Annotated in this window: 93 protein-coding genes (2 of these 93 cut by a window edge); 44 read left to right on the top strand and 49 right to left on the bottom strand. The window is 63.9% G+C overall.

All coding sequences use genetic code 11. The annotated features are described in order from the left end of the window. Positions 1–148, top strand: partial view of a Crp/Fnr family transcriptional regulator gene (locus GTP69_RS01035; protein WP_161053131.1) — the 3' end only. The gene continues 557 nt to the left of window position 1, outside the view; the window shows 148 of its 705 coding nt (coding positions 558–705); its start codon lies beyond the left edge, outside the window; it ends in the stop codon at positions 146–148. Then, positions 145–885: a Crp/Fnr family transcriptional regulator gene (locus GTP69_RS01030; RefSeq protein WP_161053130.1), complete on the top strand. Its 741-nt coding sequence runs from the start codon at positions 145–147 to the stop codon at positions 883–885. Before GTP69_RS01035 ends, GTP69_RS01030 begins: the two co-directional genes overlap by 4 nt. Before the next feature lie 46 nt (positions 886–931). On the opposite strand, the gene GTP69_RS01025 is transcribed toward GTP69_RS01030, so the two are convergent. Next, entirely contained in the window at positions 932–1,354 is a 423-nt protein-coding gene (locus GTP69_RS01025) for a bacteriohemerythrin (protein WP_161053129.1), read from the bottom strand. A 119-nt stretch (positions 1,355–1,473) separates the two neighbouring features. Here GTP69_RS01025 and GTP69_RS01020 point away from each other — a divergent pair, with 119 nt between their 5' ends. Continuing rightward, positions 1,474–4,152 carry a bifunctional acetate--CoA ligase family protein/GNAT family N-acetyltransferase gene (locus GTP69_RS01020; protein WP_161053128.1) on the top strand — a complete coding sequence of 893 codons (2,679 nt, stop codon included), beginning with the start codon at positions 1,474–1,476 and terminating at the stop codon, positions 4,150–4,152. Between the two features lie 6 nt (positions 4,153–4,158). Here GTP69_RS01020 and GTP69_RS01015 read toward each other — a convergent pair whose 3' ends face one another. From GTP69_RS01015 to GTP69_RS01000, 4 genes are read right to left on the bottom strand one after another with little or no spacing between them, the layout of a single operon-like run. Then, the gene (locus GTP69_RS01015; protein ID WP_229260747.1) at positions 4,159–6,156 is read right to left on the bottom strand and encodes an LTA synthase family protein; all 1,998 of its coding nucleotides are present in this window, start codon (positions 6,154–6,156) and stop codon (positions 4,159–4,161) included. Continuing rightward, positions 6,153–6,986: a hypothetical protein gene (locus tag GTP69_RS01010; protein ID WP_161053127.1), complete on the bottom strand. Its 834-nt coding sequence runs from the start codon at positions 6,984–6,986 to the stop codon at positions 6,153–6,155. Before GTP69_RS01010 ends, GTP69_RS01015 begins: the two co-directional genes overlap by 4 nt. A gap of 29 nt (positions 6,987–7,015) precedes the next feature. Beyond that, entirely contained in the window at positions 7,016–7,705 is a 690-nt protein-coding gene (locus tag GTP69_RS01005; protein ID WP_161053126.1) for a hypothetical protein, read from the bottom strand. Then, complete coding sequence (locus tag GTP69_RS01000) at positions 7,702–8,739, bottom strand: exo-alpha-sialidase (RefSeq protein WP_229260746.1); 1,038 nt, start codon at positions 8,737–8,739, stop codon at positions 7,702–7,704. Before GTP69_RS01000 ends, GTP69_RS01005 begins: the two co-directional genes overlap by 4 nt. Before the next feature lie 417 nt (positions 8,740–9,156). On the opposite strand from GTP69_RS01000, the gene GTP69_RS00995 reads away from it, so the two are divergent. Together GTP69_RS00995 and GTP69_RS00990 are read left to right on the top strand one after the other, a co-directional pair. Next, positions 9,157–11,379 (top strand): putative bifunctional diguanylate cyclase/phosphodiesterase, encoded by a 2,223-nt coding sequence (locus GTP69_RS00995; RefSeq protein WP_161053124.1) that lies wholly within the window; start codon positions 9,157–9,159, stop codon positions 11,377–11,379. Continuing rightward, positions 11,376–12,056, top strand: coding sequence for a Fe2+-dependent dioxygenase (locus tag GTP69_RS00990; RefSeq protein WP_161053123.1), 681 nt, complete (start codon positions 11,376–11,378; stop codon positions 12,054–12,056). Before GTP69_RS00995 ends, GTP69_RS00990 begins: the two co-directional genes overlap by 4 nt. Positions 12,057–12,066: 10 nt before the next feature. On the opposite strand, the gene GTP69_RS00985 is transcribed toward GTP69_RS00990, so the two are convergent. From GTP69_RS00985 to GTP69_RS00975, 3 genes are all read right to left on the bottom strand, one after another. Then, positions 12,067–12,945, bottom strand: coding sequence for a substrate-binding domain-containing protein (locus GTP69_RS00985; RefSeq protein ID WP_161053122.1), 879 nt, complete (start codon positions 12,943–12,945; stop codon positions 12,067–12,069). A 73-nt stretch (positions 12,946–13,018) separates the two neighbouring features. Further along, on the bottom strand, positions 13,019–17,179 hold the full coding sequence (locus GTP69_RS00980; protein WP_202424252.1) for an ATP-binding protein: 4,161 nt from the start codon (positions 17,177–17,179) through the stop codon (positions 13,019–13,021). Positions 17,180–17,248: 69 nt separating this feature from the next. Next, entirely contained in the window at positions 17,249–17,443 is a 195-nt protein-coding gene (locus GTP69_RS00975; protein ID WP_161053121.1) for a DUF1653 domain-containing protein, read from the bottom strand. A 73-nt stretch (positions 17,444–17,516) separates the two neighbouring features. Between GTP69_RS00975 and GTP69_RS00970 the strand changes: the two genes are divergently transcribed. Next, complete coding sequence (locus GTP69_RS00970) at positions 17,517–17,885, top strand: cupin domain-containing protein (RefSeq protein ID WP_161053120.1); 369 nt, start codon at positions 17,517–17,519, stop codon at positions 17,883–17,885. On the opposite strand, the gene GTP69_RS00965 is transcribed toward GTP69_RS00970, so the two are convergent. Both GTP69_RS00965 and GTP69_RS00960 read right to left on the bottom strand, forming a co-directional pair. Next, entirely contained in the window at positions 17,886–18,983 is a 1,098-nt protein-coding gene (locus tag GTP69_RS00965; RefSeq protein WP_161053119.1) for a calcium:cation antiporter, read from the bottom strand. Positions 18,984–19,042: 59 nt separating this feature from the next. Then, positions 19,043–19,828: an IclR family transcriptional regulator gene (locus GTP69_RS00960; protein ID WP_229260745.1), complete on the bottom strand. Its 786-nt coding sequence runs from the start codon at positions 19,826–19,828 to the stop codon at positions 19,043–19,045. A 94-nt stretch (positions 19,829–19,922) separates the two neighbouring features. On the opposite strand from GTP69_RS00960, the gene GTP69_RS00955 reads away from it, so the two are divergent. Genes GTP69_RS00955 through GTP69_RS00935 form a run of 5 tightly spaced genes read left to right on the top strand, consistent with a single transcriptional unit; the run spans position 19,923 to position 24,428 of the window. Next, positions 19,923–20,786, top strand: a complete 864-nt coding sequence (locus tag GTP69_RS00955) for a branched-chain amino acid ABC transporter permease (protein ID WP_161053118.1) — start codon at positions 19,923–19,925, stop codon at positions 20,784–20,786. Beyond that, positions 20,786–21,778: a branched-chain amino acid ABC transporter permease gene (locus GTP69_RS00950; protein ID WP_161053117.1), complete on the top strand. Its 993-nt coding sequence runs from the start codon at positions 20,786–20,788 to the stop codon at positions 21,776–21,778. Before GTP69_RS00955 ends, GTP69_RS00950 begins: the two co-directional genes overlap by 1 nt. Further along, the gene (locus GTP69_RS00945; RefSeq protein WP_161053116.1) at positions 21,771–22,535 is read left to right on the top strand and encodes an ABC transporter ATP-binding protein; all 765 of its coding nucleotides are present in this window, start codon (positions 21,771–21,773) and stop codon (positions 22,533–22,535) included. Before GTP69_RS00950 ends, GTP69_RS00945 begins: the two co-directional genes overlap by 8 nt. Next, the gene (locus GTP69_RS00940) at positions 22,522–23,229 is read left to right on the top strand and encodes an ABC transporter ATP-binding protein (RefSeq protein ID WP_161053115.1); all 708 of its coding nucleotides are present in this window, start codon (positions 22,522–22,524) and stop codon (positions 23,227–23,229) included. The genes GTP69_RS00945 and GTP69_RS00940 overlap by 14 nt, the downstream gene beginning before the upstream one ends. Positions 23,230–23,264: 35 nt before the next feature. Next, positions 23,265–24,428 (top strand): ABC transporter substrate-binding protein, encoded by a 1,164-nt coding sequence (locus GTP69_RS00935; RefSeq protein WP_161053114.1) that lies wholly within the window; start codon positions 23,265–23,267, stop codon positions 24,426–24,428. 2 nt (positions 24,429–24,430) lie between these two features. On the opposite strand, the gene GTP69_RS00930 is transcribed toward GTP69_RS00935, so the two are convergent. Beyond that, on the bottom strand, positions 24,431–25,033 hold the full coding sequence (locus GTP69_RS00930; protein ID WP_161053113.1) for a TetR/AcrR family transcriptional regulator: 603 nt from the start codon (positions 25,031–25,033) through the stop codon (positions 24,431–24,433). Between the two features lie 97 nt (positions 25,034–25,130). Here GTP69_RS00930 and GTP69_RS00925 point away from each other — a divergent pair, with 97 nt between their 5' ends. Genes GTP69_RS00925 through GTP69_RS00890 form a run of 8 tightly spaced genes read left to right on the top strand, consistent with a single transcriptional unit; the run spans position 25,131 to position 31,869 of the window. Beyond that, positions 25,131–26,414, top strand: a complete 1,284-nt coding sequence (locus GTP69_RS00925) for an NAD(P)/FAD-dependent oxidoreductase (RefSeq protein ID WP_161053112.1) — start codon at positions 25,131–25,133, stop codon at positions 26,412–26,414. Then, positions 26,411–27,175 (top strand): DUF1365 domain-containing protein, encoded by a 765-nt coding sequence (locus tag GTP69_RS00920; RefSeq protein WP_161053111.1) that lies wholly within the window; start codon positions 26,411–26,413, stop codon positions 27,173–27,175. Before GTP69_RS00925 ends, GTP69_RS00920 begins: the two co-directional genes overlap by 4 nt. Further along, entirely contained in the window at positions 27,172–28,377 is a 1,206-nt protein-coding gene (locus GTP69_RS00915; RefSeq protein WP_161053110.1) for an SAM-dependent methyltransferase, read from the top strand. Before GTP69_RS00920 ends, GTP69_RS00915 begins: the two co-directional genes overlap by 4 nt. Next, positions 28,346–28,924, top strand: a complete 579-nt coding sequence (locus GTP69_RS00910) for a chalcone isomerase family protein (RefSeq protein WP_161053109.1) — start codon at positions 28,346–28,348, stop codon at positions 28,922–28,924. Before GTP69_RS00915 ends, GTP69_RS00910 begins: the two co-directional genes overlap by 32 nt. Beyond that, on the top strand, positions 28,921–30,141 hold the full coding sequence (locus GTP69_RS00905) for an MFS transporter (protein ID WP_161053108.1): 1,221 nt from the start codon (positions 28,921–28,923) through the stop codon (positions 30,139–30,141). The genes GTP69_RS00910 and GTP69_RS00905 overlap by 4 nt, the downstream gene beginning before the upstream one ends. Next, positions 30,138–30,683 carry a DUF3833 domain-containing protein gene (locus GTP69_RS00900; protein ID WP_161053107.1) on the top strand — a complete coding sequence of 182 codons (546 nt, stop codon included), beginning with the start codon at positions 30,138–30,140 and terminating at the stop codon, positions 30,681–30,683. The genes GTP69_RS00905 and GTP69_RS00900 overlap by 4 nt, the downstream gene beginning before the upstream one ends. Continuing rightward, the gene (locus tag GTP69_RS00895; protein ID WP_161053106.1) at positions 30,671–31,447 is read left to right on the top strand and encodes an SDR family NAD(P)-dependent oxidoreductase; all 777 of its coding nucleotides are present in this window, start codon (positions 30,671–30,673) and stop codon (positions 31,445–31,447) included. The genes GTP69_RS00900 and GTP69_RS00895 overlap by 13 nt, the downstream gene beginning before the upstream one ends. Continuing rightward, entirely contained in the window at positions 31,444–31,869 is a 426-nt protein-coding gene (locus GTP69_RS00890) for a nuclear transport factor 2 family protein (protein ID WP_202424251.1), read from the top strand. Before GTP69_RS00895 ends, GTP69_RS00890 begins: the two co-directional genes overlap by 4 nt. On the opposite strand, the gene GTP69_RS00885 is transcribed toward GTP69_RS00890, so the two are convergent. Then, the gene (locus tag GTP69_RS00885; protein WP_202424250.1) at positions 31,866–32,300 is read right to left on the bottom strand and encodes a DUF2177 family protein; all 435 of its coding nucleotides are present in this window, start codon (positions 32,298–32,300) and stop codon (positions 31,866–31,868) included. The two genes, GTP69_RS00890 and GTP69_RS00885, sit on opposite strands and share 4 nt — an antisense overlap. Before the next feature lie 154 nt (positions 32,301–32,454). Here GTP69_RS00885 and GTP69_RS00880 point away from each other — a divergent pair, with 154 nt between their 5' ends. Then, the gene (locus tag GTP69_RS00880; RefSeq protein WP_161053105.1) at positions 32,455–33,753 is read left to right on the top strand and encodes an MFS family transporter; all 1,299 of its coding nucleotides are present in this window, start codon (positions 32,455–32,457) and stop codon (positions 33,751–33,753) included. A 3-nt stretch (positions 33,754–33,756) separates the two neighbouring features. On the opposite strand, the gene GTP69_RS00875 is transcribed toward GTP69_RS00880, so the two are convergent. Together GTP69_RS00875 and GTP69_RS00870 are read right to left on the bottom strand one after the other, a co-directional pair. Next, positions 33,757–34,386: a M17 family peptidase N-terminal domain-containing protein gene (locus GTP69_RS00875; RefSeq protein WP_161053104.1), complete on the bottom strand. Its 630-nt coding sequence runs from the start codon at positions 34,384–34,386 to the stop codon at positions 33,757–33,759. Positions 34,387–34,465: 79 nt separating this feature from the next. Then, a complete protein-coding gene (locus GTP69_RS00870; protein ID WP_161053103.1) occupies positions 34,466–35,875 on the bottom strand; it encodes an amidase in 1,410 nt (469 codons plus the stop codon). Positions 35,876–35,987: 112 nt separating this feature from the next. Between GTP69_RS00870 and GTP69_RS00865 the strand changes: the two genes are divergently transcribed. Continuing rightward, positions 35,988–36,974, top strand: a complete 987-nt coding sequence (locus GTP69_RS00865) for an AraC family transcriptional regulator (protein WP_308494402.1) — start codon at positions 35,988–35,990, stop codon at positions 36,972–36,974. Here GTP69_RS00865 and GTP69_RS00860 read toward each other — a convergent pair. After that, complete coding sequence (locus tag GTP69_RS00860; protein WP_161053101.1) at positions 36,943–39,888, bottom strand: sensor histidine kinase; 2,946 nt, start codon at positions 39,886–39,888, stop codon at positions 36,943–36,945. The genes GTP69_RS00865 and GTP69_RS00860 overlap by 32 nt on opposite strands. A 152-nt stretch (positions 39,889–40,040) precedes the next feature. Here GTP69_RS00860 and GTP69_RS00855 point away from each other — a divergent pair, with 152 nt between their 5' ends. Further along, the gene (locus GTP69_RS00855) at positions 40,041–41,717 is read left to right on the top strand and encodes a hypothetical protein (RefSeq protein WP_161053100.1); all 1,677 of its coding nucleotides are present in this window, start codon (positions 40,041–40,043) and stop codon (positions 41,715–41,717) included. A 144-nt stretch (positions 41,718–41,861) separates the two neighbouring features. Continuing rightward, positions 41,862–43,811 carry a TonB-dependent receptor plug domain-containing protein gene (locus GTP69_RS00850; protein WP_161053099.1) on the top strand — a complete coding sequence of 650 codons (1,950 nt, stop codon included), beginning with the start codon at positions 41,862–41,864 and terminating at the stop codon, positions 43,809–43,811. A gap of 216 nt (positions 43,812–44,027) precedes the next feature. On the opposite strand, the gene GTP69_RS00845 is transcribed toward GTP69_RS00850, so the two are convergent. Further along, positions 44,028–46,619, bottom strand: a complete 2,592-nt coding sequence (locus GTP69_RS00845) for a bifunctional aconitate hydratase 2/2-methylisocitrate dehydratase (RefSeq protein WP_161053098.1) — start codon at positions 46,617–46,619, stop codon at positions 44,028–44,030. A gap of 290 nt (positions 46,620–46,909) precedes the next feature. Here GTP69_RS00845 and GTP69_RS00840 point away from each other — a divergent pair, with 290 nt between their 5' ends. Further along, a complete protein-coding gene (locus GTP69_RS00840) occupies positions 46,910–47,482 on the top strand; it encodes an FxDxF family PEP-CTERM protein (RefSeq protein ID WP_161053097.1) in 573 nt (190 codons plus the stop codon). A 61-nt stretch (positions 47,483–47,543) separates the two neighbouring features. Here the strand turns inward: GTP69_RS00840 and GTP69_RS00835 are convergent, their stop codons facing one another. Both GTP69_RS00835 and GTP69_RS00830 read right to left on the bottom strand, forming a co-directional pair. Continuing rightward, the gene (locus GTP69_RS00835) at positions 47,544–50,399 is read right to left on the bottom strand and encodes a sensor histidine kinase (RefSeq protein ID WP_161053096.1); all 2,856 of its coding nucleotides are present in this window, start codon (positions 50,397–50,399) and stop codon (positions 47,544–47,546) included. A gap of 169 nt (positions 50,400–50,568) precedes the next feature. After that, positions 50,569–51,609 (bottom strand): bifunctional UDP-4-keto-pentose/UDP-xylose synthase, encoded by a 1,041-nt coding sequence (locus GTP69_RS00830; protein ID WP_161053095.1) that lies wholly within the window; start codon positions 51,607–51,609, stop codon positions 50,569–50,571. Positions 51,610–51,718: 109 nt separating this feature from the next. Here GTP69_RS00830 and GTP69_RS00825 point away from each other — a divergent pair, with 109 nt between their 5' ends. Next, positions 51,719–52,399 (top strand): Fe2+-dependent dioxygenase, encoded by a 681-nt coding sequence (locus GTP69_RS00825; protein WP_161053094.1) that lies wholly within the window; start codon positions 51,719–51,721, stop codon positions 52,397–52,399. 4 nt (positions 52,400–52,403) lie between these two features. Here GTP69_RS00825 and GTP69_RS00820 read toward each other — a convergent pair whose 3' ends face one another. The 10 genes from GTP69_RS00820 to GTP69_RS00775 form a co-directional block, all read right to left on the bottom strand. After that, the gene (locus GTP69_RS00820) at positions 52,404–52,883 is read right to left on the bottom strand and encodes a Fur family transcriptional regulator (protein ID WP_161053093.1); all 480 of its coding nucleotides are present in this window, start codon (positions 52,881–52,883) and stop codon (positions 52,404–52,406) included. A gap of 48 nt (positions 52,884–52,931) precedes the next feature. Next, a complete protein-coding gene (locus GTP69_RS00815; RefSeq protein ID WP_229260744.1) occupies positions 52,932–54,518 on the bottom strand; it encodes a glycosyltransferase family 39 protein in 1,587 nt (528 codons plus the stop codon). A 165-nt stretch (positions 54,519–54,683) separates the two neighbouring features. Next, positions 54,684–57,002, bottom strand: coding sequence for a TonB-dependent receptor (locus GTP69_RS00810; RefSeq protein WP_161053091.1), 2,319 nt, complete (start codon positions 57,000–57,002; stop codon positions 54,684–54,686). Between the two features lie 73 nt (positions 57,003–57,075). Continuing rightward, positions 57,076–57,549 carry a Fur family transcriptional regulator gene (locus tag GTP69_RS00805; protein WP_202424249.1) on the bottom strand — a complete coding sequence of 158 codons (474 nt, stop codon included), beginning with the start codon at positions 57,547–57,549 and terminating at the stop codon, positions 57,076–57,078. Between the two features lie 98 nt (positions 57,550–57,647). Next, positions 57,648–59,984 (bottom strand): TonB-dependent receptor, encoded by a 2,337-nt coding sequence (locus GTP69_RS00800; protein WP_161053090.1) that lies wholly within the window; start codon positions 59,982–59,984, stop codon positions 57,648–57,650. 2 nt (positions 59,985–59,986) lie between these two features. Next, a complete protein-coding gene (locus GTP69_RS00795) occupies positions 59,987–60,940 on the bottom strand; it encodes a FecR domain-containing protein (RefSeq protein WP_161053089.1) in 954 nt (317 codons plus the stop codon). Beyond that, on the bottom strand, positions 60,933–61,445 hold the full coding sequence (locus tag GTP69_RS00790) for a sigma-70 family RNA polymerase sigma factor (RefSeq protein ID WP_161053088.1): 513 nt from the start codon (positions 61,443–61,445) through the stop codon (positions 60,933–60,935). Before GTP69_RS00790 ends, GTP69_RS00795 begins: the two co-directional genes overlap by 8 nt. Positions 61,446–61,505: 60 nt before the next feature. Further along, the gene (locus tag GTP69_RS00785; RefSeq protein ID WP_161053087.1) at positions 61,506–62,789 is read right to left on the bottom strand and encodes an ATP-binding protein; all 1,284 of its coding nucleotides are present in this window, start codon (positions 62,787–62,789) and stop codon (positions 61,506–61,508) included. Continuing rightward, positions 62,786–63,448, bottom strand: a complete 663-nt coding sequence (locus GTP69_RS00780; protein ID WP_161053086.1) for a response regulator — start codon at positions 63,446–63,448, stop codon at positions 62,786–62,788. Before GTP69_RS00780 ends, GTP69_RS00785 begins: the two co-directional genes overlap by 4 nt. A gap of 18 nt (positions 63,449–63,466) precedes the next feature. Beyond that, positions 63,467–64,153: a response regulator transcription factor gene (locus GTP69_RS00775; protein ID WP_161053085.1), complete on the bottom strand. Its 687-nt coding sequence runs from the start codon at positions 64,151–64,153 to the stop codon at positions 63,467–63,469. A gap of 120 nt (positions 64,154–64,273) precedes the next feature. Between GTP69_RS00775 and GTP69_RS00770 the strand changes: the two genes are divergently transcribed. From GTP69_RS00770 to GTP69_RS00750, 5 genes are all read left to right on the top strand, one after another. Next, complete coding sequence (locus GTP69_RS00770; RefSeq protein WP_161053084.1) at positions 64,274–64,960, top strand: response regulator transcription factor; 687 nt, start codon at positions 64,274–64,276, stop codon at positions 64,958–64,960. After that, a complete protein-coding gene (locus GTP69_RS00765) occupies positions 64,938–66,326 on the top strand; it encodes a sensor histidine kinase (protein ID WP_161053083.1) in 1,389 nt (462 codons plus the stop codon). The genes GTP69_RS00770 and GTP69_RS00765 overlap by 23 nt, the downstream gene beginning before the upstream one ends. Before the next feature lie 107 nt (positions 66,327–66,433). Next, positions 66,434–67,615: an efflux RND transporter periplasmic adaptor subunit gene (locus GTP69_RS00760; RefSeq protein WP_161053082.1), complete on the top strand. Its 1,182-nt coding sequence runs from the start codon at positions 66,434–66,436 to the stop codon at positions 67,613–67,615. Positions 67,616–67,626: 11 nt separating this feature from the next. Beyond that, positions 67,627–70,755, top strand: coding sequence for an efflux RND transporter permease subunit (locus GTP69_RS00755; protein WP_161053081.1), 3,129 nt, complete (start codon positions 67,627–67,629; stop codon positions 70,753–70,755). Positions 70,756–70,764: 9 nt separating this feature from the next. Next, a complete protein-coding gene (locus GTP69_RS00750) occupies positions 70,765–72,168 on the top strand; it encodes an efflux transporter outer membrane subunit (protein WP_161053080.1) in 1,404 nt (467 codons plus the stop codon). Positions 72,169–72,174: 6 nt separating this feature from the next. Here the strand turns inward: GTP69_RS00750 and GTP69_RS00745 are convergent, their stop codons facing one another. Genes GTP69_RS00745 through GTP69_RS00710 form a run of 8 tightly spaced genes read right to left on the bottom strand, consistent with a single transcriptional unit; the run spans position 72,175 to position 78,713 of the window. After that, positions 72,175–73,494 carry a sensor histidine kinase gene (locus GTP69_RS00745; RefSeq protein ID WP_161053079.1) on the bottom strand — a complete coding sequence of 440 codons (1,320 nt, stop codon included), beginning with the start codon at positions 73,492–73,494 and terminating at the stop codon, positions 72,175–72,177. Further along, the gene (locus GTP69_RS00740; protein ID WP_161053078.1) at positions 73,470–74,135 is read right to left on the bottom strand and encodes a response regulator transcription factor; all 666 of its coding nucleotides are present in this window, start codon (positions 74,133–74,135) and stop codon (positions 73,470–73,472) included. Before GTP69_RS00740 ends, GTP69_RS00745 begins: the two co-directional genes overlap by 25 nt. 5 nt (positions 74,136–74,140) lie before the next feature. Then, positions 74,141–74,485 carry a PepSY domain-containing protein gene (locus GTP69_RS00735; RefSeq protein ID WP_229260743.1) on the bottom strand — a complete coding sequence of 115 codons (345 nt, stop codon included), beginning with the start codon at positions 74,483–74,485 and terminating at the stop codon, positions 74,141–74,143. 60 nt (positions 74,486–74,545) lie between these two features. Further along, a complete protein-coding gene (locus GTP69_RS00730; protein ID WP_161053077.1) occupies positions 74,546–75,214 on the bottom strand; it encodes a phosphatase PAP2 family protein in 669 nt (222 codons plus the stop codon). After that, entirely contained in the window at positions 75,204–75,587 is a 384-nt protein-coding gene (locus GTP69_RS00725; RefSeq protein ID WP_161053076.1) for a histidine kinase, read from the bottom strand. Before GTP69_RS00725 ends, GTP69_RS00730 begins: the two co-directional genes overlap by 11 nt. After that, positions 75,584–76,333, bottom strand: a complete 750-nt coding sequence (locus GTP69_RS00720) for a COG4705 family protein (RefSeq protein ID WP_161053075.1) — start codon at positions 76,331–76,333, stop codon at positions 75,584–75,586. Before GTP69_RS00720 ends, GTP69_RS00725 begins: the two co-directional genes overlap by 4 nt. A gap of 51 nt (positions 76,334–76,384) precedes the next feature. Further along, on the bottom strand, positions 76,385–77,566 hold the full coding sequence (locus GTP69_RS00715) for an ATP-grasp domain-containing protein (RefSeq protein ID WP_229260742.1): 1,182 nt from the start codon (positions 77,564–77,566) through the stop codon (positions 76,385–76,387). Continuing rightward, positions 77,559–78,713 carry an ATP-grasp domain-containing protein gene (locus tag GTP69_RS00710; protein WP_161053074.1) on the bottom strand — a complete coding sequence of 385 codons (1,155 nt, stop codon included), beginning with the start codon at positions 78,711–78,713 and terminating at the stop codon, positions 77,559–77,561. Before GTP69_RS00710 ends, GTP69_RS00715 begins: the two co-directional genes overlap by 8 nt. Before the next feature lie 170 nt (positions 78,714–78,883). Between GTP69_RS00710 and GTP69_RS00705 the strand changes: the two genes are divergently transcribed. Continuing rightward, complete coding sequence (locus GTP69_RS00705) at positions 78,884–79,924, top strand: YncE family protein (protein ID WP_161053073.1); 1,041 nt, start codon at positions 78,884–78,886, stop codon at positions 79,922–79,924. Here the strand turns inward: GTP69_RS00705 and GTP69_RS00700 are convergent. From GTP69_RS00700 to GTP69_RS00690, 3 genes are read right to left on the bottom strand one after another with little or no spacing between them, the layout of a single operon-like run. Next, positions 79,898–80,575, bottom strand: coding sequence for a Fe2+-dependent dioxygenase (locus GTP69_RS00700; RefSeq protein WP_161053072.1), 678 nt, complete (start codon positions 80,573–80,575; stop codon positions 79,898–79,900). The genes GTP69_RS00705 and GTP69_RS00700 overlap by 27 nt on opposite strands. Next, on the bottom strand, positions 80,572–81,321 hold the full coding sequence (locus GTP69_RS00695; RefSeq protein ID WP_161053071.1) for a tetratricopeptide repeat protein: 750 nt from the start codon (positions 81,319–81,321) through the stop codon (positions 80,572–80,574). The genes GTP69_RS00700 and GTP69_RS00695 overlap by 4 nt, the downstream gene beginning before the upstream one ends. Positions 81,322–81,331: 10 nt before the next feature. Continuing rightward, positions 81,332–83,704, bottom strand: a complete 2,373-nt coding sequence (locus GTP69_RS00690; RefSeq protein ID WP_161053070.1) for a TonB-dependent receptor — start codon at positions 83,702–83,704, stop codon at positions 81,332–81,334. A gap of 143 nt (positions 83,705–83,847) precedes the next feature. Here GTP69_RS00690 and GTP69_RS00685 point away from each other — a divergent pair, with 143 nt between their 5' ends. Further along, a complete protein-coding gene (locus GTP69_RS00685) occupies positions 83,848–84,570 on the top strand; it encodes a response regulator (protein WP_161053069.1) in 723 nt (240 codons plus the stop codon). Continuing rightward, positions 84,567–85,958, top strand: coding sequence for an ATP-binding protein (locus GTP69_RS00680; RefSeq protein WP_161053068.1), 1,392 nt, complete (start codon positions 84,567–84,569; stop codon positions 85,956–85,958). The genes GTP69_RS00685 and GTP69_RS00680 overlap by 4 nt, the downstream gene beginning before the upstream one ends. A gap of 3 nt (positions 85,959–85,961) precedes the next feature. Here GTP69_RS00680 and GTP69_RS00675 read toward each other — a convergent pair whose 3' ends face one another. Genes GTP69_RS00675 through GTP69_RS00665 form a run of 3 tightly spaced genes read right to left on the bottom strand, consistent with a single transcriptional unit; the run spans position 85,962 to position 88,381 of the window. Beyond that, positions 85,962–86,357, bottom strand: a complete 396-nt coding sequence (locus GTP69_RS00675; protein ID WP_161053067.1) for a CC0125/CC1285 family lipoprotein — start codon at positions 86,355–86,357, stop codon at positions 85,962–85,964. Positions 86,358–86,408: 51 nt separating this feature from the next. Then, positions 86,409–87,725 (bottom strand): ATP-binding protein, encoded by a 1,317-nt coding sequence (locus GTP69_RS00670; protein WP_161053066.1) that lies wholly within the window; start codon positions 87,723–87,725, stop codon positions 86,409–86,411. Then, a complete protein-coding gene (locus tag GTP69_RS00665; protein WP_161053065.1) occupies positions 87,722–88,381 on the bottom strand; it encodes a response regulator transcription factor in 660 nt (219 codons plus the stop codon). Before GTP69_RS00665 ends, GTP69_RS00670 begins: the two co-directional genes overlap by 4 nt. Before the next feature lie 110 nt (positions 88,382–88,491). Here GTP69_RS00665 and GTP69_RS00660 point away from each other — a divergent pair, with 110 nt between their 5' ends. Next, positions 88,492–89,628 (top strand): efflux RND transporter periplasmic adaptor subunit, encoded by a 1,137-nt coding sequence (locus GTP69_RS00660; protein WP_161053064.1) that lies wholly within the window; start codon positions 88,492–88,494, stop codon positions 89,626–89,628. Then, positions 89,625–92,684, top strand: a complete 3,060-nt coding sequence (locus GTP69_RS00655; RefSeq protein ID WP_161053063.1) for an efflux RND transporter permease subunit — start codon at positions 89,625–89,627, stop codon at positions 92,682–92,684. Before GTP69_RS00660 ends, GTP69_RS00655 begins: the two co-directional genes overlap by 4 nt. Here GTP69_RS00655 and GTP69_RS00650 read toward each other — a convergent pair. Next, on the bottom strand, positions 92,608–93,114 hold the full coding sequence (locus tag GTP69_RS00650; protein ID WP_161053062.1) for a Fur family transcriptional regulator: 507 nt from the start codon (positions 93,112–93,114) through the stop codon (positions 92,608–92,610). The two genes, GTP69_RS00655 and GTP69_RS00650, sit on opposite strands and share 77 nt — an antisense overlap. Before the next feature lie 189 nt (positions 93,115–93,303). On the opposite strand from GTP69_RS00650, the gene GTP69_RS00645 reads away from it, so the two are divergent. From GTP69_RS00645 to GTP69_RS00625, 5 genes are all read left to right on the top strand, one after another. After that, positions 93,304–95,454, top strand: coding sequence for a TonB-dependent receptor (locus GTP69_RS00645; protein ID WP_161053061.1), 2,151 nt, complete (start codon positions 93,304–93,306; stop codon positions 95,452–95,454). 155 nt (positions 95,455–95,609) lie between these two features. Further along, positions 95,610–97,724, top strand: a complete 2,115-nt coding sequence (locus tag GTP69_RS00640; RefSeq protein ID WP_161053060.1) for a TonB-dependent siderophore receptor — start codon at positions 95,610–95,612, stop codon at positions 97,722–97,724. 23 nt (positions 97,725–97,747) lie between these two features. Continuing rightward, on the top strand, positions 97,748–98,479 hold the full coding sequence (locus tag GTP69_RS00635) for a hypothetical protein (RefSeq protein ID WP_229260780.1): 732 nt from the start codon (positions 97,748–97,750) through the stop codon (positions 98,477–98,479). Next, positions 98,479–99,528, top strand: coding sequence for a PstS family phosphate ABC transporter substrate-binding protein (locus tag GTP69_RS00630; protein ID WP_161053059.1), 1,050 nt, complete (start codon positions 98,479–98,481; stop codon positions 99,526–99,528). Before GTP69_RS00635 ends, GTP69_RS00630 begins: the two co-directional genes overlap by 1 nt. Positions 99,529–99,533: 5 nt before the next feature. Then, complete coding sequence (locus tag GTP69_RS00625; protein WP_161053058.1) at positions 99,534–100,592, top strand: PstS family phosphate ABC transporter substrate-binding protein; 1,059 nt, start codon at positions 99,534–99,536, stop codon at positions 100,590–100,592. Here the strand turns inward: GTP69_RS00625 and GTP69_RS00620 are convergent. The 4 genes from GTP69_RS00620 to GTP69_RS00605 form a co-directional block, all read right to left on the bottom strand. Then, on the bottom strand, positions 100,573–101,541 hold the full coding sequence (locus GTP69_RS00620; protein WP_161053057.1) for a FecR domain-containing protein: 969 nt from the start codon (positions 101,539–101,541) through the stop codon (positions 100,573–100,575). The two genes, GTP69_RS00625 and GTP69_RS00620, sit on opposite strands and share 20 nt — an antisense overlap. Next, a complete protein-coding gene (locus GTP69_RS00615) occupies positions 101,538–102,059 on the bottom strand; it encodes a sigma-70 family RNA polymerase sigma factor (RefSeq protein ID WP_161053056.1) in 522 nt (173 codons plus the stop codon). The genes GTP69_RS00620 and GTP69_RS00615 overlap by 4 nt, the downstream gene beginning before the upstream one ends. Positions 102,060–102,131: 72 nt before the next feature. Further along, on the bottom strand, positions 102,132–103,199 hold the full coding sequence (locus GTP69_RS00610) for a YncE family protein (RefSeq protein WP_161053055.1): 1,068 nt from the start codon (positions 103,197–103,199) through the stop codon (positions 102,132–102,134). Between the two features lie 9 nt (positions 103,200–103,208). Continuing rightward, positions 103,209–105,668: a TonB-dependent siderophore receptor gene (locus GTP69_RS00605; protein ID WP_161053054.1), complete on the bottom strand. Its 2,460-nt coding sequence runs from the start codon at positions 105,666–105,668 to the stop codon at positions 103,209–103,211. 262 nt (positions 105,669–105,930) lie between these two features. Here GTP69_RS00605 and GTP69_RS00600 point away from each other — a divergent pair, with 262 nt between their 5' ends. Next, a complete protein-coding gene (locus GTP69_RS00600) occupies positions 105,931–107,754 on the top strand; it encodes a beta-L-arabinofuranosidase domain-containing protein (protein WP_161053053.1) in 1,824 nt (607 codons plus the stop codon). 59 nt (positions 107,755–107,813) lie between these two features. On the opposite strand, the gene GTP69_RS00595 is transcribed toward GTP69_RS00600, so the two are convergent. Next, on the bottom strand, positions 107,814–109,937 hold the full coding sequence (locus GTP69_RS00595; RefSeq protein ID WP_229260741.1) for a TonB-dependent receptor: 2,124 nt from the start codon (positions 109,935–109,937) through the stop codon (positions 107,814–107,816). Between the two features lie 269 nt (positions 109,938–110,206). Between GTP69_RS00595 and GTP69_RS00590 the strand changes: the two genes are divergently transcribed. Next, the gene (locus GTP69_RS00590) at positions 110,207–112,420 is read left to right on the top strand and encodes a TonB-dependent receptor (RefSeq protein WP_161053051.1); all 2,214 of its coding nucleotides are present in this window, start codon (positions 110,207–110,209) and stop codon (positions 112,418–112,420) included. A 17-nt stretch (positions 112,421–112,437) separates the two neighbouring features. After that, positions 112,438–113,142: an acid phosphatase gene (locus tag GTP69_RS00585; protein ID WP_161053050.1), complete on the top strand. Its 705-nt coding sequence runs from the start codon at positions 112,438–112,440 to the stop codon at positions 113,140–113,142. On the opposite strand, the gene GTP69_RS00580 is transcribed toward GTP69_RS00585, so the two are convergent. After that, positions 113,139–114,134, bottom strand: coding sequence for a 2-hydroxyacid dehydrogenase (locus GTP69_RS00580; RefSeq protein WP_161053049.1), 996 nt, complete (start codon positions 114,132–114,134; stop codon positions 113,139–113,141). The two genes, GTP69_RS00585 and GTP69_RS00580, sit on opposite strands and share 4 nt — an antisense overlap. Positions 114,135–114,201: 67 nt before the next feature. On the opposite strand from GTP69_RS00580, the gene GTP69_RS00575 reads away from it, so the two are divergent. Beyond that, on the top strand, positions 114,202–115,343 hold the 5' portion of the coding sequence (locus GTP69_RS00575; RefSeq protein WP_161053048.1) for an aspartate-alanine antiporter-like transporter. Its footprint extends 448 nt past the window's final position; the window shows 1,142 of its 1,590 coding nt (coding positions 1–1,142); the start codon lies at positions 114,202–114,204; its stop codon lies off the right edge, out of view.

Raw genomic sequence — 115,343 nt, 5'->3', positions numbered from 1 at the left:
TTACATCGGCGTCAGCGCCGAGTGCGTGAGCCGGTTGCTGGATCAGTTTCGACGTCAGGGGCTGGTGCAGTTGCAGCGTCGCGACCTGACTTTGCTCGATCCGGACGCGCTGCAACGCGCGGCGGCCGGCGTGGAAGGCGGCGCATGAGCCATCGACTTCGCCTGGTGACGCCGGCGCTGGCCGACAGCATCCGCCGCTGCAATGGCTGTCCGCTCAATGTGTTGTGTCTGGACGAGTTGCCGGACGATGCCGAACGCACCGAGCCGTGCATGGAGCAGCGCTGTATCCGGCTCAATGGCGGCGAGCACCTGTTCCGTGTGTCGGATGAGGTGGACCAGCATCTGCATATCATCCGCAGGGGCGATATCAAGCTGTATCAGCATGGGCGGGATGGCGGGCAGCACATCATTGAGTTTCTGGGGCCGGGCGCGTGGGTGGGACTGGAGTCGCTGAATGAGCACCAGCGCCATGCGGGCGCAGTGGCATTGACCGATTGCGAGATCGCCACTGTGCCGTACGCGATGCTGACAGCGTTGCTGGATCGGCAGCCGCGCAGCGCCGAGGCGTTTGGGCAGCTGCTAAGCGGGACGATTGCGCGTCACCAGCAGCACGCGGCCATGTTGCGCAGCACGTCGGCGGTACAGCGGGTGGCGCAGTTCCTGCTGCACCGGCTGGAGCAGGCGCAGGGTGTCGCGCGCGCGACGTTGCCGATGTCGCGCCAGGATATTGCAGATTACCTGGGCTTGACATCGTCCACCGTGAGCCGCTGTTTGAGCGCGTTGCGGCGGCGTGGCTGGCTGGCGATGGGCCAGCGCGCCTACACGCTGCCGGGATTGCGGGATGTGGAAATGGTGGCGGCCGGGACACCGTTGGCGCTGGATTGAGCGGCGCAGCCAACCCCGGAAGTACGGGGTCTGACCCCATGCGGGGTCAGACCCCTGTTTGCCGCCGTGCGGGGTTGGCGGAAGCCGCCTGCACCCGCCCGGCAATCTGCAACGCCACCGCCAAGGCCGTATCCGCCGTCGCCAGATGCACCTGAAACCACGGCAAAATCAAGGCCGCCACCTTGCGGCCATTCTCAATATCCCCCGGCGCCAATCCGTGCAAGGTAGCCAGCACCCGTGCATGCTGCTCGCGATGGCTGCGCGTGGCAGGATAGTCAATCGCCTCCATCAACTGCTCCTCCAGCCGGAAATCCACCTCCAGGCACTCCACCAGACCGGCCAGATGCGTCTCGAACTCCTGATCCGGCCCGTTCAGCAGCAGCTGGATCTGCTCGGCCAACGCCGCGTGCGCCTCGTCAAACAAGGGAATCCCCAGCACCATCTCATTGGTTAACGCGCTCGTGTCCATGATGTCTCCTCTCCACCATCACACTATGCCCACTTGCTTGTCAGAAATCCATGATGCAGGTCAAGCGGCAATGATTTGCCGTATAGTGTGGTTTGCCTGTCATTGTCGAGAATAAGCTCATGGATCTGCACTACCTCAGCCCGCTATTTGCGCCTAAATCCATCGTGGTTTTTGCCGGTCCGCCCGACCAGCCGGAACGCCAGACCGCCTACGGCCGCAGCCTGTGCGCGCAACTGCGCGATGGAGGCTACGACGGCGCCCTGACCTTCCTCGACGTCAGCATGACCGGCACGCTGGCCGACCTGGTGCAATCGCGCGCCGACCTGGCCATGATCGCGCTGCCGCACGACGAACTGGCGTTCGCGCTGGAGGTGGCCGGCCGCATCCAGTGCAAATCGGCGCTGATCGTCTCGTCCAGCGTGCCGCCGGAACTGGCGGCCGAACTGCAAGATATCGCCCGCAAACACGGCCTGTATCTGCTGGGACCGAACAGCCTGGGATTCCAACGTCCGCGCCTGAAACTGAACGCCGGTGTGGCCGGCAAGCTGGCCCAAAGCGGCAGCCTGGCGCTGATCTCGCAATCGGGCGCGCTGACTTCGGCCATCCTGGACTGGGCCGGCACCAACTCGGTCGGCCTTTCGGCGGTGGTCTCGCTCGGCCCCAACACGGCGGTGGACCTGGCACAGACGCTGGATTTCCTCGCCACCGATCCGGCTACCGAAAGTATCGTCATCTACATGGAAGGCATCACCGACGCCCGCCGCTTCCTGTCGGCGCTGCGCGGCACGGCCAATACCAAGCCAGTGGTCATCATCAAATCCGGCAACGCGGCGGCAGCCTCGCGCGCGGCGGCGACCCACTCCGGCATGCTGATCGGCAGTGACGAGATCTTCGACGCGGCCTTGCGCCGCACCGGCGCGGTACGCGTCAACACCTTCGTGCAGCTGTTCTCGGCCGCCAAATGCCTGGCCTCACGTTACCGTCCGGTCGGGCCACGGCTGGCGGTGATCAGCAACGGTGGCGGTCCCGGCGTGCTGGCGGCCGACTGGCTGGGTCAACTGGGCCTGCAACTGGGCCGTCCAGGCGCTGAATCGGCCAAGGCGCTGGCGCCGTTGCTGCCGGTGCACGCCACGCTGACCGACCTGCTCGACCTGTCCGAAGAAGCCGGCCCGGAACACTACGCCGCCGCCATCCGAGCCTGCGCGCAGGATTCCAACGTCGACGGCCTGCTGGTCATCTACTCGCCAAAGCTGGATGGCGACCCGACCGCCATCGCGCACAGCGTGGCCGCTGCCGCCAAAGGCCTGGGCAAACCGCTGCTGGCCTGCTGGATGGGCGACGAGCGCGTGGCGCCGGGCCGCAAGGTAATCGGCCAGGCCGGCCTGGCCACCTTCCGCACGCCGGAAGCGGCGGTCGATGGCTTCGGCAATATCGCCGCGTTTTATCAGAATCAGCAGCTGTTGCAGCAAACCCCGCCGCCGCTGTCGCAACTGGCCAAGCCGGACCTGGAAGGCGCGCGCCGCCTGGTGGAAAGCGTGCTGGCCGAGCGCCGCAGCGTGCTGACCGAGATGGAATCCAAGGCGCTGCTGGCCGCCTTCCACATCCCGATCACGCCGACCATGCCAGCCCGCAGCGCAGCCGAGGCACAACTGATCGCCGCGCAGCTAGGCTATCCAGTGGCGCTGAAAATCGACTCGCCCGACATCCTGCATAAATCCGATGTACAAGGCGTGGTGCTAAACCTGGCCGACGCCGGCGCGCTGGGCGCAGCCTACGGCGACATGCTCGCCAACGTGCGCCGTTTGCAGCCGGAAGCGCGCATCAACGGCGTGACCGTGCAGCGCATGGCTGGCAAGCGCGATGGCCGCGAACTGTATATCGGCGTCGCCAGCGATCCGCTGTTTGGGCCGGTGATCGGCTTTGGCGCCGGCGGCACCATGGTCGAACTGCTCAACGACCGCGCCGTCGAACTGCCGCCGCTGAATCCCTTTCTGGCGCAGCGCCTGATCGACCGCGCGCGCGTCGCCGCCACGCTGGGCGAATGGCGCGGCGCGCCGGGCGTGGACCGTCAGGCCATCGAGCACATTCTGCTGCGGGTGTCGGAAATGGTGTGCGAACTGCCGCAGTTGCGCGAGCTGGATATCAACCCGCTGATCGTCGACCAGTTCGGCGTGCTGGCGGTGGATGCGCGCGTCGCGGTGGGCGTGGCGCCGCCGTCGGCGCAGCGTTACGACCAGTTGGCCATCATGCCCTACCCGTCGAGCTACGCGCGCGACTGGCCGATGCGCGGCGGTCGCCAATACACGCTGCGCCCCGTGCAGCCGACCGACGCGGAAATGCTGCAATCGCTGGTGCGCGGCCTGTCCGACCAGTCGCGCTACAACCGCTTTGCGTCGTCGCTGCGCGAGTTGTCGGCGCAGATGCTGGCGCGTTATACCTTGATTGATTACGACCGTGAGATGGCGCTGGTGGCGGTGCTGACCACGCGCACCGCCGATGATGACGGCAGCTTTACCGAGACCGAGCAAATCATCGGCGTCTCGCGCTACATCGCCAATCCGGATCGCAGCAGTTGCGAGTTTTCGCTGCTGGTGGACGACAAGTTCAGCGGCCAGGGATTGGGCACGCGCTTGATGCTGGAGATTATGGATGTGGCGCGCGATAAGGGCCTGAGCGAAATTGTCGGCCTGGTGCTGCGCAAGAACCGTGGCATGCTACGCTTGATGGGCAGCCTGGAATTCCATATTCGTCCGTATGAGGACGATCCGGAATTCCAGCTCTGCACAAAACAGCTTTAACCAGTTTTAACGCGACGCGGGCGGCAGTTTGTAGCGCTGCTCGCGATACAGGATAGATGGCAACACCACGTGCGACATCGCTTTATCGACCAGCGCGGCATCCGGCACGCCGCCCGTGGACAGCACGCCGGTGGCGGCATCATAATGTCCCAGCAACGGCGCCTGGTTCGGACGCAGAATCGTCGCCGACGAACCTTCCAGCCACGCGAAATAATTATCGAACTGGATCAGCGCCCGGCCCGGCGTGTCGCTGTCGCGCGCCAGATCGCGGCCGATCATCGGATGTTCGCTCGATATGCCCATCAGCGACAACAAGGTCGGCGCCAGATCAATTTGGCTGGCGATGGTGGTGATCGTCTTCGGCTTCACATCCGCGCCCAGAATCAGGCCAGGGATATGGAACTTATTGATCGGCACCAGGCTGTCGCCATACACGCGGTTGTCGTGGTCGGCCACGATCAGGAACACCGTATCTTTCCAGTAGTCCTGCTTCTTCGCCTCGGCGATGAAACGGCCCAGCGCATAATCGGCGTACTTGACCGCGTTATTCACCGTCTGCTTCTCTTTGTCGTGCAAGGTGATGCGGCCATCCGGAAACTGGAACGGTTCATGGTTGGACGACGAGAAAATCAGGCTGAAGAACGGCTTGCCGCTATCGTGCAGGGTTTTCAAACGCTCCAGTGACTTGTTAAACAAGTCTTCATCCGACGCACCCCAGCTGCCCTCAAACACCGGGTTCATGTCGCGCCGGTCCACCACTTTCTGGAAGCCGTTACCGGTAAAGAAGCCGCGCATATTATCGAAGTGCGCTTCGCCACCATAGACGAATTCCGTGTGATAGCCCTGCTTGCCCAGGCCCGCCGCCAGCGTGTAGAAATTCTGCTGCGACAGCGACAGCTTGACCACGCTGCGCGCCGGCGTCGGCGGATAGCCGGCCACCACTGCCTCGATACCGCGCACCGAACGGGTGCCGGTGGCGTACAACTGCTCGAACCACCAGCCGTCCTGCTTCAGTTTTTCCAGCTCCGGCGTCACCGGCAGACCGCCCAGCGATTGCACGAAGGTCGCGCCCAGGCTTTCCTCCAGCACGATCACCAGATTCAGCGGACGCTCGCGCTGCATCACCGCTTCCTGCTTGTGCAAGGTTGGCAGCTCCGCCGAGGTGAATTGCAGGTCGCGCAGCCATGGCGCGCTCTTCACCGTCGGGAAGACTTTCTCGCGCGGGTATTTGCCGTAGATTTCGGAGGAATTCGCCTCGTGGCTCATGGCGCTATACGCATCCAGCACCGACCAAGGCGAATTGATGATCAGCGAATTGACCATGGAATCGCCGGTCAGCGCAAACATCGACGGGTTGGCCGGACGGTGCGCCAGGGTCGAACGGATCTGGAACGCAACCAGCAGCACGAGCAACGGCCACACCAGCAACAGCGGCAGCGGACGCCACGTCGTGATATCCACCGAAGCCGCCTTCAGCAGCTTGTAGATGCCGGTGCCCAGCAGCACCGTGAACACGATGCCCAGCACCAGCGCGATGCGGAAGCCATGCCATAGTGTGGCGATCACTTCGGTTGGATACGACAGGTATTCGATGAACAGGCGGTTCGGACGGATGTCGAACTGCATGATGAACTGCGGCGTCGACAGCTCCATGAAGATGATGAAGATCAGTGCCAGCGTGCCCCACATGACATTCAGGGTTTTCCACACGCGCAGCGTCTTCTGATACGCCAGCAACGGCGCCAGCAGCAACGGCAAGGCGATCAGGTAGCCGAGCAGGATCAGGTCGGCGCGCACGCCCTGCACCAGCATCTCGCCGGGAATGCCGGTGGCGGAAACCCGGGTCCACTGCCAGGCCATCAGCCCGGCGCGCGACAGCGAGAAGATCACCAGGCCCAGCAGCAGCAATTGCAGCACGCCGGCGAATGGACCGGCCCACAGCGTCAGCCGCGCCAGCCAGGCCGCGCAACGCGTCAGCCGGCTCTCAGGACGATAAAACATCATTCAGCGCCAAAGCCTGGGTGGGAGGCGATGTAGGCGCCGGCACCGGCGCCGGCACTCAGCATCCAGCCGATCAACAGCATGAAGACCAGCACCATGCAGAACAGCGTAGCGATATTGCGGCTGTCGCGGGATGGCGCGAACACCGGCTTCTTGTCGTAGCAGACGCCAAAGAAGTACGCGGCCACCACGGTCGTCAGGTAATGCACGGCGCCGAAGACTTCACCCAGTTCGCCTTTGCGCGGATGGTCGACCACCACGTTCGACAGGATCACCAGGCCAACGTAGATTACCGACGGCCACACCGGCGGCAGATACAGGCCGAATTTTTCGACGAAGGTACGGATGGCGGGACGCTTGCGCGCCAGCAGCGGCAGGAAGATGGTGTGGGTCAGGCCGACGATGACGATAATCTTCAGCAGCACGGCCTTGTGCAGGCTGCTCTTGCCCAGCGCCAGATTGTGCAGGTTGGTTTCGCCCTGGCGGTTATTCTGCAAGAAGAAATCCGGCGGGATGATGTGCAGCACGCGCTGGAACCAGCTGACTTCTTCGAGCGCTGCCAGGCCGACCAGCGCCGACAGGAACACGAAAGCCGCCAGTTGCAGGTTGATCTTCGGCTCGCGCTGCCATTGTTCCACGGCCAGGAAACCCAGCAGCGCAGACAACAGGGTGAAGCACAGGAACTGCATCCATTCGACGATGCCGTCTTCCACCAGCAGACGCCACATGGCGTCATGGTCGTGCGAGAAGGCCAGCGCCAGTCCCATCACGAAGATATTCATGAGAACCCCGACCGCGATCACCGGATGGATATACCACTTCTGCTCTGCCATGTACCACTCCCTGTTTTAGTATGTGTATATTAAATTTGTTCAATACCGCCGGCGGGCACCAAGTCCGCCGGCGGCGTGGCGATACGCCCACTGCGGCCATGGTAATAACGGCGGGCAGCCACCACCACCGAACCCAGCGCCCAGGCCCACAACAAGGGGTCGAGCAGCGCATCCCACAGATTGCCAGTCGGCAGACGCAGCAACGAGAACAGCAAGACGGCGGCCAACAGCGCGGCGCCGCCACTGACGGCCCACCGCATCAGCACCGCCGCCGCGCCGGCCACTGCGGCGGCAATCGCCAGCAGCGCAGCGGCGTCGGAATCGAAGCCGCGGTAATACAGGCCCAGTGCCAGCACGCCGAAGGCGTCCAGGTACAGCACTATGCCAACCAGCGTCAGCACCAGCGCAAACGCCGGATGCAGCAAAAAGTCGACCGGACGCTCGGTCCAGCGCGCGCACAGCGCCACCAGGCTGTAGCCGGCCAGCAGCCCACTCGGATATTGGAACACCAGCGTCAGCCAGTAAGCCGGCGACGCCGCCCCCGGCAGCGCCATCATGATGGCGATGGTGATAGCGACGATGGCCTTGGAGCGCTGCGCCAGTTGCGGAAAAATCCGTGGCAACACGGTCGGCAGCACCGACAGCAGCATGGCGGCGGCGATCAGCCCCCAGGCAATGCGGGCGTAAATAATTTGCAGTGCCAGATCGGGCAAGCTCATAGCAGCTCCTTTCCCTCGGTGATTTTCAGGCGATGGTGGGCAATGGCGCGCCGCTGATAGGTGTAGGTAATGTGCAGTTCGTCGCCGACCTGGAACATGGCCGGGTAGGAATACTCGTCGCGCGGCTGGCCGCTGACGATGTTGGTCACATGCTGCCAGTGGTGGCCGTCGGGCGACATCGACAACGCCAGCGTGCTGCGTTCAGTGGCGGTCGAGGTGCCCTGGTTACCCAACATCAGCATGGTGCCGTTGTGCAGCCGCAGCACCGCCAGCGCAGTGCCGCGATTGCGGATGTCGGTCGGGCCGAGGTCGTCCCAATTTTCGCCGCCGTCATGGCTGACCGCCTGCTGCACCACCGAACGTTCTTTATTGGCATCGCGCATCCAGGCCCGCACTTCGGTGGGCGAGACCTGGACCAGCGTCGGTTGCAGCGAACGGGTGCGCACGCCGATGCGGGTCAGACGCTCCGGGTCGCCGTTGGCGTCGAACGATACCAGCATCGGATACTTGTGGCCGATTTCGAAATACACCGGCAGCCACCAGCCGCCGTCCGCCTGGCCAACCGGGGTCGCGCGCACCAGCACGCTGGTATTGAATACCGGCGACATCGGCAGCACGCGGCGGACTGTGAATGTAGCGCCCTCGTCCTTCGATTGCAGCTGCACCACGCGCGAAGCGGCCCAGCCGCCCATGCCGGTGGCCACCACGTACAAATGCACGGTGCCGTCGGCAGCGGTCCACGCCACCGGGTTGCCGATGCGGCGCACGCCATGGCCCAGCGCGTCGCCGAGCGAATCGCGGCTGGCCACGATCCAGTTATTGCTCCAGTGGCCGTTGCGCCAGCGCGAGGCATAGACCTTGACGTCCGGCCCGCTCTCGCGGCTGCCGGCCCACCAGAAGGCAATCAGATCGCCATGCGGCAGCTGCGCCAGGGCGCTGGCGTGCGCCGACGGCACGCCGGGCGGCATCGGAATAATCGCGCGGGAAACTTCGGTCAGGGTGATGGCGGGCGGGGTCACCACGGCGGCGGCCATGTCCGCTCGAACATGTGGTTGTGCCGAGCGCGAGCCACGCCAGCCTTCGGCGACTGCCACTACTGCGACAACCATTAAACATATCAGCACTGCCAGTTTGCCTGGCCGTTGCCCTAGTGGGCGTGAAACTCCCATTCCGTCTCCAGAGATCGGGACATGAAGGAAGCCGTCAGTATGATTCCCTTGCCCAAATAATAACAACCTCCGCAACAGCAAGGCTTGTGGCCATCCTGCTTATGGAAGAAGACGGTATCCTACAGGAAAATGTAGCGTTTATGTAAACGGACAACATTTTTGAAATCCTGCGGGAGTCGGCCAAACTTGATCTGCGACATTTCTTTTTAGCAAGATGCGGCTTACATTGCTTACCGTGCGCGGCACGCCCCCGCGCGCCGGCCCGACCACAGGAAGCACCGCATGCTTGCAGACCCCAGCGAATTGGACCGTACCGCCAGTCACATGATGCCCGCCGATGCCGAAATCCAGCAGCGCCTGCTGTTTCTGGAGGTAACGGCGGAAGACGTCCGTCTGCTGCGCGAGATTCATCCGCTGCTGCAACCCCGGCTACCCGAGGTCATTGCCGGTTTCTACCGCCATCTGCAAACCATGCCGGTGCTGCGCATCCTGCTCAAAGACCCGGTGGTGCTGGACCGCCTGTACCACCTGCAAGCCGCCTACTTCCGGTCGCTGACCGCCGGCGACTACGGCATCGACTATGTGCGCCATCGCCTGCGCGTGGGGCTGGCGCACCAGCGCATCGGCCTGGCGCCGGAGTGGTATATCGGCGCCTACCGCAAATACCTGGGCGATCTCGGCCCGGTGCTGGAAGCGCTGCTGCACGACCGTCCCGGCCAGTTCCTGCCTACATATAACGCGCTGATGAAGGTGGCCAGCTTCGACATGGGCCTGGCGCTCGACACTTATATTAAAGCCAGCCGCCAGCAGCTGCGCGACAGCGAGGCGCGCTTCCGTGGCGCCTTCGGCCAGGCCGCAGTCGGGCTGGCGCAGTTATCGGCCGACGGCCGCTGGCTGCGCGTCAACCGCAAGCTGCTGGACATCGTCGGTTATACCGAAGAGGAACTGCGCGGCATGCACGTGGCCGACCTGGTGACGGCGGAAGACTGGCAAATCGACGCCCCGCTGCTACGCGCACTGGCGCATGGCGAGCTGGAGACTTCGTCGCGCGAGAAGCGCTACCTGTGCAAGGACGGCCGCCGCGTGTGGGTCAAGGCCACCGTCACCGCCATGCAGCCGGATGCCGGCGATGCGTCGCTGGTGGCGGTGATCGAAGACATCTCGCAGCGCAAGCAGTTCGAGGAAGAGCTGATGCACCTCGCGCGGCACGACGCGCTGACCGGCCTCGCCAACCGCACGCTGCTGCTGGACCGGGTGTCGCAGGCCATCGCCCAGGCGCGCCGCAGCGGCAATCAGGTCGCCATGCTGTTCCTGGACCTGGACCGCTTCAAGACCATCAACGACAGCCTGGGCCACGATGCCGGCGACCGCGTGGTGATCGAAGTCGGCCGCCGCCTCAAGCAGGCGGTGCGCGACGCCGATACCGTGGCGCGTTTCGGCGGCGACGAATTCGTGGTGCTGCTGCCCGAGCTGCCGACCGAAGACATCGCCGCCGCGTTGGCGCAGAAAATCCTCAACGCCCTGTTCGAGCCGATGCTAATCCACGGCCACGAACTGGCGCCGGCATGCAGCATCGGCATCAGCCTGTATCCGCGCGATGGCGACAACGGCAAGACCCTGCTGAGAAACGCCGACGCCGCGCTGTACCAGGCCAAGGCCATGGGCCGCGGCAATTACCAGTTCTATTCGGAAGAAATGAATGCCCGCACGCTGGATCGTCTGACGCTGGAAAGCGGCTTGCGCCACGCCGTCGAACGCGGCGAATTGCAGCTGAAATACCAGCCGCAGATCGACCTGGCCGATGGCGCCATGCTCGGCGCCGAAGCGCTGCTGCGCTGGCATCCGGCGGGCCAGCAGCTGGTGATGCCGGACGCCTTCATCACCATCGCCGAGGAAACCGGGCTGATCGTGCCGATCGGCGAATGGGTGTTGCGCACTGCCTGCGCGCAACAGGTGGCATGGCGCCAGGCCGGCCTGCCTGACCTGCGGATCGCGGTCAACCTGTCGGCGCGCCAGTTCCGCCAGCCGGGGCTGGACGCGATGGTAGCCCGCGTGCTGGCCGAAACCGGCTGTGCGGCCGACCGGCTGGAGCTGGAAATCACCGAATCGGTGCTGATGGAACGGCCCGACAGCGCCGCCCAGACCTTGCAGCGGTTGAGCGACATGGGCGTGCAACTGGCCATCGACGACTTCGGCACCGGTTATTCCAGCCTGTCCTACCTGAAGCGCTTCCCGATCAACGCGCTGAAGATCGACCGCTCCTTCGTGCGCGACATCGCAGCCAAGAGCGCGGCCAGCAACGACGACGGCGCCATCGCCGCCGCCGTCATCGCGCTGGCCCACAGCATGGGCCTGACGGTGGTGGCCGAAGGCGTGGAAACCGAACAGCAGCGCGACTTCCTGCGCCAACTGCACTGCGACCAGGCGCAAGGCTTCTATTTCAGCGAACCGATGTCGGCGGCGGCGCTGGCGCACCTGTTTATTCAAGGAGAAGCAAGCAAATGATGTTACACATTCCCGGCGTGTTGACGCCCGACCAGGTGGCCTACATGCGGCAGCGGCTACACGACGCCCACTGGATCGACGGTCGCGCCACCGTCGGCGCGCAGGGTGCGCAGGTCAAGCAGAACATGCAGCTGGAAGAATACGGTCCGCTGGCGTATGAACTGGGCCAGATCATCCTCAACGCACTGGCCGCCAACCCGCTGTTCTTCGCCGCCGCGCTGCCGCTGCGTACCTGCCCGCCGATGTTCAACAAATACAGCGGCGGCGGCACCTACGGCAACCACGTCGACAACGCCATGCGCCGCGTGAAATCGAGCGGCCAGTGGCTGCGCACCGACGTCTCGTCAACGCTGTTCCTGACCGATCCCGACGAATACGAAGGCGGCGAACTGGTGGTCGAGGACAGCTACGGCACGCATGAAGTCAAACTGCCGGCGGGCGACCTGATCGTCTATCCATCGACCAGCATCCACCGGGTGGAACCCGTGACGCGTGGCGCCCGCATCAGTTCCTTCTTCTGGACCCAAAGCATGATCCGCGACGACGCCCAACGCTGCCTGCTGCTCGACCTCGACCGCAACATCCAATCGCTGCGCACCCGCCTCGGCGACTCCGACGAAACCGTCAACCTCACCGGCATTTATCACAACCTGCTGCGGCAGTGGAGCGAAGCCTGAGCGCGACGGTCTACGGAATGTAGGAATCGATATTCTCTTCGGTGAGGTAGATCGCATCCACCGTCACGCGGCGGTTGGCTGGCAGCTTCTTGTCGACGGCGCGTACCGCCATCTGTACCGCCTGATAACCGATGGCGTGGGCGGCTTGCACCACCAGGCCAGTCACCGCGCCGCTTTGCAGGCCTTCAATCAGCTGGTCGGTGACGTCGACCCCGATGTAGGTCACTTGCCCGGCCAGACGCTGTTCGCGCAACGCCGCCAGCACACCCATGCTGGTGGCTTCGTTGGGTGCGAACACGCCCTGGAATTTTCCCTTCTGGGCAACGAAGGCGGATGAGGCATTGACGAAGGCTTCGCCATACACGGCGCCGAGATAGCCGCCATCGATCACCTGCAAGCCCTTGCGGGTAGCGGCTTCGGCGAATCCGTTCTCGCGCTGATCGGTGGTCTGCCAGCCCTGCTTCATGCGAAACAGCAGCACCGTGCCCTTGCCTTTCAGGCTCCTGGCCATCGCCTCGCCGGCCAGTTGTCCTGCCTTGTAGTTGTCGCTGCCGACCATGCCGGTGGGCGATGGTGCGCCAAGATTGCGGTCCACGTAGATGACCGGGACACCGCTGCGTTGCAGCTTGCCCACCGCCAGCGCCATGTCGGCTGAACCGGGCGCGATCACCAGGGCTTTGCAGCCGCGCTGCTTGACCATCTCCAGCACCGTGGTCTGGATGCCGGCCTGGTTTTCTTCCTGCGGGCCGCGAAAATAAATCTCGTAACCCAGCGCCTTGCCGGCTTCGACGGCGCCGCTATGGACGCCCTTCCAGAAGATGCCACCGCCGCCACTGGGAATGAAACCGATGCAGCCTTTAGCCTGCACGCCGGCAGAAGCCGCTAGCAACAAGCAAGCTACCGTGAGTTGGAGAGACCATGTTTTTATCATCTCCCCATCCTGATACTTACCGGGCTGAACGTCAAGTGAGTGCAGCGAGCAGCAGATTAAAATCGACCGGTTTAGTCAGGTGCTGGTCGAAGCCGGCGGCGCTGGAGCGCTCCTTGTCGGACGGCGTGCCCCAGCCGGTCAGCGCGATGATGCGGGCGCCGGCCATGCCTTCCATGCCGCGCAAGGCCAGCGCTGCGTCGTAACCGCTGATGTCGGGCAAGCCGATGTCTAGAAACACCACCTGCGGCAAGTGCACCGCCGCGCTGCTCAGCGCCGACGCACCGCTGTGCGCCACCTGCACTTGATGGCCGCTGAATTCCAGTAGCGCGCCCAAGGTTTCGGCGGCGTCGATATTATCGTCCACCACCAGCACCCGCAGGCCGCTTGCCTTCGGCGCAGATGCCGGCGCCACCACCGGCTGCTCGATAGCGACGTCCTGCTCGGGTAGTGGCAGCCACACCGTGAAGCGGCTGCCTTGGCCAACGCCGTCGCTGTCCGCACGCACGCGGCCATGGTGCAGCTGCACCACCTGCCGCACCAGATTCAGTCCCACGCCCAAGCCGCCTTGCGCCATCTCCTGGCCGGCTGGCGCCTGCGCGTACATATCGAACACCGAAGACAGCAACTGCGGCTCGATACCAATACCGTTATCCGATACAGTAAGCACCACTTCACGATCCGCCACGCGGCCGGAGAGTTCGATGTGGCCGCCGTTTGGCGTGTACTTGGCCGCGTTGTTCAGCAGATTACTCAGCACCTGCGCGATGCGATGACGGTCCACCTCCAGCATCAGCGGCGCCGATGGCAGATGCAGCGACAATTGGTGCGCGCCTTTGTTCATCAGCGGCGTGCTGATTTCGACCGCATCGCTGACCACATCGGCCAGCGGCACGCGCTCCTGCCGCAGCGTGACCTTGCCTTCCGCCAGCCGCGCGATATCGAGCAGGTCGTCGACCAGATGCACCATGTGATCGACCTGCCGCAGCATCATTCCTTGCAGGTCGCCGGCTGTGGCGCCTGCCGGCCGCGCCGCCATCAATTCCAATCCGGCACGGATCGGCGCCAGCGGATTGCGCAACTCGTGCGCCAGCGTGTACAGGAATTCGCTCTGGCGCTGGTTCTTCTCGGTCAGTTCGCCAGCCAGGCGTTGCAGCTTCATCTCGGCGTGCTTGTGGTTGGTGATATCGAGACTGATACCATCGAAGCGCGTCGGTTGGCATTGGTCGTCGACGTCGCACCAGCCGACGATACGCAACCAGCGCGGCGCCGTTTCGGTGCCGGCAGCGGCGGTGATGCGGAACTCCACATCCAGCGGCACGCCGTCGCGCAATGCGCGCGTGATGCCATCCGCGAGACGGTTGCGATCCTCGTTGTCCACCACCGCCAATAGCTGTTCTATCGACAGCGTGTCCTGCCCCGCCAGACCAAGGTGCACCGCCATCTGTGGATTGATGCGCAGCGCGTCGAACGGCGCGTCCGCATGCCACACGCCGATATCGCCGGCGCCGGCCACGCGGGCAAAGCGTTCCTGCAGCATCTTGCGGGTGTTGATGTCGATGACGGTGCCGACAAAGCCGGCCGGCTTGCCATCGTCGCCCATGCGCGGCATGCCGGCATCGATGCACCAGCGATAAACGCCGTCGTGACGGCGCAGCCGCAGATCCGCCGAATACGGCGTGCCGGCTGCGCGCGCGGCGTCAAAGGTCTGACGAACGCGCTCCATATCGTCGGGATGCACGTTATCCAGCCAGCCGACGCCAAGATCCTGTTCCGGTGTGCGGCCCGTGTAGTCGTACCAGCGCTGGCTCAGATAAGTGGTCTGGCCATCGGCGTCGGTGGTCCACAAGATGACCGGCGAAGCGTCGATCAGCGCGTGGAAATAAGCCTCGCGCAGCAAGCCATCCTGCCGCTGCTGTTCGCGTTCACGCGCCAGCGTGACCTGGCGCAGCACCCGCGCCAGCAGCTCATTCGTGGAAAATGGCTTGACCAGGTAATCGTCGGCGCCCGCCTGCAAGCCTTCGATCTTGGCTTCTTCGCCGGCGCGCGCGGACAGCAGGATCACCGGCAGATGGCGCACCGCTTCGGTGGCGCGAATGCGGGCGATCAGGCCGAAGCCGTCCAGCCTTGGCATCATCACGTCGCTCAGCAGCAGGTCGCATGGATATAGCAGCAGATGCTCGAAGGCCGCTTCGCCGTCGGCGCTCACCGTTACATCCGCATGCGGATCGAGCAGCGACTTCAGATAGGCGCGCATGTCGTTGTTATCGTCGGCGATCAGGATGCGTGGGCGGTGCTGGAGCGGCCCGCTCACCTCGCCGTCGCCATCGTCGCGGAGCGCCACTGGCTTGTTTTCGTCTTCATCCGGCAGCCAGCGCAGCGCTTCTTCTACAAACGCGGCGCCGGTACGCGGCGTGCCGCTGCTGGCCAGCGCCGGATCGGCATCCAGCGCCACCACGCGCTCCGCCGGCAAATGCGCATGGCCGAACGGGATATCGACATCAAACTGCGTACCCTCGCCCACCACGCTCTGTACCGCGATCTGGCCACCGTGCAGGCGCACCAGTTCCTGAATCAGCGCCAGGCCGATGCCGCTGCCTTCATAGGTGCGTCCCGGTGCGCCTTCGATGCGGTGGAAGCGCTCGAAAGTGCGCGGCAGTTCGTGCGCCGGAATGCCGCCGCCGGTGTCGCGCACCGACAGTCGCACCATGCCGGCGTGCTCGCGCAGCGTCAGCGTCACTTCGCCGGCCAGCGTGAATTTAAAGGCGTTCGACAGCAGGTTGAAGACGATCTTCTCCCACATATCGCGATCCACATAGACTGGCTCCGCCAGCGGCGGCAAGTCCAGCGTGTAGCGCAAGCCGCCCTTGATCATGGCCGATTCAAACACGCCGGCCAGTTCCACCGTCAGCCGCGCCAGATCCACCGGCTGGTAGCTGGCCTGCACACGGCCGGCCTCGATGCGCGAGAAGTCCAGCAGCGAATTCACTAGTTTAAGCAGGCGCAATGCGTTGCGGTGCGTGGTTTCGATGCGTCGGCGCTGTTCCGGCGACAGGCCATCGTTGGCCAGCGCGTCATCCAGCGGGCCGAGAATCAGCGTCAGCGGAGTGCGGAATTCGTGCGAGACGTTGGAGAAGAACGCAGTCTTGGCGCGATCGATGCGCGCCAGTTCCTCGGCGCGGCGCTGCTCCTGCTCATATGCGGTGACGTTGCCGACGGCCGTATTGAAGGCCGCATTCAGCAAGGCGTAGAAGTTGCGGTACTCCTCATCCACCGCGCGTCGCGCGCTGACGCCGGCCACCAGAAAGCCGAACACCTCCTGCTGGCCCGGCAGGCTGACCGGCAGCACCAACGCGGAATTGGGCGCTTCTTCATATGGGCCGCACGGCGTGGCGCCGAAATGCGCCGCCAGACCATCGACCTGCAACGCCTTGCCGCCGGCAGCGACCTGGGCGAACGGCCAGCATTCATCATCCATCGGCGTCTGTTGCGGCGCCAGCGCGCTGCCGGCGGTGATGCCGGCGCTGCCGCGCAAATGCAACTGGCCGCTGCCCTCGTCGCGCTGGTAGAACAGCAGGAATGGCACATCCAGCGATAGCTGCTCGTATTGGCCGGCCAGGTCGCGGCCGATGTCGGCCACCGTGCGTGCGTCAACGATAGCGGCGCTGAGGTCGCGCAGGCTTTGCGAACGGCGCACGTTCAACACCTGCGCGGTGGTTTCGGTGATCGGATGGAAGATGCCGCCCACTTCGCCAGATTCGTCGCGGATCGGCGAGAACGAGAAGGTCATGAACGCTTCTTCCAGATAGCCGTCGCGGTCCAGGAACATGCGCTGGTCCTTGATGTAGGTGCCCTCGCCCTGTTGCGCGCGGTCGAACTTGTCGCCGACCACCGGCAAGGCCGTGGCCCAGCACACCTTGAACGGCTCGCCCATCGACGCCGGATGCTTGCCGCCGCAGATCGGGCGGTAAGCGTCGTTATAGATCTGGATGAATTCCGGTCCCCACGCCACCAGAATCGGGAAGGTCGAGGACAGGCACAGGCTGACCGTGGTGCGCAAACTCTGCGGCCAGGCGTCAATCGGTCCCAACGGCGTGCGCGACCAGTCAATGGTAGCAATCAGGGCTGCCATCTCGCCACCGCCCGCAAGCCAGTTGATATCGGACGAAGTGTTGAGCGGCAGTGAGGATGGCATAGAAGAATAATCGGTGAATTGAACCAATTATTTTACGCGACAACATCCGCCCTGCATCGCACTATTTGCTCAGGCCTCAACAATCGGCGCAAAGCGTGGCACGCGCTTGCCGTCCACTTCGATTTCCTCGAAGAACACGGCGCGCGGACGGCACCAGATGCTGCCGTTTGCCGCGCGGTAGACGATCAGCGGCGTCAAATCGGACTCCATCGTGGCCTCGCAGACCAATTCGTATTCGCCGCCTTTGTAGTGTTTGAATCGCATGGTGTGCCTCCCTGGAATAAAAGACGGCATTCTACCTGCCGCCGCCCTGTCTTTGAACTGTTAAAATTCTGCCATGAACACGACGACCATTACCCAATTCCGCCTTCAGTCCCCGACACCCGAATACGACCATCCGCGTGAAGAGCGCCGGCTGGAGGGCAATCCGCAGCGTACGACGTGGAATCATTTCACCAGCGCCAGCAACGAGGTTAACGCGGGCATCTGGGCCTGCGAACGGGGTAGCTGGCGCATCGCTTTTGCCGACAACAAGGACGAGTATTTCTACGTGCTGGAAGGCCGTTGCCGCGTCATCGACGAACAGGGCAACGCCGCCGAAGCCGGGCCCGGCGACGCCATGGTCATCCCCGCCGGGTTCAAGGGTGTGTTTGAAGTGGTCGAACCGGTCCGCAAGCACTACGTGATTATCGACCGCGCGGCCTGATCACGGAACGATGGTCACGAACAGGTAGACCGCAAAAATCGTCAGCAAGATCGTGCCCTGCATAATCGTGGTCCGGCCGCCGGTCAGCGACAGCGAGGTGACGATCAGCGACAGCAGCAACAGCACCGTCGACTTGATGTCGATGCCCAGCGTCAGCGTCCAGCCATTCATCAACGCCACAATCGCCACGCAAGGAATCGTCAGGCCGATGCTGGCCAGGGCCGAGCCCAGCGCCAGATTAAGGCTGGTTTGCAGCCGATTGGCACGCGCGGCCTGGAAGGCGGCAATGCCTTCCGGCAGCAGCACCACGGCCGCGATGATGATCCCCACCAGCGCTTTCGGCGCGCCCATCTTCAGCACGGCCGCTTCCAGCGACGGTGACAAGGATTTGGCCAGCAGCACCACGGAACCCAGGCAAGCCAGCAGCAAAGCGCCGCTGATCCAGGCCATGCGCGACGAGGCCACCGGCGCATGCTCATCCTCGGCGGCCGTGCCTTCCTGCGGCAGGAAGTATTCGCGATGGCGCACCGTCTGCACCAGCACAAACGTGCCGTACAGGACCAGCGAAATCACCGCGATGAAAATCAGCTGGCTGCTGTTGTAAGACGGACCGGGCGTGGTGATGGTGTAATTCGGCAGCACCATGGTCAGCACCGAAATCGCCGCCAGCGTCGCCAGCGCGGCCGACACGCCGGTGGCCGTAAAACTTTGCTCGCCATGGCGTTCGCCTCCGGCCAGCAGACAAAGTCCGACCATCCCGTTCAAGATCAGCATGACCGCCGCATACACGGTATCGCGCGCCAGCCCGGTGGTTTCGGCGCCGCCCGCCACCATCAGCGAGACGATCAGCGCCACCTCGATCGAAGTCACCGCCACCGCCAGCACCAGCGTGCCGAACGGTTCACCGATCTTGTGCGCCACCACTTCGGCATGGAACACCGCCGCCAGCACGCCGCCGAACAGACAGGCGGCCAGCACCACCAGCATCAGCGCCGAAGGCGCGCCCTCCCCGCCGAAAAGCGACTTTCCGCCGATGGCCAGCCACCCCAGCACGGGCGCAGCGATGGTCCAGATAGGAAGAGTGGATTGTATTTTCATGTGCGAGGCTCACTGTGATGACAGCGGCAACCTTAGCACAGATAGCAAACTTTTCCGCTTCAGGATTCCAGCCGCCGGGCGATGGCGACCAGCCGCGGGCGTACTTCGTCCAGCAAATATTCCTGCGAAATGCTGGACGACGGCCCGCCGCAGTTGATCGACATGCGCTGCCCACCCGATATCGGCATGAAGCTGACGGCGATGCCGTTGATGTCCTGCTGCCATTCGCCGAACGAGGTGGCGCAGCCGAACTCCGCTTCATCGTGCAGCGCGCGCGCCACGCCTTGCTGCATGCTGTCGTAGACCGTGTCGTCCAGCTCCCGGCTGCGGCTGAGTATTTCCTGCCGCTCCGCTTCCGACGCCTTGGCCAGATAAGCCCGCCCGATCGCCGAGGCCGCCAGTTGCAGCCGCGCGCCGACCTGTAGCGACAGTGACAGCGCCGCCGTGCTACGGCACACATCCACATAAATCATCGACAGCCGGTCGCGCACGGCGATGGCGACCGTGGTGCCGGTCGAGTCGGCCAGCGCCTGCATCATCGGCCGCGCCAGTTCGCGGATGTCCAGTCCTTGCAGCATGGTGCTACCCAACCGCAGCGTGGCCGTGCCCAGCACGTATTTGTGATTGGCGTCCTGCGCCAGATAGCCGAGCCGGGTCAGCGTGTAGGTGATGCGCGTGATGGTCGACTTCGGCAAGCCGCAGCGTTCGGCAATCTGCTGGTTGCTCAGCCCCTTATCGGCCACGCGGAAGCATCCCAGCACGTCCAGTCCGCGCGCCAGTGCCGTGATGAAATACCGTTCTTCCAGACCTGCCTGCATCGCCATTCCCTGTTGTAAAAAAACCATTTGCCCGGCTTTTAAAAATGCCGTACGCTCGTGCTATTCCATTTTACACAATACAGTTTCACACAGCAAAACTAACTATAATGATGGAGACACGATGGAGTTATTCCTGCAACAGGTCCTCAATGGACTGACGTTGGGCGGCGTCTATTGCCTGGTGGCGCTGGGCCTGACGCTGGTCTATGGCATCCTGCATGTGCCCAACTTTGCCCATGGCGCGTTCTACATGGCGGGCGCCTATGCCGCCTTCTTCCTGATTGAGCGGCTGGGCTTCAACTACTGGCTGGCGATGGCCGGCGCGGCGGTGGCCGTGGCGCTGCTGTCCGTGCTGGCGGAGCGGCTGGTGTTCCATCCGCTGCGCAACGCTCCCTACCTGCACCACATGATTGCGTCGATCGGCATCCTGCTGTTTCTGGAGTCCGGGGCGCAGGCGCTGTGGGGTGCGGACTTCCATCGCATGGCCACGCCCTACTCCCAGATCCTGTCCTTTGGCGATGTCACCCTGCCGGCGCAGCGGCTGCTGATTATCGTGGCGGCGTTCGTGCTGGTGCTGCTGTTGCAGCTATTCCTGAAGAAGACCATCACCGGCGCTACCATCGTCGCCATGGCACAGAACCGTGACGGCGCGGCGCTGGTCGGCATCGACGCCAACCGGGTGGCAATGCTGACCTTTGCCATCGCCGGCGTACTGGCTGCGATGGCGGCCGTACTGTATGCGCCGATCAACCTGGTTTACAGCTCGATGGGGCATCTGGTGATTACCAAGGCCTTCGTGATCATCGTGCTGGGCGGCATGGGCAGCGTGCCGGGTGCGATTGCTAGCGGGCTGATCATCGGCTTTGCCGAGTCCTTCGGCGCGTTCTATATCTCCACCGACTACAAGGACATCATTGCTTTTGTACTGCTGGTGGCGATTCTGTCGCTGCGTCCGGAAGGCCTGTTCCGCAAAGGAGCGTACTGATGAACGCCAAAATCGGCTGGAGCGCGCTGCTGGCGCTGGGTCTGGCCTTCCCTTTCATAGCCGGCAATGACTATCACCTGACCGTGATGTCGACCGCCTATATCTATGCGATTGCCACCGTCGGCCTGAACCTGATCACCGGCTATACCGGCCAGTTCAACCTGGCGCACAGCGGTTTTATGGCAGTCGGCGCGTACACGGTTGGCATCCTGACCGTGGATTACCAGGTGCCGTTCTGGATCGCATTCGCGCTGTCCGGCGTGGTGGCGGCCGGCATCGGCTTCTTCGTCGGCCTGGTCTCGCTGCGCCTGAAGACCCATTTCTTCTCGATCTTTACCATGTGCGTCGGCTACATCATGTTCCTGCTGATCGAGAAATGGGACAGCCTGACCCACGGCACCGGCGGCATCGTCGGTATTCCGGCGCCGGAGTCCGTGTTCGGCCTCGACTTCTCCGAGCCGCGCACGCAATACTATCTGGTGCTGCTATTTCTGGCGCTGAGCATGTGGATCATGCACCGCATCGTCAACTCGCTGCTGGGCCGCACCTTTGTGGCGATCCGCAACGGCGACGACCTGGCGCAGGCGCTCGGCATCAACCTGATGCGCAACAAGCTGCTGGCCTTCATGCTGTCCGTGTTCTTTGCGGGTCTTGCGGGCGGGCTGTATGCCGGCTACGTGCGCTTCCTCGGGCCGGAGCTGGCCAGCGTCGAGCATACCTTCGACATGACGATGTATATGCTGATCGGCGGCATCGGCACCATGGCCGGCCCGCTGCTCGGTGCGATCAGCATGCCGTGGCTGACGCAGCAGTTGCAGTTCCTGCAAGACTACCGCTTCGTGGTGTTCGGTCCGCTGTTGGTGGCGCTGGTGATTTTCCTGCCGCATGGCATCGTCGGCACGTGGATGGCGCGCCGCAAGCGCAAGGCGGCGCAACAGGTGACCGCGCCGCCGGTGCGCCTGGCCGCCAACAAAGGAGTGCGCCGTGCTTGAGCTGACTTCCGTGACCAAGCGCTTCGGCGGGCTAACCGCCGTCAACGGTATCAGCGTCGGCTTCGAGCGCGGCACGATCAACGCCATCATCGGCCCGAATGGCGCCGGCAAGACCACCTTCTTCAACCTGATCAGCGGCGCGATGCCGCTCAGCGAAGGCCGCATCGTCATCGATGGCCGCGATGTCACCGGCCTGCGGGCCGACCAGATGGCGCGCATCGGCGTCGGCCGCACCTTCCAGTCCACCACGCTGTTCGACAACGCCAGCGTACTGGACAACCTGATCGTCGGCCACCGCCTGCGCACCCGCTCCAACCTGCTGGACGTGGTATTCGGCACGCGCCGCCTGCGCGACGAGGAAGCCGCCTGCCGCCGCAAGGCCCGCGAGGCGCTGGACTTCGTCGGCCTGGCGCACATCGAGGCGCGGCTGGCGGGCGACATTTCACAGGAAGAACGCAAACGCGTCGCCTTCGCGCTGGCCCTGGCCACCGATCCCACGCTGCTGTTGCTGGATGAGCCGGCCGGCGGCGTCAATCCCGAGGAAACCGTGGGCCTGGCCGACCTGATCCGCAAAATGAAGCGCAGCGGCCTGACCATCTGCCTGATCGAACACAAGATGGACATGATCATGAACCTGGCCGACAAGATCCTGGTACTGAACTACGGCGAAAAGATCGCCGAAGGCACGCCGGCCGAAGTCCGCGCCAATCCGGTGGTCATCGAAGCCTACCTGGGGAGCGACCATGCTCACTCTTGACAAGGTATCGCTGTCCTACGGCAGCTTCCAGGCGCTGCACGGCGTCGACATTCACGCCGACGAAGGCGAACTGGTGGTGCTGCTGGGCGCCAACGGCGCCGGCAAGAGCTCCATCTTCCACGCCATGAGCGGCTTGCGGCGCGCCAGCGGCGGCAGCATCCGCTTCGGTGGACGCGAACTGGTCGGCCGCAAGCCATCGCAGATTGTCGAGGATGGCCTGGTGCACTGCCCGGAAGGACGCAAACTGTTCCCCGGCATGTCGGTGCTGAAGAACCTGACGCTCGGCGGCTACGTCCACCGGCGCGACAGCAAGGGCAGCCAGCGCCTGCTCGACGAAGTGTTCGCGCTATTCCCCATCCTGCATGAGAAGAAGGATTGTCCGGCCGGGTCGCTATCCGGCGGCCAGCAACAGATGGTGGCCATCGGCCGCGCGCTGATGGGGCGGCCCAAGGCGCTGCTGCTGGACGAGCCATCGCTGGGGCTGGCGCCGCTGGTAGTCAAGCAGATGTTCGAGATCATCGCCCGCATCAATAAAGCTGGCACTACCGTGCTGCTGGCGGAACAGAACGCCTATGCGGCGCTGAATATCGCCAGCCGCGCGTACGTCATCGAGCAAGGCCGGATCGTACTGGAAGGAAGTCGTGAAGAATTGCTCGGCAACGAGCAAGTGCGCAAGGCCTATATCGGCGCCTAGCATTGTGGTCATACTTATAATTAAGGAGACGTACCATGTACCAATTCACCCGCTTCAAAGCAGTAGCGCTCGTGCTGAGCCTGGCCGTCAGCGGCGCACATGCGCAGGACACCATCAAGATCGGCTATTCCGGACCGCTGAGCGGCGGCGCCGCGCTGTATGGCAAAAGCGTGCTGAACGGCATGCAGATGGCTGCCGCCGAAATCAACGCTGCGCCGGTCGAGATCGGCGGCAAGCGCTACAAGGTCGAGATCGTCGCGCTGGATGACAAATACAACCCTAGCGAGACCGGCATCAACCTGCAACGCCTGGTGCAGCAGCATCAGACCGCCGCCGTGCTGGTGCCGCACTCGGGCGGCGTGTTTGCAGCGCAGGCCACCAATGAAAAGCTGAAGGTACTGCTGCTGGCGTACACCAGCCTGCCCGCCGCGACCGAGCGCGGCAACAAGCTCACGGTGCGCATTCCGCCCGACTTCACCACTTATATTGCGCCGTTCATCAAAGCGTCGATGAGCAAGTACGGCAAGAACGTGGCGCTGGCGCAGGCCGATCATGACTATGCAAAGGCCTGGTCGGCTGCCTTCAAGCCGGCGTGGGAAGCGGCCGGCGGCAAGGTGGTGGCGGATAACCCGATGTCATATAACAAGGCGGCCGACTTCTACAGCGGCGTCAGCCGCGTGATCCAGGCCAAGCCGGATGTGCTGTTCATCGGCGGTGCGTCGGAACCGACCGCACTGGTGGCCAAGCAGGCGCGTGAATTGGGCTTCAAGGGCGCATTCATCGTGCTGGACCAGGCCAAGCTGGATGAAATGGCCAAGATCACCGGCGGCTACAACACACTGGAAGGCGCGGTCGGCGTAATGCCGATGAGCGGCGACGACCGGCCGGATGCGGTTGCCTTCACCACGCGCTATCGCAAGCTGAACGAAGGGAAAGACCCCAGCAGCGAAGTGGCGCTGAACTACACGGCGGTGCACGCCACCATTGCGGCGATGAAGTTGGCCGGCACCGTCAGCGACGCCATCGCCATTCGCGCGCAGATGGACCAGGCCTTCCGCAAGCTGCCGGGGCAATACAATCCGGCCAGCGTGGAAGGACTGGACGCCAAGGGTGGCAGCATCGTCAACGCCATTGTGGCATCGGTGGAAAACGGCAAGCTGAAAGGCCAGCTGCTGCGCTCTAACGCCGCCGGCCAATAGCGTTACAGTCCCTTGAACGCCACCGTCAGCATGTGCTGCACGATGGCGTCGTCGCTCATCTTGCTGAATTTGCTCAGGAATTCCACGGCGGGATCGCAGGTGCGGGCGTAGTAGCTGAACAGGATGACGTCGCTCGGCAAGGCGGCGTTCAGGTCGCCGTCCTTTTGCGCCTGCTTGACCAGCGCTTCCAGCTGGCGGTTCAGCTTGACCACGCGCAGCATGTACTTCACGTTGCGCATCAACATATCGCGCACATGCGCACTGGTCGACGGCAGGAATGGCAAGCCGCCGCCCAGCCGCACCCGCAACGCCCACTCCAGCAGGGCCGACAGTTTCTGCACCGGCGTTAGCGCCGCATCCATCGCCGCCATCTGATCGATGGCGCCATCCAGCAGGCGGATCATCGCCTCGCCCACCAATTCTTCCTTGGATTTGAAGTGCTTATACAGGCTGGGTTTGGAGATGCCAACCGCGCCGGCCACATCGTCCATGGTCATCAGGTCATAGCCCTTGCTGCCCAGTACCGAGGTGGTCGCGTCCAGGATGGCGCTCTCGCGCAGTTTGAAGGCCTGGTCTTTGAAGCTGAATTTGGAAAGAATACTCATTGGTACGTTTCGCTACTAATCAGTAGCGTTTCTGATTTGTTAGTAGTAATATTAGCACACCGGTAGCTAAATAGACGGTCGCCCGTCTAAAACAACCATGCAAACGCAACGCAAGCAACGTATCGCCATCGTCGGTGCCGGCATTTCCGGCTTGGCCGCCGCCTACTTCCTGCAACGCCGCCACGACGTGGTGCTGTTTGAAGCGGGCAGCTATCTGGGCGGCCATGCCAATACGCTCGACATCAAGGTCGAAGGCCAGCATTGCGCGGTGGACACCGGTTTCCTGGTCTATAACGAGAAAACCTATCCGAACCTGATCGCCCTGCTGGATGAGCTGGGCGTGGAGAGCATCGCCAGCGATATGTCGTTTGGCGTTTCCATGGACGGCGGCGCACTGGAATGGGCCGGCACCAATCTCGATACGGTGTTCGCCCAGCGCCGCAACGCGGTCTCGCCGGCATTCCTCGGCATGCTGCGCGATATCCTGCATTTCAATGGTCATGCCGAGGAATTCCTGCTGCGCAGTTCGGCTGATGGCGCCACGCTGGGCGAGCTGCTGACGCGCCAAGGGTACGGCCGCCTGTTCCGCGACGGCTACCTGCTGCCGATGGCGGCTGCCATCTGGTCCAGTTCGCCAAGCGATATCCTGGCGTTTCCGGCGGCGACCTTCCTGCGTTTTTGCCTGAATCATGCGCTGTTGCAGGTCAACGACCGGCCGCAATGGCGCACCGTGCGCGGCGGCTCGCGCAATTACGTACGGGCGATTGCCGGCACGCTGGCCGATTACCGGTTGAATACGCCGGTGCAGTCGCTGCGCCGCGTTGGCAGCCAGGTGCTGGTCGATAGCGGCACACAAACGGAAATCTTTGACGCGGTAGTGCTGGCCACCCATGCGCCGGCCACGCTGGCCATGCTGTCCGACGCCAGCGCCGATGAGCGCGCTATCCTCGGTGCGGTGCGCTATCAGCCCAACACCGCCTGGCTGCACACTGATGCGCGCCTGATGCCGCAGCGGCGCAAAGTCTGGTCGGCATGGAATTATCTGTCGACGCAGCAGGCCGATGGCAGCCGCCCGGTATGTGTCAGCTACTGGCTGAACCAGCTGCAAAGCCTGCCATTCAGTACGCCGGTCGTGGTCACGCTCAATCCGCCGACGCCGCCTGCGGCCGATACCGTGCTGGCGCGCTTTGAATACGATCATCCGATCATGGACCAGCCAGCCATCGACGCCCAGCAGGCGCTGGCGCGCATCCAGGGCGTCAACGGTCTGTGGTATGCCGGCGCCTGGACCGGATACGGTTTCCATGAAGATGGCCTGAAGTCCGCGCTGCGCATCGCCGCCGCCTTCGACGCCGCACCGGCCTGGATGTCCCTGCCATGAAGTCGCCAGCAGCCCAACTGGTCCACGCCCGCGTGATGCATGCGCGCTTGCGGCCGGTCTTTCACCGCTTCGTCTACCCGGTGTTTTATGTACGGGTGAACCTGGCGCGGCTGGATGATTGCCAGTCGGCCTGGTTCGGCGTCAACCGCCGCCGCCCGCTGTCGATCCGCACCCGCGACTACGGTCCGCGCGACGGCAGCGATCTGCAACAGTGGATGCGCGCGCTGCTGGCTACGCACGGCATCAAGGCCGATGGCGAAATCTGGCTGCAAACTTTTCCGCGCGTCTTTAGCTATGTGTTCAATCCGGTCAGTTTCTGGCACTGCTATGACGCCAGTGGCCGCCTGTGTGCGGTGCTGGCCGAGGTCAACAACACTTTCGGCGAAACCCATCGCTACCTGCTGCAACTGGACCGCAACGCCCACGGCGCCTGCCAGAAGCAGATGCACGTCTCGCCATTCTGCGAAACGCGTGGCAGCTACCGCTTCCGCTTCCGCCTGAATGCCGAGCGTGCCCATTCCGCCATCGACTACTACGACGAGCAAGGTCTGCTGATCCGCACCACGCTGTCCGGCCAGGCGCAGCCTATGACGAGCGCCGCCGCAGCGGCCGCCCTGTTGCGCTATCCGCTGCTGGGACTGGGCATCGTCTTCCGCATTCACTGGCAGGCGCTGCGGCTGTGGCTGAAGGGCGTGCCCTTCTTCGGCAAGCCGCCGCGTTCCATTCCCCATATCACCGTCCACGAGGAGCCGCTCCCATGAGTCAAACGCTGTCGACCACCACGCAGGCCGCTCCCGCCGCCGCGCGGGTGTTCCTGAATCTGCTGGGCCGCATCCGTCTCGGCCATCTGGAACTGATCACGCCTGACCATACGCGCATGGTATTTGGCAACGCCCACGCCGGGCCCGGCGCCACGCTGGAAGTGCACGACTGGCGCGCTTGCGGCCGCATCCTGCGCGCCGGTGATATCGGTCTGGCCGAAGCATGGGCCGCCGGCTGGGTCAGCAGCCCGGATCTGGTCGCGCTGCTGCGGCTGGCATTGTTAAATGAGGCGGCGCTGGAGCCGGCGCTGTTTGGCGGCTTGCTGGCGCGGTGCTGGTATCGCCTGCGCCATTGGCTGCGGCCGAACACCCGCAACGGCAGTCGTCGCAACATTCACAGCCACTACGACATCGGCAACGACTTTTACCGGCTGTGGCTGGACCCGAGCTGGACGTATTCCGCCGCCATCTTTGACGGCGATTACAGCCAGCCGCTGGAACAGGCGCAGCACCGCAAATACCAGCGCATCATCGACACGCTGGGGTTGCACGCGGGCGATCGTGTGCTGGAAGTTGGTTGCGGCTGGGGTGGATTTGCCGAACAGGCGGCGCGCCAGGGCATCCATGTGCATGGCGTGACGATCTCGCCGTCACAACTGGAAATCGCGCGCGGTCGTATCGATGCCGCCGGCCTGGGCAAGCTGGCGCAACTGGAACTGCGCGACTACCGCGACATCGACGGCACTTATGACGCGGTGGTGTCTATTGAGATGTTTGAAGCGGTGGGCGAGCGCTACTGGTCGGAATATTTCGACACACTGGCAGCGCGCCTGAAACCCGGCGGCCAGGCACTGGTGCAGTCAATCACGATTGACGAGAGCCATTTCGAACGCTATCGCAGCACGGCTGACTTCATCCAGGAGTACATCTTCCCTGGCGGCATGCTGCCGAGCGTGGAACGTTTTGAGCAGCACGCCGCCGACGCCGGCCTGTGCTGCACGGAACACTTCGCTTTCGGCCGCGATTATGCCGAAACACTGCGCCGCTGGCGCACGGCCTATCACGCCACCGCTGCGCAATCGAGCGCGCTCGGCCTCGACACCCATTTCATGCGCATCTGGGACCTGTATTTCGCATACTGCGAAGCTGCATTCGACGAGGGCCGGACCGATGTTGTTCAATTCCACCTGCACAAAGCCTGACCGCCGGCGCCTGCTGTGCGCGTCGCTGCTAGCCGGCATGATGATCAGCTTGATCGCCGTCGCACCGCCCGCAGCAGCGGACTCAGCGCAATGGCGTACAACGCTGCCGCAAGCGCAAGCGCTCGGCAGCGGCGACATGACGTGGTTCGGCCTGCGCATCTACCGCGCCACCTTGTGGTCGGCCAGCAAGCCATTCGACGCTGCCCAGCCCTTCGCGCTCCAGCTCAGCTACTACCGGCACATCAGCCGCCAGCGGCTGGTCTCTACCAGCATGGATGAAATCCGCCGCCTCAGCCGCGCTCCGCTGCCGACCGCCACGCTGGCACGCTGGGAAGCGCTGCTGACATCAGCCTTTGTCGACGTCAGCGAAGGCGACGAACTGATCGGCGTGTACCTACCAGGCCACGGCATGCAACTGTACGACCGACAACGCCTGCTAGCCGACCTGGACGACGAAGCCCTCGCCCGCGCCTTCTTCGACATCTGGCTCAATCCAGACAGCCGCGACAACAAGCTGCGCCAGCGCCTGACCGGAGCCACGCCATGAGCAACGCAGCCTACGGCCTGTTAGGCGCACCGCTGGCCATGGCCGCGCTGCCGTTGTTCGTGCAACTGCCAGCCTACTACGCCACCCATCTCGGTATGGCGCTGGCACCGCTGGGCGTCGTACTATTCGCCGCGCGCCTGATCGACATGCTGCAAGACCCACTGCTCGGCCACCTGCTCGACCGCGCACCAGCCCAACGCCGACGCTGGATGACGCTCGGCGCCGGCATACTGGTGCTGGCATTCGCCGCGCTGTGGCTGCCACCTGCCAGCGTGCCGACCGGCGCATGGCTGGCGCTCATGCTGGTGATAGCCTACGGCGCGCACAGCCTGGTCAACATCGCCTACCTCGCCTGGGGCGCACAGCTAAGCGGCACCATCGGCGCAGTGGCATGGCGCGAAGGCTTGGGACTGGCCGGCATGCTGACCGCCAGCCTCATCCCCGCCGCCATTCTGGCAGGTGAACCTGCACAGATTCGCCCACGTCTTGCCGCCTACAGCCTGGCCTTCGCCGTGCTGATGGCCGTAGCCATGTTCGCCCTGCTGCGCCATGCGCCCGCCGCACAACAGCGCCACGCCTCGTCCGGCTGGCATGACACCTGGCGCGCACTGTCCAGCAACCGCCCACTGCGTGGGTTACTGCTGCCGTACTTCCTGAATGCGCTGTCGGTCGCGATACCGGCAACACTAGCCTTGTTCTACATCGCCGACCAACTGGGCGCGTCACAACTATCCGGCATCTTCCTGGCCTGCTATTTCGGCGCCGCCGCCTGCGGCCTCCCGGCCTGGACCGCGTTGGCACGCAAATGGGGACCGCTACGCTGCTGGCGGCTGGGCATGCTGTTATCGGTGGCCGGCTTCTGCGGCGCCGCAGTGCTCGGCAAAGGCGACCTGATTCCCTACGCGGCAGTGTGCATCGCCGCTGGCGCCGCGCTGGGCGCCGACCTCGCGCTGCCGCCGGTGATGCTAGGCCAAGCGCTGGGCGACCGACTAGGCGCTGGCTTCGGCCTGTTCACCCTGCTCGGTAAACTGGCGCTGGCCATCGCCGGCCTCACGCTGCCACTGCTGGCGTGGCTCGGCTACACGCCCGGCCATGGCGGCGGCGCCAGCCTGGTGGTCGCCTATGCCGTGCTGCCCTGCGTCTTCAAACTGCTGGCGATGGCCACATTGGGTCGCTACACCGCCTACGTACCAGTCACCACCGGGAGTACGACATGAAACGCTGGCTTCCAACTTTGCTGGCAATCCTGCTGGCCGGCTGCGCTGGTCCCGACGTCCAGCAATACCGGGCGGCGACACCGGTGCTGGACCCGGCCGATTACTTTGAAGGCGTCACCGACGCCTGGGGCATATTCCAGAAGCGCAATGGCGAGGTGACTAAACGCTTCCACGTCGAAATAACCGGCAGTCGGCAACAAGACACGCTGACGCTGGACGAACACTTCCGCTACGACGACGGCACCACGCAACAGCGCGTCTGGCGGCTGGTGCGCGACGGCGACAAGAACGGCGAGCAACGCTGGCGCGGTACGGCCGCCGATGTCAAAGGCGAAGCGCAAGGCACGGCAGCCGGCAACGCGCTGCGCTGGCAATACACGCTTTTGCTGCCAGTGGACGGCACCACCTACGAAATGCAATTCGACGACTGGATGTTTCTGATCGACCGCTGCACCATGGTCAACCGCGCCAGCATGCGCAAGTTCGGCATCGAGTTCGGCCAGGTGACACTGATGTTCCGGAGGCGCGCATGCAACCCTTGAACGCTCCTATCCGCGACTGGACTGGCCTGCGCGTATGGATCATCGGCGCTTCCAGCGGCATTGGCGCGGCGCTGGCCACCGAAGCGCTGCAAGCCGGCGCCCGCGTCGCGCTGTCGGCACGGCGCGCAGACCGCTTGCACGCCGTCGCCGGCGAGCATCCACAAGCACTGGTGGAACAATTCGACATTCTGGACCACGGTGCCTGGAACCAGCGCCATACGCACATCTGCGACACCTTCGGCGGCGTCGACCTGATCATCTTCTGCGCAGCCGATTACCGCCCCGAACGCAGCTGGGAAGTCGATCCCGAGCGCGCTGGGCAGACATTGGCAACCAATCTGGGCAGCGTCTACACCGGCCTGGCAACCGTGTTGCCGGCGATGCTGGCGCGCGGCAACGGCAGCATCGCCATCGTCGCCAGCGTGGCCGGCTACTTCGGCCTGCCCAACGCCAGCGTCTACGGCCCTACCAAGGCCGCCCTGATCAACCTGGCAGAATTGCTGTACGTCGACTTGCGTCCACGCGGACTCAACGTCTACCTGATCAATCCCGGCTTCGTGCAGACGCCGCTGACGGCCAAGAACGAATTCACCATGCCAGCACTGCAAACCCCGACCGAAGCAGCACGCGCAATCCGCCACGGCATCACCGCCGGACGCTTCGAAATCCACTTCCCACGCCGCTTCACATTGGCGATGAAGCTGGTACGCTGGCTACCTTACCGCCTGAGGTTCCCTTTGGTATCACGACTGGTTCGACCATGATCAACAGACTTGAGCCCTTGCTCACCTGGTACGCCGCACTAACGCCGCACAACCTGCACCGGACGGTGGAGTTTTACGCCGTCGACGCCCATTTCCGCGATCCGTTCAATGACGTACGCGGCATCGGTGCGATCGAAGCCATCCTGCGCCATATGTTCGAGCACACCGACAACCCGCACTTCATTATTGGCGAACGCATCGTGCAAGCAGAGCGGGCGTTTGTGACGTGGACGTTTGTCTGCACGCTGCGCGGGCACACATATGAAATCGCCGGCGGCACGCATTTCCACTTCAATGCGGACGGTCTGGTCACGCTGCACCGCGATTATTGGGACGCCGCCGAAGAACTGCTGCAGAAGCTGCCACTGGTCGGCGCGCCGATCCGCTGGCTGCGGCGGCGCTTCGCCGTTAAAGTGGATTAAGCCCAGCGGTCGGCCACGAACCAGCCGGCCGTTGCGGCGGCGGCAGTCAGAAAGCCGCCCCATGCGATATCCACCAGCGACAAGCCCAGCGGCCAAGCCTTGAGGATCGAATAATTGGTCAGGTCATAAGTGCCGTAAGCTATCAAGCCCAGTACCAGACCATGCAGCGCCGCCGTCTGCCAGCTGATAGCGCGCAAGCCGGGCGCCACCGCCAGAAACACCACGCCGAGCGCATAGACCAAATAAAACGCGGACGCTGCGGCGATGCGCGGCTGCGGCAGCATCAGTTCGCCCAGCGCCTCCTTGTAGGCAGACGCCATGTACAGGCCGATCCACAACGCGTCCAGCACCAGCAGCACCAGCAAGGCGCCGCCATACGCAAACAACCATTGCTGCACACTCAGTGCCTGAACTTGCGCGGATGCCGACATGGTAGAGCCTCAGTGGAAGATAAGTTAAGCCCATACTAGCCGATATCAATGTCGCCGTTCCGTCCGCCACATCACATTTCATACCTTTGCCTTCCTGCAGCATTCAGCGAGATGCTTTACAATCGGCCGCAAGTTCAGCCAAGAGAAGACAACAATGACCGTTACCGAACAACCTCACTACACCGCTGAAGAAAAACGCAAACGCGTGTTTGCTATCATCAGCGCCTCCTCCGGCAACCTGGTGGAATGGTTTGACTTCTACGTCTACTCCTTCGCCTCGATTTACTTTGCCAGCCAGTTCTTCCCCAGCGGGAACGCCACCGCAGAATTCCTGAAATCCGCCGCCGTATTTGCGGTCGGCTTCCTGATGCGCCCCATCGGCGGCTGGATCTTCGGCCGCATCGCCGACCGCGTCGGCCGCAAAAAGTCGATGGTGATTTCCGTGCTGATGATGTGCGGCGGCTCGCTGGCAATTGCCGTGCTGCCGACCTACGCCACCATCGGCGTGGCCGCACCAATCCTGCTGTTGCTGATCCGCATGTTCCAGGGCCTGTCGGTCGGCGGCGAATACGGCACCACCGCCACCTATATGAGCGAAGTGGCGCTGCGCGGCCAGCGCGGTTTCTTCTCGTCGTTCCAGTACGTTACGCTGATCGGCGGCCAATTGCTGGCCGTGCTGACGGTGGTGATCATGGAACAGTTCCTGACCGAAGCCGACCTGAAAGCCTGGGGCTGGCGCATTCCGTTCGTGGTCGGTGCGATTGCCGCGCTGATCTCGCTGGTGCTGCGCCGCACGCTGCATGAGACCATCAAGGCCGAGGACATGAGCCACAAGGAAGCCGGCACGCTGGCCGGCATCTTCAAGAACCACCGCGCCGCCTTCATTACGGTGATCGGCTACACGGCCGGCGGCTCGCTGATCTTCTACACCTTCACCACGTATATGCAGAAGTATCTGGTCAACACCTCCGGCATGGCGCCCAAGACCGCCAGTGTGGTGATGACCGGCGCGCTGTTCCTGTATATGTGCATGCAGCCGCTGTTCGGCATGCTGGCCGACCGCATCGGCCGCCGCCAGTCGATGATGTTGTTCGGCGGCTTGGGCACAATCGGCACGTATCCGATCCTGGCCATGTTGCACGGCAATAGCAGCCCGTATGTCGCGTTTGCGCTGATTACCGTGGCGCTGGCCATCGTCAGCCTGTACACCTCGATCGGTGGCCTGGTGAAGGCCGAGATGTTCCCGCCGGAAGTGCGCGCGCTGGGCGTCGGCTTCTCGTATGCGATTGCCAACGCCATCTTCGGCGGTTCGGCGGAATTCGTCGCGCTATCGTTCAAGAACGCCGGCCATGAAACCGGCTTCTTCACCTACGTGACCATCATGATGGTGGTGGCCTTCCTGTTCAGTATGCGACTGCCGAAGACGCCGTCGTACCTGCACACGGACCACTAAGCACTAGTCGGCCTCAAACAGTCCTTCAAACGCAGCAGCGAAGGACTCCGCCGCGCCAGCCAGGCGCGGCGCGCCGACGTCAAACGTGCATTGCTGCAGCGCAGGCCGAGCCGTCAGACCGGCCGCGGCCAGCGCCAGCTCGGTGCGCAAGGCGCTGAGCATGCCATCCAGCATCACTTCCTGCATATTCAATCCCGCATTATTGATGTGACCGGCATCCAGCACGCTCGGGGCGAAAGCCATGCTGCGCGCGCCGTAGCGGATCGCTTCGCGCATGGCGACGCGGGTAGCTTGCCGCAGCCGTTCGCCATCCAGCGTGGCCGGATCGCCGAGGCCGATCACCAGCACCGCGCGCGGCGTGACGCCGGTCGGCGGTTGCGTGATCAGCAAGGTCTCCATCGGCTGGCCGCCGAAAAAGCCGTCGGTGCGCAAGCGCGTCAGTTGCTTGCCCAGCGCCTCGTCCAGTTCCAGCAGGCCGCCGGCGATGGCGGCGCCATTCACTTCATGCTCGAACATGCAGGCCACGCTGAAGTCTACATCGGCGTGGGCCGGCCCCCAGGCGACGACATCGAAGGCCACGCCGTCGGCGGAACCGATCGGCAGGCGTGCTGGTGTGGATTGGGTATCGGTCATGATCGCGTCCTAGGTGATGATTGAAGCTGCGATCTTACCGCCTGCGCGCGCGATGACGGCCCTGCCAAAAGGCATGGCGCTAGTTGAGCGCCGCTTCGATCCGCTTGGCCGCCGCAAACAAACGGGACTCCGCACCCGGCGCGCACATCACGGAGATGCTTGGCGGCAGGCCGGTCAGCCGGTCGCGGAACTTCCACGCCGGGATCGCCATGGCGGGCAGATCCAGGTAGTTGCCCAGCGTGTGGGCGGTGAACAGGCCGTTGACGCCAGGCTTCAGCGACAGCCGGTTCATCTCGCCATGCTTGGGTGCGAGCAGGCCCAGCGTCGGCAGCACCAGGATGCCGTCGTTGCCCAGCATCGCGTGAAAGCGCGTACGCGCAGCGGCGAACTGGGCGGCGATTTCCGCAACCTTGCCGGCGCTGCGTGGCTTGAGCAACGGCGCGATCAGCGTCCAGCGCAACAGGCCGGAATCGACGGTGGGCTTGCCGATCAGTTGCGCCAGCAATTCCTTGAACGGCGAAAAGCGGCCGTGCTGCGGCGTGGAAAGCAACCGTACCCAGTCGTCGTAAAAGTCGTCGAGGATGAGCTTGGGAATGTTCAGGTAAAGCTGGCGCGTTTCGGTGAAGTCCTGATCATCTTTTTGATAGCCCTGTTGCAGCAGTGCGCTCGTCGCGGCTTCCAGCGCCTGGGCGATGCATGGCAAACGCATCGTCAGAGCAAAGTTACGTGGCACGATCAGGCGGCCGGCGGCGGCCGGACAAGCCTGTGCGGGCTGGTCGGCGATCACGTTGTATACCAGCTCGGCATCACGCACGCTGCGGGTCAGCGGTCCCAATGCCAGCCAACTTTTGGTATTGCCAGTGACCGTAGGCCAGGTGCCGCGCTGACTGACCGCCGCCGAATGCGGCTTGAAGCCGACCACGCCGCAGAACGCCGCCGGAATGCGGATCGAGCCGAGAATATCGGAACCGACGCCAAACACCGAACCGCCCGCACCGACCAATGCCCCCTCGCCGCCGCTGGAACCGCCGGCCGCCCGCGTCAAATCCAGCGGATTGCTGGTGCGGCCGTAGCGCAAATTGGTGGACTCGGCCGTCATCGCAAACTCCGGCACATTGCTGCGCGCGATCACGACGGCGCCGGCCGCCTTCAGGCGCTGGACGATGTCGGCGTCCTGCTGATGTACTTCCGGTTGCATGCGCAGCGAACCAGCTGTTACTTGCTGGCCGGCGAGGCCAAACGTCTCCTTGACGCTGCACGGCAAGCCGAACAACGGCAGCGATTTATCGCCACCACGATCCAGCTGCTGCGCCTTGGCAAGCGCGGCATCGCGGAAAATCTGCGTGGCGCCGTTCATTTGTGGCTGCGTGCGCTCGATGCGCGCCAGATGCGATTCCACCAGTTGAACCGACGTCAAAACACCGCGCCGCAGATCGGCCAACAGGCCGACCGCATCCGGCTCCAGCAGGTTACGCTTAAAGTTGTGCATGGACTTCTTAATTTTGTGGACCCGAGCTATTATGCTCAGCTGAGACCCTAATGGTCTTGAGGGAATTCCTCCCAAAATTGAGAATTCGCGCACATCCGGAGCCAGTCAGACCATGGGGCAAGTCAAGGTAGCGATCGTACTGCCGTTACTGAATTATTTACGCCGCCACGGCCACACACAGCCTATGCGCGATCCGGCGCAGACCATGTCATCCGAAGCCTGGCTGGCGCTGTACGAAGAGGCCATCGCGCTCACCGGCGACGCCGCGCTGCCTTTGCGCGTCGGCGCCGCCATCCAGCCCAGCGATTACAGCATGCTCGGCTTTGCCGCCATGAGCTGCGTCAATCTGGCGCAGGCCATTACGGTGATGCAGCGTTACGAACGCTTGATACAAGAAGTCAATGCGACCGGACTACAGGTAGAAGGCGATCGGGCCGAACTGCAATGGCTGCCCTACCTCGGCCCGGTTTCGCCGATCTTCATGCAGCTGGCATTGGCCTCGTGGGCGGCGGTCGCGCGCCACCTGACGGGCCGGCCGCAGCAGACGTTTGAAGCGCATTTCACTTTCCCACGCCCGGCCAACGCCGAGGTCTACCAGGAAATTTTCGGCCAGCCTGCCAAGTTCTCGCAACCGATGACCAAGCTGGTCTTCGAGCGGACGTTCCTGCATCAAGCGGTGCTGTTCGGCGATGCGGCCACCAATCAGATCCTGCTGCAAAAAGCGGAAGAGCAATTGCAGCTAGCCGACGAAAGCAGCATCGTCTGTAGCGTGCGGCAGCGCATCGCGGCCAGCCTGGCCAGCGGCAAGCTCAGCGTGGAGGCGGTGGCGGAAGAATTGCAGATGTCGCCGCGCAAGTTGCAGCAGTTGCTGACCAACGAAGGCAGCAGCTTCCGCAAATTGCTGCACGAAGCGCTGTTCCAGCGCGCCAAGGATTACCTGGCCGATCCGGCGATCCGCGTCAGCGAGGTGGCGTTCCTGTTGGGCTATTCAGAACAAAGCCCGTTCCAGGCCGCCTTTAAAAACTGGGCCGGCATGACACCCGGCGCCTGGCGCAAAATGCAGCCCGTCATGCGGCAAGCGGGCGACGCCAAAACCTGAACCGGCGTGACGACGCCTGATACGCCAGCACGCCTGGCAAGGTCAAGCGCCACTCCGTTCCCGCGCCGACATCGCTGCGCAGTACCAGCTTGGCCTTGATCCGTGCCGCACGCTCGCGCATGCCGCAGATGCCCCAGTGATTGCTGCGTCCGCCGGCCGCGACAATGTCGGCCGGGATGCCGACGCCATCGTCGCTGATGATGATCCGCAGTTCGGCGGTGCGGTAGTCTATCCGGACATCGATGCGGCCGGCGTTTGCATGACGGTAAGCGTTGGCGATGGCTTCGCACACTATCGACAACACTTCAGGGTAGATGGCCGGATGCAGCTGGCGCACTTCGCCATCAACCGACACCTGCAACGACGCCACGCCCGGTGCGCGGAGGCGGTTGTCGGCAGCGCGTATCGCTTCCACCAGGTTTTGCTGCTCCGGCTCGTTGTCGCGCAGATCGCGCACGCGCTCGCGGCCTTCCACCATGACGTCGTCGGCTTGCTGCAAAGCCTGTTCAATCTGGATGCGGGCCGGATCGGGCGCCGGCAGCTTTAACGTTGCCGCATGCACATGCAAAATCATGGCCTGCACCGATTGCAGCAAGGTGTCGTGCAACTCGCGGGCGATGCGTTCGCGTTCCTGGGTACGCTCTTCCAGCCGCGCTACCGCCTGCGCCGCAAAGTTGTGCATGCGCCGGCGATAGAGCAGCCAGCATGCCGCCAGCAGCGCCAGAGCGCACAGCGTCTTGAACCACCAGCTTTGCGGAATGGTCGGCGCGATACTGAAATCGAGCTTGCTGGGTTGCTCGGCCCACTCGCCGGCGTAATTGCTTGCCTCCACGCGGAAGCTGTAATCGCCCGGTCCCAGATTGTTGTAGTACGCCGTCCGGCGCGTGCCGACCTGCTGCCACTGCGTATCGATGCCCTCCAGCCGGTAACGGAACGTCACCCGCTCCGGCATTGCCAGCGCCAGCGCCGTGTAGTCGATCTGTAGCGCCGTGGTGCCCTGCGCCAGACGCATGCCGGGATGTGCCGGACTGGATTGGCCGGGAGGCCCAAGTGAGCGGATCAGCACTGCGGCCGCCGGCTTCGGTGTTTGCCGTTCCAGCGCATCGAGCCGGAAGATGCCGGAATTAGTCGACAGCCACAGCTTGGCATCCGTGGTCTGGACCATCGACGGCAACGGGTAGCGCATCGGGGTATTACCTGACAAGCCGTCCAGAACGTCCAGCACCTCATAGCGGACACGATAGCCGGTGAGCGCCACCAGCTTGCTGATTTCGCTCGCAGCAATCCTGATCAGGCCACCGCCGCTGTCGATCCAGAGATCGCCATTGTCCAATTCCACGATGCCGGAGACGCCGTCGAAAGCCCGCCCATCCAGCCCGACCAGCGGGATAAATCGGTCAGCATGGCGCAACGCCGTGCCCTTCTCTCCGCCGACCCAGACGTGGTTGTTCTTCACATGCATGGCCTCGACCATGCCAACATCCAGCCCCTCTGACGCGCCGTAACGGCGCCAACGGCCGCCCTGCAACTGCAATACCCGGCTGCGCGCATAACCCAACCACAGCCCTTGCCGGGGCGAACTGGCCGATACACGCGGCGTCTCGTTCTTCAGACCAGTATCGGCGGTCATATCCCGCCAATGCTCATTTGCATCCAGGCGAAGCAGCCCGCGCGGCCAGACCGTCCACAGCGCGCCGGTATCATCGGAAGACAGGCTCAAGGCCCAGCCCAAGTCAATGTTCGGCGGACCTGGAATCACGTGTAGTTGCTGCCCATTTTGGCGCCATATGCGGCCGTTAGCGCCGAACCATTGGACGCCAGCGGGGTCACGATAGAGCGCGCTCGGACCGTCTTCACCAGCAATCACCGGCGTTAACTTCAAAGCATGCTGGGCAAACGCGCCGTTATCCTGTTTCGTAAAGTGCACATTGCCGACCCAAACGCCACCGTCGACATCTGCCGCCAACGGACTGCTGACGGCGTCATTGCCAACTTGAACCGGCAAGATGCGCTGATGGCGAAAGCGATCGACGCCGGTCGAGGTGGAGGTCCAGACGTTGCCTTCGCGGTCTTCAAAAATGGCGGCCACCCATTGCCCGCTGAGTCCCTGCTCCCGGCCGCTGCGCTGGATACCGTGCGCGGTGTGATATTCCACCGAAGCCACGCGTCCGGCCCACAAGCCACCCTGGCTGTCGACCAGCAGGCTGGCCAGATCGTCGGCCAGCGGTAACGGTTGCGCCGGTGCGCCATTGGCTGGCTGTGTCAGCCGCCGCGCCACACTATGCAAGGCATCCCAGCTCCAGACACTATCGTCCGGGAACTGGAACAGCACGCCGGTACCATTTTCCGGCCCCGCCTTGGTGAAGCGGCGTTCGTCTGCCCTCAATTGATAAACACCGTTATTACCTTGCGCCCACAAGTTATGCTGCCGGTCCAGCATCAGCGTCTTGAATCCGACCGTGGGCAACGCGAAATCCGCGCCGGCGGCGAGCCAGCGCTTACCGTCCAGATAGAACAAGCCGCGGTTTGTGGCGGCCCACATGCGGCCCTGGCTATCATGCTCCAGTCCCCAGACGGCAGCGTTGGCCGGCAAGCCGTCCTGCTCACCGTAGTTGCGCAGCTGCCCGCGCGACAGCACGCTGACGCCACCATAGCGATAGCCGATCCACAGCGAACCGTCGTCGAAAGCATTAAGGATGGCAACGCCGGCCGAAGGTAACGGGCGATCATACGGTTCAAACCGTACGCCATCGAAGCGGAACAGGCCGTTGCTACCGCCCAGCCACAACCAGCCGTCGCGGGTCTGGGTCATGGTCATCACCATCTGCGGCGCGCCCTCGCGGGCGGTCCAGCTCGTATGGTGCATGGCGATCGGCGTTTGCACTTCCGCCGCTGCGGCCAACGTGTCCAACAACAGAAGCAGCAAAAAGAGAATGGAACGACCTACCATGTTATGCCGAACTAAAAAGAGTTGGCATATTCTATATTAGAAGTGACAAAATAGAGATAGCACGGCCTGACCAATCAAGAAGTACACCGATTTCTTACAACCACCTAAAGGTAATCATGAAACCAATGGAAATAATGTTCTTCGGCGCTATTTTATTGGGTACTACAGTAACAGCCAGCGCTACACCATATACAGGGACGGCATCACCCTGCACTAGCACGACACCCAGTAATCAAGTCTGCTCTGTCGACATGCTGGACTTCATGAAATCAAAGTACGCATACAACGGACATTTATCCAACTCTGACAATATGTACGATACGACGTCCAATTCGCTACTTAACAATGCCAATAATCGCGCATATGACTTGACCACTAAAACCTGGACAACGTATAACGGCGACCTGAAAGCTGGTTTCATGAAGCACCCGACGGTGAGTAATAGCTTGATGTTTTCGCCAAATGCATCGCCGTCTGCTGGCTACTTTTTATGGGATGGTGGAATGGACAATTCCATTTATGTCGTAGCAGAGCCGACATCAACAGTCGGGCTCTTATTCAAGTCGTTTTCTACAACCAATATTGCCGCTGCCAAGTCGAATTGGCAAAACCGCGGCTACTATTGGTCAGACAAGAAGATGGATATGACGCCCGTAGGAGGCGGAAAGTGGACTTATCCAGACCGTATCACACCGGTGAGCTCGCACTATGATTTCAATACGAGTAATGTCCAGAATGGCGTTCGGCTGGATGGATATGACCCATCAACATACGCTGCAGCTGTCACTTCGGTGACCTACTATTCAAATATGTCCGATCCTAATATTCCGAATGGTGGAAGTGAGTTACCATCTACGATGGAGATCGTCGAATTAAAATACAGCGTCAAGGATGCGTCTGGCCAAGTTCGCTTTTCCGAGTCGTACTATTATGGCCGCCAAAACCTCAACGCGTTTGGCCTGATCCGTTGGCGGCATTCAACCTACAACCCTACGGTATGCAGCAATGGCCTGCCAACAGGCGCATATCCTAATGTGATCTGCGACACCTCGTTTCCATCTAGCGCACTGTATATTGACGCCGAAGGCCCGTACGCCAAATTCGTCACCGTCAATTTAGCGACTTGGTGGGGAACAACGATGGCTACCAAGTGGAAAAATGATGTGAAATTTACGCGCCGCGGAACTGCGGACGCCTATGGCAATGTGGCTGAAACTGGTGCTCGGCCGCGAAACCGCGGTGGTATCTTGCCACAAGGGGCCGGTAATGACTCGACTCTCGCCGCTTTCACCTCTGCTGACTGGATCTACATGGAAAGCAGCGGTGTTGATGAGGATTGGTACTTATATCCAAGCGGAATGGACCCAATTTATCCAACCGCACCATCGAACTATTGTCGTGATGGGTATGAATTCGTCGGCGCTATCGTCACTACACGTTCCTACAATCTACTGAATTGGGGTGGCGGCACAGAGGGTGACTGGGCAGTCAACCCTGCAACGGGTTCCGTTGGAACGGTCTACCCTGCCGCAGGTCCTTCCCCGCATTGGGTGGCGATGTGCGGGACGAAAAATACATCAGGGCCGACTGCATACATCAACGCTAGTGACGCCGGCGAGGACTCTTGTGCGGCAGGTTATGCACCCCGTTTTTGGTTCAATTCAAACCATACCGGCGTGACAGCCTGTCCCGCAGGCCAATCGTGTTTCAACGGTGCGGCCAAGAATTACATTAATTTTTGTGTAAAGGCTTCCGAATGCGTCGGCGCATGTGCCCAATCGACAAGCCCTTAAAGGCGTTTCGAAGGAGCGGCATCTCTTGGGAAGAAATCTCGCAGAAAATTGTGATTCCCAAGGGATGAGATTTAGATGGGCAATTTAGCCTCTGGCGGCCTCAAGTATCTTGCGCTTGGATGGTGTTCATTGCACAATGTTTGGATGACGCCGCCGACTTTCCTTCGCCACGCAGTTTTGCTCGCCTGCGCGCTCACCGCCGAGGTGGCCGCGCAGTCTTATGCGCCGGATTATTTCAGGCAGTTCCAGGCGTCGACCGCGATGGATATGGTTACCCGCCTGCCGGGCTTCACATTCGATGGCGGCAATGCGGGGCGCGGTGTCGCCGGTAACGTGCTGATCAACGGCAAGCGCCCGGCCGCCAAAAACGATGCGCTCGGCGACGTGCTGGGCCGCATCCCGACCGCAGCAGTCGACCGCATCGAGGTCATCAACGGCGGAGCCAACGGCATCGACATGCTCGGCTATCCGACCGTGGCCAATCTGCTGCTCAAGCAGATGGACCTGGTATCCATGAGCACCACCGCCTCCACCTCGATCCTGCAGGACGGCAGCCTGACGCCTTCGCTCGAAGGCAACTACAGCCTCAAACGCGGCGACCAGAATTTCAGCGCCCTGCTAGCCCGCACGCGCTCGCCGGACATGGCCCAGGGACTCGGCACCCGCACCACCGTCTTCACCGGTCCGACACCGGCCGCGCAAGTGCGGGTGGCGGGCGCCGGCATGGCCGAGAATACGGCGGTCAAACTAGGCTATGGCCAGGATCTGCTGGACGGCCAGCTGACGTGGAATGGCGCGCTGACGCCGTGGACCTACCAGTCGCAAGCCAGCTTCGACGCTGCCAGCCATTCGCTGACCAGCAACGACAACGCCGGCCATACCCGTGAACAGGGACTGGCTTACAGCCGCGATCTGGCCCACGGCGCCAGCCTCGACCTGAAGGCGCTATACCGTACCTCGGAAACCAGCGCCGAGTCGGTGACCATCACCGGCAGCGACACCTCGCACGGCTACACCAACACCTCAGCCACCGAGCAAGTGGTGGGAGGACAACTGAGTTGGCAGGCGGCGGACGGCATCGTGGTCCGGGGTGGCCTGGAGCGCGTGCTCAATACCAACGACACCAGCGCCAGCTACCAGGCCAACGCCCGGGTGCAGGAGTCGCGTGTCGAGGGCCAGTTGTCATCGGCCTGGCAGGTCGACAGCTCGCTCAGCGCCGAAGCCGGCCTGAAGGTCGCGCATTCCAGCCTGACCGTGGGCGCCGACCAGCCCGAAGCCCAGTCGCACCTCTATCCCAAGCCACGGCTGCGATTGTCGTTGTCGCCGCTGCCATCGCTGCAACTGCGGTTGCGCATGGAGCGCGAAGTCAACCAGCTGAACTTTGGCGATGCGGGGGCCTACTTCGACCCCGCCAATAAAGCCATTCGCGGCGACTACCCCGATCTGGTGCCGGCCAAGACATGGCTGTGCGAAGGCGCGATCGAGTACAAGTTCTGGGATCGCGGCACCGCCATGCTGAGCTACACGCAATCGCACATCAGCGACGCGGTTGATCGCATGCCGGTGCGTACCGCCAGCAACACCTACGACGTGGCCGGCAATATCGGCGACGCCAGTGCCGACAGCGTCACCGGCCTGTTGAACCTGCCGACCGATAGCTGGGCGCTGCCGCAAGGGCTGCTGAAACTGTCGACCACCTGGCGCTCGTCTTCGATCACCGATCCGGTGACGCAGGCGACGCGGCGGCTGTCGGGCGAAACGCCGCTGTCGTGGCGCGTCGAATTCTCGCAGGATTTGCCGCAACAACGAACCAACTGGGGGATTTCGGTGGACAATGGCTGGAGCAACGACAGCTGGCAGGTGGCCGAGCGCGACACCAGCAGCGGCTCCGGCTGGGCCCGCGCCTTCGTCAATTACAAGCCGCTGCGCAATCTGATGGTGACACTGGAGCTGAACAACCTGGCCGGCCGCACCATCACCTACGACCGCATGCATTACGCCGCCGATCGCCTGGCCGGCGGCGTCGATTTCATCGAGCACAACATCACCCGTACCCAGCCGTTCGCCATGCTGCGCGTGCGGCGCGACTGGTAACGCCTACTCCCAGGCCACACGTTGATGCCGGAGCGGTCGGCGCGCAGCACCTTGCCGCGATAGATTAGCAACGGCAGCACCAGCGCCCGCGTGGAGGGGTCTTCCGCCCCGGGGTAGCCCGGCGTCGAGGCCGCGCCGCCGAACCGCGCCATGCGGCCATAAAAAAACCCCAATAAGCCGTTGCCAGCTTATTGGGGTCAGTTCAGCGTGTCAGTCTTACACTGGCACTTGCACGGCGTCTGCCACGCTGCGGAACTCTTCGATCTTGTCGAAGTTCATGTAACGGTAGATGTCGTCGGCGTTCTGGTCGATCACGCCGATGTGCGACATGTACTCTTCCTTGGTCGGGATGCGGCCCAGGGCCGAGCACACCGCCGCCAGTTCAGCCGAACCCAGATACACATTGGTTTCGATGCCCAGGCGATTCGGGAAGTTACGGGTCGAGGTCGACATCACGGTCGCGCCCTTGCGGATCTGCGCCTGGTTACCCATGCACAGCGAGCAGCCCGGCATTTCCATGCGCGCGCCGGTGCGGCCCAGCGTGCCGTAGTGGCCTTCGGCAGTCAGCTGTTGCGCGTCCATCTTGGTTGGCGGCGCGATCCACAGGCGCACCGGAATATCCGTTTTGCCTTCCAGGACTTTCGACGCGGCGCGGAAGTGACCGATGTTGGTCATGCACGAGCCAACGAACACGTCGTCGATCTTGGCGCCGGCCACGTCGGCCAGGGTTTTTACATCGTCCGGATCGTTCGGGCAGGCCACGATAGGCTCGTGGATGTCGGCCAGGTCGATCTCGATGACGGCGGCGTATTCGGCATCCGCATCCGGCGCCAACAGCTCTGGGTTGGCCAGCCATGCTTCCATGGCCTTGATGCGGCGTTCCAGCGTGCGCTTGTCCAGGTAACCATTGGCGATCATCCACTTCATCAGCGTGATGTTCGAGGTCATGTATTCGATGATCGGCGCTTTGTCCAGATGCACGGTGCAACCGGCGGCGGAGCGCTCGGCCGAAGCGTCGGACAGTTCAAATGCTTGCTCAACCTTCAGGTCCGGCAGGCCTTCGATTTCCAGGATGCGGCCGGAGAAGATGTTCTTCTTGCCCTTCTTGTCGACGGTCAGCATGCCGGCGCGGATGGCGTACAGCGGAATCGCGTTGACCAGGTCACGCAGGGTCACGCCAGGCTGCATTTTGCCTTTGAAGCGCACCAGCACCGATTCCGGCATGTCCAGCGGCATCACGCCGGTGGCAGCGGCAAACGCCACCAGACCGGAGCCAGCCGGGAACGAAATACCGATCGGGAAACGGGTGTGCGAGTCGCCGCCGGTGCCGACGGTGTCCGGCATCAGCAGGCGGTTCAGCCACGAGTGGATCACGCCGTCGCCCGGACGCAGCGCCACGCCGCCACGGTTTTCGATGAAGGTTGGCAGTTCGCGGTGCATCTTCACGTCCACCACTTTTGGATAGGCGGCGGTGTGGCAGAACGATTGCATTACCAGGTCGGCCGAGAAGCCCAGGCAAGCCAGGTCTTTCAGCTCGTCGCGCGTCATCGGGCCGGTGGTGTCCTGCGAACCCACGGTGGTCATCTTCGGTTCGCAGTAGGTGCCTGGACGGATGCCGGTGCCTTCTGGCAGACCGCAAGCGCGGCCAACCATTTTCTGCGCCAGCGAGTACCCCTTGCCGGTATCGACCGGGTTCTGCGGCAGGCGGAACAGCGTCGATGCCGGCAGGCCCAGCGATTCGCGGGCTTTGGTGGTCAGGCCACGGCCGATGATCAGCGGAATGCGGCCGCCGGCGCGCACTTCGTCAAACAGCACGTCGGACTTGACCTTGAACTCGGCGATGACTTCGCCGTTTTTCAGCGCCTTGCCATCGTATGGGCGCAGCTCGATGACGTCGCCCATTTCCATTTGCGTGACATCCAGCTCGATTGGCAGCGCGCCGGCATCTTCCATGGTGTTGTAGAAAATCGGGGCGATCTTGGTGCCCAGGCACACACCGCCGAAACGCTTGTTCGGGATGAACGGAATGTCTTCGCCGGTGAACCACAGCACCGAGTTGGTAGCGGATTTACGCGAGGAACCAGTGCCGACCACGTCGCCGACGTAGGCCACCAGGTGACCCTTGGCTTTCAGGGCTTCCAACTGTTTCAGCGGGCCGATCTTGCCTGGCTCTTCCGGATTGATGCCCGGACGCGGATTCTTCAGCATCGCCAGTGCATGCATCGGGATGTCAGGACGGGTGGTGGCGTCCGGCGCCGGCGACAGATCATCGGTATTGGTTTCGCCGGTGACCTTGAACACGGTCAGGGTCAGGCTTTGCGGTACTTCCGGACGCGAGGTGAACCACTCGGCGTCGGCCCACGATTGCAACACGCCCTTGGCGCGCGCATTGCCCTGGTCGGCCAGTTCCTTGACATCGTGGAAGTAGTCGAACATCAGCAGGGTTTTCTTCAGGCCTTCGGCGGCTACATCACCGACCACGTCGTCGCCCAGCAGGTCGATCATCGGCTTGATGTTGAAACCGCCCAGCATGGTGCCCAGCAGTTTGGTCGCCAGTTCGCGCGAAATCAGCGGCGAACTTTCCGTGCCTTTGGCAACGGCGGTCAGGAAGGCCGACTTGACCTTGGCGGCATCATCTACGCCAGCCGGCACGCGGTTGGTGATCAGGTCGACAAGGAACGCTTCTTCGCCGGCAGGCGGCGCGATCAGGAGTTCGACCAGGTCGCTGGTCTGGGCTGCCGACAGCGGCAGCGGAGGAATACCAAGGGAGGCACGTTCGGCAACGTGCTGGCGGTAGGCAGCTAGCATAAGAGTTTCTCGTCAGGTTGATTGCAGGGCAGGCATCGATCAACGGCCCGTTCCGGCTGCTATTGTACACCAACAAGTCTTATATAAGACATATAACATGAGACACCTGATGTTTTGCAGCAACTCTTCTGGCGGTGCGCAAGTTTTGTTGTATTTGTTCCTATGTTTCAAGTTGCGTTAGGTACCTCACAGTTGACGGTTGGTCATCAATTTATGCTGGTTGTCACCGGATAAGGGTGTCCGGACACAATTAATGACAAATCGCCAACCTCTCTACGGAACTTATTAAAATGAAAATCAAATCTATCTTGCTCGCTTCGATGATCGTGGGTGCCAATCTGATCGGCGTGTCGGCCTTTGCTGCGGAAAAAACCGTCAACCTGTCGCTGGTATCCGACATGGAAGGCGGTTTCAACGCCCACTTCGGCAATGATTTCAACAGCAACGACATGAACAGCGTCTTTTCCGACAAATACAAGTTCACGCTGACCGGCGCTTATGACTCGGCGGCGTCGGTAACCTCGAGCTTCCTGAAATCGGGCACTATCAAGGATCTGCTGATTACCAGCTTCAACATCGTCCAGTACGATCCGCTGACCAGCTCGGTACTGCACACCTACACCGGCATCAACACCACCGGCGGCATCACCGACAACTGGGAACTGAGCGCCAGCGGCCTGACCGCAGGCAGCTATTACGTCCAGGTAGGCGGCAAGGTCGTCGGCAACGGCGGCGGTTCCTACGGCACCGACCTGACCATTTCCATGGCGCCGGTACCGGAACCAGAAACCTACGCCATGCTGGGCCTGGGCCTGGGCCTGATGGGCGTGGTAGCACGTCGCAAGAAAGCCAAGGCAGCCTGAGTCCCCGCCCTACCCGCACAACGCCGTGGCTACGCCCCACGGCGTTTTTTTCGTCCAAATACTAAACATAAGCGGCAGCGGCGGCGATGGTGAAGCGGATGGCGGTGCCGCCGCCCTCCTGCGTTTCCACCGTCAGTTCACCGCCGAGGTTGGCGATGCGTTCGCGCATGCCGGTGATCCCCCAATGACCGGGCCGGCCATTCTGGACCAGGTCCGCGCTCATGCCAACACCATCATCGCTGATCACGCCAGTCACGTCGTCGCGAGACAGATCCAGCACAATGGCAATATGCGAGGCCCGCGCGTGGCGCGCGGCATTGGCGGCCGCTTCGTGCACCACCTGAAAGATTTCGTGCGCCACATTGCCCTTGAGCTTGTCCATGCCGCCGCTGATGGTCACCGACAGCCGCCCGACCAGCGACGGCTCCAGCGCCTCGACGGCATCTTTGAGGCCGGCCAGCATGCTGCCAGCGAACTCCGGCGCGCGCAGCGCCATCACTTCATCGCGGGTCTCTTCGACCAGTTTTTCGGCCTGCTGCAACACGGCGTCCAGCGTGCGCTGCTCCTGGCTGCCAGGCTGCAACCGCATCAGAACGGTATCGCAGCGCAGGATCATTGTGTGCATGCCCTGCAGCAGGTTGTCATGCAGGGTGCGGGCGATGCGCTGCCGCTCGCCCAATCGCGTGGCCACCTTGTCCGCCTCGCGCGCGGACACCGCGGCGATGCGCCAGCGGTAAGCCAGCACCAGGCACAGCAGGCCGGCGGCGGCCACCAGCAGCCGGAACCACACCATCTCCCACACCTGCGGCTGGATGGTGAAGGTCACGCTGGCGCCCTCCAGATTCCACACCCCATCTTCATTGGCGGCGATAACCCGGAATGTGTAGCGGCCCGGCCCCAGGTTGGTGTAGCGCGCCGAGCGGTCGCCATGCGGCACCTGCCAGCCCTGGTCGACGCCGCCGAGCTGATAGCGGAACGCCACGCGCTCCGGCACCGACAGCGCGGTGGCGGCGAAGCGGATGTCGACCGCGCTGGTGCCGGGCGCAAAATTGAGCGCGCTTCCAGGGCCATAGGCCGCCTCGCCCGCGCGTACCGTATCGATCAGCACCGAGGGAGCGGTCCGATTGCGGCGGATGCTGGCCGGATCGATCCAGCCCACCTGCGACAACGTGGCATACACCACCCGTCCATCGCCGGCCAGGGCCAGCGTGGGCAGCGGCCGCAGTTGCGCCGGATGACCATGAATGCCGTCTTCAAAATTGAATACTTCCCAGTTCACGCGATGGCTGAGGTCCGTCCAGTAGGCCGACAGCTCGCGCTTTTCGACGTGAAAAATGCCGTCCAGCCCATGCAGCCACAGATCGCCCGCGCGGTCCACCATCATGCCGGAGATGCCGAGCAAGGGGTTGTCGCGCGCCGCCCGCAACGGCCGCAGCTGGGCGCCGTCCAGCCAGGCCAGGCCCGCCTCCCCCGCCGCCAGCAAGTGACCGTCCACCTCCAGCAAGCTGAACACATTGCCGATATTGACGTCCTTGCCGTCCGACACCCGCCGCACCGTGTTGTCGACTATCTCGGCCAGGCGACCGCCGACGAAGCCGATCCAGGTCCGCCCCGACGGCCCGGTGTACAGAAACACCGGCGTGGGGTCGCCGCCGACCACCTCGGTGCTCACGTGCAGCCACTGTTCGCCGGCAAGCCGGTACAGCCCCTGGCGCAACACCGAGATCCAGACGGTGCCGGCCTTGTCCACGGTCAGGGTTTGCACCTGGCGTCCCGGCGGCGTGCCTTCGGGCAAAGGCCAGGTTTTGACGCTGTCGCGCGTCATGTGGGTAATGCCGGATGCCGATCCGGTCCAGACGCTGCCGGCGTTCTCGCGCCATATCGCCATCACGCCCGGCAGTTCGGCACCGGTCTGGTAGCCGTCGCCGGTCAGGCGCAGCAGGTGTTTTTCGCCGTCGCCGGCAACATAGATATCATCGTCCAGTCCGCGCTGCGCGTAGTAGAACATCCAGTCGCGCGGCACGCCGGCCTCGTGGATACGCTGGGCCCGATAGCGCTCGATGCCGTTCGCGGTCGCCACCCAGAAGTTGTTTTCGCGGTCGACAAAGGTCCGTGTCACCAGACGCCCCAGGCTGCCGCCGGCCTCGAACGACTGCGCCACCATCAGCTTGCCGTCCTTGTCTTCGCGCAGCAGGCACAAGCCCGCGTCGTCGCCGACCCAGGCCCAGAGCGTGGCGTACGGCCCTTCCCACAGTCCGTGCGTTCTTTCTTTTTTTGCGGGAACCTGCAAGAACACCGGCGGCTTGCCGACTTCCGCGAGGGCGGATTTGAGGCCGATTTCAGCCGAGAGCTTGCCCAGCACCAGATTAGGAACGGCGCCGTAGGGCACCGCAAACGCCAGCGTAAAATCGGTGTCGCCGCGCGCGCGGCTGTAGACGTTCCAGTCGACCGTCACCCATAAGGTCTGGTCGCGGTCGATGACCACGGAATTGATAACGCCTTCGGGCAGCGATTTTCCCGGCAGTCGGCGCCATGACTTGCCGTCGAACACCGCCATCGCCCGCTGCGTGCCGACGTACAGCAGGCCGTCCGGCGCCTTGGTGATGACGCGCACGGTACCGGGCGGCAGGCCGTCGGCATCGCCGTAGTCCCTGGCGGCGCGGCTGGTCAGGATGGACATGCCGCCGAATTGGTAGCCGACCGCGATCCCGCCGTCGACCGCTTCGACCTCTACTATATTATTGGAGCGCAGGCGGTGGCCATACACCGTGTCCACACGCTGGAAGCGCTCGCCGTCATAGCGATACAGGCCGTTTCCTGTGGCAAACCACAGCAGGCCATCGTCGCTTTGCGCAATCTTCCAGACCGCAGTCGGCGCGCCTTCAGCCTGCGTCCAGCTGCGCCGCTGGAAACTCAAACCGCCGTCCGCCGGAGCGGCTGCCGCAGGGGCCCAGCAAAGCCACGCTGCAAGCAGCAATATCCAGCGACAGACCATTCGATATCCTTCCAACAATAAAGTTGTGGAAGGATACCTGAGGATGAGTTTATGCGCGACAGCTACTTGTAGAGGACGATGGCGATTTTCGTCATTCCATCAAGGCTTGGGCGGCCGCTACCTGGCCACGGTAGGCATCAAAGATTTTCTTCAGCGCGTCAGCCATGGTGGTGGTCGGTTTCCAGTCCAGCTCTTCGCAGGTGTTGGTGATTTTCGGCACGCGGTTCTGCACGTCCTGGTAGCCAGCGCCGTAGTAGGCGCCCGAAGTGGTTTCGACGATCTGGACCTTGGCGGCGCCTTCGGCGTACTCAGGGTATTGCGGCGCCAGTTCCAGCATCATGTTGGCCAGTTCGCGGATCGAGAAATTGTTGACCGGGTTGCCGATGTTGTAGATCTTGCCGGTGGCGGCGCCGTTCTTGTTCTCGATGATTTTCATCAGCGCATCAATGCCGTCGTCGATGTCGGTGAACGCGCGTTTCTGCGCGCCGCCGTCGACCAGCGAGATGTTCTCGCCGCGCACGATGTGGCCGAAGAACTGGGTCACCACGCGCGACGAGCCTTCTTTCGGCGTGTGGATCGAATCGAGGCCGGCGCCGATCCAGTTGAATGGACGGAACAGCGTGAAGTTCAGGCCTTCCATGCCGTAGCCCCAGATCACGCGGTCCATCAGCTGCTTGGCGTTGGAGTAGATCCAGCGTGGCTTGTTGATCGGGCCGCAGATCAGTTCCGAGTTTTCCGGATCGAACTCGTCGTCGTGGCACATGCCATACACTTCCGAGGTCGATGGGAACACCAGGTGCTTGCCGTACTTGGCGGCGGAACGCACGATCGGCAGGTTGGCTTCAAAGTCCAGCTCGAATACGCGCAGCGGCGCTTTCACGTAGGTCGATGGGGTCGCAATAGCAACCAGCGGCAGGATCACGTCGCACTTCTTGACGTGGTACTCGACCCATTCCTTGTTGATGGTGATGTCGCCTTCGAAGAAGTGCATGCGTTCATGCGACAGCAAATCCGTGATGCGGTCGGTATTCATGTCCATGCCGTACACGTGCCAGTCGGTGGTTTCCAGAATGCGCTTCGACAGGTGATGGCCAATAAAACCATTCACGCCCAGGATAAGAATTTTTTTCACAGCTGCACCATCTGGTTGATCTTGAGAGCCGGCGATTGTGCCAGACCCTTCATTAACAGCGCATTAAAGGTTATGCTAAGCGCTTCAGTTCAACCGGAGCCGATTCACCATGATGCTGCATATCCCAGAAGTTTTGCCCCGCGATCAGGTTGCCCACATCCGTCGCCGCCTCGACGAAGCCGATTGGGTGGACGGCCGCGCCACCGTCGGCACGCAAGGCGCCAAGGTCAAGCAGAACCGCCAGTTGCCGGAAACCTCGCCAGTGGCGAAAGAACTGGGTCAAATCGTGCTGGATGCGCTGGCCGGCAATCCATTGTTCTTCTCGGCCGCGCTGCCGCTGCTGACCTGCCCGCCGCTGTTCAACAGCTACGCCGGCGGCGAACATTACGGCAATCACATTGATGGCGCCATGCGCCGCATCCCGGCCACTGGCCAATGGCTGCGCACCGACGTCTCCAGCACCTTGTTCCTGTGCGATCCGGAAGAATATAATGGCGGCGAACTGATCGTTGAAGACGCTTACGGCGTGCATGAAGTCAAGCTGCCGGCGGGCGATCTGATCCTGTACCCGTCCACCAGCGTGCACCGCGTTGAACCGGTTACGCGTGGCGCGCGTGTCTGCTCGTTCTTCTGGACCCAGAGCATGGTGCGCGACGATGGCCGCCGCGCATTGCTGCTGGAACTGGACCGCAATATCCAGTCGCTGCGCGCGCGGCTGGGCGACTGTGACGAAATGGTCGGCCTGACCGGCCACTATCACAACCTGCTGCGCCAGTGGAGCGAAGTCTAACGCATCAATTCTTGCTGCACGCAGCGCAGCGGGAGACCACCACCAGCTCCTGCTGCATGTCGTAGCCTTCGTGTTCGGCGGCGGCGGCCAGCTGGGTCGCCAGCGCTGGTTCGGCCAGCTTGCGCCGCCGTCCGCAGATATCGCACTCGAAATAGCAGGCACGCTTGTGCTGCGGCCCCAGCTTGATTAAATAACACGAGCGGGTGCCAAGCGAGTTGTGATGCCATTCGCGTTCCACCAGCGCATGCTGCTCCAGTTCCTTGAGGATGCGATACACCGTAGCCAGACTGGCGCTGCTGCCCTGCTCCGCCATTCCCCGCAGCACCGACTCGGCATCGATCGGCGCATGGGCCTGCACCAGCACGCGCACCACCGCCATGCGGCCGATCGTCAGCCGCAGCGAGGTTTGCCGCAACCACTGCTGCACGCGCTGACCAGCCGGGTCGTGGTCCCATTCGGGAGGTATTGCGCACGGTAAGAGCATGAATGACTTCCTTTCCCTCCTTTGCCAAGCGAAACGCAAAAAAGGGAACTACTTCAGCGGCGATGTGACCACGACGATGCCATTGCCACGCGCGCGCTCGATCATCGGCAGGCCGCGCAGCCGCATCACGCCGTACAGATCCTCGCGCACAATCGCATATTGCGGCACACCGCGCCCGGCACTCAACAGCCAGCGCGCGTAGAATTCATCCATCGACGCCACGCCGCGCCAGGACTCCTGCTGCAAGCCGAAATCCAGCTCGCCGCTGTAGGCTACCGGAATCACCGTGTGGCCCATATAGAACGTCATCGACTGCTCATAAGTGCCGACCGAATACACCGGCGTGTCGTATTTCAGCTCGGCGCGGATCGCCAGCGCGGCGTCGCGGCCGGCCTGCTGGCGTCCGTGGGTTTCGTAGGCGGTCATGCTCAGTTGCGTCAGCATCCAGCCGCCCAGCGCTGCCAGCACTACCATGGCGGTGCGCTGCCCACGCCATTCCGCCATGCCGGCCGCCACGCCGCAGACAATCGCCGCGCCAAAGGCGCCGCCCAGCAACGGCAGATTAATGATCGGGAAGATTCGCATGCATACCACGCCGGCAACGCCAACGATCACCAGCAAAGCCGGCGCACTCAAGGCAGCAATGCGCGAGGCGCGGTCCAGATAAACACCGGCCAGCAGCGCCATCGCCGGGAACACCGGCAACATATAACCCGGCAGCTTGGAGCTGGAATAGCTGAAGAACAGCAGGATGAAGATGGTCCACACCAGCAGCAAGCGCGCCGGCTGGAAGCGGCCCTCCACGCGCTTGCGCGCTGCGGCCAGACTGGCGGGCAAGGTCGCGAGCCAGGGCATGGTGGCCGGCAGCAGCAGCACCAGGAAGTAGTACCACGGACCATCGCGATGATGCGTCTTCAGGAAAAACCGGTCCCAATGCTCATGGATGAAGAAGAACTGCGGCTGCTCGGGATTGCGCGCCGCCACCAGCAAGAACCAAGGCAGCGCCAGCAGCAGGAACACCAGCAGCCCGGTCACCGGATACAAACGGCGCCAGACGCCACGGTCGCCGCTGACCAGCGCATAAATGAACAATACGCCGCCCGGCAGTACGATGCCGATCAGCCCCTTGGCCAGCAGCGACAGGGCCATGGCGGCCCAGCACACCAGCATCCAGCGGCGGCGCTGCGCCATATCGGAGCCATCATGCTGGGCGATCAGCAGCGCGCACAAGGCCAGCGCCATGGTGGCTGCCACCGGTAAATCCAGCGAATTGAATTGCGACGCCGCCGCCCAGAACAGCATCGAACCCAGTACCAGCGCGGCATACAGACCGGCGCGGCCGCCAAACACGCGCCGTCCGGTGTAAGCCACCATCAGCACGCCGAAAATACCGCAGACGCCATTCCACAAGCGCGCCTGCCAGTCGCCGATGCCGAACAGGGCGAACGACACGGCGCTCATCCACGTATGCAGCGGCGGTTTTTCAAAATATTTGATGCCGTTGAGGCGCGTGGTGACCCAGTCGCCACTCAAGAGCATCTCGCGTGCCATTTCGGCATAGCGGCCCTCATCCGGCGGGATCAGCGTGCGCAGGTTCAGCACCAGCAGGGACAGCAGAATGAAGACGGCAGCCAAAAGATACTGCGCTGTCCTGGAACGGAAAAAAGCAGGCATGGAAAGGGACGCAAAACGAAAATATCGCCGCAGTCTAATGCAACTAGTATTAACAGTGTGTTAAAGCATGCGCCAGAGGCAAAAAAAAGCCCGCGTCAACAACGCGGGCTTTCGAAATTACGGCAATTAATACTTGAAATTGGCCGTCAGGGTCGCGCTGCGGCCAGGGCCGACGCCGGCGTAGTGCGGCGACGAGACCTTGTCGAAGTACAGCTTGTCGGTCAGGTTCTGGATATTCAGCTGCACCGTGATGTGCTTGTTGACGTCATAGCTGGCCATGGCGTCGAAGCGGGTGTAGCCCGGCGCGAACTTGGTGTTGTTGATATTGGCATACACCTTGGACACGTAGTTCAAGCCACCGCCCACCACCACGCCCGGCAGCACCGAGTACGAGGTCCACAGCGACGCGCTGTTTTTCGGCGTGGTCGGGAACACGTTGCCGTTGTACGGCGACGCTTGCCATTTCGGCACCGCGGTGGTGCCGACATTGACGAAGCCATTGTCATCCACTTTGCCGTCCAGGTAGGTGTAGCCGCCGAAGACTTGCCATTCCTTGGTGATGTTGCCGCTGACGCCCAGCTCCACGCCCTTCATGGTTTTCTTGCCGACGTTTTGCGTGGTGCCATCCGGCGCGGTCACGCGGGCGTTGTTCATCTCGCTCTGGAACACGGCTGCGCTCAGCGACAGGCGGCCGCCCGGCAGCACTTCCCACTTGGTGCCGAGCTCGTAGTTCTTGCTGTCCTGCGGTTGCAGGTTCTGGATGGTGGAGCTCAGCGAATCCAGGCCATCGCCGCCGTCATTGCCCGGTGGCGTGGACGAGGTGCCGTACGACACGTAGATGCTGCTGTTGGTCGATGGCTTGTACACCAGGCCGGCCTGGTAGTTGGTGAAGTTGGACTTCACTTCGGCGTGCGAGGCGGCCGTGGTGGCGCCGTTCAGCGTGTACATCGGCACATCCAGCACGCTGCGGTAGTCGTCCCAGCGCAGGCCGACATTCAGCAGCCATTGCGGCGTGAACTCAACGGTGTCGAACAGGTAGGCCGAACGGGTGTTGGTCACCACGTTGGTGCGCGCCGGCGAGATGCTGCGGGTGTAGGCCCACGGATCGTTCGCATTCGGGTTGATGGTGGTGGTGCAGTTGTACAGCGTGGCGGCGCCGGAAGTCGGGCAGGTGGTGGTGCCGGTCAGCGGATTGTTGGTGCCCGGCGTGAACAGGTAGCTGCTACGGTCGGTTTCTTCGCGGCTGAGTTCCACGCCGCCGGTGTAGCTGTGCTTGATGCCGGCCGCAACGAAGCTGCCGCTCAGGCTGGTGGCGTTGGCCAGCGAATCGGTGCTGGTGACGCGGGTGTTGGCGCGACGCCATACGGTGCCGTACAACATGGTATTGCCTTTCGAGTCATCCGGCTGGGTCCAGACGTAATCGTTGTCGGTCTTGCCGTAGCGGATCACGTTGCGCAGCACCATGCCGTCGGCAAAGTCGTGGCGCACGTCGATGGTGCCGATGTCGCTCTGGGTCTTGCGGAAGTCGCGGTCCACCAGGCCGTAGAAAGTCTCGCGCGGGACGCTGATCGGCGTGCCGTCGCCGTTCTTGCTGACGTTGGTGCCGGTGGTGAACGGGTTGTTGAACGGGATGCCGGTATCCGGCAGTTCGTCCGACTGCATGTGGTAGTAGCTCAGCGTGGCCTTGGTGCTGGAGTGCATGCCCAGCGTGATGCTCGGCGCGATGCCCCAGCGGTTGCCGTTGACTTCGTCGCGGCCGGCGACATGGGCGTCGTGGCCCATCACGTTCAGGCGCACGGCGACGTCGTCATTGATCACGCGGTTGATGTCGACGGTGCCGCGGCGGTATTGCGCCGAACCCAGGCCCAGGCTGGCGTTGGTGAAGTTTTCCGCTTTTGGCGATTTGCTGACCAGGTTGATGCCGCCGCCAGCCGACGAGCGGCCGCCGTAGGCCGAATTCGGGCCTTTGACCACTTCGATCTGCTCCAGGTCGAAGATTTCGCGCGACTGCGAACCGGTGTCGCGGATGCCGTCGATATAGGTGTCGGTCTGCGCGTTGTAACCACGGATGAACAGATTGTCGCCGACAGGATTGCCGCCCTCACCCGCGCCGATGGTAATGCCCGGCACGGTGCGCAGCGCGTCGGTCAGCGACACGGCGCCGGTCTGCGAGATCACTTCCGAGGTGATCACGGTCACCGATTTCGGCGTATCCAGCAGTGGCGCGGTGAATTTTTCATTGGCCGACTTGGTGGTCTGGAAGTCGCTGGTGCGGGTCGCATCGACCACCACTTCCGGCAGCTTTTGCGGCTGTTCCGGCGCTACTTCCGCGTGCAGCGCCAGCGGCACGGCCAGCGTAGCCAGGGCAGCCAGGTGCAGGCGGCTCAGGGTTGGGGTCTCGTGCTTGCGGCTTTTGATGCCGGCGCTTTTTTCTGTCGATTTCATAATCTTCCGTAGGTCAGTCATAGTTGTTGGCTGGCTGAGGAGCGCGGCTCCCGGCTGGCTGTATAAGAAGTGGTCAGGATTGCCCAGTGCTCGGCACGCAGTCGCGGCAGCGCGCTGGAATCACAATGTCGGTGTCCAGCGCATAGCCCTCCAGCGCGGCGACGCTGGCCAGTTGCGCCGCCAGCACCGCATCGGCGATACGCTGTTGGCGCTGGCAGACATCGCAGCGGAATACATAGGAACGGCTGGGCGCCGGCGTACCGGCGATGGAATACGCGGCTTTGACGCCGCTGGAGCTGACATGGCGGTCGCGCAGCACCAACCCGTCCTCCTCCATCTGCTTGAGAATCCGGTACACGGAACCCAGGCTGACGTCCTCGCCGATCTCCAGCAGGCAGCGGAACACGACTTCGGCGCTGACCGGCTGCGCCTGCTCCAGCAGCACCGCCGCCACGCTGGCGCGGGCGCGCGTAACGCGTAACGGCGACTTGCGCATCCATTCCTGGACGCGCAGCTGCTGCGCTGATTCATGGTGTGACGGCTGCATGTGGGTTCCCTCTATCGCTGTGCAATGGTCCTGTATCTACCTTGCCAAACGAGCTTTAAAAAAGGGAACCGAAATAAGAATTATTTTTATTATTCTTCTTAGAAACGACTGTGCAGGCTGATCCGCACGGCGCGGGGCGTGCCGGGAGAAATATTGTTATCGTTATAAGACGAAGCGTAATAGCCCCGGTCGAACAGGTTTTCCACCCGCAATTGCAGGCGATTGCGCGGACTGATCTGGTAGTACAGCGAGGCATCCAGCCGCGTATAGCCCGGCAGTTGCACCAGATTACTGGTGGAACTGAACATGCTGCTGCGCGCGATCACACCTAATGCGCCCTCCAGCCCGGCCGCCAGCGTGTGGGTACTCCACAGCGACAGCGACTGGCGAGGCACATACGGCATCTGCGCGCCGGCCTGCGAGGAGGCGGACTGAGTGGCCGTCAGGCGCGAGCGCTGCCAGGCGTAGCCGGCGTTGATCGTCCAGCCGGGCGTGATCCGGCTGGCCAGTTCCAGTTCCGCGCCCTGCCCGCGCTGGCCTTCCACCAGCTCGTTCTCGCCGGTATTGACCGGGTCGGCCACCAGCACATTGGCGCGTCGCAGCTGATAGACGGACAGGCTGGCCGACAGTTTGTCACCATCCTCCCAGCGCGCGCCGACTTCGCGGTTACGGACGATCTCCGGCGCTAGATCCTGATTGGCCAGCGTCAGCGACGCCAGTTGTTCGCCCACGCGCAGCGCGTAGGCCTTGCTGGTGCTGGCGTACAGCGATAGCTTCGGCAGCGGACGGTAGATCACGCCCAGCCGGGGCGACAGCGGCCGGTCATGGCTGGCCAGTTGCAGGCCGTTGCGGATGTCGCGGAAATCGACATCCAGCCGCTCGGCACGCAGCCCGGCTACCACCTGCCATTGCGGCGACAGCGTCAGCTGGTCTTGCAGATACAACGCGGCGTTGGTCGCCGTGCTGGCGTTGGCCATGTCGGTGGCCGACGGGCGGAAGCTGACCGGCAAGTCGAAGGTTGGCTGCGCCAGCGGCACGGAAACGAAGCGTACGTCCGTACCTAGCGTATCGAAATAGCCGGTGGTGCGGGCATTGTCGGCGCGCTGGCGGCCCAGCTCGATGCCGGCGCTGAGATGGTGACGCAGCGTGCCGCTGTCAATGGCGGCATCCACGCCGGCCTGATAAAACAGGTTGCTGCGGCGGGTGCGCGTGCCGTAGCCCAGCATGCGCACATGGGTGCTGTCCTCCATACCGCCGGGGAAGACGTTTTGATAGTACTTATCGTAGACGGCGTAATGCAGCTGGCTGCTGAAGCGCAGCGCCGGCGCCAGCTGATGCTCCAGCCGCAAGGTCAGGCTGTCGATATCGACACCGTTATGGCTGTTGACTGGGTCGCCGAAGAAGGTGGACGGATCGCTGGCCACCGGCCGCCCGTTCAGCGACGGCACGCCACGGTCGGTGCTACGGCGGTCGCGGAAGTGCTCGTAGCTGGCCTGCACCAGCGTGGCTGCCCCATCGCGCCAGGCCAGTGCGGGATTGATGCCGTAGCGCCTAAGCCAGGCGCTGTTGCGGAACGAGCCGGAATCCTCATCGACCGCGTTCAGCCGCCACGCCAGTTGCGGGTTCAGCGCCGCGCCGACATCCACGCTGGCGCGCCGCTGCCTCCACTCGCCCAGCAGCACGTCAGCATCTCCAATCTCGCGCCATTGCGCCTGCTTGCTGACGCGGTTGACGGCGCCGCCTGAACCGCCGCGTCCCAGCGCCATCGCGTTCGGGCCTTTCAGCACCTCGACCGTTTCGATGTTGTAGAAGTCGCGGAAATACTGGACGTCGTCGCGCATGCCGTTCAGGTAGAAGTCGGCGCTGGAATTGTAGCCTCGGAAGACAGCATTGTCGCGGTTGCCCTCACCCAGGCTGGGCTGCACGCCGGGCACATAGGCCAGCAGGTCGTCCATGCTGAGCAGGCTGCGGTCGCGGATCTGGTCGGCCTCGACGATGGTCAGCGCCTGCGGCGTGTCGCGCAGCGCCGCGCCGCCCTTGACGGCGAAGCGGCTGACGGCGTCGTACAGGGATATCGGCTCGGCGTGAGCGACGATTTCGGGCAGGCGATCCAGCGCCTGGATTTCGGCCTCGGAAGACGGCGGCGCCGGCGGCAGCGGCGCCACCGGCATGGCGCGTAGCAGATAGCTACCATCCGGCTGGCGCACGGCTTCCAGCCCGGTGCCGGCCAGCATGCGCGGCAGGTCGCGCTCCGGCGCGGAAATATCGGCCAGGCCGGGACTGTCCACGCTATGCGTCAGGCGGCCGTCGGCCGTCAGCAAGGCGCCGCTGGCCAGCATCCACGCGCGCAGCACCTGATCCAGCGTGCCGGCGGGTATGACTGGCGCCGCCATGGCCAACGACGGCAGCAGCAACAGCAAGGACAGCTTCTTCATGATCAGCGCGGCGTGACGGTAACCCACCACGGCAGCGTGCGCTTGACCTGCACCGGCAGCGCCGCTTGCAGCATGTCCAGCGCCTGGTCGGTGTCGCCCAGCGGATAGCTGCCGACCAGCCGCATGGCGGCCAGCGACGGATCGCAGGCCAGATGGCCATGGCGGTAGCGCGCCAGCTCGGCCAGGAAGTCATCCAGGCGCATCTGCGTGGCGATCAGCAACTTATGGGACCAGGCCGTGCTGTCTTCATAAGACGGCGTCATCGCGCCCGGCAGGCCGTCGATGATATCGACCTGCGCGCCGGCCGGCACCACGCTACCGCCGTTGATTGCCACCGCGCCGTCATACACCGACAGCCGCGTGCCCTGTTCCAGCAAGCGCACCGAATAACGCGTGCCCAGCGCGCGCAGACGGACGCCGCGCGCCTCCACCACCAGCGGCCGCGACGGCGCATGCTGGTCGGGACCGCTGTGCAGCAGGATTTCGCCCCGGCGCAGCACGATCAGGCGCTGGCTGTCGTCGTAGGCCAGGTCGGCGGCGCTGTCGGTATTCAGCCAGGCCTGGGTGCGGTCCGGCAGCGGCAGCAGCGCCACAGCGCCGACGGCGGTGCGATGCTGCGCATTGAACGCGGCCAGATAAGTCAGCGTATCCTCGCGCCGCGCCAGCAGCGCGCCGATGCCGCCGGTGGCTGCCAGCAACAGCATGGCTTTCAGTGCGCGGCGGCGCTGGCGTGGCGGTGCAACCAGCGCGGCCCGCACCGGGCCACCGGGCAAGGCATTGATACGGCTATGGATGTCTTCGACGCGGCGCCACGCTTCGCGATGTTCCGGCGCGGCTTCCAGCCAGCGCTGCCAGGCCTGCTGCTCGGCAGGCTGGACGTCGGGCGCGCTGAGGGCGGCAAACCATTCGGCCGCCTGCTCCAGTACGCTGAATTCCAGTACGGCGTTCTCAGGCATCGCCGTTACTGATCAACAGGCATTCCAGCATCGCCTGCGCCATGTATTTCTTGACCATGCGCTCCGACACCTGCAACTGCTCGGCGATGACGGCGTACGTCAGTCCCTCGATCTGCGACAGCAGGAACGCCTCGCGCGCCTTGGCCGACAGCTTGCGCAGCATGGCGTCCACCTGCATTAGCGCCTCGATGGTCAGCGCGCGCTCTTCCGGCGACGGCGCCAGGGCCGGCTCCTGCTGGGCCAGCACTTCCAGATAGGCCCGTTCCAGCGTCAATCGGCGCCAGTGATTGACCAGCAAACCGTTGGCGATGGTGCTCAGGTAGGCGCGCGGTTCGCGCAGCGCGTCCAGCGGCTTGGCGCTGAGCAGACGCACAAAAGTATCATGCGCCAGGTCAGCGGCACCGTCGCGACAGCCCAGCTTGCGCCAAAGCCACTGATGCAGCCAGCCATGGTGGCTGCTGTACAGTGTTTCTACTGCATCGGCGTCGGCGGAAAGATCGGGCATGGACCAGAATAATAATGAGAATCGTTCCCATTATTCCATAAATCGCCCGCAGTGCCAACTTCAGGGGAAGAGCACGGTCACGCTGAGACCTTTGCCGTGTTCGCCGTCGTCGAGGCGGATATCGGCCTGGTGGTGGTTGGCGATGTTGCGCACAATCGACAATCCCAGCCCACAGCCCCAGACTTCATTACCGTCCGGACGGAAGAAACGGTCGAACAGGCGGGCCCGGTGTTCGGGCGCCACGCCGGGGCCGTTGTCGCGCACGCGCAGGAACGGTTTGCCCTGCTCCACTCCGGTCAGCAGGTCGACCCGGCCGCCCCGTTGCGTGTAACGCAGCGCGTTATCGACCAGGTTATTCAGCAGCACCCGCAAGCCTTCGCGCTCCGCTTGCAGCACCAGCGGCGCGGACTCCTCGACGCCAAGGTCGATATCGCGGCTGTCGGCCAGCGCCGAATGGTCGGCCACCACGCTGGCCAGCAGCGCGCCCACATCCACCGGCTGCAACTGTGCCACACCCTGTTCGGACTCGTGCCGCGCCAGACTCAGCAGCTGCTGCACCAGATGGCTGGCGCGGTCCAGCCGTTCATGCAGCTTGGCCAGCGCCTGCGCCCGCTCGGTGGCGGTGCCGGCCCGTTCGGCCAGTTGCAGCTGCAATTTGAGGGCGGTCAGCGGCGAACGCAGCTCGTGGGCGGCGTCGGCGACAAACGTCCGTTGCGCCGCCATCGCCTCCTCGAATTTGCTCATCAAGCCGTTCAGCGCGATCACCACCGGCCGCAAATCCGGCGCCATGCCGGCGGCGTCGATCGGCCGCAAGGCAGTGGCCGACTGGTCACCCACCGCATCCGCCAGCCGGTACAGCGGACGTAGCGCCCGGCCGACTACGGCCAGCACCAGCAGCGCGAAAATCAAGGCAATCGCCAGCAACGGCCGGCCGGCGCGCCAGGCCATGCGCCGGGCCAACTGGTCGCGCGCGGCTTGCGGCTGGGCCACCTGCACATAGCGCCCACCAACCTCCTGCCCGTACAGCCGCCAGGTGGCGTCCTTCCAGATAACATCCTGATAACCTTGCACATCAAAGCGCGGCAGCGGCGCCAGTCCGCCGGCGCTGGCCATGTCCAGCGCGCCGCTGCTGTTCCAGACCTGCAATACAAACGCTTCTTCGGGATCGTGACTGCCCTCCGGCGCGCCACCCGGCAGCGCGATCGCCAGTTGCCGAAGTTGCAAGTCGGCCAGTTCATTGGTCTCCGCCAGCAAGGAGCGGTACAAGGTGGTGCCGGCGCCCAGCACGCAGGCCAGCGTCGCGCACAGCAGGCCGATTAACAGTTGTTGACGTATGGTTTTCATGGCGCGGGCTTGACCTTGTAGCCGACGCCGCGCACGTTCTTGATGAAGTCGGCGCCGAATTTTTTGCGCAGCCGGTGCACGTAAACGTCGACCGTGTTGCTCTCGACTTCGGTATTCCAGCCGTACAGTTTGTCTTCGAGCTGGGCTTTGGAGATCACGCTGCCGGGATCGTCCAGCAGCACCCGCAGCAGCGCAAATTCGCGCGCCGACAGTTTGACCGGCGCGCCTTCAAACTGCGCCTCGTGGCTGGCCAAGTCCAGCGTCAGCGCGCCGTGCACCACCAGCGAACGGCTGCGGGCGACGCGGCGCCGCAGCAAGGCGCGGATGCGCGCCAGCAGTTCATCCAGGTCGAAGGGCTTGACCAGGTAATCGTCGGCGCCGCCATCCAGGCCTTCGACCCGCGCCGGCGTGCTGTCGCGCGCGGTGATGATCAGCACCGGCAGGCCGTCGCCGCGCGCGCGCAAGGTGGTCAGCACGTCCATGCCCTGCTTGCGTGGCAGGCCCAGGTCCAGCAGCAGCAAGTCGTAGGGAATGGTGGCCAGCGCCAGATCGGCCGCCTGGCCGTCGCGCACCCAGTCCACGGCGTAGCTTTCGCCCAGCAGACCATCCTTGATACTCTCGCCGATCATCGGATCGTCTTCCACCAACAGCAGGCGCACCGGATTTCCTCCAAAAACCTATAGTGTACAGCCCGGCGGCCGCAGGCAGTAGCCGGCGCCGGGCACGGTCTGGATCAGCGCCGGCTCGCCGTCGCGCTCCACCTTGCTGCGCAGGCGGTGCATATGCATGTCGATGATATTGCCGCGCGGGTCGAAATCGTAGCCCCAGACCGCCTCCAGCAGCATGGTGCGGGTGACCACCTGGCCGGCATGGCGCATCAGATACTCGAGCAAGGCGAACTCGCGCGCCTGCAACTGCAAGGCGCGGCCGCCGCGCTGGACGCTGCGGGTCGCCATGTCCAGGCTCAGGTCGCCGACGGTCAGGCCCGGCTGGCGGCGGCTGGCGTCGTTGCGCCTTGCCAGCGCCTCGATGCGGGCCAGGATTTCGGCAAACGCATACGGCTTGGCCAGGTAATCGTCGGCGCCGGCGCGCAGCCCTTCAACCCGCTGCTGCGTGCCACTGAGCGCGCTGACCATCAGCACCGGCAGTTGCGGGTCGCGCTGGCGCAGCGCGGTCATGAAGTCGATGCCGTTCAGGCCCGGCATGCGCCGGTCCAGCACCACCACGTCGTAGATGCCCTCGCCGGCCATGGCCAGGCCGTCGGCGCTATCGGCCACATGGTCGGCCACATGGCCGCTCTCGGCCAGCCCGCGCAGCAGGTACTGCGCCGAGCGCACATCGTCTTCAATTACCAGTAATCGCATGCTGCATCAGCCTCCGACATGAACTATTTTTAATGTTGGCGAGAACTGCTCTTGGCCTGCGCTGGGGCATAATACCTAACATAGTAGCGCACTAAAGCGCAGTTGCGGGAGGCGGCCGGCATGGCAAAGGTACTGGTAATTGAGGACGACGAACAAACCGCGCAGGAATTGCAGGCGGCGCTGTCGGATGACGGCCATCAGGTCGAACTGGCCAACAATGGCCGCCAGGGCCTGCTGCGCGCCGCCGGCGACACCTTCGACGTCATCGTGCTGGACCGCATGATGCCGGGCGGGCTCGATGGCCTGGCGGTGCTGTCCACCTTGCGCACGGCCGGCGTGGTGACGCCGGTACTGATCCTCAGCGCGCTGTCGGCGGTGGACGAGCGGGTGCGCGGCCTGCGCGCCGGCGGTGACGATTACCTGTCCAAGCCATTTGACTTCATCGAGCTGACGGCCCGCCTCGACGCCCTGCTGCGCCGCCGCGACGGCCCGCCGGCGGCGGTCACTGGCTTCCAGCTGGGGCGGCTGACCATGGATTTGCTGACGCACACCGTCAGCCTGGCGGGCCAGCCGGTGGAATTGCAGCCGCGCGAGTTCCGCCTGCTGGAGTATTTCTTCCGCAACCAGGGCCAGATCCTGACCCGCACCATGGTGTTCGAGGCCGTGTGGGACTACCGCAGCGACGAGCGCAGCAACGTTATCGACGTCCACATCAGCCGGCTGCGCAAGAAGATCGACCCGGACGGCAACGCGCCGTTGATCCACACCGTACGCGGCTCCGGCTATGTCTTCCGTGAAGCCGAATAGCCGCTGGGGCTTGCACGAGCTGCGGCGCGCCTCCAGCTTCCGCATCGCGCTGCTGTTCCTCGGGCTGTACAGCCTGATCGCGGCGCTGCTGTTCGCCTTTTTATACCAGCAGATTTCCAGTTACGCGCTGAGCCGCATCGACGACTGGCTGCCGCGCGAACGCAACGCCATCCTGCGCAGCGCGCCGGCCGACTTGCAGGCGCGCGTGGCCTACCACGCCCGTCTTGATCCCGACAACCAGCGGCCGTTCGGCCTGTATAGCCCGGATGGCATCCGTCTCGCCGGCGCCTTTCCCGGCCCGCGCCCTTCCACCACCCAGCTGGAACGACCCTATACGCTAACGCTCGACACGCCGGGCCATACCCGTCACCTGCGCGTGGCCGCCTATCCGCTACCGGACGGCCAGTTGCTGGTGCTGTCGCAGGATTTGAACGAAGTCCATGAATTCAACGAAGTGCTGGTGCGCGCGCTGGCCTCGGCGGCGCTGCTGGCGCTGCTGCTCGGGCTGGCCGGCGCGGTATGGATCGGCCGCCGCGCCGTGCACCGGTTGGACGCCATCACCACCGCCATCCAGGCCATCGTCCAGGGCGATTTGAGCCAGCGCTTGCCGCAGCGCACCGCTGCCAGCGACGATCTGGACCGGCTGGTCAGCGTGGTCAACCGCATGCTGGACGACATCGAGCGCCTGATGCATGAAATCAAAGGTGCTTGCGACGGCATCGCCCACGACCTGCGCACGCCGCTGGCGCGTCTGCTGGCCGGGCTGGAACGGGCCCAGCGCCGCGCCACCAGTCCCGACGACTACCGCGCCGCAGTCGATGCGGCGATTGCGGAAACGCTGTCGCTGCTGACCACCTTTAACGCCATGCTGCGCATCTCCGAGGTGCAGGATGGCGCGCGGCGCGCCGGCTTCAGCGCCATTGATCTGGCCACCATCGCCGACGACGCGGTGGAGTTCTACGAACCCAGCGCCGACGACAAGCAAGTCACGCTGGTCTACCAGCGCCCGCCGGGACTGCGCCTGCCATTGCGCGGCGATGCCAGCCTGTTGTTTGAAGCCATTGGCAATCTGGTCGATAACGCCATTAAATTCACCCCGGCCGGCGGCCGCATCACGGTCAGCCTGGCCGAAAGACAGGGGGTGATGCAGTTCGACATCCACGACAGCGGCCCCGGCATCCCGGCCGCCGAGCGCGAAGCGGTGTTCCTGCGCTTCCACCGCGCCGAAAGCAGTCGCCATCTGCCTGGCAACGGCCTTGGGCTGAGCCTGGTGGACGCGGTGGCGCGCCTGCATGGCATGCAGGTCACCATCCACGATAGTGCGCAAGGTTGTCATATCAGCCTGCGCCTGCCGCGCCTACCTTAACGATTGTTCATATTCGCTAGATACGGCGTTAATCGCCCCTCCCGCAGAATGTCCTCAAGGCTGGCGGCATCCCGTCACCGGCCAGCCGACATCTATGGGATATCGACATGCGAGTTCAACAAAAACACTTACTCTCCGGCGCCGTCGTCGCCGGATTGCTGGCAACGCTGGCCGGCTGCAGCAAACCCGCCGCCACCCCGGCCGCCGCGCCGGCGCCGGCGGTGGGCGTGGTCACCGTCCATCCATCCAACGTCCCGATCAGCATAGAACTGCCGGGCCGCACCGCGCCATACTTGGTGGCGCAAGTGCGCGCCCGCGTCGACGGCGTGGTGCAGCAGCGCGCTTACACCGAAGGCGCCGACGTGCGCAGCGGCCAGCTGCTGTACACCATTGACGATGCGCCTTACCGCGCCGCGCTGGCCAACGCCCAGGCCGCGCAGCAGAAAGCCGCCGCCAACCTGGTCGCCGCCAATGCGCTGGCCGACCGCTACAAGGCGCTGGTTGGCGGCAACGCCATCAGCAAGCAAGCCTACGATAACGCCGTCGCCGCACAGGGCCAGGCCGCTGCCGATCTGGCTGCCGCGCAGGCCAGCGTGACCACCGCGCGCATCAATCTCGGCTACACCAAGGTCAGCTCGCCGATCGCCGGCCGCAGCAGCGTGTCACAAGTGACCCAGGGCGCGTATGTGCAGGCCAGCGCGGCCACGCTGATGACCACCGTGCAGCAGATCGATCCGATCTATGTCGATGTCACCCAATCGAGCGCCGCCGGCCTGCAACTGCGCCAGGCCATCGCCAGCGGCCAGTTGCGCGCCGACAGTAGCGCCCAGCCGGCGGTGTCGCTCAAGCTGGAAGACGGCAGCAATTATCCGTTGCAAGGCAAGCTGCAATTCAGCGGCATTACGGTTGACCAGGCCACCGGCTCGGTGACGGTGCGCGCCGTGTTCCCGAATCCGCAGCATGTGCTGCTGCCAGGCATGTTCGTTCGCGCCAGCCTGGTGCAAGGCACGGCCGCCAACGCCTTCCTGGTGCCGGGCGCCGCCGTCAGCCACGACCCGCAAGGCCGCGCCACCGCGCTGGTGGTCGATGGCGGCGGCAAGGTGGCGCAGCGCACGCTGCAAGCCGATACCGTCTCCGGCGCCAACTGGGTCGTCACCGGCGGCCTCAAGGACGGCGAACAAGTCATCGTTGACGGCTTGCAGCAGGTGAAACCGGGCATGCAGGTGCGCGTCGCCGCGCCGGCAGCACAACCCGTGGCCGCCGCTACCGCTGCCACCAGCGCGCGCTAAGGAGCATCATCATGGCCCAATTCTTTATCCGACGTCCGGTGTTTGCCATTGTGCTGGCGCTGCTCATCATGCTGGCCGGCATACTGGCGCTGACCAGCCTGCCGATCGAGCAGTTCCCGCCGGTGGCGCCGCCAACCGTGCAGATCAGCGCCACCTATCCGGGCGCTTCCGCCGTCACCATGCAGGACACCGTGGTCCAGGTGATCGAGCAGCAGATGAGCGGCATCGACAACCTGCTGTATATGTCGTCGACCACCGATGACACCGGTGTCTCCACCACCTCGCTGACCTTCGCCACCGGCACCGATCCCAATATCGCCCAGGTGCAGGTGCAGAACAAGCTGCAACTGGCCACGCCCTTGTTGCCGGCGCCGGTGCAGCAGAGCGGCGTGCAGGTTACCAAGTCCACCAACTCGTTCCTGATGGTGGTCGGCTTCGTCTCGACCGACAACAGCATGAACAAGTTCGACATCGCCAACTACGTGGTGTCCAACGTCCAGGGGCCGCTCAGCCGCATCAACGGCGTCGGCAATATGAACGTGTTCGGCACCCAGTATGCGATGCGGGTCTGGCTCGATCTGGCCAAACTCAACAGCTACTCGCTGTCGCCGCAAGACGTCACCGCCGCGCTGACCGCGCAGAACGTGCAGATCTCCGGCGGCCAGCTGGGTGCGGCGCCGGCCGTGCCTAACCAGCAGATCAACGCCACCATCACCGAATCGACGCTGCTGCGCACGCCGGCCGACTTCGGCAACATCCTGCTCAAGGTGCAGCCGGGCGGCGCGCAAGTACGCCTGCGTGATGTCGCCCGCGTTGGTCTCGGCCCGGAAAACTACAACGTCGACAACAAGTACAACGGCGGCCCGGCCAGCGGCATCGGCATCCAGCTGGCGCCCGGCGGCAATGCGCTGCAAACGGCCAACGCCATCCGCGCCCAGTTGGATCAGCTGACGCCCTACTTCCCGCACGGCCTGAAGGTGGTGTATCCAAACGACGTTACGCCATTCGTCAAGATTTCGATCGAGGAAGTGGTCAAGACCCTGATCGAAGGTATCGGCCTGGTGTTCCTGGTGATGTATCTGTTCCTGCAAAACCTGCGCGCCACGCTGATCCCGTCGATCACGGTGCCGGTGGTGTTGCTGGGCACTTTCGGTGTGATGTCGGCCTGCGGTTTTACCATCAACACGCTGTCGATGTTCGGCATGGTGCTGGCCATCGGCCTGCTGGTCGATGACGCCATCGTGGTGGTCGAAAACGTCGAACGCGTGATGCATGAAGACGGCCTCGGGCCGCTGGAAGCCACGCGCAAGGCCATGGGCCAGATCAGCGGCGCGCTGATCGGCGTGGCGCTGGTGCTGTGCGCGGTGTTTGTGCCGGTGGCATTTTCCAGCGGCACGGTGGGCGGGATTTACCGCCAGTTCTCGCTGACCATTGTGATTTCGATGCTGCTGTCGGTGTTCGTGGCGTTGTCGCTGACGCCGGCGCTGTGCGCCACCCTGCTGAAACCTGCCGCCGCCGAGGACCACGCCAGGCAGAAAGGTTTCTTCGGCTGGTTCAACCGCACTTTCGACCGTGGCCGCGACCAGTATGTGCACGGCGTGCGCGCCGTCGCCGCCCGCTCGGGCCGTTGGATGCTGATCTACGGCGCCGTCATCGCGGCGGTGCTGGTGATGTTCATGAAGCTGCCGACCTCCTTCCTGCCGAATGAAGACCAGGGCTTCATCTTCGTCCAGGTGCAAGCGCCGGTTGGCGCCACGCAGGCCCGCACCGGCGCCATCCTCGACCGCGTCGACCAGTACCTGCGCACCCAGGAAAAATCGGTGGTGGAGGCTACCTTCATGGTCAACGGCTACAACGACGCCGGCCGCGGCCAGAACCAGGGCCAGTTGTTCCTGCGCCTGAAGGACTGGTCGCAGCGCACCGCCGCCGATCAGAGCGCCGCCGCCTTGAGCGACCGCATCACGCGCCATTTTGCGCATGACAAGGAAGCCGTGATCACCACCATCAGCCCGCCGCCGATCCGTGGCCTGGGCAGCGCTGCCGGCTTCGACTTCGAATTGCAGGACCGTGCCGGCCTCGGCCACGATGCGCTGGCCAAGGCGCGCGACCAGTTGCTGGCCATGGCGGCCAAAGACCCGGCGCTGGCCCAGGTCCACCTGAAAGGCCAGACCGAAAATCCAACCTTCAAGGTCAATATCGACCGCGAGAAAGCCGCCGTGCTGGGCGTGGCGCCGGCCGATATCGACCAGGCGTTCTCGATCGCCTGGGGCGCCAAGTACGTCAACAATTTCCTCGATACGGATAACCGTATCAAGAAAGTCTATGTGCAGGCCGATGCGCCATTCCGCATGAATCCGCAGGACATGAACCAGCTGTACGTGCGCAACAACACCGGCGGCATGGTGCCGTTCAGCGCCTTCGGCAGCGCCGCCTGGACTTACGGCCCGCCGCAGCTGCAACGCTACAACGGCGTTGAATCGATGGAAATCCAGGGCCAGCCGGCACCCGGCTACAGTACCGGCCAGGCCATGCAGGCGATGGAACAGCTGGTCGCCAAGCTGCCATCCGGCATCGGTTATGAATGGACCGGCAGTTCGCTGCAACAGAAGCAGGCCAGTTCGCAAGCGCCGCTGCTGTACGGCCTGTCGATTCTGGTGGTGTTCCTGAGCCTGGCCGCCCTGTATGAAAGCTGGTCGATTCCGATCTCGGTCATCATGGTGATTCCGATTGGCGTGCTGGGCGCGTTGGCGGCCACTTCGCTGGCCGGGCTGACCAATGATGTCTACTTCCAGGTCGGCTTGCTGACCACCATCGGACTGTCGGCCAAGAACGCGATCCTGATCGTGGAATTCGCCCGCGAACTGCAGCAGCAGGGACGCACGGCGCTGGAAGCGGCAGTCGAATCGGCACAGATGCGTTTGCGCCCTATCGTCATGACCTCGATGGCCTTCCTGCTCGGCGTGCTGCCGCTGGCGATATCCAACGGCGCCGGCTCGGCCAGCCAGAATTCGATTGGCACCGGCGTTATCGGCGGCACCCTGGCCGCCACCTTCTTCGCCACCTTCATGATCCCGATGTTCTTCATCGTCGTCATGGACAAGCTCGGCAGCCGCAAGGCCCCGGCAGAACAAACCGCATAGGACCCGATCATGAAAACTCTGACTCTTACCGTGGGTGCGCTGCTGGTGGCGCTCACCACCGGCTGCTCCTTGCAGCCGGTCTACCAGCGGCCCGACAGCAGCGTGCCGGCCGTCTACCCGGCGGCCCAGGGCGCGCCGGCGGAACGCCCTACCGCCGCCGCCACCGACTGGCGCCAGGTGCTGACCGACGCCCGCTTGCAGCGCCTGGTCGAACTGGGCCTGCAAAACAACCGCGACCTGCGCGTCGCCATGCTCAATGTCGAGCGCGTGCAGGCGCAGTACCGCATCGCCCGCGCCGCGCAAGCGCCGCAGATCGGCGCCCAGGCCGGCATGGACGCCGCCCATACGCCCAACGGCATCGGCGGCAAGCCGGCCTCGACCAGCCGCAGCTATTCGGCCGGCCTGACGGCGGCGTGGGAGCTCGACCTGTTCGGCCGCCTGCGCAGCCAGTCCGATTCGGCGTTCCAGCAATACCTGGCCAGCGACCATGCGCGCCAGGCGGCGCAAATCCTGCTGATCTCGCAGATCGCCGACCAGTATTTCGCCACGCTGGCGGCTGACGCCCAGCTCAAGCTGACATTGGACACGCATACCACCGCCGAAGCCGCGTATCAGCTGGTCAAGCTGCAATACGACACCGGCACCGTGGCCGAACTGGACCTGCGGCTGGCCCGCACCACGGTCGACCAGGCGGACGCCAACTATCAGGCCCAGCTGCGCCAGCGCGCACAGGCGGAGAATGCGCTGGTGCTGCTGGTCGGCCAGGCCTTGCCCGCTGATCTGCCGCCGCCGGGCCAGCTCGGCGACAGCCTGATCATGGCCGATATGCCGGCCGGGCTGCCGTCCGATCTGCTGCTGCGCCGGCCGGACATTTTGCAGGCCGAGGCGCAGTTGCGCGCCGAGCATGCCGACATCGGCGCGGCGCGCGCGGCGTTCTTCCCGAGCCTGTCGCTGACCGCCACTGCGGGTAGCCAGAGCGCGTCGCTGGGCGGGCTGTTTGCCGCCGGCACCGGCGCCTGGACCTTGCTGCCGGCATTGACAATGCCTATCTTCAACGCCGGCGCCAACCAGGCCAATCTTGATGTCGCCATGGTCAGCCGCGATATCGGCGTGGCCCAGTACCAGAAAGCGGTGCAGACCGCCTTCCGCGAAGTGGCCGACGGTCTGGCCGCGCGCAGCACCTACGGCGCCCAGCTGGCGGCCCAGCAGCGCGAGACGGCCGACCAGCAGCGTCGCCTGGAGCTGGAGCAAATGCTGTATAAAAACGGTATCGACAGCTATCAAAACGTGCTGGCGGCGCAGACCGCGTTGTACAGTGCCCAGCAGTCGCTGTTGACCGCCCGCCAGAACCAGCTCACCAGCCAGGTCGATCTGTACCGGGCGCTGGGCGGCGGCTGGCAGCCGCAGTCCTGAGCGCGCTCAGGCAGGAAAATGGACCGACACGCGCAGCCCTTGCCGCTGCGCGGCGTCGGTCCAGTCCAGATGCACCGTTGCGCCGAAGCGCCGGGCGATTTCGGCCACGATGGATAAGCCCAGGCCGGAGCCAGACTGCTCCCTGCCCAGCACGCGGAAGAATGGATCGAATACCCGCTCACGCTGTTCCGGCGCAATACCCGGTCCCCGGTCGATAATCTCGATGATGACCTGGCCCGCCTCTGCGCGCATGCACAGATCCACCTTGCCGCCGGCTGGGCTATAGCGAATGGCGTTGTCGGCCAGGTTTTTCACCAGTGTCAGCAAGTCAACCGGATCGCCGGTGAGGCAAAAATCGCCTGCCGATTCCACGCCGATGTCGATCTGGCGCGCTTCCGCCAGCGGCATCAAATCCTCCAGCACGCGGCGGAAGATGGACAGTACCGCCACCGATTCGGACTTGCGCTGCAACACCGTTTGTGCGCGCGCCAGGGCCAGCATCTGGTCCAGCAGCACGCGGCTGCGTTCAATGCCGAGCCGCAGCGCCGCCACCCGCCCCTGCGCCGGCGGCGCCAGCATCGTGCTGGCCAGCGCTTCGGCCTGGAGCGACAGTGCGGTAAGCGGTGAACGCAGCTCATGGGCAGCGTCTGCGACGAAACGGCGCTGCTGCTGCATGGACTTCTCCACGCGCGCCAGCAAGCGGTTGATGGCGACCACGAACGGCCGCAATTCCAGCGGCAGGAAGTCCGGCGCCAGCGCTTGCAGTTCGCGCTCGCTGCGCCGGTCCGCTTCGCGCGCCAGCGCCGCCACCGGCAGGAACAGCCGCCGCACCAGCAACGCCACGAGCAGCGGCAACAACGGCACCAGCAATAACAGCGGCAACAGCGTGCGCAAGGCGCTGTGGTTGGCGATTTCGTCGCGAAACGCCACCGCCTGGCCGACCGCCAGCCGCACGCCGGGCGACACGGTGCGCAGCAGCACGCGGCAGGCGGCGCCGTTCATTGTCGCCAGGTGCATGCCATCCGGCAGCATCGCCAGTGCGCCCGCCGTGACGGCCGTCGCGTCGCGCCGCAGTCCAAGGATCATCACCGGCGCTTCGTCATCGCCCACGAGCTGAATCACGCCGTCGGCGGCCTGTAGACGGCCAGCGCCGTATAGCGCGCCGATCTGGCGCAACGTCTGGTCCTGCATTTCATTGGCTTCGTCCAGCGCGGACAGATAAGATACGGCGGCGGCCAGCGCCGCCACCAGCAGCATGGCCACCGTCAACCACCAGGACAGCCGCCATTGCAGCGACAATCTCAGGCGCTCCTGGAGACCATCCATCCCACACCCCGTATGTTTTTGATCATGCCGCTGCCCAGCTTCTTGCGCAGCGCATGAATCAGGAATTCAACGGCGTTGCTCTCCACTTCCTCACCCCAGCCGTAAATGCGCTCCTCCAGATCGGCACGCGACAGGATCGCTCCCGGCCGCAGCAACAGCGCCTGCAACAGTGAGAATTCCCGCTGGGTCAGTTGCACCGGCGGCACGCCGGGCGCCGACGCCTCATGCGTGACCGGGTCGAGCGCCAGCTCGCCATTGCCCAGGATCGGCGAACCGGCGCCGCCGTGACGGCGCAACACCGCGCGCATGCGCGCCAGCAGCTCGGCCATCTGAAACGGCTTGAGCACATAGTCGTCGGCGCCCGCATCCAGGCCGGCGATGCGGTCTTCCAGACTATCGCGCGCCGTCATGATCAGCACCGGCACCTGGTTGCCGCCGGCGCGCAGGCTGCGCAGCACGGCCACGCCGTCGAGCTCGGGCAGGCCCAGATCCAGCAGCACCGCGTCGTAGCGCTGGCAGGACAGCGTATCGAGCGCCGTCCTGCCGCTGCGCACCCAGTCGGATGCGCAGCCGGCTTCCTTCAGCGCGGCATGCATGGCGGAGCCTATCATCGGATCGTCTTCAACCAGCAGCACGCGCATGACGCCTAGTCCTTATCGTCTTCCTTGTCACCGCTATCGATCTTGTCCTCGACCGACGACAAAACCTTGCCGCTGGCGGCATCGACGCGCACATCGAACACCTTGGCGCCGTTGACGACTTCGACTTCATAATGCGGGCCTTTCTTGTCCACTTCGAACTCGGCGCGCGCGGCCTTGCCGCCGGCGCTCTGCTCGGCGACAGTGACAGCCTGGATCAGCGAAGTCTGGGCCTTGGTGACAGCGACCGCGTCGTTTTCCTTCATATCGGATTTCTCCGCAAAGGCAAAACCACCGGCGCCGATCAGCGCCGCCGCCAGGGCCGCAATATACATTTGACGTTTGTTCAGCATGACATGCTCCAATCAGGTAAAGCGCGAATCTGCGCTGAATACCAGCTTGACGCCGCACACTTAGCGCTCACTGAGCAAGTCGATGTGCAGTTGGTGCCGCATCGCCAGCGCCAGCCCGTGGCACCAGCAGAACGCCGCGCACCACCCGGCCAGCACATCGGACGGATAATGCACGCCCAGGTACATGCGCGAGACGCCAACCAGGAAAACATACGCGACGCCCAGCAACAGCAAGCCGCGATGCCGGCCCGGCCGCCGGATCAGCCACAAGGAAGTCACCAGCGCCATGGTCTGCATCGCATGCCCGCTGGGAAAGCTGTAGCTGGTTTCGTGCACCAGCGGTTCCCAGTAGGTGGGCCGGATGCGCGCAAAGCCGTGCTTGGCAGCCACATTCAGCAAAGCTGCACCGGCGTTCGCCAGCAGCAGATACAGCGCCGCATGGCGTTCGCGCCGCAGCCGCCACAGCAATACCGCCAACAGCGGCACCACCGCCCAGGCGGAACCCAGCCATGTGATGATCTTCATGGCCATATCCAGCGGCCCGTCCGACCATCCGCGCAGCCAGTGCAAGATCGGCCCATCGAAGAAAATATGCTCGCCTTCGGCCACATCCTCCGCCAGCATGCCGAACAACAGCAGCGCCGTCAGCAAGACCACAAACAGCAAAATGGCGCCGGTGTAGCGGGCAACGCGTGGCGGCGCGTCCAGATCCATTTGCCTATTGGTCATTCCGGTCCATCGCTTCCAGCAAGTCCGCCATGGCGCGCTTGCACTGGACCGGGTCCGGCTTAGCCGCCCGCAATACCGACAGCGCATGGTCGATGGCCTTGTCCACCACATGCCAGCTGGTCGCCGCGCGCGGCTTCAGGCCCGATTCCGCCTGGTCCCAAGTGGTTTCCAGATCCTTGATGCGCGTTTTGGCGCCGGCCAGGTCGCCTTTATCGACCAGCGCCGACGTGTCGCGCGCGATGATCTGGAATTTGCTCAGGTCGCCCAGCCGAGAATACGTGGCCGCGTGGGCGGTGGCGACAACATTAAATGCCGGCACTTGCGTGGCCGCCAGTGCCACCAGCATGGCGGCAGCGATACGTGGACGAGTCATGATTTTTCCTTTGCGTTGAATTGTTTAAAACTGACCAGGCTGGCAATCACCAGCAGGAACGCCACGCTGGTATTGATGGTTCCCCAACCGATGCCGCCGTATTCCTGCGATTGCGACAGCAGGTCGCCTAGCGATGCGCCCAGCGGGCGCGTCAGGATGTACGCCAGCCAGAACGCCAGCACCGGGTTGGCGCCGAAGCGGGCGGCGAGATAGATGGCGGCGATGCCAACGCCAAAGACCACCACGCCGACCCGGAAGCCCAGTCCCAGCGCCTCGGTCGCCAGGTCGCCCGCCGCCGTGCCCAGCGCGAAGGTCAGCAGGATCGCGGCCCAGTAGAACAGCTCGCGACGGAGCGTGACGATGCTGCGGATATCCAGCGTGCGTTCGCGCCAATACCAAAGAACGAACACCACCGCCAACAACACGCTGAACACCGCCGTGCTGGCGTACAGGCTGACACCCAGCCCGTCCGTCAAGGCATCGGTGATCTGCGTGCCGACCACGCTCAGCAGCACAACCGTCAGCCAATAAATCCACGGAACGTAGCGCTGCTGGCTTAGCTGGTACAGCAGCGCGACGATCAGCAGGCCGCCCATCAGCGCGCCGGTATAAGCTGTGCCGAGTCCGGCGTTGACGGCCAGGTAGTCGGCGCCGGTCTCGCCCACCGTGGTGGAGAGGATCTTGATCAGCCAGAAAATCAGCGTGACTTGCGGCACCTTGTTAAAGGATCGGGGATGGATGGGCATACGACGGCTCCGTGCGGAATGTAAGTTATCGACATTACAAAGCACGGATCATTAAAGCCGCATTAACGCGCGCCGGCCGAGCATCCGGCGGAAGGCGGCGAACAGCTTGTGCATCGCCGGTTGCTTGTACGGAAACAACTGCGGATTGTCCAACGCATGCACCGCCATCGCCGTGCCGATCTCGAACACCAGCAGGCGGCCGTCGGCGGTTTCGGCGCAATCGATGGTCAGGTAGGCCAGTCCGGCGCGCTGGTGGATCTGCGCGATGGCCGCCTCGTGACGCCGTGCAAAACCGGTGTCGAAATCGTCCATGCGCGCCTCCTCTTCGGCGCGTTTCTCTGCACTTTGCTCCATGCCGGCGTTGAGGTAATGGATCATCCAGTGCGTGGAAATACCCAGGTGGCTGATGAAAGGCCGGCCATCGATCAGTGCAATCCGGTATTTGCGATACAGTCCGTCCGCGCTGCGGTAGTCGACAAACGGCGACAGGTAGAACTCGGCGGCACTGACGTGGGCGAGATAGTGCGGCAACGCGCCGGCATGCGTCAGCAATGCGAGGTCGCGCCCGGCATGCGAGTCGATCGGGCGGATGATCAGCGGATAGCCGTCGGTCGGCATGTCCTCGCGGACGAGACGCCAGGTGGGCGGCATGGCGATGCCATCAGCGCCGGCCAGCAGCGCGCTGACGCTGTCCCGCGACAAGGCGGCGATGCGGTCGGGGGCGTTGATAACGGGACGCGGCCAGTCCGGCATGGTTTCCGCCAGCCGCAGCAGCAAAGGCCGGTTGGTGTCGGATTCCGCCATCGCCACCAGCATGACATCGTGCTGCGGCACCGTCTCCGGCCACGGCTGGGCAGCCGTCAGGTATTGCAATTCGAGCGACACGCCGGCGTCTTCCAGCAGCAGTTCCACCGGCGTATTCCACATCAATTCGCCCGGCCCGAGGATGACCATCAGCACCAGCTCGGGCGTGGCCGCCGGCAGCGTGTAGGCGGTTTGCAGCGCCAGGGCGCGCTCTTGCAGCAACAGTGCCGCATCCGCCTGCCCGATCAGTTGCAGCACCATCGACCCATCCAGCAAGCCGTGGGCGTCATCCGGATGGTCGCGCACCCGGCGCAGCAAGGCCGCCGCCACCGGCGCCAGATCGTCGCCGCGCATCGCATGGCGCATCGGCAGGGCCAGCCCGATCAGCGGTCCAAACGGCAAGGCCGCCATGCGCAACAGCTTATCCATGCGCAACTCCCGCCAGCATGGCGCGGAAGGCAGCAAAGACCTTGTCCATCTGCACCTGCTTGTACGGGTACATATCGGCCGAATCGGTCGCATGCACGAAGCTGACGTTGTCCGCTTCAAAGAATAGCAGTTGCCCGCCGGGCGTCTCGCCGCAGTCGATCACCACGTAGTCGAGGCCGATGCGGCGGCCGATTTCCTCCAGCGCGGCGGCATGGCGCAAGCCGAAGCCGTGATCGAAATCCGCCATGAAGCGCGCCTCTTCCTCGCGCCGCCTGGCCGATTGCTCCATGCCGGCCGACTGGTAATGCACCACCCAGTGCGACGAGATGGCGTAGTGGCAGGCGTACGCCTTGCCAGCGATCAGCACCAGCCGGCATTTGCGATACAGCCGGTCGGGGCTGCGGTAGTCGATGTAGGGCGCGAGATAGAACATCGGCTCTTCCTGCGCAGCCAGATACTCGCCGATATCGTTGACGCACTCGAGTCGCGCCAGCCCTTTGCCGGCCTGCGAACGCAGCGGCCGCACGATCAGCGGGAACCCCACATCTTCCTGCATGGCCAGTTGTTCAAGCTCCGCGCGACTGACCGAATAGGTGGGCGGCACGATCACGCCGGGGATATCGCGCAGCAAGGCGTTCAGCGTGTCGCGCTCAAAGCCGAAGTCCGGCCGTGGCCGATTAAGCACAGGAACGCTGGCCTGCGCCAGCAGCGGCACGATACGCTTGAAGATCGGCAGATGCCGCTCAAAATGGCCGGCGGCGACGAACACCACATCGTGTACCGGCAAGACCTCCGGCAGCGGCGTGCTCTCGGTGACGTACAGCAGCTCACATGCAATGTTGCTGCCATCGATCAGGAAACCTACCGGCGTGTTGTCCAGCATGAAACCGCCCGCCAGGATTACCAGCACCTGCAGCGCGGTAGGCTGGATGTCGGCTGCCAGGTGATATAGCTGGCGGTGACGCAACGCTTCGTTTTGCAGCTGAGCGGCCTCGGCCTGCTTGTTGAAAATCTGGAACAACTGCGCCATGCGCATCAATAGTTGGCCAGTGTCCTGCTCTTCGCCGGCAGAGTCGAGCAGCTGTTCCAGTGAGTGCCCGGCGTCCAGTAGACGCACGAGTTTAATCATGCTGATGTAACGATTCATCACTTCCATTCCTTGCCATGAGACGCTGAAAGCGCTCATTAAATCGGCCGGAAGATTAAGGCTGTGTTAACAGCCGCCACTGGCTTTCACATGAATTTTTTTTAATGCGGACGAGACTGCGCGTTAGTGATGAGCGCTGCAAGATGGGCGATTTCATGGACGGGAATCTGATGAAACCACTGCCGAAATTGAGCGCCCTGTTGATGGGCATATTGCTGGCAACATCGGCCATGGCGGCCGAGCCGCTGCACCTGTTGTCCACCACGTCGCTGCCCGATGTCAGCGGCGGCGACTTCGACCATTTTGACGTCGACCTGGCGCGCAGCCTGCTGTACGTGCCGACCGAGGAGTACGGATCCATCGAAGTCTTTCACCTGCCGGACGGCCGCCATCTGCGCAGCGACCGCACGCTGGCGCGCTCGCCGCACAAGCTGCTGTTGACGCATGGCGGCAAGGAATTATGGATTGCCGACGCCGGCGCAGCCAGCCTGAAGATAGCCGATACCGCCAGTTTCAAGGTCACGCACAACATCCCGATGGAGGCGCAGCCGGATTCCGGCATCGTCGACGAGAAGCGCGGAATTTTCTATCTGGGCAATGGCGGCAAGACCAGCGAAGACCATGCGTACATCAGCCTGATCTCGCTGGCCGACCACGCGGTGCTTGGCCGCATTGCCGTGCCGGCGAAACAGGTCAAGGCCATGGCCATCGACCCGGCCACCGACCGCCTGTTCGTCAACTTCCGCGACCGCAATGAAATCGGCGTCATCGATCTGGCTAACGGCAAGCTGGCAGGCATCTGGCAAGTTCCCGGCCCCAGCCGCAATTCGGCGCTGGCCTTCGATCCGCAGACCAACCGGCTGTTCGTCGGCTCCCGCAAGCCGGGCAAGCTGTTCGTGCTGGATGCCGCCGACGGCAAGCTGGTGCAAACGCTGGACATCGTGGAGACGTCGGACGAAATCATCGTGGATGATGAGAACCGCCGCCTGTACATCGCCGGCGCCGGCGGGCTGGACGTGGTCAGCGCGGCAACGCCCGACCATTACGCCATCGAGCAGCATATCGACACGCTGGGCGGCAAGACCGCGCAGTACGTGCCGTCGCTGCACCGCCTGTACGTGGTGCATACCAAGGGACCACAGGCGGCGCAGGCGGGATTGCAGGCGTTCGACGTCGCGCCAGCCTCAGCTGTCGGCCCACATGCGCAGTAGATTGTGATACACGCCGGTCAGTGCCAGCAGTGATGGGTCGGCAGGGTCCTGGCCGCGCAGCTGCATCAGGTTGCGGTCCATCTCGAACAGCAGTTCGCGCTGCTCGCCGCTGCGCACCATGCTTTCGATCCAGAAGAAGCTGGCGTAGCGCGTACCCATCCGCACCGGCTGCACGCGGTGGATGCGGTTGGCCGGATACAGCAGCATGTCGCCGGCCGCCAGCCTGACGCTCTCGTCACGCCATTGGTCGGCAATCACCAGTTCGCCGCCCTCATACTCGTCCGGATCGCTCAGGAACAGCGTGCACGACAGGTCGCCGCGCACGCGTTCGCCGCCGGCCGTGTAACGCATGGCGACGTCGATGTGGTCATCCAGATAGCTGCCAGCCTGATAGCAGTTGAACAGCGGCGGTCCGATTTTGCCCGGCAAGGCGGCCGAAAAAAACAGCTGGTTACGGCGCAAGGCCGTCAGCACGATTTCCTGCAACTGACGGCTGGCGGCACCCTGCTCCGGCAACTGGCGGTTGCGTTTCAGGTCCGCAGGCTGGCTACCGGAGGTGACGCGGCCATCCACCCAGTCGGCCCGCGCCAGTGTCTCGCGCATGTGTCGCAACTCGTCCGGCAGCAGCACCGATTTCAGGTGCAGCATCATGCGCCGGCTCCAGCGAAGGCCGGCTCTGAGGCCAAGGCGCGCAAGGACGCCACGGCATGCGCCGCCAGCCAGCCGCGCACATTGGACAGAAAGGCCGGGGTGGAAGCCACCGGTATCCGGCGCAACACCGCACAGGCCTGCTCCGCAAGCCCGCGCTCGGCCAACAGACGGCCGTAATTGAAGCAGCCGCGGAAATCCCCGCCTTCCGCCGCCTGCTTGTACAAGGCAAACGCCTGTTCCGCATCGGCCTCCATTTCCCATCCTTCCTCATGAAAGCGGCCGACGATGTTGATCGCCTTGGCGTGCCGCAGCGCGGCCGCCTGGCGGTACAGCTGCAATGCGCCGGGCCGGTCGGTTGGCATGCCACTGCCGTTCATCATCAGATTGGCCAGGTTGTACATGCCCCAGTCCAACCCGCGCTGCGCTGCCAGCCGATACCAGTAGACCGCCATCTGCACATCCACCGCCATGCCCCAGCCGTTTTCATGGCAGCGGCCCAGCATGTTCATGGCGTCAACATCGTCGTTGTTGGCGGCCAGACGGAACCAGTGCCCCGCCTCGCCGGGGTCGGCCATCACGCCGTCGCCGGCCAGCAGCCGCTGCGCCAGGATCGCCTGGGCGCGCGGCACGCCGTGACGCGACGCCAGCCGCAGGGCCGCCAGCGCTTCGTCATCACCGGCTGCCAGCAAGGCGTGCCAGCCCTCGGCATCCAACGCCAGCAGCATGTTCAGGTCAGTCTGCGCCATGGCCCGCACCTCAGAAGTTCATATCGGCGCTGAGCGTCACCGTGCGGCCTGCACCCGGGACGCCATACAACTGGAAGCCGTCCAGCGAAGCGCCGATACGCGACCAGTAGAACTTGTCGAACAGGTTTTGCACGTTCAGGTTCAAGGTCACCATATTGTTCACGCGGTAGCGCGCGGCCACGCTGGAGACCCAGTACGACGGCGCCTTTTCAGTATCCAGCACATAAGTCGGCGCCAGGCCGGCCGAACCGCTGACGGTGCTGGCGTTGTTGTTCTGGCCGCCGACATATTTGCTGTCCGTGTAGCGGCGTTCGCCAACGTACTGGGCGCCGTAGCTGAGGAACAGCCCCTTGGCCGCTTCGTACGAGGTCCACAGGTTGAGCGTCAGACGCGGCACGTTCTTGGCTTCCGAACCGTTGTTGGCGCCCTTGGTCTGCTTGCTGTCCATGCGCGCCAGGCCGCTGTAGACCGACCATGCCTCGGTCAGGTTGCCCTGCAAGCCCAGTTCCAGCCCGTTGACGCGTTTGGCCGGCAAGGCGCGCACCGGCGAGGTATCGGTATCGCCGTATTCCCACGAATCGCTGACGGCTGTGTGGAACAAGGCGCCGGTCAGCGACAGGCGATGATGCAGCACATCCCACTTGGCGCCCAGTTCGGCGGTCTTGGAGACGGCCGGATCGTAGGCCGCAGCGGCCGCCGATCCGTAAATGGCGTTGTTGGTCGACGCACCCATCGCCGATGGCTGCGCCGCCTGCGCATAGGCCAGATAGATGTTGACGTCTTCCTGTGGCTTGTACATCAGACTGGCGCGGCCGCTGACGGCACCGTCGCTGCTGTCGGCCGAAGTGACGCCCTTGGTGCTGGTGACTGCGCGCCAGTGATCGTAGCGCAGCGCCGCCAGCACGCGCCATTGCGGCGTGATGCGGATGGTGTCGGTAGCGTATGCGCCGGTATTGCTGATGCGCGACAGCACACCGGCGCTGCCTTTCACCGTCGGTACTTCCTTGAACGCGGTGACCGGATTGGCCAGGTCGAACCACAGCGTGCCGGACGGCGCCATCACCGTGCGCTGCAAATCGCCATAGGTTTCGCGGAACAGGTCGACGCCGGTGACCAGTTCATGTTGCAGCACGCCGGTGGCGAACTTGATGCTCAGGTCGGTCTGGTCGGCAACGATGCGGTAACGCTTGGAGGTGCCGTAATCGGCGCCGCGCAGCACCGCGTATTCGCTGGCGGTATTGGTGTAGTCGGTATAAGAACGGATGCCGGCCGCCGCGCTCAGGCCGCCAACGCCGGCATAGCCCAGCGAGGTGCCAAGCGACGCGCCGGCGGCCGTGGCCGCATTGAAACGGGCCGGCGCCAGCACTTGCAGGTTGTCGGTCTGTGCCCAGCGCAACTGGCTGCGGATCTTCAGCTGGTCGCTCCACGCGTGTTCCAGTTTGGCAGTGACGGCGTCCGAGCGGGTTTGCTGGGTATAGGAGTCCGCGCCGTACCAGGACGAATGCGAGACGAACGGCATGGTCTGGCCGCCGGTGCCGCGCTGGATCGGCAGGCCGCCGTCCGGCACGTTGTGGTCTTCCTGATGGAACAGATCGAGGAAGAAGTGGGTATTGCCGTCCAGGCCCAGGCCCAGCGAGGTAGCCAGGCCGCTACGCTCAAAGCGCACCTTGTCGCGGCCTTCCACCCCGTTCTGGTGCTGCATCAGGTTGATGCGCAGCGCACTGCCGGCGCCCAGCTGGCGATTCAGGTCGGCGGTAGCGCGGCCGTAATCGGCGCTGCCGGCGCCCAGCGACACATGGTAGAAGTTGTCCAGCGTGGCTTCCTTGCTGACCAGGTTGACCGTGCCGCCCACCGACGCCGTGCCTGACTCGATCGAGCCGGTGCCCTTGAATACTTCGACCTGCTCCAGGTTGAAGGTGTCATTGCGGCTGGACATGCCGGCATCGCGCATGCCGTCCACGGTAATGCTCTGCTCCGACGAGAAGCCACGGATGGTGAACAGGTCGCCCCAGCCGAGGTTGCCTTCGCCCGAGGTGAAGGTAATGCCCGGCACGTTCTTCAGCACATCCTGCAAATTCTGCGCATTCTGCTCGCTGAGCACTTGCTTCGGCACCACGGTCACGCTTTGCGGCGTATCCAGCAGCGGCTGGCCGAATTTCAGCGAACTCAGGTTTTCAGGCTTGTAGGCCGGCGCTTCGCGCTCAGCCTTGACCACCACTTCCTTCAGCTGGGCATCGGTGGCCGGCCGGTCCGGCGCGCCCTCTTGCGCCAGTGCCTGGGTGCTCATGGACAGCGAACCGACGGCCAGGCCGACGCCTGCCGACAGCTTGCCATAGGTGGAAAAAACGGTTTCGATTGCATTTGCGGTACTGCGGTCAGCCATCACAACTCCCTCTTATAGAATATAATGATTCTCATTTGTAATTACTATAAAGACGGGTTTGGGGGCTGAACAGTGCTCAAACCGGCAATATGTAATGGAATGTGTTGGGCGTTTTTCCCATCACAATCGATTACAAATCTCTTATGAATCGACCAGACCGCATTCTTATCGTCGACGACGACGCCGACATCCGCCAGCTCCTCTCCGACTACCTGGGCAGCAACGGCTACCACCCGGTATGCGCCGACGGCGGCGCCGCCATGCGCCAGGCGCTGGCCAACGACCGCATCGACCTGGTGATCATGGATTTGATGATGCCCGGTGAAGATGGGCTGGAACTGTGCCGCGAACTGCGCTCCCGCCGCAACACGCCGGTGATCATGCTCACCGCGCGCGGCACGCTGATCGACCGCATCATCGGCCTGGAAGTAGGCGCCGACGATTACCTGCCCAAGCCCTTCGACCCGCGCGAACTGCTGGCCCGCATCAAGGTGATCCTGCGCCGCGCGCGCAGCTTCCCGGAACAGCACGAGGCCGACCAGCTCAAGCACATCCGCTTCGGCGGCTGGCGGTTGGAAACGCAGGGCCGCCAGTTGCTGTCGCCGGCCGGCGTGACGGTGGCGATGGGCAGTTCGGATTATCTGGTGCTGCGCGCCCTGCTCGACCATCCGCAACGCACGCTAAGCCGCGACTTCCTGTGCCAGATCGTGTTCGGCAAGGACAGCCAGGCGTTCGACCGTTCGATTGACGTCTGTATCAGCCGCCTGCGCCAGCAGCTGGAAGACCAGCCGCGCAGTCCGGCGCTGATCAAGACCATCCGCAATCTCGGCTACATGCTGACGGCCGACGTCAGCTACGACGCATGAAGCGCTGGTGGCCGCAGTCGCTGTCGGGAAGGCTGGCCATCATCCTGGTCGGCGGCATGCTGGCGGCGCAGGCGCTGACCGGCACCATCTGGTACGACATGCGCTATGGCAAAGCGATTGAAATCCCGAGCCGGCTGGCCGCAACCCGGCTGGCCGATGCCTTGCGGGTGCTGGACCACACTGCCGCAGACGCGCGCGCGCCGCTGATGAACGCGCTGTCCGGTCCCGGCCTGCAACTGCAAGCCATCACCGAACCCGACGAACGCACCGCGCACCTCGACCCCAACCAGGCCGCCGCCGCCCGCCTGTTCGAGCAGGTGCTGCGTGCGCGCCACGCCGGCATTCCCGACTTGCGCATCCTGCGCGCCGACATAGACGAAGGCGGAGCGGGCAGCCTGCGCAGCATGCTGCTGGAGCCGTATCCCACCGGCCACTTCGTAGTACAGGCGGCGCTCGGCGACGACAGCTGGCTGCAAGCCGACATCCATGAGGGCCAGGCCGGCATGAGCACCGCGCCGCTGGCAGCCACCAGCGATTACCTGCTGCGCATCTACGTGCTGCGCGCCGCCGCCATCGTGCTGCTGGCGTGGCTGGCCGTGCGCTTGGTGATGAAGCCGCTTCAGCGTCTGGCCGAAGCAGCGGAACAGCTGGGCGACAACATCCATAGCCCGCCGCTGGATACGGGCGGCCCGCTGGAAGTGCGCAAGGCGTCGCTGGCATTCAACGCCATGCAGCGCCGGCTGATCAACAACATCGCCGAGCGCACGCGTTTTCTGGCGGCGGTATCGCACGACCTGCGTTCACCGATCACCCGCCTGCGGCTGCGCACCGAAATAGCGGTGGCGCCGGCGCAGCAGGAACGCTTCCGCAAGGATCTGGATGAGATGGATGCACTGATCAGCGCCACGCTGCATCTGGTGCAGGACAGTGATGTGCATGAACAGCTGCAATTGGTCGACGTGAACAGCCTGCTGAGCAGCCTGCGGCTGGACTTCGGCGAGATTGGCGCGGTGGTCGAGGTCAGCGGCGTGGCCGCGCCGTTGCAAGGCTACGCGCACAGCCTTAAACGCTGTCTGCAAAACATCATCGAAAACGCCATCCGTTATGGCGAGCAAGCCACGGTGGAGGTCATCGACACGGCGGAACAGTTGCGCATCGTGGTGCGCGACCGTGGTTCAGGCATTCCTGAAGACGAGCTGGCGAAAGTGCTGGAGCCGTTTTATCGGCTGGAGCCCTCACGCAGCGCCAGCACCGGCGGCTTTGGCCTCGGCCTGAACATCGCACAGACCGTGGCGCAGGCGCACCATGGCCAACTCACTTTGCGCAACCTGCCGCAGCGAGGACTGGAAGTGACGCTGACCTTGCGTCGCCCGGCTGGCCGCGCCTGACGCTTACAGTGGCCGGGGCTGGCAAGTCACTTCGTAGCGCGTGCCGAGCCGGTCACACACGGCGCGGGCATCGTACTGGTTGACGCCATTTGGCGGCCGCTGCTTGAACATGCGCACCACCACGTCCGGCCCCGGCTGGGCGCTGGCCTTGCCGTCCGGCGCCGCCAGCGTAAAGTGACTGTAGCCCTGTTGCAGCGTTAGCTCCGCGCTGCGCAGCAGGGAGAAATCCTGGATCTGCTGCTGCAGCGTGTACGGCGTTGAAGCAAACTTGACGCGCCACACACCCGGTTCGATCGGTGCTTCGCTGTAGCCCCCTTCGCTATTATGCGGTTGGTATTCCGTGGCGCAGCCGGCCAACAGGGCTGCACACGCCAAAATGAAAGTGAGCTTGGTTTTCATGCTTTACTCCTCAATAGATATCCTCTATGCGGCTAGCAGCATTACGCTACTCTACGCGATTACAGCTGCTTGCGGAAACAGTACTGTCACCACCAGTCCACGATCGCCGCTACCGTTATGCAAGCTCAGCGTGGCCTGGTGCGCATCCGCCACGCTCTTGACGATCGACAGGCCAAGGCCGCTGCCCCACACCTCGTTGCCGTCCGGGCGGTAGAAACGGTCGAACAATCGTTCGCGGCCCGCTTCCGGCACGCCGGGGCCGTTGTCGCAGACCCGCAGAAAGGCGCGGCCCTGCTGCTGGCCGACCATCACGTCCACCTGGCCGCCCTGCGGCGTGTAACGCAGCGCGTTATCCACCAGATTGCTCAGCATGATCGCCAGCCCCTCCATATGCGCGCTCACCCGTACTGATTGCGCGTCGGCGCTGACGCCGAGATCGATCCGCCGGCTGTCCGCGTAAATCGTGTGATCGGCCACCACCTGGCGGGCGATTCTCAGCAGGTCGCAGTCGATGCAAGCTGGCGGGACGGTGCTTTGCTCCTGCCTCGCCAGCGTCATCAACTGCTGCACCAGATGGGTGGCGCGGTCGAGCCGTTCGTGCAGTTTGCGGAACGAAGTCTGGCGGCTGGCATCATCGGCGGCGCGCTCGGCCAGTTGCAGTTGCAGTTTCAACGCGGTCAACGGCGAACGCAGTTCGTGCGCCGCATCCGCCACAAAATTGCGCTGCGTGGTGATGGCGTCCGCCACCTTGCGCAACAGACCGTTGAGCGCCGCCACGATCAGCAGCAGTTCCGGCGCCAGGCCGTCGTCTTCGAGCGGCTGCAAGGCGGCCGGCGTGCGGCCACGCACCGCCTGCGTCAGCCGTTCCAGCGGTTTCAGCGCGCGGCCGACCACGACCCAGATCAGGATCGCCATTGCCGGCAGCAGCAGCAACAGCGGCGGCACGATGCGCAGCGCCATCTGCGCCGCTACCCGCTGGCGGATCGCAATCGGCTGCGACACCTGCACATGGTAGCCGGCCACCACATCCGAATACACGCGCCAGCGTTCGCCGCGATAGCCGACCGTTACATAGCCCTGCGGTTGCGGCACCGTCAGCGCCGGTGCGTGCTGCGACACGTGCACCGGCTGCTGCGCAGCATTCCAGGCTTGCACGTCGAACTGGTCTTCCGGGTCGCTCTCGTGCGGCAGCCGCCATGGCACCGGCGCCTGTAACGGCAACGACCACGCCAGCTGGCGCAGACGCTGGTCCGACTGTTCGTCGGCCTCGTGGTCGGCCAGCATGTACAGCAGCATCATGGCGGCCAGCGTGCACCCCAGCGCGCCGGTCATCAGCCCCAGCAGCAGACGGGTGCGGATGGTTTTCATGCGCTGGCCAGTTTGTAGCCGACGCCACGGATGTTCTGGATGAAGCCGGTGCCCAGCTTCTTGCGCAGATGGTGAATGTAGACGTCGATGGTGTTGCTCTCGATTTCCTCGCCCCAGCCGTAGATGCGCTCTTCCAGCTGGCTCTTGGACACCACGCTGCCGGGCGCGTCGAGCAAGGCGCGCAGCACGGCGAATTCGCGTGCCGGCAAATGCAGCGGCACGCCATGGAAGCTGGCGATGTGGCAGGCCATGTCGACCTGCAGGCCGCAATGGTGGACCACGGCCTGGTTAGGCGCCTTGCCGCGACGCAGCAGCGCGCGGATGCGGGCCAGCAGTTCGTCGACATCGAAGGGTTTGACCAGGTAGTCGTCGGCGCCGCCGTCCAGGCCTTCGACACGGGCGGCGGTGGCGTCGCGGGCGGTGACGATCAGTACCGGTACGTCGCCGCCATGGGCGCGGTATTGGCGCAGCACTTGCATGCCCTGTTTCTTCGGCAGGCCGAGGTCCAGCAGCACCAGGTCATAGACGTTCTGGCGCAGCGCCAGCAGGCCATTGTCACCGTCGCGCACCCAGTCGACTGCGTAATTTTCCTTGCGCAGCACTTCTTCCATGCTTTCGCCGATCATGGGATCGTCTTCTATCAACAGCAATCGCATCACTGCACCTCACTTCATTACGTGCTGGCAGTGTACGAAATGCTTTATTAAAGGCGTATTAACGCCAGGCTTTAATAATCGTTTAACGCTCAGCCGTTTAGCATCGGCGGATGCTGATACTCAAACGTCCCCTGCTTCTTGCCGCGCTGCTGTTGGCCGCCGGCGCTTCCCTGGCCTACGCGCTGCGTGCCAAGCCCTCCACCACGGCTGTCGCCAAGCCGCCGCCACTGGTCAGCGTGACCGTCGCGCGGCAGCAGGATCTGCCGCTGGAATTGATGGCGCAAGGCCATCTGGTGGCGCTGAATCAGGTTGAAGTGCGGCCGCAGATGACGGCTGTGATTGTCGGCATCCATTTCAAGGAGGGTGACGATGTGGCGGCCGGCCAGTTGCTGTTCACGCTGGACGACACCGACGCCCGCGCGCAGTTGCAGCGCAGCGAGGCGCAGGCGGCGCAGATTCGCGCGCAATTGGCCGATGCCAAGCGCGATTACGGCCGTTCGTCGGAGTTGGTGAAGTCGAAGTTCATCACGTCCAGCGCAGTTGATACGGCCGCCAGCAAGGTGGAGGCGTTGCAGGCGCAGTTGAAGGCGGCGCAGGCGGATATCGACAGCGCGCATGTGGTGTTGACGCATACCCGCATCATGGCGCCGGTGGCGGCGCGCACTGGCGCGGTGGCGGTGCATCCGGGCAGCCTGGCGCAGACCAGCTCCGCTGCGCCATTGGTGACACTGGTGCAGTTCGCGCCGATTGGGGTTGAATTTAACTTGCCGGAGCAGTATTTACCGGCGATTCTGTCAGCCCGTGCACTAGGTCCGCTGCGCGTGCAGCTCGACGGCCCGGATGGCACGCCGGTTAATGGCGAGCTCAGTTTTATCAACAATGTGGTCAATACGGATAGCGGCACCATTAGTCTGAAGGCCACGTTTCCCAATCCGCGTCGTAACTTGTGGCCGGGGGCGTACGCGCGCGTGACGGTGCTGGCGGGATCGGACCGTAATGCGGTGACATTGCCGCCGCAAGCGGTGCTGGAGGGGCCGGACGGCAGGTTCGTCTATCTGGCCAGCGCGGAGAACAAAGCGGTTCGGCAGGCGGTCAGCCTGCTGCGGGTGCAGGATGGGCAGGCGGTGGTGTCCGGCCTGGCCGGCGGCAGCCGCGTGGTGCTGGAAGGCGGCGCCAACCTGCGCGCCGGTGACGCCATTCGGATCGACGCGGCCGCGTCGGCCAAGGCTGCGGGCGGCAAGCCATGAGTATTGCTTCCTTTTGCCTGCAACGCCCCATCGCCACGCTGCTGGCATGGTTGACCGTCATCGTCGCCGGCATCGCCTGCTGGCTGCAACTGCCGCTGGCCGCGCTGCCCACCTATGACACGCCCACTATCCAGGTCAGTGCGCGCCTGTCCGGCGCCAGCCCGGAAACCATGTCCAGCTCGGTGGCGACGCCGCTGGAAAAGCAGTTCACCTCCATTCCCGGCCTGTTGGCCACCACCTCCAGCAGCATCCAGGGCGAAACCCAGATCACGCTGGAATTCGACGCCAGCCGCAACATCGACGCTGCCGCCGGCGACGTACAAGCCGCACTGTACCGCGCGACCCGCTCGCTGCCGGCCGAAATGACCACGCCGCCGTCCTACCGCAAGGTCAATCCAGCCGACGCTCCCATTCTGCAAATCGGCCTCGACTCGCCGTCGCTGCGTCTGTCCGAGCTGAACAGCTACTCCGACAACCTGATCGTGCCGGCACTCTCCACGCTGAGCGGCGTGGCGCAAGTCACCGTCAACGGCCAAAAGCGCTACGCCGTGCGCATCGAAGTCGATCCCGACCGCCTGGCCGCGCTCGACCTGACGCTGGACGAAGTCAGCACCGCCCTCAAAGCCGCCAACTCCAACGCCCCGCTCGGCCAACTGGACAGTCCACGCCAGATGATGACGCTGCACCTGCCGCCCGGCCTGATGAAGGCAGCCGACTTCGCGCCCCTGATCGTCGCCAGCCGCAACGGCCGCCCGGTACGCCTGAGCGACTTCGCCACGGTGCAGGACAGCATCGAAAACACCCAGAACAGCAGCACCATCAACGGCCGCGACGCCATCTTGCTGCAAGTCCAGCGCCAGCCGGATGCCAACACCGTCGCCACCGTCGACGCCATCCGCGCCCTGTTGCCGCGCCTGGCCAGCCAGCTGCCCGGCTCGGTGCATATCCAGCTGCTGAACGACCGCTCGATCTCGATCCGCAACGCCATCCACGACGTCAACCTGACCATGCTGCTGACCATCGCGCTGGTGGTACTGGTGATCTTGCTATTCCTGCGCCAGCTGATGGCGACGCTGATCCCCGCCATCAGCCTGCCGGTGTCGCTGCTCGGCACCTTCGGCTTAATGTTCGCGCTCAACCTGAGCCTGGACAATATCTCGCTGATGGGCCTGACCATTGCAGTCGGCCTGGTGGTTGATGACGCCATCGTGGTGCTGGAAAACATCATGCGCCACATCGAAGACGGCATGGACCCGCGCGCCGCCACCATCCAGGGCACCGGCGAAGTGGCGTTCACCGTGGTGTCGATTTCGGTATCGCTGATGGCCGTGTTCATCCCGATCTTCTTCATGCCCGGCACTATTGGGCTACTGTTCCATGAATTCGCCATCGTCGTGGCGCTGGCCGTGCTGGTATCGGCCGCCGCCTCGCTGACGTTGATTCCCCTGCTGGTGCCGCGCTTCATCAAAGTGGCACAATTGCACGCACCGGCCCCGGCCTGGAGCCGCGCCTTCGAAGCGGGCTTCGCGCGCCTGCTCAACGGCTATGCGCGCCTGCTGGAGCGCGCGCTGAAGCATCGCACCCCGGTGCTGCTGGTCGCGCTGGCCACCTTCGCGCTGACGGCCTGGCTGTACACCAGCGCACCGCGTGGCTTCTTCCCGCAGGAAGACACCGGCCAGGTATCCGGCAATGTCGATGCGCCGCAGGATATGTCGTACGAAGGCCGGCTGGTGGTGCTCAAGCAGCTACAGCAAGCCATCATGGCCGATCCCGCCGTACGCGACGTTGCCGCCAAGGTGGATCACGACACCACCAATTTCTACATCACGCTGCACGACAAACACCCGCCGATGGCGCAGGTGCTGGCGCGGCTGCGGCAGGAGACCAGCTTCCTGCCCAATATCAAAGTGTTTTTCAGCCCGGTGCAAAACCTCAAGGTCGGCGGCCGTTCATCCAAGAGCACCTACCAGTACACCCTGCAAGCCGTCACGCCTGGCGACCTGAACCAATGGGCCAAGCGATTGATGGATGAGCTGAAACGCGGCGATGTGCTGGTCGGCGTCAACAGCGACGCCCAGTACGACGGCATGGACGCGCAACTGCACGTCGACCGCGAACAGGCCGCCACGCTCGGCGTGGACATGGCCACCGTACGCAACACGCTGTATGCCGCCTACGGCACGCGCCAGGTATCGACCATCTACGCGCCGGAAGACAGCTACCAGGTCATCATGGAACTGGCCGACCAGTACCGCCGCGACGAGAGCAGCCTGGCCAAGGTCCATGTGCGCAACGCCAGCGGCGCGCTGGTGCCGCTGCGCGCCTTCACCGACGTGGGACGCGGACGCGGCACCATGGCCGTCAACCACCAGGGCCAGCTGCCGGCGGTGACCATTTCCTTCGATCTCGCCCCCGGCAAATCGCTGTCCGACGCCACCGCCGCCATCGCCGATGCCCAGCAGCGCATCGGCCTGCCGTCATCGATCTTCGGCACCTACGCCGGCGCCGCCGCGCTGTTCCAGCAATCGCAGAGCAGCCAGCTATGGCTGATCGCCATCGCCATCGCGGTGATCTATGTGGTGCTGGGCATGCTGTACGAGAGCTGGGTGCATCCGATCACCATCCTGCTCGGCGTGCCGTCGGCGGCGGTTGGGGCGCTGCTGGCGCTGCGGCTGGCCGGACTGGAACTGAGTTTCATCGCCATGATCGGCATCCTGCTGCTGGTCGGCGTGGTCAAGAAAAACGCCATCATGATCATCGACTTTGCGCTGGCGGCGCAGCGCGATGGCGCCACGCCGGTGGACGCGGTGCGCCAGGCCTGCCTGCTGCGCTTCCGTCCCATCATGATGACCACGCTGTGCGCCATCATGGGGGCGTTGCCGATCGCGCTGGGCCTGGGCGCTGGCGCCGAGTTGCGTCAGCCGCTGGGCATCGCCATCGTCGGCGGCCTGCTGTTCTCGCAGCTGATCACGTTGTTCATCACCCCGGTGCTGTTCCTGGCGTTTGAGCGGCTGGGCTCGGCGCCGCGCTGGCGCACTGATTACAAACAATGCTGATCACGGCCGACGCCAGTCCCTGATCGAAACCGCCGGTGCGGGCGTGGCGCTGCAACGCGTCCGCCAGCGATTTGTCCGTCACGCTGTGGCTGCGGCCGCAGGACGGACACACCATCAGGCATGACGCCGGCGCCTGCCTGGACGCCGCCAGCACGTAGTGCGACTTGCCGGCCGCGTCCAGCGCATGCCACTCCTTGTGCACCAGGCCGCGCTGCTCCAGTTCACTCAACACCCGGTAAATCGTCCCCAGGCTGACGCTGATGCCCATGGCGATCAGCGCCAGGAAGATGCGCTCGGCCGGCAGCGATTCCTGCGCATGTTCATTCAGCACCTGCAAAACGCAGACGCGGGCGCTGGTCGGCCGTAGCCCCAGCTTGCGCAGTTGCGTGAACACCAGTGTTTCAGCGCTGGCGGATGGTGCGTTGTCCATAACTCTCTCGTCTCAAGGTTGATGCGGCTGGCCGCGCAGGTGGCGGATGGTAGCGAAACGAGAATTAACGCAGTATTAAAAAGTTGTAGGTCCACCACGGATGTCAAAAATATAATTTTTCGATTGTTGTCATCTCGATCCGCAAACAATAATGCGATTCGTTCTCATTTATATTTAGATTGAATTGACATGCAAACCACTCTCACTCTCCGCTTGTCCCCGCTGGCCCTGATGTTGCACCTGGCGTTCGCCCCCCAGGCCCACGCCGCCGAACCAGCCGACACCACCCTGCCGAGCGTCACCGTCAATGGCCAGGCCGCCAAGGATGACTACCTGGTGAAACGCACCAGCGCCGGCACCAAGACCGATACCGCCATCCGCGACCTGCCGCAAACCGTCACCGTGATCAACCAGGCGCTGATCAAGGACATCAACATGCAGAGCATGGCCGACGTTGCCCGCTACGTGCCGGGCATCGGCATGGCCAATGGCGAAGGCAACCGCGATGCGCCGATCTTCCGTGGCAGTTCCAATGCCTCCGGCGACTTCTACATCGACGGCGTGCGTGACGACGTCGAGTACTACCGCGACCTGTACAACGTCGAGCAGGTGGAAGCGCTGACCGGCCCGAATGCCATGATCTTCGGTCGTGGCGGTTCCGGCGGCGTAATCAACCGCGTCACCAAGCAGGCCAACTTCGGCGCGCCGGTACGCGCCGCCGACCTGACGCTGGGCAGCTACCAGAACCGCCGTCTGACGCTCGATGTCGGCCAGGCCATCAACGACACCGTGGCGCTGCGCGTCACAGGACTGGTGGAAGACTCGGAAGGCTACCAGCGCAACGCCACGCTGAAACGCTCCGGCATCAACCCTACCGTGGCCATCCGTCCGAACAAGGACACCAATATCGTGCTGGGTTTCGAGCACTTTGAAGACAAGCGCGCCGCCGACCGTGGCGTCCCGTCGCTGAACGGCGTGCCCATGGACCTGCCGGTGGACGCCTTCTTCGGCGACGCCAGCGCCGACAGCCGCCCTACCCGCCTCAACTCGAACGCCTTCAGCGCGGTCATCGACCACGATTTCGGCGGCGGCGTGCACCTGTCGAACAAGACCCGCTACACCGACTACGACAAGTTCTACCAGAACTACAACGCCGGCGCGGTCAATGTAAAAGCCAGCACGGTGCCGATTTCGGCCTACAACAATCACCAGTGGCGCAAGAACCTGTTCAACCAGACCGATGTCACCTTCGACCTCGACGCCGGCGGCATCAAGCACAAGATCCTGACCGGCCTGGAGCTGGGCAAGCAGGACACCGACTACCTGCGCAAGACCGGCCTGTTCTCCAATAACGGCACCTCGATCAACGTGCCGCTGGCCAGCCCGGACGGCTCGCTGCCGGTCAACTACGTGCTGGGCGGCGGCAGCGCCGACCGCGACGGCAACAGCACCGCCAAGATCGCCGGTGTCTACATCCAGGACCAGATCGAACTGACGTCGCAATGGCAACTGATCGCCGGCCTGCGCTACGACAGCTTCAAACTGGATTACCACAACAACGTGGCCGCCGGCCTGCGCGCGATTCCGGCCAGCGCCGCCGATCTGTCCAGCAGCGATAGCCTGGTCTCGCCACGCGTCGGCCTGCTGTACAAGCCGGTGCCGGCGGCGACGCTGTACGCCAACTACAGCGTGGCCTCGTTCCCACGCGGCGGCGACCAGCTGAGCAGCCTGACCAGCGTCAACCAGGGCCTGAAGCCGGAAAAATTCACCAACTATGAAATCGGCGGCAAGCTGGAAATCACACCGGACCTGCTGGCAACGGTGGCCGTGTACCGCTTGAACCGCAACAATGTGGCGGTGGTGAATCCGGCCACCGGCATCGCCGACAGCCTGGTCGACGGCCAGCGCACCAACGGCGTGGAGATCGGCATCAACGGCAAGATCACCAGCGCCTGGAGCATCAACGGCGGCTACGCGCATCAGGACGCCAAGCTGCTGGCGACCGCATCGGCCACCGCGCTGAATGGCGCCATCGTCGGCATGGTGCCAAAGAACACGCTGTCGCTGTGGAACCGTTATGACTTCACGCAGGCGCTGGGCGCCGGCCTGGGCCTGATTCGCCGCGACGATATGTTTGCGTCGACCAGCAACACGGTGGTGCTGCCGAGCTACACGCGGGTGGATGCGGCGCTGTTCTACACCATCAACGCCAACTACAAGCTGCAGGTCAATGTCGAGAATCTGACCGATAAGAAGTACTACCTGTACGCCAACGGTGACAACAACATCACCCCAGGCTCGCCGCGCGCGTACCGCGTCAGCCTGCACGCCAACTTCTAACCACCCCGGACGAAAGGGTCTGACCCCGTACGGGGTCAGACCCTGGCCTTAGCGGTGTGCGGGTTTCGCTGGTGCCGCAAAGTAAGTAGCAACCACAGTTGCGAATGAGTCTCATTTGCAATATTATGAGCGTTTTTCCAATCAACGCTCACCTCATGACCCACACCACTCGCCCTCGTTTCTTCTATCTCTTCTTCGCCATGCCGCTGGCTTGCGCCCACATCCCAGGCATGGCCCAGACGGAGGACGAGCAAGTCCTGAAGGCGGTGCAAATTACCGCCGCCCGCGCCCAGGGCTTCACGCCTAACACGGTCGAGGCCGGCAGTTTCCGCGGTTCGGACGTGATGGAAGTACCTTCCACCGTCAACGTCATCACGCGTGAAGTGCTGGACCTGCAAGCCGCCGGCGGCCTGTACGACGCGGTGCGCAACACCGCCGGCGTGACCCGCCAGCAAAACGGCGGCGACACCTGGGACCAGCTGGTGATTCGCGGCATCGCCGTGGAAAACCGCACCAACTACCGCCTCAATGGCTCGGTGCCGATCATGAACTTCTCACAGGTGCCGATGGAGAACAAGGAGCGCGTCGAAGTGCTGAAAGGCGCCTCGGCGCTGTACTACGGCTTCACTTCGCCGGCCGGTGTAGTCAACTTCGTCACCAAGCGCGCCGGCAATACACCGGTCACCAGTGCCGGCCTGACGCTGGATGACAAGGGCACAGCCGTCGCCAATGTCGACGTCGGCCGCCGCTTCGGCGAGCAGAACGAATTCGGTGTGCGCATCAACGCTGCCGGCGGTTCTCTCGGCACCTTCCTCGACAACGTCGGCAACGGCAACCGCCAGTTCGCTTCCGCCGCGCTGGACTGGCGCGTCAACAACCGCCTGCTGCTGAAAGCCGACCTGGAATACGATCACCGCAAGGTCACCGAGGAAGCCGCCGTGACGCTGCCGACCGCCGTCAATGGCGTCATCACGCTGCCGCGCGCGGTCGATCCTTCGCGCCTGGTGGGTCCGGAGATGGCCAAGTTCGACGCCACCAGCAAGTTGGCAGCATTGCGCGCCGACTATTCGCTGGGCGACGGCTGGGCGCTGACGCTGGAAGGCGGCCACTCGGAAGTGGCGCGCGACCGCAACCTCGCGATCTTCCGCTTTACCAGTAACGCCACGGTCGCCACCGGCGCCGGCCGCATCACCGGCAACCAGCAGCACCACGTGGTCGGCTCGGACAGCCTGCGCGCGGAACTGTTCGGCACCGCTGTCACCGGCCCGGTCAAGCATGAGATTACCTTCGGCGTCAGCCGAACCGAGAAGAGCCAGGACCCGATCTACCAGAGCAACTACACGGTGGCAGCACAGAATCTGTACGATCCGGTGCCGATTACCACCATCACCTACGGCGCCAAGCCAACCACGCCAACCACGGCGGCGCTGGATACCAGCGATACCGGCGTCTACGCGCTGGACCGCCTGACTTTCTCGCCGCAGTGGCAAGTCATCGGCGGCGTGCGCAAGGTCAATTACAAGAGCGATCAGGGTGTGAACCACTACACGGCGGACAAAAACACGCCGATGGCGGCGGTGATTTATCGTCCGCTGGCCGACCTGTCGTTCTATGCATCGGCGGCGCAAGGTCTGGAAGAAGGCGAACCGGCGCCAACCGGCACCGTCAACCAGAATGAGCGCATGGCCCCGGGCGTCAGCAAGCAGAAAGAACTTGGCATGCGCTGGCGCGCGCCGGGTGGCACGCTACTGTCGGCGGCGCTGTTCGATATCAACCGTCCTGGCTACTACACCAATACCGCCAACGTGTTTGTGGCTGATGGTGAGCAGCACTATCGCGGAGTGGAGTTGTCGACGCAGGGCCAGTTGACGCGCAACCTGGCTTGGCAGACCTCGGCGCAGTTGCTGAATCCGGAGTTCCGCAAAATCAGCGATGCCTACAACGGCAAGCTGCCAGAGAACGCTTCCAAGCAAACCGGCAGCGCGTTCCTGTCGTATGCGTTTGACGATTATGTGCCGGGCTTCTCGCTGAACACCGGCGCGTATTACACCGGCCGTCGTCCGGTCAACGATCTGGATCAGGCATTCCTGGGCGGCGTGACGCTGTTCACCGTCGGTGGCCGCTACATCACGCAGACGCTGGGCAAGCGCACCACCTGGCAAGTCAACGTTGAGAATCTGGGCGACAAACAGTACTGGGCAGCAGCCGGCACCCGCCTGGCAGCCGGCGCACCGCGCACCATCAAGCTGACCATGAAGGTGGACCTGTGATCGCGCGCCGCACACTCGCAGCAATGATGCTGGCTGGCGGCCTGGCGCTGGCCGGCCATGCTAGCGCGCAGCAGCCGGCGGCACCGGTTGCCGTGCCCCTGGCGTCGAAGCCCGCGCCCTTCCCCGGCAAGAAGATCATGCTGGTGGTGCGCGTCGAGGGCAAGAGCTTGCCGTTTGACGAGAAGATCAAGGAGCATCTGGAAGCGCGCGGCTACAAGGTCACGCTGCAAAGCCAGTATGCGCCGGTGCAGCAGGCGCAAGGCGCGGATCTGGTGATTCTGTCGGCCACCATCCGCAGCCGCGACCTGCTGGGCGCTTACCGCGACATCAAGGCGCCCCTGATGACCTGGGAAATGGATCTGCTGGACGACCTGGGCATGACCGGCAAGCGCGCCGGAACGGACTACGGCACGGTAGAAAAATCGCGCTACGTCTGGCTGGTCAACGCGCCGCACCCAATGGCGGCAGGCCTGCCGGCCGGCGTGGTCGATATCTATCAAAAGCAAGCCACCATGAGCTGGGGCAAGCCCGGCCTGGGCGCCACCACCATCGCGACCATTTATGGCGAACCTGAGAAGGCCGCCATCTTTGGCTACGAGCGCGGCGCCACCATGGACTACGAAAGCCTGGCGCCAGCACGCCGTGTGATGTTCTTCCTGGATAACGAGACGTTCACCAACCTGTCGCCAGCAGGCGGCCAGTTGTTCGACGCCGCTGTTGACTGGGCGCTGACGGCACCGCAAGGAGCGAAATAATGACGTCGCCGAGCCGCCTTCGTTCGCGTCTGCGCTTGCTGCTCGGCTGCCTTCTGGCCGCCAGCACGGCCAGCGCCTGGGCAGCGGATGCCAGCCGCCCGCTCGACGCCACCCTGCCCGCCTACCAGCCGCAGCCCGTCAGCATCGCGCCAGACGCCAGCTACCTGACGGCCGACGGCGCGGTGCAACTCTCTGGCGCCGAGCACGTCCAATACATCGTCGAACGCTTCAACACACTGTTCACCAGCAGCCATCCCAACATCCGCTTTGCAGTGGACGGCAAAGGCACCACCAGCGCCGTGCCGCTGCTGATGCACGGCAAAACTCTGTTCGGCGCCATGGGCCGCGCCATCAACCCGATTGAAGCCGTCCCATACCGCAAGATCGTCGGCGCCAACGCGCTGGAAATCCGCGTCGCCCGCACCAGCGACGACACCAGCGGCCATCTGGCGACCACGCTGGCGGTGTATGTCAACCGCAGCAATCCGCTGACGCAAATCAGCGCGGAAGATGTCGCCCGCATACTCTCCATCGGCAATCCGAACGGCGACTACTCCGCCTGGGGCCAACTGGGCCTGAAAGGCGAATGGACGCAACGCGCGATCCACCCATACGGCACGCCGGAATACACCGGCTTTGGCGACTACCTGCAACAGACTCACCTGCACGGCCGCCAGCTCGCACCGCTGCACGAACAACTGGGCAACACCGAAGCCATCCTCAAACGCATCGGCAGCGACCCGGCCGGCATCGGCATCGCGGCCATCGGCATGGAGAACCAGCAGGTCAAGCAACTGGCCATCCTGAACGACGCAGGCCACGTCACCACCGGCACACCGGCCGAGGTCTCGGACGGCAGCTATCCCTATGGCCGCTGGCTGTATTTTTACGTGCGCCGCCTGCCCGGTAAACCAGTCGATCCGCTGGTGCGCGAGTATCTGCGGCTGGTGCTGTCGCGCCAGGGCCAGCAGATCATCGCCGACCAGCCACGCGGCTACATCCCGCTGAGCGCCGCGCAAGCAGCGGCTGAATTATCGAAACTGGATTAATCGCCATGCCCAAACAATTGACCTACCGCGTGCTGCTGGCCGCTGGCGTACTGCTGTGCGCCAGCCCGGCCAGCGCCGCTACGCCCGCCCCGGCGCCGTATGTGCCTCAGGCCGTTACTGTCGCCGCCAGCCAACCGTATGTGCTGCGCGACGGCAGCGTCGCCATCGTCGGCAACGACGGACTGGAAGACGTCATCCAGTCACTGAATGCGCTGTTCACCAAGACGCATCCCGCTGTCCGATTCAACCTGCGCATGGAAGGTTCCTCGGCCGGCATGCCTGCGCTGACCGCCGGCGCCACCGCCTTCGCACCGCTGACGCGCGATATGTGGCCCGGCGACCGCAGCGCCTTCCGCCAAGTCTTCGGCTACGACGCTACGCCGATCCGCATCGGCTACAACGGCCATGGCCCGCGTTCGCCGAACAAGACGCCGCCAGCGGCTTACGTGAACGTGAACAATCCGCTTCCCGGCCTCAGCATCCAGCAATTGGGCCAGATCTTCACCGCCGGCTCGCCGCAGGGCGATCTGAATACATGGTCGCAACTAGGCTTGAATGGCGAGTACGCGCAACGCCGCATCCACGCCTACGGTCTGCGCGACGACGGCGGCTTTGCTACCGGCATGCGCGTCGCCCGCTTCGGCGGCCGGCCGTTCGCCATCAAATATGAAGCGTTGCCCAATCGCGAAGCCGTGCTGCGCGCCGTGGCCGCCGATCCGTTTGGTATCGCCCTGCTGGGCTGGGTGGACGCCGCCAAGACCACCAGTCAAGTGCGCGTTCTGCCGCTGGCCGCCAACACCGGCGATGCCTATCACACGCCAGCCTACGATGAAGTACGGCGCGGCGAGTATCCGCTGTCGGCGGCTGTGCAGTTGTATGTGAACCGGGCGCCGGGCAAGCCCCTGGATCCGCTGGTGTATGAATATCTGCGCCTGGCACTGTCGCGCGAAGGACAGGACATTCTGGCACGCCAGCGCGATACGGAAGAAGGCTATGTGCCGCTGAGTCCTGAAGACCTGGCGCAGGAACTGGCGAAGTTGAAGCTCATGCAGGTTCCACAGTAACCCACCACGGCATCACCCGCTGCACCCGCACCGGCAGCGATTTTTCCAACGCTGCCAGGATGCGGTCCAAATCATCCAGGGGATAGCTGCCGGTCAGCAGCAAGTCGGCCACGGCGGGATTACAGCCGAGGTGGCCGCGCCGGTAGCGTGCCAGCGTGGCGACAAAATCGCCGAGGCGCATGCGGTCGACGCTCAGCCGCTTGCGCGTCCATGCGCTTTGCTGCTCGTCGGCTGCTTCGGCGGCGCCGATCCAGTCTGCGCCGAAATGCCTCTGCGTGCCTGCCGCTGCGATTGTCGAGTGACCCGAATCCAGCTCAATCCGCACCGATCCGTCAAATACGGCCAGCCGCGCAGTGGCGCCGGAGCGGAACACGCCAAAGCGCGTGCCCAAGGCAGTCAAGCGGCCGCCCAGCAGATCGACCACCAGCGGACGCGCCGGACGAACCGGATCGCGTCCACTGTTCAACAGGATTTCACCGCGATGCAAGGCCACGCGGCGCAGGCCGCCAGCAAAGTCGATATCCACTGCGCTGTCGGTATTCATCCACAGATCGGAGCCATCTGCCAGCGCCAGTCGGCGCATCTCGCCGACGGCGGTGCGCTCACCGGCCGCCAGCGCGGTCATGTATTCACGGCTGTCGCGCCGCGCTACCGCAGTGCCCAACGCCACCGTAGATGCCAGCAACAGGATTTTCTTGGCGGCCGAACGGCGCGTGTAAGGAGTTTTCAGCGCGGCCAGCGTCGGCTCGGCCGGCAGCATGCCGAACTGCTGGTTGACCGCTTCGATTTTCTGCCATGCGAGCCGGTGCTCGGGTGCCGCCTCGACCCAACGCCGCCATTGATCGCGCTCTGCCGCACCTGCGTCATCGGCATGCAAGGCCGCAAACCATTCCGCCGCTTGCCGCAGGACGGCATGCTCCTCTGTCGCTCCGCTGGTGGTGGAACTCATGCGGCGTCGGCCGGCAGCGCCAGCGCGCATTCGAACATCGCTTGCGCCATATATTTTTTGACCATGCGTTCTGAAATGCCCAGGCGCGATCCGATGGCGGCGTACGGCAAACCTTCGAGTTGCGCCATCAGGAACACTTGCCGCGCTTTGGCGGACAGGCGTTGCAGCATGGCGTCGAGCCGATACAGGGTTTCCATCATCAGCGCCTGTTCCTCGGGCGATGGCGCCAGCAGCTCCGGCTGCGTCGCCAGCGCGGCCAGATACTCGCGTTCCAGTCCGAGATGGCGCCAGTGATTGGCCAGCAGATTATTCGCCACCCGACTGAGATAGGCACGCGGTTCGCGCAGGCCGCTGGCGGCGTCGGCCGTCAGCACGCGGGTGAACGTGTCCTGCGCCAGATCGGCCGCGCCGCTGCGGCAGCCCAGCTTGCGCCAGAGCCAGTTAAGCAGCCAGCCATGATGATCCCGATAGATATGGGTGAAGGCATCGTGGGCGGCAGGACGAGGTGCGGTGAACACAGCAGCGTGATTTATCAAAGTTAATGATAATCATTCTCACATAAAACACGCTGCGTGTAAATCCCTGCCGTGTCATTCGATACGCAGGCTTAGCACGGTAAAGGTGTCTGGATGGAATATTGGATCGCGCTTGGCGCCGCCCGGCGGCGTGGCGGGCTGGGTCACGTCCATCGTCAGCAGGTACGCCTTGCCGGCGCGCGGGTCGTAGGCCATGTTGTGGGCCCAGGTGCGGGTCGCGACGTAGCCGAGCGGCGTGTAATGATCGGCGTCGTCCTGGCGCACCAGCGTCAGGTTGCTGTCGGCGCCGCTTGGCCCGAGGATCAGCCGGCGGCCGGCGTCATAGGCCAAGGCATTGACGGCGTGGCCAATCGGCAGCGACGCTACTTGTGCCCCGCTATCCAGGTTGGCCACCACCAGCACCGGCCGCTCGCCACGGCATGCGATGAACAGACGGCGCTGACGCTGGTCCACGGCCAACGCGCTCGGCTGCTTGCAGTCCGGGTAGCTCCAAGTGGACTGCACCGCCAGCGTGTCGCCGGCCAGCCTCAGCAGCTTGCCTTCGTCGCGCATCGGCACCATCACCGAACCGTCGCCCAGGGCCAGCGGCGGATCGATTTTCTTGATGTCGAAGTCGTGCTGCGCCACGATGCTGTCGCTTGCCGGATCGAGCACATACACGGTCGAGCGCGACGCCCGGCGGCCGCTGGTCAGCCACACTTTGCCGCTGACCGGCTCCAGCATGGCGGTGTTCAGGTTGGCGTCGCTGACGGCCAGGCGGCGCAGCTGGTGCATGTCCGACAGTCGCACGATGCCCAGCGTGCCGTCGGTGTTGGCGACGTAGGCGCGGTCCGCGGCCGGCACGAAGGCCACGCCGTTGGCGCCGGCGCCGCCCTCCACTGTGCTCACCGGCTTCTGTTTGGCGACGTCGAACACGGTCAGACCGTTCTCGCGGCGGGCGATCCACAGGTAGGGCCGCGACGGGTCCAGCGCGGCGAAGCCCCAGCTGTGGCCGCTGCCCGGCAACACGGCGCTGTGTTCGATGCGGGCCAGCAGGCCGTCATCGGCGTGGGCTGCCATTCCGGCCAGGCCCAGCATCAGGCCGGCCAGCAGCCGGGATACGGTGATGTGCAATGCGGTCATGACGGCTCCTTAAAAGTCCAGCGTGGTCAGCAGCGAAATCTGGCGCGCATCACCCACCGAGACAAAGTACTTGTTGACGCTGGATGGGTAGTAGTGGCGGTCGAACAGGTTCTTGACGTTCAGCTGGAAGCGCACGCTGCGGCCGCCGATACGGGTATCGTAGGTCGCGAACCCGTCGGCCACCGTATAGGCCGGCAACATGAAGCTGTTGGCCGAATCGCCGGCGCGCTTGCCGACATAGTGCGCGCCGATGCCGGTACGCAGCTTGTCGTCGCCGAACACCGCGCCGGCGTCATACGCAGCCGACAGCGAGGCGGTTTGGCGCGCTACGTTCCACAGGCGAAAGCCTTGGTACAGCGGGTCTTTGGTGGTGATGGCGTCGGTGTAGGCGTAGCTGCCGATCAGGTTCCAACTGCGGCTCAGGCGGCCCGAGATATCGGCCTCCAGCCCGCGCGCGCGGGCCGCGCCGGCGGTGCGCCAGTCGGTCAGCTTGGTGATGTCGTTGAACTGCGAGACCAGCACATTCTTCTTGTCGATATTGAACAGCGCCACGCTGCCCGAGAAACCGGCCGGATTGGCCAGCTTGACGCCCGCCTCCCACGCCTTGGCCTGCTCCGGCAGCACCGCCGAGTCGATCACCACGCCGGTGCTCAGCGGCGCGATGGTCGATGCCGGCTTGAGCGATTCGGTATAGCTGCCGTACAGGGACCAGGTCGGCGACAGCTTGTACACCACGCCGGCTTTCGGCAGCCACTTCGAACTGTCGGTATTGGTGTTGGCCGTGAATGGACGGCCACGGCCGGCGATCTGCTGGTAGTCCTGATAACGCGCACCGGCGGAAACGATCCAGCGGTCGGTCAGGTAGATGCTGTCCTGCGCGAATACCGATTTGTCGTGCAGCTGGTCGCTCTGGTCACTGTCACTGGCAGATACGGTGGCCGACGGCGCCTCGGTGCCGTAGACCGGATTCAGGTACGAGAAGGTGCTGGTGGTCGCCTGACGCAGCAGGTCGGCGCGGAAGATGCGGCGGTATTCGATGTCGCTACCGATCTGCATTTCGTGGTGCAGGCCGGCCAGGTTCAGCGACCCTTGCAGGTAGAACAAGCCGTAGCTGTCGGTGGAAATGGCGCCGTGCGTGGCGTCGTTGCTGCGCACCAGCGTGCCGGTGTTGAGGTTGACGCCATTCACGCGCAGCTGGTTGGCGTCGTAGACTTCGCGGTTGTAGCTGACGCCAAGGTGGGCCTTCCACTCCTTGTTCAGTTGCTGGTCGACGGTCAGTTGGCCGAGATCGGAGCGGCCATCCATCACATTGAATGGCTCGTCCAGGCGGCGCGTGATCGGAATGTCCAGCGGCGCATTGGTGCGCGGGTCGAGCGCCGTGCCGCGATCAAACGGGTACAGGAACTGTCGGTGCTCGTACGACAACACTACCTGCGTATCCTTGGCATACCAGGCCAGCGACGGCGCGAACAGCGTCTCGCGATGGCGGCCGAAATTGCGCCAGTAGTCTTCGTTGACGTGATCGACAATGACGCGGTACGCCAGGCCGGCCGTACCGATGGCGCCGGTACTGTCCAGCGTGACGCCGCCACCGTTCTTACCGTCACCGTAAGTCGAAGCGAGTACCGACAGGCTGGTGCTCTGCTCCAGCAACGGCTTCTTGCTAACCACGTTGACCACGCCGCCCGGGTCCATAATGCCGTACAACAGCGAGGCCGGGCCTTTCAGTACTTCCACGCTTTCGGCGGCGGCGTTCATCCCCCTGCCCTGCACTAGCGGCATGCCGTTGTGCATGATGGAGCCGTCGCGGTTGCCGCCGAAGCCACGCTTCATGATGGTGTCCTGAGTACCGGCCAGCGTGTTGCCCTGGGTGATGCCACTGACATTGGCCAGCGCGTCGTCCAGATTGCGCGGCCGCTGGTCGCTGATGACCTGGGCGGCCACCACGTTCAGCACCTGCGGCGCATCCAGCGTGCTCATGTCCGAGTGCAGCGCGGATTTGCTGGGTACGGGACGGTAGCTGCCATCCGCTTGTGTCGACCGCTCGCCCAGTACGACCACTTCCGCCATGACCGCCGGTTCCGTGGCGGCCGCCGGAGACTTGATACCGGGCGCTGGGGTGGCGTCGGCCGCGCGGAGCACGAAGCTGCCGTCGGCCTGCGCCACCGCCGCCAGGCCGCTACCGCTCAGCAACTGCTGCAAGCCCTGCGCCGGCGTCGCCACCGCGTGCAGGCCGGGGCTGTTCTTGTCCTGCGTCAGGCGCGCGTCCGACGACAGCAGAATGTTGGCCTTGTCGGCAAACTGGCGCAAAGCCACGCCCAGCGGCCCGGCGGGAATGTCGAAACGCTGCGAGGCGGCGACGGCAGCCGGCATCTGCGCCGCAGCAGCGCCGGCGAGCGCCAGCCCGATGCAAGCCAGGTGAATGGACAGGGTCAAGGGGCGTAGCAGAGGAAAACGTGATGCGAACATGCTGAAATCCATTTCGTGTCAGTTGATGATTACCAGCCTTGACACGCCAGCGCGGCAAAAGGGAACCTCCACCGAAAAAATATTTCGCTCCGCAGTCGCCCTGTTGCGTCATCGCTCGCTAAACAAGGCCGGTAGGCGGCTAAAGGCGTCGCAGACGACGGTCCCGATGCTAATATTTACTGCTGCAAAACTATTCCCTATCGGACTGTCTTCTATGGTGAGAAGCTATTCCCGTCGTGACTTCATGAGCCACAGCGCGGCCATGATGTTGCTTTGTCGCCCAGCGTCTGCCGCAGGCCGCGCGTTACCCGCAGGGCCGGCGCTACAGCCAGCGCTGCACAGGTTCAGCTATCAACAGGTGCAGTTGGGCGATAGCCGCTTGCTGGAACAGCTGGTCCATAACCGCAGCCTGTTCATGTCGATCAGCGACGATAAGCTGCTCAAGCCGTTCCGCGTTCGCGCGCGCCAGCCCGCGCCGGGAGAGGACATGGGCGGCTGGTATGACGCTTCCGATGATTTTCATATTGACGCCCGCGACTACGGCAGCGCCAACTGGCATGGCTACATCCCGGGCCACAGTTTTGGCCAGTACCTGTCCGGACTGTCCCGCTGCTACGCGGCGTCAGGAGATGCCGCCATCCAGCGCAAGGTCGCGGACCTGGTGCGGAAATATGCGGCGACCATCCATCCACTATTCTTTGCCGGCTATCCGCTGCCGGCCTACACCTACGACAAATTGGTCATCGGTCTGGTCGACGCCTATCAGTATGCCGGGGTCGCGCTGGCGAAACCAACCCTGGACCATCTGACCGACATCGTCATGCCGTTTCTTCCCGAAAAAGCCCTGACACGCGACGAGCGCCGGGCCAGGCCATACACGCAGGAAGCCGAAATCTGGGACGAACCCTACACGCTGCCGGAGCATTTATTTTTAGCCTGGCAGGCGGGCATGGGCGAGCGCTATCGCCATCTTGCCGCCCGCTACCTGCAGGACCAGGCCCTGTTTGACCCGCTGGCGAGCGGCCACAGCCCGCTCCAGGGCAAACACGCCTACAGCCATGTCAATGCCTTGAACTCCGCCATTCAAGCCTACCTGGTGCAGGGTGACCGCAAATACCTGGACGCCGCGCGGAATGGTTTTGCCTTCGTGCAGGCCCAATCGTATGCCACCGGCGGCTGGGGGCCGAATGAAGAACTGCTGGCGGCGGACGACACTGAAACCCTGCCGGCCTCACTGGACGCCACCCACCGCTCCTTCGAGACCCCGTGCGGCGCCTACGGCCATTTTAAAATCGCGCGCAGCTTGCTCCAGATTACCAAGTCAAGCCACTATGGCGACAGCATGGATCGGGTACTCTACAACACCATTCTGGGCGCCAAGCCCACCGAGGCAGACGGCCGCACTTTTTACTACGCCGATTACGCGCATGTCGCCCGCAAGGTATTTCGCGGCGAAGCCTGGCCTTGCTGCTCGGGCACCTTCATTCAGTTGGCGGCGGACTATGCGATCAGCGCCTATCTGTATGAGGAGGACATGCTTTACGTTAACCTGTACGTGCCATCCAGCGTGCGGATGCGGGTTGCGGCGCACGAGGTCAGCGTGCAGCAGAGCACCACTTATCCCCTATCCCCTGCCAGCAGCCTGACCGTGCACGCGTCCGCCCCCACCCGCTTCACCATGCAGCTGCGGATGCCCGCGTGGGCCGGTCCAGGCACCCGCGTGCTGGTCAACGGCCAGCCGCTGGAACGGGCGATCAGTCCGGGCGCCTTCGTGCCGCTCGACCGTACCTGGCAGCCGGGAGACCGGGTCGACATCACCTTCGATATGGCGCCGCGACTGGAACCGATCAACCCGGCCCATCCGGAAGTCGCCGCGCTGCTGGTCGGGCCGCTGGTGTTGTTGCCGCTGCTGCCCGCTCCCGAACGGATGCGGCGCGAAGAGTTGTTAAACGTGCAGCGCGTCGCGCAATCGACGTGGCAGGTCGCGACCGCTAGCGGCCCGTTCCAGCTCAAGCCGTTTATGGCGATCGGCGACGAAAGTTACCGCTTATATAGCCGATTGCACACCGACCGCCCATTGGCGTGAGCAGTCGGCATACAGGCTGGAGATGGCCTGAGCGGCGCTGTCGTGCATCGGTCACGTGCCTACCAGTCGATGGCAGCCGACAACTGCACGGTGCGCGGCGCCGCCTGCGAGATGGTGCCGTAGGACGCCACCCCGCCCCAATAATGGCGGTCGAATGCGTTCATCAGGCCGCCGCGCAGCGTGGTCGCCTTGCCGGCGATGACGGTACGGTAGCGCAGGCCGAAGTCGGTTTTGGTCCATGCCGGCACCGCCTGGACATTGGCCTGGTCGACATACTGTCTGCCGGTGTAGATGACGGCGGCGGTTGCGGTCAGGCCCGGCTGGAACGGCAGATCCCATTCGGCGCCCAGATTGGCCATGGCGTCCGGCACGCCCACCGGCCGCTTGCCGATGGTGGCAGCGCTGTTGGTCTTCACCAGGCGGCCATCCAGCCAGGTCAGGCCGGCCAGCAGGCGCACGGCGCGGCTGGCGGCGCCGGACAGGTTCAACTCCACGCCCCGATTGCGCTGCTCGCTGTCCATGCTGTAGGTAGCGCCGTACAACTGGCCGCTCGGCTTGCTCACCTGGAACGCCGCCACCGTCGCCAGCGCCACCCCCAGATCGGCCTTGGCGCCGACTTCGTATTGCTTGCTCTTGTACGGCGCGAACACCTGGCCGGCGTTGGTGGCGATATTCGGCGCGATATCGCCTTTGCTCAGGCCTTCGATGTAGTTGGCGTACAGCGACACATTGCGCTCCGGCTTGAACACCACGCCGACCAGCGGCGTCAGCGCGCCCTGCTTGTAGTAGGTGGTGCGCGCACCGGTGGCGGCGCTGTAGTTTTTCGATTCCACCAACTGGCGGCGCAGACCCAGCGTCAGCTCGACATGCTGGTCCGGCAGTTCCAGTGTATCGGCCACCGCCGCGCTCGACAAGGTGGAAACCGACAGCTTCGGCACCCGCAGCGGCGCCGGCACCCCAGTATCGGCGACAACAACCGGCACATAGATATTTGAGTTGATCGCCTTGGCCGAATTGCTGATACTGCCGAATTCGTCGTGATAGACATTCCCGCTCACCACCAGCGCATGCTGGATAGTGCCAGTGCGGAAGCGCGCGCGCAGGCCGGTGTCGGCGGTCGAACGGCGTACACGGAATTTCCAGTTCATCGGCGTCACCGTGATGTCGCCGGCGGCGTTGAGGATGGTCAGCGTCTGGTCCGAATAGCGCGACACATCCGAGCGCGTGCCACCGGCGTCGGCAAAGACCGTCAGGTTATCGTTGAGATCGTATTCCACCTTGCCCAGCGTGGCCAGGTCGTTCGACTTCCACCAGCCCCATGGCTGGGTGATATTGCGGCGGCCGTCCGGCGCTTGCGGCACCGCCAGGCCGGCGGCCAGCAGGAACGGCCGCGTCGGCGCATCGATCCACTGATACTGCTCGACGATATCCAGCGACGCGCGGGTGCGCTGGCCGCGATAGTCGAACGACACCGCCGCCACCTCGGCGCGCGAGGTCTGGTTGTCCAGCGGCGTGTCGCCGCTGCGGTGCAGGACGTTGAAGCGGATGCCGAAACGGCGCTCCTCGCCAAACCGGCGGCTGACGTCGAGCGCCGCGCCCAACTGGGAAGACGAGCCGTAGTCCAGCGTCATGCGGGTCAGGTCGCGCGGCAGCGAGCGTTTTGGCACCGCATTCACCACGCCGCCGACACCGCCATTGGGCGACATGCCGTACAGCAGCGCGGCCGGCCCTTTCAGTATTTCCACGCTTTCCAGGTATTCGGTGAACAGGTGGTAGTTGGGCGACACGCCATACACGCCGTCGAAGGCGACCTCGCTCAGGTTGCCTTCATTGAGCGGAAAGCCGCGGATGAAAAACGAATCGGTGACGCCGCCCACCTGGCCGGTGAAGCGGGTCGACGGATCGCCGGCCAGCACTTCGGCCAGCGTCAGCGCCTGCTGGTCCAGCATGCGCTGACTGGTGTAGCTGGCCACGCTGAACGGCGTGTCCAGCAGGTTTTTGTCGCCCAGCATGCCGGCGTGGGCGTTTTTGGCAATCTGCCCGCCGGAATCAGGCTCGGATTGCCCGCTGACCAGGACGGTCTGCACGGGCGTGTCGGCGGTTTGGGCCATGACGGAGCTCGCCAGCGGCATGCCGATCAGGCCGGCCAGCGCAATACGGGAGATGCGGGAATCAGGATACATGGGATGCATTTCAAGTTGTCGGAAATATCAATATTGCCGGCATCATAGCATCAAATCTAAATGAGAATCGTTTACTTGTTTGTATTTAGGCACCCTCTTGGCCGCGCCAGCATGCCGCCGGGACTATTAAGCCAACGTTAAACAATGCGGTATTTTGGGCATGTGAAATGAAATACCACACTCGGCTTTTTGATTGAAAGCTTGTCATGTAGCCGACATAAAGCCTCACTAACCTCTGCTGTTTTTCATCCCCAGGCAAAGGACGTTTTATGTACATCACTGGCTTCAAGATTCCACCGCGCTTCGCACTCGCCCTGTTGGCGGGCATGCTGCAAGCAGCCTTCGCACACGCAGCCGACGACGGCGCTGCCGACGCGCCAGGCCCGACGCAAACGGTGGAAATCCGTTCGACGCTGAATACCGCCTCGTCCAGCGCGCCGTCGAAAGGCTCGCTGGATGCGCGCTCGGCGCTGTCCGAAGTCAGCGACCAGTTCGTCCGAGACTTCACCTCGCCGGTGGCCGACTACAGCCAGGTACTGCAAATGGCGCCCGGCATGTTCAGCTACAGTTCCAACGGCGTCGGCCTGGGCGACAACAAGACCACCATGCGCGGCCTGTCCGACGGCAACAGCGTGATCGCTTTCGACGGCATTCCGTTCAACGACACCAACGGCGTCAGCCACCACGCCTGGGTGTTCTTCCCGAGCCAGTTCACCGGCGGCGCGGTGATTGACCGCAGCCCCGGCTCGGCCGCCACCATTGGCCAGGCCACGTATGGCGGCTCGATCAACCTGCTGTCGCGCGACCTCGACAACACGCAGCGCACCAGCGTCACCGGCTCCTACGGCACCTGGGCCACTTCGCTGATCGGCGTCGAACATGCGACCGGCCAGTTCGGCCCGAACGGCAGCTCCAACCTGCTGGTCAACGTGCAGGAAATGAAGTCCGACGGCTACCAGACCTACAACAAGCAAAAGCGCGACGCCGCCTCGCTCAAATACCGCTACCAGCTGAGCGACGACACCGCCATCACGCTATTCTCGTCGTGGCTGAACCTGACCAACAACACGCCAGCCATCAAGGGCGTGACCCGCGCCAATGTCGAACAGGGCAACTACAACACCCTGCTGAGCGGCGACCCGACCAAGGGCAACTACTGGGGTTTTAATTTCTACGATATTTCGACTGCCTTCAACTACCTCGGCGTAACCAGCAACCTCGGCGGTGGCTGGAAGCTGGAAGACAAGGCCTATGTCTACCGTTACTGGAACAAGCAGAACTACAACAACAGCACCACCGTCATCAGCACCAACAGCGCCATCGACAAGCTCAACTCTTACCTGACCAAGGGCAATCTGCTGCGCCTGAGCCAGGAGTCGTCGCTGGGCGTGCTGCGCACCGGCGTCTGGTACGACTACGCGAAGAGCTTCCGCTACCAGATCCCGAGCGATCCGCGCACCTGGGTCAACCAGGCCGCGCCGAACTTCAGCGAAACCTACCAGACCACCACCGTCCAGCCGTACGTGGAATATGAGTTTCACGTGACGCCGGCGCTGAGCATCACGCCCGGCGTCAAGTACGCCTCGTACAAGCAGGACTTCCGTCACCTGCAGGACAACGGCGGCGCGGTCGGACCGCTGGGCGGCGTGTACAACAAGGCCACCGGCACCATCACGGGCGGCGCGCCGTATATCGACAACAGCGTCAAGTACACCGACACGCTACCGTCGCTGGACCTGCATTACCAGATCGCGCCGACCTGGACCGCCTATGCGCAAATCGCACGCGGCGACCAGATCCCGTCGACCGGCGTGTTCGATACGCTCGGCGCCAAGGTCGGCGCCGTGCCGAAAGCCACCAAGTCCACCACCACCCAGGCCGGTACGGTATGGCAGTCGGACAGTCTGAGCCTGTCGGCCGACGTCTACCGCATCCGCCTCGACAGCCCTTACTCGTCGTCGCCCGACCCGGTAACGGGCGAACCGGTGTACTTCTTGAACGGCAAGGAAATCAGCCAGGGCGTGGAGGCGGAAGGCACGGTCATGCTGGGCGGCGGCTTCAGCCTGTACGCCAACGCCACCGTCGGCACCACCAAGTACGACACTGGCAAGTGGGTTGCCGGCGCGCCGGGCGATACCGAGACGCTGTCGCTGAACTACCAGCACAGCGGCTGGAATGGCGGCCTGTTCGTCAAGCGCGTCGGCAAGACCTATGCGGACAATGGTTCCACGCACGAGGCGTTCGGCATCGATCCGGTGACGCTGGCTAACCTGTTCATCAACTACCGCCTGAAAAACCCGGCGCCGTTCGCCAAGCTGGCCAAGCTGCAAATTGGCGTCAACAACCTGTTTAACCGTCACAGCATTGTCGACGTCGCGTCCGCCGGCACCAAGATCAGCTCCAGCGCCGCGCCGTCGCCGGCCGACCTGCTGACGGTGCTGCCTGAACGCAGCGTATCGGCCACCCTCACCATCGATTTCTAAACCTGAAAGCCATGACCATGAAATATTCCATCCTCCTGCTGTCCCTTGGCGCCGTGCTGACGCAGCAAGCCTTTGCCGCCGAGCCGATTTTTGCAGGTCCGGCGCAAACCCATGCGCAACTGATCCTGCACACGCCGCCGGCCGCCGATTCCGATATCACCAAGGCCGAACTGGCCGAGCTGCACCGCCTCCAGTCCAGCCGCACCAGCGCCGAGGAAGCACAGGCCAAGGCTGACGATGTGGAAGAATCGCTGTTCATCTACCGGGGTGTATTGGGCGAGAAATTCAATCCGGCGGCGCTGCCGCTGACCACCGCTTTCGGCAAGCGCGTCAAGCACGACGAGGGCATCAACGCCAATCCGGCCAAGCAAGCCTTCAAGCGCATCCGTCCCTACAACCTGGACAAGAGCCTGAAACCGGTCTGCAAGACCAAGACCATCGACGACTCGTATCCAAGCGGCCACGCCACGGCCGGCTACCTGGCCGCGCTGACGCTGGTGGAGATGGTGCCGGAACAGCGTGACGCGATTCTGGCGCGCGCAGACGCCTACGCCCACAACCGGCTGGTATGCGGCGTGCATTATCCGAGCGATATCGCCGCCTCCAAGCTGCTGGCCTACACCACCCATGCGGTGATGGAGACCAACCCGCAATACCAGGCCGAACTGGCAGCCGCCAAAGTCGAACTGCGCCGTCAGCTGAATCTGCCTGCCGCCGACTAAGCGGCCGGAATACGGTTCACCAGCGCGTCGCCCCGCTCGAACGCGCTGATGCTGTCGATGGTGGTCTGCATGATCTGGCCGATCGCCTCTTCCGTGAAAAACGCCTGGTGGCCGGTCACGATCACATTCGGGAACGACACCAGGCGCTGGATCACGTCGTCGCAAATAATGGTGGACGACAGATCCTGGAAGAACAGATTGGCTTCCTGCTCGTAGACGTCGATCGCCAGCCCGCCCAGCTGGCCCGTCTTCAGCGCCTCGGTGGCAGCCTCGGTATCGACCAGGCCGCCGCGGCTGGTGTTAACCAGGATGCTGCCGCGCTTGGCGCGCGCCAGCGATTCGGCGTTGACGATGTGGCGCGTCTCCTCGGTCAGCGGGCAATGCAGCGAGACCACGTCGCTGCTGGCCAGCAGTTCATCCACCGACACGTAGCGGCCACCCAGCGCCTCGAACGCCGCCGATGGATAACGGTCGTGGCCCAGCAAGGTGCAGCCGAAGCCGCCCAGGATGCGCGCAAAAATGGTGCCGATCTTGCCGGTGCCGATCACGCCCACGGTCTTGCCGTGCAGGTCGAAGCCCATCAGGCCGTCGAGGTCGAAGTTGCCTTCGCGCGTGCGCCAGCTGGCGCGGGCGATCTTGCGGTTGACCGCCAGCAGCAGGCCGACGGCAAACTCGGCCACCGAGTACGGCGAATAGTCGGTCACCCGCACCACGGCAATGCCGAGACGCTCGGCAGCAGCGGCGTCGATCTGGTTGTAGCCGGTGGAACGCGTGGCCACCAGCCGCACGCCTAGCTGCGACAGAATCGCCAGCACGTCGGCGTCGACGGTGTCGTTGACGAACACGCACACGGCCTCGCAACCGGCAGCCAGCGGTGCGCTGGCTACGGTCAAGCGGTCTTCCAGGAAACGCAACTCATGACCGGCGGCGGCATTGGCCCGCGCCAGCATGGTCTTGTCGTAGCGGCGCGCGCTGAATACGGCTGTCTTCATTTTCCGCCCTTTCGCATTATTCAATTAGAATTCCGTTAACAATATTCTAAACGAAAGCTTTTGGCCCATGAGCGAAATCAGCGCGTTTCTTACCGGCCAGCCATTGCTGGCCCTGTTCCTCACCATCGCCATCGGCTATTTGCTGGGCGCGGTGAGCGTCAAAGGCTTGTCGCTGGGATCGGGCGCGGTGCTGTTTGTCGGCCTGGCGGTCGGCGCGGCGGCGCCCAAGCTGGTGCTGCCCGGCCTGATGGGCAACCTGGGTCTGCTGCTGTTCCTGTACGGCGTCGGCATTGCCTACGGTGCGCAATTCTTTCGTGGCCTGACCACGGCCGAAGGCATGAAAGCCAACCTGGCGGCGCTGATCGCGGTCGGTGCCGCGCTGGGACTGACGCTGGCGGCGGCCCACTGGCTGCCCGGCATCGACCTGCCGCACGCGCTGGGCGCCTTCGCCGGCGCCGGCACCAGCACGGCCGCGCTGCAAGCGGCGCTGGCGGTATTCGGCGCCGCGCCGGCCACCGGCTATTCAATGGCCTACCCGATCGGCGTGGCGGTGCCGATCCTGCTGCTGGGCCTGTACAACGCCTGGCGCAAGCCGCGCCTGTCCGCCGTCACGCCGGCCGCCTTGCATGTGGAGGAAATCGATGTCACCGAGTTTTACGTGATCGGCATGACGCTGGCCGCCGCCGCGCGCAGCTTGCCGGCCGGGATTTCCATCGTCGCCATCCGCCGCGGCCATCACAACCTGGTGGCCGAGGACAGCATGTGCCTGGAGCGCGACGATGTGCTGCTGGTGGCCGGCAACGACAGCGCGCTGCTGCACGACGTGGCGACCCGCTTCGGCCCGGCGCATCCCGGCCGCATGGTGCATGACCGCAAGGATCTCGACTACGAACGTTTCTTCATTTCCAGCGCCGCCGTCGCCGGCCTGCGACTGGGGCAATTGCAGATCCCGGAGGAACTGCAAGCCCGCATCCTGCACCTGCGCCGCGCCGATGCCGACCTGCACCTGACGCCGCAGCGCATGCTGGAATTCGGCGACCGCATCGGCGTCCTCGCGCCGCGTGCCAGCTTCCCAGCGCTGCGCAAGCTGTTTGGCGATTCGGTGCGCGGCACCGGCGAAATCAGCTATCTCAGCATTGGCGTCGGCGTCACGCTGGGGCTGGCGTTCGGCGCCATCCACTGGCCGCTGCCGCTGCTGGGCCATTTGTC

Origin of the sequence: Duganella levis (genome assembly GCF_009857605.1) — a bacterium.
In the GTDB taxonomy this organism is placed as follows: domain Bacteria; phylum Pseudomonadota; class Gammaproteobacteria; order Burkholderiales; family Burkholderiaceae_D; genus Rugamonas; species Rugamonas levis.
The sequence above is the reverse complement of the archived record's forward strand: the minus strand, read 5'-3'. Positions and strand labels throughout refer to the sequence as shown.

Excerpts from the sequence above, each read along its gene's own strand:
- GTP69_RS00950 (WP_161053117.1), top strand. The coding sequence starts at position 20,786 with ATGAACGCCAAAATCGGCTGGAGCGCGCTGCTGGCGCTGGGTCTGGCC.
- GTP69_RS00605 (WP_161053054.1), bottom strand. The coding sequence starts at position 105,668 with ATGTTCGCATCACGTTTTCCTCTGCTACGCCCCTTGACCCTGTCCATT.
- GTP69_RS00910 (WP_161053109.1), top strand. The coding sequence starts at position 28,346 with ATGTTGTTCAATTCCACCTGCACAAAGCCTGACCGCCGGCGCCTGCTG.
- GTP69_RS00685 (WP_161053069.1), top strand. The coding sequence starts at position 83,848 with ATGAATCGACCAGACCGCATTCTTATCGTCGACGACGACGCCGACATC.
- GTP69_RS00720 (WP_161053075.1), bottom strand. The coding sequence starts at position 76,333 with ATGCCCATCCATCCCCGATCCTTTAACAAGGTGCCGCAAGTCACGCTG.
- GTP69_RS00590 (WP_161053051.1), top strand. The coding sequence starts at position 110,207 with ATGTACATCACTGGCTTCAAGATTCCACCGCGCTTCGCACTCGCCCTG.
- GTP69_RS00600 (WP_161053053.1), top strand. The coding sequence starts at position 105,931 with ATGATGTTGCTTTGTCGCCCAGCGTCTGCCGCAGGCCGCGCGTTACCC.
- GTP69_RS00965 (WP_161053119.1), bottom strand. The coding sequence starts at position 18,983 with ATGAAAATACAATCCACTCTTCCTATCTGGACCATCGCTGCGCCCGTG.
- GTP69_RS01020 (WP_161053128.1), top strand. The coding sequence starts at position 1,474 with ATGGATCTGCACTACCTCAGCCCGCTATTTGCGCCTAAATCCATCGTG.
- GTP69_RS00920 (WP_161053111.1), top strand. The coding sequence starts at position 26,411 with ATGAAGTCGCCAGCAGCCCAACTGGTCCACGCCCGCGTGATGCATGCG.
- GTP69_RS00655 (WP_161053063.1), top strand. The coding sequence starts at position 89,625 with ATGAGTATTGCTTCCTTTTGCCTGCAACGCCCCATCGCCACGCTGCTG.
- GTP69_RS00900 (WP_161053107.1), top strand. The coding sequence starts at position 30,138 with ATGAAACGCTGGCTTCCAACTTTGCTGGCAATCCTGCTGGCCGGCTGC.
- GTP69_RS00690 (WP_161053070.1), bottom strand. The coding sequence starts at position 83,704 with ATGGCTGACCGCAGTACCGCAAATGCAATCGAAACCGTTTTTTCCACC.
- GTP69_RS00975 (WP_161053121.1), bottom strand. The coding sequence starts at position 17,443 with ATGCGATTCAAACACTACAAAGGCGGCGAATACGAATTGGTCTGCGAG.
- GTP69_RS00775 (WP_161053085.1), bottom strand. The coding sequence starts at position 64,153 with ATGCGATTACTGGTAATTGAAGACGATGTGCGCTCGGCGCAGTACCTG.
- GTP69_RS00745 (WP_161053079.1), bottom strand. The coding sequence starts at position 73,494 with ATGGATGGTCTCCAGGAGCGCCTGAGATTGTCGCTGCAATGGCGGCTG.
- GTP69_RS00610 (WP_161053055.1), bottom strand. The coding sequence starts at position 103,199 with ATGACCGCATTGCACATCACCGTATCCCGGCTGCTGGCCGGCCTGATG.
- GTP69_RS00650 (WP_161053062.1), bottom strand. The coding sequence starts at position 93,114 with ATGGACAACGCACCATCCGCCAGCGCTGAAACACTGGTGTTCACGCAA.
- GTP69_RS00680 (WP_161053068.1), top strand. The coding sequence starts at position 84,567 with ATGAAGCGCTGGTGGCCGCAGTCGCTGTCGGGAAGGCTGGCCATCATC.
- GTP69_RS00845 (WP_161053098.1), bottom strand. The coding sequence starts at position 46,619 with ATGCTAGCTGCCTACCGCCAGCACGTTGCCGAACGTGCCTCCCTTGGT.
- GTP69_RS00800 (WP_161053090.1), bottom strand. The coding sequence starts at position 59,984 with ATGAAGAAGCTGTCCTTGCTGTTGCTGCTGCCGTCGTTGGCCATGGCG.
- GTP69_RS00715 (WP_229260742.1), bottom strand. The coding sequence starts at position 77,566 with ATGGATAAGCTGTTGCGCATGGCGGCCTTGCCGTTTGGACCGCTGATC.
- GTP69_RS00980 (WP_202424252.1), bottom strand. The coding sequence starts at position 17,179 with ATGCCATCCTCACTGCCGCTCAACACTTCGTCCGATATCAACTGGCTT.
- GTP69_RS00595 (WP_229260741.1), bottom strand. The coding sequence starts at position 109,937 with ATGTATCCTGATTCCCGCATCTCCCGTATTGCGCTGGCCGGCCTGATC.
- GTP69_RS00770 (WP_161053084.1), top strand. The coding sequence starts at position 64,274 with ATGGCAAAGGTACTGGTAATTGAGGACGACGAACAAACCGCGCAGGAA.
- GTP69_RS00915 (WP_161053110.1), top strand. The coding sequence starts at position 27,172 with ATGAGTCAAACGCTGTCGACCACCACGCAGGCCGCTCCCGCCGCCGCG.
- GTP69_RS00765 (WP_161053083.1), top strand. The coding sequence starts at position 64,938 with ATGTCTTCCGTGAAGCCGAATAGCCGCTGGGGCTTGCACGAGCTGCGG.
- GTP69_RS00810 (WP_161053091.1), bottom strand. The coding sequence starts at position 57,002 with ATGAAATCGACAGAAAAAAGCGCCGGCATCAAAAGCCGCAAGCACGAG.
- GTP69_RS00890 (WP_202424251.1), top strand. The coding sequence starts at position 31,444 with ATGATCAACAGACTTGAGCCCTTGCTCACCTGGTACGCCGCACTAACG.
- GTP69_RS00580 (WP_161053049.1), bottom strand. The coding sequence starts at position 114,134 with ATGAAGACAGCCGTATTCAGCGCGCGCCGCTACGACAAGACCATGCTG.
- GTP69_RS00730 (WP_161053077.1), bottom strand. The coding sequence starts at position 75,214 with ATGACCAATAGGCAAATGGATCTGGACGCGCCGCCACGCGTTGCCCGC.
- GTP69_RS00865 (WP_308494402.1), top strand. The coding sequence starts at position 35,988 with ATGGGGCAAGTCAAGGTAGCGATCGTACTGCCGTTACTGAATTATTTA.
- GTP69_RS00785 (WP_161053087.1), bottom strand. The coding sequence starts at position 62,789 with ATGAAAACCATACGTCAACAACTGTTAATCGGCCTGCTGTGCGCGACG.
- GTP69_RS00970 (WP_161053120.1), top strand. The coding sequence starts at position 17,517 with ATGAACACGACGACCATTACCCAATTCCGCCTTCAGTCCCCGACACCC.
- GTP69_RS01030 (WP_161053130.1), top strand. The coding sequence starts at position 145 with ATGAGCCATCGACTTCGCCTGGTGACGCCGGCGCTGGCCGACAGCATC.
- GTP69_RS00960 (WP_229260745.1), bottom strand. The coding sequence starts at position 19,828 with ATGGTTTTTTTACAACAGGGAATGGCGATGCAGGCAGGTCTGGAAGAA.
- GTP69_RS00795 (WP_161053089.1), bottom strand. The coding sequence starts at position 60,940 with ATGCCTGAGAACGCCGTACTGGAATTCAGCGTACTGGAGCAGGCGGCC.
- GTP69_RS00740 (WP_161053078.1), bottom strand. The coding sequence starts at position 74,135 with ATGCGCGTGCTGCTGGTTGAAGACGATCCGATGATAGGCTCCGCCATG.
- GTP69_RS00790 (WP_161053088.1), bottom strand. The coding sequence starts at position 61,445 with ATGCCCGATCTTTCCGCCGACGCCGATGCAGTAGAAACACTGTACAGC.
- GTP69_RS00825 (WP_161053094.1), top strand. The coding sequence starts at position 51,719 with ATGATGCTGCATATCCCAGAAGTTTTGCCCCGCGATCAGGTTGCCCAC.
- GTP69_RS00645 (WP_161053061.1), top strand. The coding sequence starts at position 93,304 with ATGCAAACCACTCTCACTCTCCGCTTGTCCCCGCTGGCCCTGATGTTG.
- GTP69_RS00635 (WP_229260780.1), top strand. The coding sequence starts at position 97,748 with ATGATGCTGGCTGGCGGCCTGGCGCTGGCCGGCCATGCTAGCGCGCAG.
- GTP69_RS00820 (WP_161053093.1), bottom strand. The coding sequence starts at position 52,883 with ATGCTCTTACCGTGCGCAATACCTCCCGAATGGGACCACGACCCGGCT.
- GTP69_RS00725 (WP_161053076.1), bottom strand. The coding sequence starts at position 75,587 with ATGACTCGTCCACGTATCGCTGCCGCCATGCTGGTGGCACTGGCGGCC.
- GTP69_RS00940 (WP_161053115.1), top strand. The coding sequence starts at position 22,522 with ATGCTCACTCTTGACAAGGTATCGCTGTCCTACGGCAGCTTCCAGGCG.
- GTP69_RS00625 (WP_161053058.1), top strand. The coding sequence starts at position 99,534 with ATGCCCAAACAATTGACCTACCGCGTGCTGCTGGCCGCTGGCGTACTG.
- GTP69_RS01005 (WP_161053126.1), bottom strand. The coding sequence starts at position 7,705 with ATGAGCTTGCCCGATCTGGCACTGCAAATTATTTACGCCCGCATTGCC.
- GTP69_RS00755 (WP_161053081.1), top strand. The coding sequence starts at position 67,627 with ATGGCCCAATTCTTTATCCGACGTCCGGTGTTTGCCATTGTGCTGGCG.
- GTP69_RS00710 (WP_161053074.1), bottom strand. The coding sequence starts at position 78,713 with ATGAATCGTTACATCAGCATGATTAAACTCGTGCGTCTACTGGACGCC.
- GTP69_RS00750 (WP_161053080.1), top strand. The coding sequence starts at position 70,765 with ATGAAAACTCTGACTCTTACCGTGGGTGCGCTGCTGGTGGCGCTCACC.
- GTP69_RS00665 (WP_161053065.1), bottom strand. The coding sequence starts at position 88,381 with ATGCGATTGCTGTTGATAGAAGACGATCCCATGATCGGCGAAAGCATG.
- GTP69_RS00620 (WP_161053057.1), bottom strand. The coding sequence starts at position 101,541 with ATGAGTTCCACCACCAGCGGAGCGACAGAGGAGCATGCCGTCCTGCGG.
- GTP69_RS00670 (WP_161053066.1), bottom strand. The coding sequence starts at position 87,725 with ATGAAAACCATCCGCACCCGTCTGCTGCTGGGGCTGATGACCGGCGCG.
- GTP69_RS00735 (WP_229260743.1), bottom strand. The coding sequence starts at position 74,485 with ATGCTGAACAAACGTCAAATGTATATTGCGGCCCTGGCGGCGGCGCTG.
- GTP69_RS01010 (WP_161053127.1), bottom strand. The coding sequence starts at position 6,986 with ATGGCAGAGCAGAAGTGGTATATCCATCCGGTGATCGCGGTCGGGGTT.
- GTP69_RS00955 (WP_161053118.1), top strand. The coding sequence starts at position 19,923 with ATGGAGTTATTCCTGCAACAGGTCCTCAATGGACTGACGTTGGGCGGC.
- GTP69_RS00850 (WP_161053099.1), top strand. The coding sequence starts at position 41,862 with ATGACGCCGCCGACTTTCCTTCGCCACGCAGTTTTGCTCGCCTGCGCG.
- GTP69_RS00705 (WP_161053073.1), top strand. The coding sequence starts at position 78,884 with ATGAAACCACTGCCGAAATTGAGCGCCCTGTTGATGGGCATATTGCTG.
- GTP69_RS01025 (WP_161053129.1), bottom strand. The coding sequence starts at position 1,354 with ATGGACACGAGCGCGTTAACCAATGAGATGGTGCTGGGGATTCCCTTG.
- GTP69_RS00930 (WP_161053113.1), bottom strand. The coding sequence starts at position 25,033 with ATGAGTATTCTTTCCAAATTCAGCTTCAAAGACCAGGCCTTCAAACTG.
- GTP69_RS00885 (WP_202424250.1), bottom strand. The coding sequence starts at position 32,300 with ATGTCGGCATCCGCGCAAGTTCAGGCACTGAGTGTGCAGCAATGGTTG.
- GTP69_RS00640 (WP_161053060.1), top strand. The coding sequence starts at position 95,610 with ATGACCCACACCACTCGCCCTCGTTTCTTCTATCTCTTCTTCGCCATG.
- GTP69_RS00630 (WP_161053059.1), top strand. The coding sequence starts at position 98,479 with ATGACGTCGCCGAGCCGCCTTCGTTCGCGTCTGCGCTTGCTGCTCGGC.
- GTP69_RS00995 (WP_161053124.1), top strand. The coding sequence starts at position 9,157 with ATGCTTGCAGACCCCAGCGAATTGGACCGTACCGCCAGTCACATGATG.
- GTP69_RS00675 (WP_161053067.1), bottom strand. The coding sequence starts at position 86,357 with ATGAAAACCAAGCTCACTTTCATTTTGGCGTGTGCAGCCCTGTTGGCC.
- GTP69_RS00905 (WP_161053108.1), top strand. The coding sequence starts at position 28,921 with ATGAGCAACGCAGCCTACGGCCTGTTAGGCGCACCGCTGGCCATGGCC.
- GTP69_RS00875 (WP_161053104.1), bottom strand. The coding sequence starts at position 34,386 with ATGACCGATACCCAATCCACACCAGCACGCCTGCCGATCGGTTCCGCC.
- GTP69_RS00895 (WP_161053106.1), top strand. The coding sequence starts at position 30,671 with ATGCAACCCTTGAACGCTCCTATCCGCGACTGGACTGGCCTGCGCGTA.
- GTP69_RS00760 (WP_161053082.1), top strand. The coding sequence starts at position 66,434 with ATGCGAGTTCAACAAAAACACTTACTCTCCGGCGCCGTCGTCGCCGGA.
- GTP69_RS00840 (WP_161053097.1), top strand. The coding sequence starts at position 46,910 with ATGAAAATCAAATCTATCTTGCTCGCTTCGATGATCGTGGGTGCCAAT.
- GTP69_RS00935 (WP_161053114.1), top strand. The coding sequence starts at position 23,265 with ATGTACCAATTCACCCGCTTCAAAGCAGTAGCGCTCGTGCTGAGCCTG.
- GTP69_RS00660 (WP_161053064.1), top strand. The coding sequence starts at position 88,492 with ATGCTGATACTCAAACGTCCCCTGCTTCTTGCCGCGCTGCTGTTGGCC.
- GTP69_RS00925 (WP_161053112.1), top strand. The coding sequence starts at position 25,131 with ATGCAAACGCAACGCAAGCAACGTATCGCCATCGTCGGTGCCGGCATT.
- GTP69_RS00695 (WP_161053071.1), bottom strand. The coding sequence starts at position 81,321 with ATGGCGCAGACTGACCTGAACATGCTGCTGGCGTTGGATGCCGAGGGC.
- GTP69_RS01015 (WP_229260747.1), bottom strand. The coding sequence starts at position 6,156 with ATGATGTTTTATCGTCCTGAGAGCCGGCTGACGCGTTGCGCGGCCTGG.
- GTP69_RS00855 (WP_161053100.1), top strand. The coding sequence starts at position 40,041 with ATGAAACCAATGGAAATAATGTTCTTCGGCGCTATTTTATTGGGTACT.
- GTP69_RS00585 (WP_161053050.1), top strand. The coding sequence starts at position 112,438 with ATGAAATATTCCATCCTCCTGCTGTCCCTTGGCGCCGTGCTGACGCAG.
- GTP69_RS00990 (WP_161053123.1), top strand. The coding sequence starts at position 11,376 with ATGATGTTACACATTCCCGGCGTGTTGACGCCCGACCAGGTGGCCTAC.
- GTP69_RS00870 (WP_161053103.1), bottom strand. The coding sequence starts at position 35,875 with ATGCACAACTTTAAGCGTAACCTGCTGGAGCCGGATGCGGTCGGCCTG.
- GTP69_RS00700 (WP_161053072.1), bottom strand. The coding sequence starts at position 80,575 with ATGATGCTGCACCTGAAATCGGTGCTGCTGCCGGACGAGTTGCGACAC.
- GTP69_RS01000 (WP_229260746.1), bottom strand. The coding sequence starts at position 8,739 with ATGGCCGCCGCCGTGGTGACCCCGCCCGCCATCACCCTGACCGAAGTT.
- GTP69_RS00805 (WP_202424249.1), bottom strand. The coding sequence starts at position 57,549 with ATGCAGCCGTCACACCATGAATCAGCGCAGCAGCTGCGCGTCCAGGAA.
- GTP69_RS00880 (WP_161053105.1), top strand. The coding sequence starts at position 32,455 with ATGACCGTTACCGAACAACCTCACTACACCGCTGAAGAAAAACGCAAA.